General features: G+C 70.1%; 112 protein-coding genes, 1 tRNA gene and 1 other RNA gene (1 of these 114 only partly in view). 58 read left to right on the forward strand and 56 right to left on the reverse strand.

Annotated elements, in window-relative coordinates:
* The 7 genes from C5708_RS16430 to C5708_RS16460 all read right to left on the reverse strand — a co-directional run.
* On the reverse strand, positions 1-268 hold a 268-nt coding region (locus C5708_RS16430; protein WP_242922776.1), incomplete at its 3' end, for a hypothetical protein.
* Positions 265-624 carry a hypothetical protein gene (locus tag C5708_RS16435; protein WP_242922777.1) on the reverse strand — a complete coding sequence of 120 codons (360 nt, stop codon included), beginning with the start codon at positions 622-624 and terminating at the stop codon, positions 265-267. The genes C5708_RS16430 and C5708_RS16435, both read right to left, overlap by 4 nt.
* Before the next feature lie 70 nt (positions 625-694).
* Entirely contained in the window at positions 695-1,135 is a 441-nt protein-coding gene (locus tag C5708_RS16440) for a hypothetical protein (RefSeq protein WP_242922779.1), read from the reverse strand.
* Positions 1,136-1,144: 9 nt separating this feature from the next.
* A complete protein-coding gene (locus tag C5708_RS16445; RefSeq protein ID WP_242922781.1) occupies positions 1,145-1,660 on the reverse strand; it encodes a hypothetical protein in 516 nt (171 codons plus the stop codon).
* Between the two features lie 9 nt (positions 1,661-1,669).
* Positions 1,670-4,012, reverse strand: coding sequence for a hypothetical protein (locus C5708_RS16450; protein WP_242922783.1), 2,343 nt, complete (start codon positions 4,010-4,012; stop codon positions 1,670-1,672).
* Positions 4,009-4,341: a hypothetical protein gene (locus C5708_RS16455; RefSeq protein WP_242922785.1), complete on the reverse strand. Its 333-nt coding sequence runs from the start codon at positions 4,339-4,341 to the stop codon at positions 4,009-4,011. Before C5708_RS16455 ends, C5708_RS16450 begins: the two co-directional genes overlap by 4 nt.
* A gap of 213 nt (positions 4,342-4,554) precedes the next feature.
* Positions 4,555-4,971: a hypothetical protein gene (locus C5708_RS16460; RefSeq protein ID WP_242922786.1), complete on the reverse strand. Its 417-nt coding sequence runs from the start codon at positions 4,969-4,971 to the stop codon at positions 4,555-4,557.
* Between the two features lie 83 nt (positions 4,972-5,054).
* Between C5708_RS16460 and C5708_RS19580 the strand changes: the two genes are divergently transcribed.
* The 3 genes from C5708_RS19580 (at position 5,055) to C5708_RS16475 (ending at position 7,752) form a co-directional block, all read left to right on the forward strand.
* Positions 5,055-6,083, forward strand: coding sequence for a LexA family transcriptional regulator (locus tag C5708_RS19580; protein WP_242922788.1), 1,029 nt, complete (start codon positions 5,055-5,057; stop codon positions 6,081-6,083).
* Positions 6,084-6,139: 56 nt separating this feature from the next.
* A complete protein-coding gene (locus C5708_RS16470; RefSeq protein WP_242922790.1) occupies positions 6,140-7,108 on the forward strand; it encodes an energy transducer TonB in 969 nt (322 codons plus the stop codon).
* An 80-nt stretch (positions 7,109-7,188) separates the two neighbouring features.
* Positions 7,189-7,752, forward strand: a complete 564-nt coding sequence (locus C5708_RS16475; RefSeq protein WP_242922792.1) for a tyrosine-type recombinase/integrase — start codon at positions 7,189-7,191, stop codon at positions 7,750-7,752.
* A 55-nt stretch (positions 7,753-7,807) separates the two neighbouring features.
* On the opposite strand, the gene C5708_RS16480 is transcribed toward C5708_RS16475, so the two are convergent.
* A tRNA-Gly gene (locus tag C5708_RS16480) sits at positions 7,808-7,882 on the reverse strand.
* Positions 7,883-8,039: 157 nt separating this feature from the next.
* On the opposite strand from C5708_RS16480, the gene C5708_RS16485 reads away from it, so the two are divergent.
* Entirely contained in the window at positions 8,040-8,642 is a 603-nt protein-coding gene (locus tag C5708_RS16485; protein ID WP_242922794.1) for an HD domain-containing protein, read from the forward strand.
* A 35-nt stretch (positions 8,643-8,677) separates the two neighbouring features.
* Here C5708_RS16485 and C5708_RS16490 read toward each other — a convergent pair whose 3' ends face one another.
* The 3 genes from C5708_RS16490 to C5708_RS16500 are packed head-to-tail and all read right to left on the reverse strand — an operon-like array spanning position 8,678 to position 10,209.
* Entirely contained in the window at positions 8,678-9,559 is an 882-nt protein-coding gene (locus C5708_RS16490; RefSeq protein ID WP_242922795.1) for an alpha/beta hydrolase, read from the reverse strand.
* A 54-nt stretch (positions 9,560-9,613) separates the two neighbouring features.
* Positions 9,614-9,808, reverse strand: coding sequence for a helix-turn-helix transcriptional regulator (locus C5708_RS16495; protein WP_242922796.1), 195 nt, complete (start codon positions 9,806-9,808; stop codon positions 9,614-9,616).
* Positions 9,805-10,209 carry a hypothetical protein gene (locus tag C5708_RS16500; protein WP_242922797.1) on the reverse strand — a complete coding sequence of 135 codons (405 nt, stop codon included), beginning with the start codon at positions 10,207-10,209 and terminating at the stop codon, positions 9,805-9,807. The genes C5708_RS16495 and C5708_RS16500 overlap by 4 nt, the downstream gene beginning before the upstream one ends.
* Before the next feature lie 158 nt (positions 10,210-10,367).
* Between C5708_RS16500 and nudC the strand changes: the two genes are divergently transcribed.
* Positions 10,368-11,327: an NAD(+) diphosphatase gene (gene nudC / locus C5708_RS16505; RefSeq protein ID WP_242922798.1), complete on the forward strand. Its 960-nt coding sequence runs from the start codon at positions 10,368-10,370 to the stop codon at positions 11,325-11,327.
* Between the two features lie 9 nt (positions 11,328-11,336).
* Here nudC and C5708_RS16510 read toward each other — a convergent pair whose 3' ends face one another.
* Positions 11,337-12,188, reverse strand: a complete 852-nt coding sequence (locus C5708_RS16510; RefSeq protein WP_242922799.1) for a prephenate dehydratase — start codon at positions 12,186-12,188, stop codon at positions 11,337-11,339.
* 15 nt (positions 12,189-12,203) lie between these two features.
* Entirely contained in the window at positions 12,204-12,938 is a 735-nt protein-coding gene (locus C5708_RS16515) for a 3-deoxy-manno-octulosonate cytidylyltransferase (protein ID WP_242922800.1), read from the reverse strand.
* Between the two features lie 184 nt (positions 12,939-13,122).
* Between C5708_RS16515 and C5708_RS16520 the strand changes: the two genes are divergently transcribed.
* Positions 13,123-13,860, forward strand: a complete 738-nt coding sequence (locus tag C5708_RS16520; protein ID WP_242922802.1) for a cytochrome c family protein — start codon at positions 13,123-13,125, stop codon at positions 13,858-13,860.
* A 96-nt stretch (positions 13,861-13,956) separates the two neighbouring features.
* Here C5708_RS16520 and C5708_RS16525 read toward each other — a convergent pair whose 3' ends face one another.
* Together C5708_RS16525 and C5708_RS16530 are read right to left on the reverse strand one after the other, a co-directional pair.
* The gene (locus C5708_RS16525) at positions 13,957-14,796 is read right to left on the reverse strand and encodes an NlpC/P60 family protein (RefSeq protein ID WP_242922804.1); all 840 of its coding nucleotides are present in this window, start codon (positions 14,794-14,796) and stop codon (positions 13,957-13,959) included.
* Complete coding sequence (locus C5708_RS16530) at positions 14,793-16,190, reverse strand: leucyl aminopeptidase family protein (RefSeq protein ID WP_242922806.1); 1,398 nt, start codon at positions 16,188-16,190, stop codon at positions 14,793-14,795. The genes C5708_RS16525 and C5708_RS16530 overlap by 4 nt, the downstream gene beginning before the upstream one ends.
* 93 nt (positions 16,191-16,283) lie before the next feature.
* Between C5708_RS16530 and C5708_RS16535 the strand changes: the two genes are divergently transcribed.
* From C5708_RS16535 to C5708_RS16565, 7 genes are all read left to right on the forward strand, one after another.
* The gene (locus C5708_RS16535) at positions 16,284-17,105 is read left to right on the forward strand and encodes a tetratricopeptide repeat protein (RefSeq protein ID WP_242922808.1); all 822 of its coding nucleotides are present in this window, start codon (positions 16,284-16,286) and stop codon (positions 17,103-17,105) included.
* A gap of 162 nt (positions 17,106-17,267) precedes the next feature.
* Entirely contained in the window at positions 17,268-18,875 is a 1,608-nt protein-coding gene (locus tag C5708_RS16540) for a M28 family metallopeptidase (RefSeq protein ID WP_242922972.1), read from the forward strand.
* An 82-nt stretch (positions 18,876-18,957) separates the two neighbouring features.
* The gene (locus tag C5708_RS16545) at positions 18,958-20,334 is read left to right on the forward strand and encodes an L-serine ammonia-lyase (RefSeq protein ID WP_242922810.1); all 1,377 of its coding nucleotides are present in this window, start codon (positions 18,958-18,960) and stop codon (positions 20,332-20,334) included.
* A gap of 199 nt (positions 20,335-20,533) precedes the next feature.
* Positions 20,534-21,613 carry a serine hydrolase domain-containing protein gene (locus C5708_RS16550; RefSeq protein ID WP_242922811.1) on the forward strand — a complete coding sequence of 360 codons (1,080 nt, stop codon included), beginning with the start codon at positions 20,534-20,536 and terminating at the stop codon, positions 21,611-21,613.
* A gap of 76 nt (positions 21,614-21,689) precedes the next feature.
* On the forward strand, positions 21,690-22,517 hold the full coding sequence (locus C5708_RS16555; protein ID WP_242922812.1) for a dienelactone hydrolase family protein: 828 nt from the start codon (positions 21,690-21,692) through the stop codon (positions 22,515-22,517).
* Between the two features lie 80 nt (positions 22,518-22,597).
* Positions 22,598-23,407 (forward strand): DUF72 domain-containing protein, encoded by an 810-nt coding sequence (locus tag C5708_RS16560; RefSeq protein ID WP_242922813.1) that lies wholly within the window; start codon positions 22,598-22,600, stop codon positions 23,405-23,407.
* Positions 23,408-23,564: 157 nt separating this feature from the next.
* Complete coding sequence (locus tag C5708_RS16565) at positions 23,565-24,464, forward strand: SDR family oxidoreductase (protein WP_242922814.1); 900 nt, start codon at positions 23,565-23,567, stop codon at positions 24,462-24,464.
* Here the strand turns inward: C5708_RS16565 and C5708_RS16570 are convergent.
* Positions 24,461-24,874, reverse strand: a complete 414-nt coding sequence (locus tag C5708_RS16570; RefSeq protein ID WP_242922815.1) for a DUF1801 domain-containing protein — start codon at positions 24,872-24,874, stop codon at positions 24,461-24,463. The two genes, C5708_RS16565 and C5708_RS16570, sit on opposite strands and share 4 nt — an antisense overlap.
* Before the next feature lie 91 nt (positions 24,875-24,965).
* Between C5708_RS16570 and C5708_RS16575 the strand changes: the two genes are divergently transcribed.
* From C5708_RS16575 to C5708_RS16645, 15 genes are all read left to right on the forward strand, one after another.
* Positions 24,966-25,340 carry a hypothetical protein gene (locus C5708_RS16575; RefSeq protein ID WP_242922816.1) on the forward strand — a complete coding sequence of 125 codons (375 nt, stop codon included), beginning with the start codon at positions 24,966-24,968 and terminating at the stop codon, positions 25,338-25,340.
* A 64-nt stretch (positions 25,341-25,404) separates the two neighbouring features.
* A complete protein-coding gene (locus C5708_RS16580; RefSeq protein ID WP_242922817.1) occupies positions 25,405-26,793 on the forward strand; it encodes an NAD(P)-binding domain-containing protein in 1,389 nt (462 codons plus the stop codon).
* 112 nt (positions 26,794-26,905) lie between these two features.
* The gene (locus C5708_RS16585) at positions 26,906-27,613 is read left to right on the forward strand and encodes a beta/gamma crystallin-related protein (RefSeq protein WP_242922819.1); all 708 of its coding nucleotides are present in this window, start codon (positions 26,906-26,908) and stop codon (positions 27,611-27,613) included.
* A 143-nt stretch (positions 27,614-27,756) separates the two neighbouring features.
* Positions 27,757-28,392, forward strand: coding sequence for a TetR/AcrR family transcriptional regulator (locus C5708_RS16590; protein WP_242922821.1), 636 nt, complete (start codon positions 27,757-27,759; stop codon positions 28,390-28,392).
* Between the two features lie 100 nt (positions 28,393-28,492).
* Positions 28,493-29,539, forward strand: coding sequence for an alpha/beta hydrolase (locus C5708_RS16595; protein ID WP_242922823.1), 1,047 nt, complete (start codon positions 28,493-28,495; stop codon positions 29,537-29,539).
* Positions 29,540-29,573: 34 nt separating this feature from the next.
* The gene (locus C5708_RS16600) at positions 29,574-30,554 is read left to right on the forward strand and encodes an NADPH:quinone oxidoreductase family protein (protein WP_242922825.1); all 981 of its coding nucleotides are present in this window, start codon (positions 29,574-29,576) and stop codon (positions 30,552-30,554) included.
* Positions 30,555-30,656: 102 nt separating this feature from the next.
* Positions 30,657-30,791 (forward strand): 50S ribosomal protein L34, encoded by a 135-nt coding sequence (rpmH, locus tag C5708_RS16605; RefSeq protein ID WP_163263467.1) that lies wholly within the window; start codon positions 30,657-30,659, stop codon positions 30,789-30,791.
* A 21-nt stretch (positions 30,792-30,812) separates the two neighbouring features.
* On the forward strand, positions 30,813-31,163 hold the full coding sequence (gene rnpA / locus C5708_RS16610; RefSeq protein ID WP_242922973.1) for a ribonuclease P protein component: 351 nt from the start codon (positions 30,813-30,815) through the stop codon (positions 31,161-31,163).
* Between the two features lie 53 nt (positions 31,164-31,216).
* Positions 31,217-33,070: a membrane protein insertase YidC gene (gene yidC / locus C5708_RS16615; protein ID WP_242922827.1), complete on the forward strand. Its 1,854-nt coding sequence runs from the start codon at positions 31,217-31,219 to the stop codon at positions 33,068-33,070.
* A complete protein-coding gene (gene yihA, locus C5708_RS16620) occupies positions 33,067-33,744 on the forward strand; it encodes a ribosome biogenesis GTP-binding protein YihA/YsxC (protein ID WP_242922829.1) in 678 nt (225 codons plus the stop codon). The genes yidC and yihA overlap by 4 nt, the downstream gene beginning before the upstream one ends.
* A 262-nt stretch (positions 33,745-34,006) precedes the next feature.
* Complete coding sequence (gene argB / locus C5708_RS16625; RefSeq protein WP_242922831.1) at positions 34,007-34,921, forward strand: acetylglutamate kinase; 915 nt, start codon at positions 34,007-34,009, stop codon at positions 34,919-34,921.
* Positions 34,918-35,583: a pyrimidine 5'-nucleotidase gene (locus C5708_RS16630; protein WP_242922832.1), complete on the forward strand. Its 666-nt coding sequence runs from the start codon at positions 34,918-34,920 to the stop codon at positions 35,581-35,583. Before argB ends, C5708_RS16630 begins: the two co-directional genes overlap by 4 nt.
* Entirely contained in the window at positions 35,580-36,437 is an 858-nt protein-coding gene (dapD, locus tag C5708_RS16635; RefSeq protein WP_242922834.1) for a 2,3,4,5-tetrahydropyridine-2,6-dicarboxylate N-succinyltransferase, read from the forward strand. Before C5708_RS16630 ends, dapD begins: the two co-directional genes overlap by 4 nt.
* Before the next feature lie 364 nt (positions 36,438-36,801).
* Positions 36,802-37,272 (forward strand): hypothetical protein, encoded by a 471-nt coding sequence (locus C5708_RS16640; protein ID WP_242922836.1) that lies wholly within the window; start codon positions 36,802-36,804, stop codon positions 37,270-37,272.
* Between the two features lie 135 nt (positions 37,273-37,407).
* Positions 37,408-37,890, forward strand: coding sequence for a hypothetical protein (locus C5708_RS16645; protein ID WP_242922838.1), 483 nt, complete (start codon positions 37,408-37,410; stop codon positions 37,888-37,890).
* Positions 37,891-37,942: 52 nt separating this feature from the next.
* Here C5708_RS16645 and C5708_RS16650 read toward each other — a convergent pair whose 3' ends face one another.
* Positions 37,943-38,551, reverse strand: coding sequence for a hypothetical protein (locus tag C5708_RS16650; RefSeq protein WP_242922840.1), 609 nt, complete (start codon positions 38,549-38,551; stop codon positions 37,943-37,945).
* A 155-nt stretch (positions 38,552-38,706) separates the two neighbouring features.
* On the opposite strand from C5708_RS16650, the gene dapE reads away from it, so the two are divergent.
* Positions 38,707-39,882 (forward strand): succinyl-diaminopimelate desuccinylase, encoded by a 1,176-nt coding sequence (gene dapE, locus C5708_RS16655; RefSeq protein WP_242922842.1) that lies wholly within the window; start codon positions 38,707-38,709, stop codon positions 39,880-39,882.
* Here the strand turns inward: dapE and C5708_RS16660 are convergent.
* Positions 39,843-40,448 (reverse strand): TetR/AcrR family transcriptional regulator, encoded by a 606-nt coding sequence (locus C5708_RS16660; protein WP_242922844.1) that lies wholly within the window; start codon positions 40,446-40,448, stop codon positions 39,843-39,845. The two genes, dapE and C5708_RS16660, sit on opposite strands and share 40 nt — an antisense overlap.
* An 84-nt stretch (positions 40,449-40,532) precedes the next feature.
* Here C5708_RS16660 and C5708_RS16665 point away from each other — a divergent pair, with 84 nt between their 5' ends.
* Positions 40,533-40,967 (forward strand): PaaI family thioesterase, encoded by a 435-nt coding sequence (locus C5708_RS16665; protein ID WP_242922846.1) that lies wholly within the window; start codon positions 40,533-40,535, stop codon positions 40,965-40,967.
* 11 nt (positions 40,968-40,978) lie between these two features.
* Here the strand turns inward: C5708_RS16665 and truA are convergent, their stop codons facing one another.
* A complete protein-coding gene (truA, locus tag C5708_RS16670) occupies positions 40,979-41,716 on the reverse strand; it encodes a tRNA pseudouridine(38-40) synthase TruA (RefSeq protein WP_242922847.1) in 738 nt (245 codons plus the stop codon).
* Positions 41,716-42,651 (reverse strand): methionyl-tRNA formyltransferase, encoded by a 936-nt coding sequence (gene fmt / locus C5708_RS16675; protein ID WP_242922849.1) that lies wholly within the window; start codon positions 42,649-42,651, stop codon positions 41,716-41,718. The genes truA and fmt overlap by 1 nt, the downstream gene beginning before the upstream one ends.
* A 91-nt stretch (positions 42,652-42,742) precedes the next feature.
* Between fmt and C5708_RS16680 the strand changes: the two genes are divergently transcribed.
* Positions 42,743-43,093: a hypothetical protein gene (locus C5708_RS16680; protein ID WP_242922851.1), complete on the forward strand. Its 351-nt coding sequence runs from the start codon at positions 42,743-42,745 to the stop codon at positions 43,091-43,093.
* Positions 43,094-43,113: 20 nt separating this feature from the next.
* On the opposite strand, the gene def is transcribed toward C5708_RS16680, so the two are convergent.
* The 7 genes from def to C5708_RS16715 all read right to left on the reverse strand — a co-directional run bounded on the left by def (position 43,114) and on the right by C5708_RS16715 (position 49,334).
* Positions 43,114-43,632 (reverse strand): peptide deformylase, encoded by a 519-nt coding sequence (def, locus tag C5708_RS16685; RefSeq protein WP_242922853.1) that lies wholly within the window; start codon positions 43,630-43,632, stop codon positions 43,114-43,116.
* A 14-nt stretch (positions 43,633-43,646) separates the two neighbouring features.
* On the reverse strand, positions 43,647-44,945 hold the full coding sequence (locus tag C5708_RS16690) for a DNA recombination protein RmuC (protein ID WP_242922854.1): 1,299 nt from the start codon (positions 44,943-44,945) through the stop codon (positions 43,647-43,649).
* Between the two features lie 60 nt (positions 44,946-45,005).
* Entirely contained in the window at positions 45,006-45,620 is a 615-nt protein-coding gene (gene recR, locus C5708_RS16695; RefSeq protein WP_242922855.1) for a recombination mediator RecR, read from the reverse strand.
* A gap of 7 nt (positions 45,621-45,627) precedes the next feature.
* Positions 45,628-45,948 carry a YbaB/EbfC family nucleoid-associated protein gene (locus C5708_RS16700; RefSeq protein ID WP_242922856.1) on the reverse strand — a complete coding sequence of 107 codons (321 nt, stop codon included), beginning with the start codon at positions 45,946-45,948 and terminating at the stop codon, positions 45,628-45,630.
* A 150-nt stretch (positions 45,949-46,098) separates the two neighbouring features.
* On the reverse strand, positions 46,099-47,949 hold the full coding sequence (locus C5708_RS16705) for a DNA polymerase III subunit gamma/tau (RefSeq protein WP_242922857.1): 1,851 nt from the start codon (positions 47,947-47,949) through the stop codon (positions 46,099-46,101).
* Between the two features lie 159 nt (positions 47,950-48,108).
* Positions 48,109-48,204: signal recognition particle sRNA small type (gene ffs / locus C5708_RS16710), an RNA gene on the reverse strand.
* An 83-nt stretch (positions 48,205-48,287) separates the two neighbouring features.
* Positions 48,288-49,334: a 2'-deoxycytidine 5'-triphosphate deaminase gene (locus C5708_RS16715; RefSeq protein WP_242922858.1), complete on the reverse strand. Its 1,047-nt coding sequence runs from the start codon at positions 49,332-49,334 to the stop codon at positions 48,288-48,290.
* Between the two features lie 328 nt (positions 49,335-49,662).
* On the opposite strand from C5708_RS16715, the gene metZ reads away from it, so the two are divergent.
* Together metZ and apaG are read left to right on the forward strand one after the other, a co-directional pair.
* Positions 49,663-50,847 (forward strand): O-succinylhomoserine sulfhydrylase, encoded by a 1,185-nt coding sequence (gene metZ / locus C5708_RS16720; protein WP_242922859.1) that lies wholly within the window; start codon positions 49,663-49,665, stop codon positions 50,845-50,847.
* 13 nt (positions 50,848-50,860) lie between these two features.
* Entirely contained in the window at positions 50,861-51,292 is a 432-nt protein-coding gene (gene apaG / locus C5708_RS16725; protein WP_242922860.1) for a Co2+/Mg2+ efflux protein ApaG, read from the forward strand.
* Between the two features lie 4 nt (positions 51,293-51,296).
* On the opposite strand, the gene C5708_RS16730 is transcribed toward apaG, so the two are convergent.
* The 5 genes from C5708_RS16730 to C5708_RS16750 all read right to left on the reverse strand — a co-directional run bounded on the left by C5708_RS16730 (position 51,297) and on the right by C5708_RS16750 (position 56,531).
* Entirely contained in the window at positions 51,297-51,704 is a 408-nt protein-coding gene (locus C5708_RS16730; RefSeq protein WP_242922862.1) for a DoxX family protein, read from the reverse strand.
* 96 nt (positions 51,705-51,800) lie between these two features.
* Complete coding sequence (locus C5708_RS16735; RefSeq protein ID WP_242922864.1) at positions 51,801-52,706, reverse strand: Hsp33 family molecular chaperone; 906 nt, start codon at positions 52,704-52,706, stop codon at positions 51,801-51,803.
* Positions 52,707-52,817: 111 nt separating this feature from the next.
* A complete protein-coding gene (mgtE, locus tag C5708_RS16740; protein ID WP_242922866.1) occupies positions 52,818-54,194 on the reverse strand; it encodes a magnesium transporter in 1,377 nt (458 codons plus the stop codon).
* Between the two features lie 74 nt (positions 54,195-54,268).
* Complete coding sequence (gene argF, locus C5708_RS16745) at positions 54,269-55,204, reverse strand: ornithine carbamoyltransferase (RefSeq protein WP_242922868.1); 936 nt, start codon at positions 55,202-55,204, stop codon at positions 54,269-54,271.
* A gap of 109 nt (positions 55,205-55,313) precedes the next feature.
* Positions 55,314-56,531, reverse strand: coding sequence for an aspartate aminotransferase family protein (locus C5708_RS16750; RefSeq protein ID WP_242922870.1), 1,218 nt, complete (start codon positions 56,529-56,531; stop codon positions 55,314-55,316).
* Between the two features lie 186 nt (positions 56,532-56,717).
* Here C5708_RS16750 and C5708_RS16755 point away from each other — a divergent pair, with 186 nt between their 5' ends.
* A complete protein-coding gene (locus tag C5708_RS16755; protein ID WP_242922872.1) occupies positions 56,718-57,137 on the forward strand; it encodes a YbaY family lipoprotein in 420 nt (139 codons plus the stop codon).
* Between the two features lie 16 nt (positions 57,138-57,153).
* Here the strand turns inward: C5708_RS16755 and C5708_RS16760 are convergent, their stop codons facing one another.
* Positions 57,154-57,987 carry an ABC transporter permease gene (locus C5708_RS16760; RefSeq protein WP_242922874.1) on the reverse strand — a complete coding sequence of 278 codons (834 nt, stop codon included), beginning with the start codon at positions 57,985-57,987 and terminating at the stop codon, positions 57,154-57,156.
* 284 nt (positions 57,988-58,271) lie between these two features.
* Here C5708_RS16760 and C5708_RS16765 point away from each other — a divergent pair, with 284 nt between their 5' ends.
* Positions 58,272-58,787 (forward strand): GcrA family cell cycle regulator, encoded by a 516-nt coding sequence (locus tag C5708_RS16765; RefSeq protein WP_242922876.1) that lies wholly within the window; start codon positions 58,272-58,274, stop codon positions 58,785-58,787.
* 141 nt (positions 58,788-58,928) lie between these two features.
* Here C5708_RS16765 and phoB read toward each other — a convergent pair whose 3' ends face one another.
* From phoB to C5708_RS16780, 3 genes are all read right to left on the reverse strand, one after another.
* A complete protein-coding gene (gene phoB / locus C5708_RS16770; protein WP_242922878.1) occupies positions 58,929-59,618 on the reverse strand; it encodes a phosphate regulon transcriptional regulator PhoB in 690 nt (229 codons plus the stop codon).
* Positions 59,619-59,655: 37 nt separating this feature from the next.
* Positions 59,656-60,357 (reverse strand): phosphate signaling complex protein PhoU, encoded by a 702-nt coding sequence (gene phoU, locus C5708_RS16775; RefSeq protein ID WP_242922974.1) that lies wholly within the window; start codon positions 60,355-60,357, stop codon positions 59,656-59,658.
* 143 nt (positions 60,358-60,500) lie between these two features.
* A complete protein-coding gene (locus C5708_RS16780; protein WP_242922880.1) occupies positions 60,501-61,973 on the reverse strand; it encodes an ATP-binding protein in 1,473 nt (490 codons plus the stop codon).
* 248 nt (positions 61,974-62,221) lie between these two features.
* Between C5708_RS16780 and C5708_RS16785 the strand changes: the two genes are divergently transcribed.
* Together C5708_RS16785 and C5708_RS16790 are read left to right on the forward strand one after the other, a co-directional pair.
* The gene (locus C5708_RS16785) at positions 62,222-63,778 is read left to right on the forward strand and encodes a porin (RefSeq protein ID WP_242922882.1); all 1,557 of its coding nucleotides are present in this window, start codon (positions 62,222-62,224) and stop codon (positions 63,776-63,778) included.
* A gap of 29 nt (positions 63,779-63,807) precedes the next feature.
* The gene (locus C5708_RS16790; RefSeq protein ID WP_242922884.1) at positions 63,808-64,860 is read left to right on the forward strand and encodes a sulfate ABC transporter substrate-binding protein; all 1,053 of its coding nucleotides are present in this window, start codon (positions 63,808-63,810) and stop codon (positions 64,858-64,860) included.
* An 89-nt stretch (positions 64,861-64,949) separates the two neighbouring features.
* Here C5708_RS16790 and C5708_RS16795 read toward each other — a convergent pair whose 3' ends face one another.
* A complete protein-coding gene (locus tag C5708_RS16795; RefSeq protein WP_242922886.1) occupies positions 64,950-66,203 on the reverse strand; it encodes a dicarboxylate/amino acid:cation symporter in 1,254 nt (417 codons plus the stop codon).
* A 186-nt stretch (positions 66,204-66,389) separates the two neighbouring features.
* On the opposite strand from C5708_RS16795, the gene C5708_RS16800 reads away from it, so the two are divergent.
* Entirely contained in the window at positions 66,390-68,468 is a 2,079-nt protein-coding gene (locus C5708_RS16800; protein ID WP_242922888.1) for a 3-hydroxyacyl-CoA dehydrogenase NAD-binding domain-containing protein, read from the forward strand.
* A 147-nt stretch (positions 68,469-68,615) separates the two neighbouring features.
* On the opposite strand, the gene C5708_RS16805 is transcribed toward C5708_RS16800, so the two are convergent.
* The gene (locus C5708_RS16805; RefSeq protein WP_242922889.1) at positions 68,616-69,023 is read right to left on the reverse strand and encodes a DoxX family protein; all 408 of its coding nucleotides are present in this window, start codon (positions 69,021-69,023) and stop codon (positions 68,616-68,618) included.
* A 128-nt stretch (positions 69,024-69,151) separates the two neighbouring features.
* Between C5708_RS16805 and C5708_RS16810 the strand changes: the two genes are divergently transcribed.
* From C5708_RS16810 to C5708_RS16820, 3 genes are all read left to right on the forward strand, one after another.
* Positions 69,152-70,582, forward strand: a complete 1,431-nt coding sequence (locus C5708_RS16810; RefSeq protein ID WP_242922890.1) for an amidase — start codon at positions 69,152-69,154, stop codon at positions 70,580-70,582.
* Between the two features lie 14 nt (positions 70,583-70,596).
* On the forward strand, positions 70,597-71,850 hold the full coding sequence (locus tag C5708_RS16815) for a serine hydrolase domain-containing protein (protein WP_242922891.1): 1,254 nt from the start codon (positions 70,597-70,599) through the stop codon (positions 71,848-71,850).
* Between the two features lie 81 nt (positions 71,851-71,931).
* Positions 71,932-72,345, forward strand: a complete 414-nt coding sequence (locus tag C5708_RS16820) for a hypothetical protein (protein WP_242922892.1) — start codon at positions 71,932-71,934, stop codon at positions 72,343-72,345.
* A 75-nt stretch (positions 72,346-72,420) separates the two neighbouring features.
* Here the strand turns inward: C5708_RS16820 and C5708_RS16825 are convergent, their stop codons facing one another.
* The gene (locus C5708_RS16825; RefSeq protein ID WP_242922893.1) at positions 72,421-73,023 is read right to left on the reverse strand and encodes a GNAT family protein; all 603 of its coding nucleotides are present in this window, start codon (positions 73,021-73,023) and stop codon (positions 72,421-72,423) included.
* A gap of 143 nt (positions 73,024-73,166) precedes the next feature.
* On the opposite strand from C5708_RS16825, the gene C5708_RS16830 reads away from it, so the two are divergent.
* A complete protein-coding gene (locus C5708_RS16830; protein WP_242922894.1) occupies positions 73,167-74,471 on the forward strand; it encodes an acyl-CoA dehydrogenase family protein in 1,305 nt (434 codons plus the stop codon).
* Between the two features lie 24 nt (positions 74,472-74,495).
* Here the strand turns inward: C5708_RS16830 and C5708_RS16835 are convergent, their stop codons facing one another.
* Positions 74,496-75,848 carry an MATE family efflux transporter gene (locus tag C5708_RS16835; protein ID WP_242922896.1) on the reverse strand — a complete coding sequence of 451 codons (1,353 nt, stop codon included), beginning with the start codon at positions 75,846-75,848 and terminating at the stop codon, positions 74,496-74,498.
* 114 nt (positions 75,849-75,962) lie between these two features.
* Here C5708_RS16835 and C5708_RS16840 point away from each other — a divergent pair, with 114 nt between their 5' ends.
* On the forward strand, positions 75,963-76,328 hold the full coding sequence (locus tag C5708_RS16840; protein WP_242922898.1) for a VOC family protein: 366 nt from the start codon (positions 75,963-75,965) through the stop codon (positions 76,326-76,328).
* Here the strand turns inward: C5708_RS16840 and C5708_RS16845 are convergent, their stop codons facing one another.
* The 3 genes from C5708_RS16845 to C5708_RS16855 form a co-directional block, all read right to left on the reverse strand.
* Positions 76,329-76,781 carry a DUF4345 domain-containing protein gene (locus C5708_RS16845; RefSeq protein ID WP_242922900.1) on the reverse strand — a complete coding sequence of 151 codons (453 nt, stop codon included), beginning with the start codon at positions 76,779-76,781 and terminating at the stop codon, positions 76,329-76,331.
* Positions 76,778-77,161, reverse strand: coding sequence for a VOC family protein (locus tag C5708_RS16850; RefSeq protein ID WP_242922902.1), 384 nt, complete (start codon positions 77,159-77,161; stop codon positions 76,778-76,780). Before C5708_RS16850 ends, C5708_RS16845 begins: the two co-directional genes overlap by 4 nt.
* Before the next feature lie 125 nt (positions 77,162-77,286).
* Positions 77,287-80,253: a TonB-dependent receptor gene (locus tag C5708_RS16855; RefSeq protein WP_242922904.1), complete on the reverse strand. Its 2,967-nt coding sequence runs from the start codon at positions 80,251-80,253 to the stop codon at positions 77,287-77,289.
* Positions 80,254-80,743: 490 nt separating this feature from the next.
* Between C5708_RS16855 and groES the strand changes: the two genes are divergently transcribed.
* Positions 80,744-81,031 (forward strand): co-chaperone GroES, encoded by a 288-nt coding sequence (gene groES, locus C5708_RS16860; protein WP_242922906.1) that lies wholly within the window; start codon positions 80,744-80,746, stop codon positions 81,029-81,031.
* 63 nt (positions 81,032-81,094) lie between these two features.
* Positions 81,095-82,732, forward strand: a complete 1,638-nt coding sequence (gene groL / locus C5708_RS16865; RefSeq protein WP_242922907.1) for a chaperonin GroEL — start codon at positions 81,095-81,097, stop codon at positions 82,730-82,732.
* A gap of 10 nt (positions 82,733-82,742) precedes the next feature.
* On the opposite strand, the gene C5708_RS16870 is transcribed toward groL, so the two are convergent.
* Complete coding sequence (locus tag C5708_RS16870; protein WP_242922908.1) at positions 82,743-84,326, reverse strand: demethoxyubiquinone hydroxylase family protein; 1,584 nt, start codon at positions 84,324-84,326, stop codon at positions 82,743-82,745.
* Between the two features lie 130 nt (positions 84,327-84,456).
* On the opposite strand from C5708_RS16870, the gene C5708_RS16875 reads away from it, so the two are divergent.
* The gene (locus tag C5708_RS16875; RefSeq protein ID WP_242922909.1) at positions 84,457-84,801 is read left to right on the forward strand and encodes a metalloregulator ArsR/SmtB family transcription factor; all 345 of its coding nucleotides are present in this window, start codon (positions 84,457-84,459) and stop codon (positions 84,799-84,801) included.
* A 46-nt stretch (positions 84,802-84,847) separates the two neighbouring features.
* On the opposite strand, the gene C5708_RS16880 is transcribed toward C5708_RS16875, so the two are convergent.
* Both C5708_RS16880 and C5708_RS16885 read right to left on the reverse strand, forming a co-directional pair.
* Positions 84,848-86,065: an RtcB family protein gene (locus C5708_RS16880; protein WP_242922910.1), complete on the reverse strand. Its 1,218-nt coding sequence runs from the start codon at positions 86,063-86,065 to the stop codon at positions 84,848-84,850.
* A 332-nt stretch (positions 86,066-86,397) separates the two neighbouring features.
* Positions 86,398-87,009, reverse strand: coding sequence for an NAD(P)-dependent oxidoreductase (locus tag C5708_RS16885; RefSeq protein ID WP_242922911.1), 612 nt, complete (start codon positions 87,007-87,009; stop codon positions 86,398-86,400).
* Between the two features lie 153 nt (positions 87,010-87,162).
* Between C5708_RS16885 and C5708_RS16890 the strand changes: the two genes are divergently transcribed.
* Together C5708_RS16890 and C5708_RS16895 are read left to right on the forward strand one after the other, a co-directional pair.
* On the forward strand, positions 87,163-87,531 hold the full coding sequence (locus tag C5708_RS16890) for a helix-turn-helix domain-containing protein (protein WP_242922912.1): 369 nt from the start codon (positions 87,163-87,165) through the stop codon (positions 87,529-87,531).
* A 109-nt stretch (positions 87,532-87,640) separates the two neighbouring features.
* Positions 87,641-88,045, forward strand: a complete 405-nt coding sequence (locus tag C5708_RS16895) for a hypothetical protein (protein ID WP_242922913.1) — start codon at positions 87,641-87,643, stop codon at positions 88,043-88,045.
* A gap of 12 nt (positions 88,046-88,057) precedes the next feature.
* Here the strand turns inward: C5708_RS16895 and C5708_RS16900 are convergent, their stop codons facing one another.
* Both C5708_RS16900 and C5708_RS16905 read right to left on the reverse strand, forming a co-directional pair.
* Positions 88,058-89,857, reverse strand: a complete 1,800-nt coding sequence (locus C5708_RS16900) for a cation:proton antiporter (RefSeq protein ID WP_242922915.1) — start codon at positions 89,855-89,857, stop codon at positions 88,058-88,060.
* A 48-nt stretch (positions 89,858-89,905) separates the two neighbouring features.
* Positions 89,906-90,160 carry a helix-turn-helix transcriptional regulator gene (locus tag C5708_RS16905; protein WP_242922917.1) on the reverse strand — a complete coding sequence of 85 codons (255 nt, stop codon included), beginning with the start codon at positions 90,158-90,160 and terminating at the stop codon, positions 89,906-89,908.
* Positions 90,161-90,285: 125 nt separating this feature from the next.
* Between C5708_RS16905 and ybaL the strand changes: the two genes are divergently transcribed.
* From ybaL to C5708_RS16940, 7 genes are all read left to right on the forward strand, one after another.
* Positions 90,286-91,950, forward strand: coding sequence for a YbaL family putative K(+) efflux transporter (ybaL, locus tag C5708_RS16910; protein WP_242922919.1), 1,665 nt, complete (start codon positions 90,286-90,288; stop codon positions 91,948-91,950).
* 64 nt (positions 91,951-92,014) lie between these two features.
* Complete coding sequence (locus tag C5708_RS16915) at positions 92,015-92,437, forward strand: DUF2946 family protein (RefSeq protein ID WP_242922921.1); 423 nt, start codon at positions 92,015-92,017, stop codon at positions 92,435-92,437.
* 99 nt (positions 92,438-92,536) lie between these two features.
* The gene (locus C5708_RS16920) at positions 92,537-94,645 is read left to right on the forward strand and encodes a TonB-dependent receptor (protein ID WP_242922923.1); all 2,109 of its coding nucleotides are present in this window, start codon (positions 92,537-92,539) and stop codon (positions 94,643-94,645) included.
* A 4-nt stretch (positions 94,646-94,649) separates the two neighbouring features.
* The gene (locus C5708_RS16925; RefSeq protein ID WP_242922925.1) at positions 94,650-95,171 is read left to right on the forward strand and encodes a YcnI family protein; all 522 of its coding nucleotides are present in this window, start codon (positions 94,650-94,652) and stop codon (positions 95,169-95,171) included.
* 22 nt (positions 95,172-95,193) lie between these two features.
* Positions 95,194-95,682: a copper chaperone PCu(A)C gene (locus tag C5708_RS16930; RefSeq protein WP_242922927.1), complete on the forward strand. Its 489-nt coding sequence runs from the start codon at positions 95,194-95,196 to the stop codon at positions 95,680-95,682.
* Positions 95,679-96,317, forward strand: a complete 639-nt coding sequence (locus C5708_RS16935; RefSeq protein WP_242922928.1) for an SCO family protein — start codon at positions 95,679-95,681, stop codon at positions 96,315-96,317. Before C5708_RS16930 ends, C5708_RS16935 begins: the two co-directional genes overlap by 4 nt.
* Before the next feature lie 187 nt (positions 96,318-96,504).
* Entirely contained in the window at positions 96,505-98,565 is a 2,061-nt protein-coding gene (locus C5708_RS16940) for a M13-type metalloendopeptidase (RefSeq protein ID WP_242922929.1), read from the forward strand.
* 46 nt (positions 98,566-98,611) lie between these two features.
* On the opposite strand, the gene C5708_RS16945 is transcribed toward C5708_RS16940, so the two are convergent.
* From C5708_RS16945 to C5708_RS16955, 3 genes are all read right to left on the reverse strand, one after another.
* Positions 98,612-99,313, reverse strand: coding sequence for a 2OG-Fe(II) oxygenase (locus tag C5708_RS16945; RefSeq protein WP_242922975.1), 702 nt, complete (start codon positions 99,311-99,313; stop codon positions 98,612-98,614).
* 2 nt (positions 99,314-99,315) lie between these two features.
* Positions 99,316-100,044: a methylated-DNA--[protein]-cysteine S-methyltransferase gene (locus C5708_RS16950; RefSeq protein ID WP_242922930.1), complete on the reverse strand. Its 729-nt coding sequence runs from the start codon at positions 100,042-100,044 to the stop codon at positions 99,316-99,318.
* Between the two features lie 101 nt (positions 100,045-100,145).
* Complete coding sequence (locus C5708_RS16955) at positions 100,146-101,888, reverse strand: serine hydrolase domain-containing protein (protein ID WP_242922931.1); 1,743 nt, start codon at positions 101,886-101,888, stop codon at positions 100,146-100,148.
* Between the two features lie 142 nt (positions 101,889-102,030).
* Between C5708_RS16955 and C5708_RS16960 the strand changes: the two genes are divergently transcribed.
* On the forward strand, positions 102,031-102,885 hold the full coding sequence (locus tag C5708_RS16960; protein ID WP_242922932.1) for an NIPSNAP family protein: 855 nt from the start codon (positions 102,031-102,033) through the stop codon (positions 102,883-102,885).
* On the opposite strand, the gene C5708_RS16965 is transcribed toward C5708_RS16960, so the two are convergent.
* From C5708_RS16965 to C5708_RS16975, 3 genes are all read right to left on the reverse strand, one after another.
* Entirely contained in the window at positions 102,882-104,135 is a 1,254-nt protein-coding gene (locus tag C5708_RS16965) for an EAL domain-containing protein (RefSeq protein WP_242922933.1), read from the reverse strand. The two genes, C5708_RS16960 and C5708_RS16965, sit on opposite strands and share 4 nt — an antisense overlap.
* Before the next feature lie 94 nt (positions 104,136-104,229).
* Entirely contained in the window at positions 104,230-105,432 is a 1,203-nt protein-coding gene (locus C5708_RS16970; RefSeq protein WP_242922934.1) for a multidrug effflux MFS transporter, read from the reverse strand.
* Positions 105,433-105,613: 181 nt separating this feature from the next.
* Positions 105,614-106,492 (reverse strand): 3-hydroxybutyryl-CoA dehydrogenase, encoded by an 879-nt coding sequence (locus C5708_RS16975; RefSeq protein ID WP_242922936.1) that lies wholly within the window; start codon positions 106,490-106,492, stop codon positions 105,614-105,616.
* A 217-nt stretch (positions 106,493-106,709) separates the two neighbouring features.
* Here C5708_RS16975 and C5708_RS16980 point away from each other — a divergent pair, with 217 nt between their 5' ends.
* Positions 106,710-109,007, forward strand: a complete 2,298-nt coding sequence (locus C5708_RS16980; RefSeq protein WP_242922938.1) for an MHYT domain-containing protein — start codon at positions 106,710-106,712, stop codon at positions 109,005-109,007.
* On the opposite strand, the gene C5708_RS16985 is transcribed toward C5708_RS16980, so the two are convergent.
* Complete coding sequence (locus C5708_RS16985) at positions 109,004-109,894, reverse strand: LysR substrate-binding domain-containing protein (RefSeq protein WP_242922940.1); 891 nt, start codon at positions 109,892-109,894, stop codon at positions 109,004-109,006. The genes C5708_RS16980 and C5708_RS16985 overlap by 4 nt on opposite strands.
* A gap of 127 nt (positions 109,895-110,021) precedes the next feature.
* On the opposite strand from C5708_RS16985, the gene C5708_RS16990 reads away from it, so the two are divergent.
* Positions 110,022-110,210: a hypothetical protein gene (locus tag C5708_RS16990; protein WP_242922941.1), complete on the forward strand. Its 189-nt coding sequence runs from the start codon at positions 110,022-110,024 to the stop codon at positions 110,208-110,210.
* Positions 110,211-110,298: 88 nt separating this feature from the next.
* Here the strand turns inward: C5708_RS16990 and C5708_RS16995 are convergent, their stop codons facing one another.
* On the reverse strand, positions 110,299-110,787 hold the 3' portion of the coding sequence (locus C5708_RS16995) for an electron transfer flavoprotein subunit alpha/FixB family protein (protein WP_242922942.1). 456 nt of this gene lie beyond the right edge of the window; 489 of the gene's 945 nt are visible here — the last part of the coding sequence; the start codon falls outside the window, past its right edge — the gene reads right to left on this strand; the stop codon is at positions 110,299-110,301.

Consider the following 110,787-nt stretch of genomic DNA (forward strand, 5'->3'; position numbering starts at 1 on the left):
GAGGCCGTCCACACCAACACAGCATGACGGCGGCGTAGATCAGTACGGCGGCGGCGAACCCCGTCTCGCCCAACGACGCCGGTTTGCCGAGGGCGACCAGTTCGACGCCGCGCAGGAATGCCGCCAGGCCGAACAGCTCTGTCGCCCACCGCACCCCGCGCGAGGCGTTGGGCCAGCCCTGGCCCTGCCGCCCCAGCAGCGTCGCGCGCAGCACAAGCGCGGCCGCCGCAACAATGCAGGCGGCCGCCATCAGGTTGGTCATGATCATTGTAGGCCCTCCGCGACCTTGGCCCGTAGACGCCCCTCCAGCCAGCGCAGGAATGACGGCCCAACGCCGGTGATCACCACGGCGACGATGACGCCGGCCAGCACGGCGTCGACCGCCACCGTCACCCCCAGGAATCGCGTCACCAGCGCCGCCGCCAGCGACGCCGCCGTTTGCGACGACAGCACGCCGAACAGCGCCCCGGAGATCATCGACACCCCGATCTCGGCCGCCGCCCTCAGCGCCCGCCGGCGCGTCGGCGGCGGCTCGCCGAACAGCACCGCGATCAGCGGCGCCGATCCCCACAGGCCGACCGCCAGCGCCGCGGCGGCCCCCACCAGCCAGCGTCTATGATCCATGTGCCCCTCCAGGCATGAAAAAGCCCCGGCCGAGGCGGCGCGGGGCGGTCGGATGCGAACGGCGTTCGCGTCAGGCGCCGCCGGGTCCCACAGGCGTCGCATCGGGATCGGGCGCGGCCGGCGGCGCGAACCTGTTGTCAGCGATCGGGTCGGCGGTGACGGCTGGCCAGCTCGTCCCCTCCGGGGCGGTTTCGCCCAGCTCGCGCTGGGCGGCCTGACGGATGCGCAGGCCGCGGCTCTCAACGGCCAGGCCGTGCCAACCGTTGGTAGCGCCAAGCGCCGCGCATTGCCCCATGACAGTCAGAGCCGAAGCCTTAGCGTCGCCGTCGGTGATCTCGGCCCGGCGAGCGTAGATGATCTCGGCGGTGTCGCAGATCATGACGACCGGCGACATGGCCGCCAGCGCCTCCGTCAGTGGGGCGGCGATGGTCGCCGGCAGCTTCGGCCCGTGCTGGAGCGCGAAGGTCTGCACCGCGACACGCATTTCTGGGAATCCGGTGATCAGTTCCATATGGGGCTCCTACTGAACGGAGATGGGAAAGGGCCCGGCCGGGGCCTCCTCGGCGGCCGACAAGGGGCCCTGACCGACTAGGGCCGCGGCCGTGTGGACGGTCAGGAAGGGATCGACACCTTTGCGCGCGACGATCTCGCTGCGCGAGACGACGCCTGTCAGCGCCCTGGCCGCCGTACGGTTCTTGGCCCCCAGGATCGTGCGTTCGACCATCACGAACCGCGCCCGCTCGATCGACGAGACGAAGTCGACTGGCGAATGGCTCATGAACACTTCCTGATAGCCGTCCGCCTGGACCTGGTAGGCTCCACGGTCGTCGGTCAGCGCCTTGCCGTCCTCACCGACCAGGGAGCCGGTGAAGCGGAACACCTCCTGGCCGACCTGGCTGGCGTGGTCATCGTGGATGGTGCGGACCTTCACGCGATGGTCGTCGAGCTCGTAGACGCGATCCTCCGGGTTGATGTCATGCCCAGCGGCGCGCAACGCGTCGGTGATGTCCACCGGCACGCTCTTTCCTTCGGCCATGCGGCCCTCCTATGGGATTTGCGACTGGTTGTGGGTGAACACGAAAGCGCCGGGCTTGACGCCGGCGGCATAGCTGCGGTTGCCGACCGTGATCTGGGCGATGGGCCTGACGCCAATGGGTTCGATGGCGACGATCTCGGCCCAGCCGAACACGCCGTCGACCAGATAGGCCGCCGCCGCGCCGAGGGCGTGCTGGGCGAAGATCGCCGAGCCATCCCGCTGCTCGATCGGGGTCTTGACCGTGCAGCCGACCTGCGCCCCATTGGCCAGGGTCAGCATCACGCAGGGCTGAGCGCCTGGCCGGTTGCTGTAGCAGACCTCCGGCTCATGGCCCGAACCGTCGCGCTTGAGCACCGTCAACGCCGTGCCGGCCTGCACAGCACCGGCGCGGATTCCGTTCGGCATGTGCGAGTCGGCCAGCACGCAGATGCCGCCGCCGCCTCCGCCACCCCCACCTACGGGAGGTGAGGGCGGAGACCAACCGCCGCTCGCCTGCTGGGTCGTCTGCACGCCGAGGGCGATATAGCGATCTGGGCTGGTCGAGTAGGGCTGCGTTCCCGACGAGATAGCAACGAAGGTCGAGGCCTGCAGGTCCCAATAGACGGAGTACGCCGTGTTCGGAGCGAGTCCATTGATCGGCGCGCTGCTGACGCTCAAGCTGTACCCAGGCAGATATAGGGTGAACGGAGCGACGTTGATCGACGTCGACGAGGGCGACGATAGCGGCGCGGTCGGATTGATCACCCAGCCATAGCTTGTCATGCCGTTGATCGGCAGGCCATTGGCGTTGATGATGCGCCCCTTGGAGGACTGGTAGACCCCAACAGACCAGACGGACGGCGACCAGGGCGATATCTCGGTGGCGTTCGCCACCGTCTCGCAGAACTTGGGATGCGTCCACATCATCCACGAGCCGCCGGGATAGTTCGACTTGCGGATGAATGGCATCGCCATGACGGCCCCGGGCGGCGCCTGCTTGCGAACGAACGCCCGTTGGTAGTCGGCGCCCATGTCGCGGCCGTTACCCGTGTTGCCGGCGACCGACGCTCCCACCTCGCCGTATAGCTGCGCCCAATTTTTGTCGAACCAGGCGATGCCACAGTAGCAATTCACCTGGGCCCAGCTCGTAAAATGCGCGCTAAACTCGTACCATTTGCCCGGCTGAACCGACCATTTGTTAGTAAAGCCGCCGACACCGTCCGGACGGTATAGATAGACGTCGATAATATTGAATCCCGACCCGCCGTCGGTAGTATTGTCGAGCTGCGAAAGTGTAAATGTCGAGCGGTCTGCCAACGACCATGAGCCGCCATAGTAGTCGGAAGCGCGCTGGATTGTGTAGGAGGCGTTCGAGGGGTTCCACCCGATCTGGTAGATCAGGGCTGGGTCGAGCTGATGATCCGCGCCAAACAGCAGGTTGCCGCCGATGCCGACCGCCAGGTCCGCCGAGCCCGCCTGGTTCTTTGTCGCGAGAGCGCCTTGCCCGGCGATCGAGGCGGACTGGTTGATGCCGGTCTGGTCGGCGTAACGGTCGACCGTGCCGGGCAGATACGGAACTTTGACGCTGGTGTTCTGGCCAGGCGGCGCCTTGGCGAGCATCGGCTCAGTGACAAAGATGAACGGGTCGGCCGTCGCCGTCGGCACATTGACGTAGACCAACAGCGCCGCCCATTTCGCCCCAGCAGGCGCGGTGAAGTAGCTCCAAACCTCCGCGAAATTGGCCGGATCGCCGTTCGCGGCGTTCGGGCCGCCGGCTTCGCCTCCCGTCAGATTGGGCCAGATGAACTGGTCGCCAAGGCCGGCGCCCGATCCGTCCATCCAGCGGACGCCCAGACCGCCCCTACACCGATGGTTCGCCATCAGGCAGCGGACATAGACGAGGTCGCCGGCGACGACAGGCAACGCGTACCGCGGCTGGTTGCCGACGGGGCCCACCGCGCCCCACGAATACGGGCCCCAGAACGACTTACCCGCCGCCACGTTCCCGGTGACGTGCCGGTACATGACGTTCCGCTGGCCGCCATATCCGGGGTAGTTCAGACCGCCCTCACCGCTGTTTCCCGTGTTGCCGTTGTCGCCGTTGGTCCAGCCGTACTGACCATTCGACCAGCCATCGTTGATCAGGGCGTTGGCCCCGACCGGGACGTTGCGGTTGTCGACCTGCGTCGTGGTCAGGGTCGAGGTGGCGAGCTGGCCCTGATTAAGAATGGCGGCGGCGGTGTTGCTCGCCGTCTTGTCCGCCCCGGCCTGGGCCGGCTTCAAATTGTTGATGTCGGTCCCGTCGTTATAGATCGCGCCGTTGGTGGCGTCGTCACTGAACGGCGAGGCGGACCCCTCGGCCGCCACCTTCACGCGGCGGAACGCGACGGCGGAAAGCGACGTCGCCCAGACGACGTTGCTCGTATAGAGGCGCGCGCGGCCATAGGCCGCGTTGGCCGGGGACGTGATCTGCGCTGACTGCCGGCGCCAGTCGGTGAAGCCGCCATTCGCCCAACCGGAAACGCCTGTTTCGGTTGGTTCTGCTTGGCCAGTTCATGCCGGAAGTCGATGCCGATGCGCAGCTCGTCGCCATCGCTGGCGATGGCGCGATCCGCCATCAGGATCGCCTCCGCCGCCAGCATGCGCCAGGATAGCCGCGCCGCCGTCTTCTGTTCCAGGCGAACCGTGTTCGCGGTTTTCAACCGACGCGCGTGGTCGCCGGCAGGGTGGTGTAACGCCCCCATCTGGGCCGTCCCCCTCTACAAACTGACGCCTTCCGGGCGTCGCGGGCCTTCACAGCGTCGGCCGGTTCCCTGATCCGGCCTGAACGCCGCGTCGGCGGCTCTCGATGATCCCGGCCCCGCCGGCCAGGCTGCGCGGGCGGGCGACACTCGCGCCCGGAGACCGCGCGAAACTCAGGCGCCGTCGCCGTTCAGCAGCGCATCGACGCGACGAACGTCGGCTTTCAAACGCTCGGACAGACGGCAAAGCCGCTCGCGCTCGGTTGGCGTGATTACGCCGTCGGCGGCGGCCAGTCGGATTTCACGCTGTTGAGCGATAGCCGTTTCGGCCACCTCGCAGCCCAGCCCGACCAATTCGCCAGCCGGCGCCGGATCGGGGCGCAGCTCGAACAGGACGCGGCTGTAGATCGGCGCGCCGCAATAGCGCTCCAGATCAGCGATCACGTCGGCCGGCATGAACAGATCGCCGTGGGGCGACTGGTATTCGCCCAGCTGAGTCTTGCCGACGCGGCACGCGCGGGCCGCTTCCTCCAGGCCACCGCATGCCGCGATCAGCAGACAGGCGTAGCGGGCGTGCTGGCGGCGGTTCACTGAGCGGCCCCCCGGGAGGTCGGGCGGAACGCGGGGCCTTCTTTCCGGGTGCTAGCCTCTACTTGCTCGGCTACCCCTATTGAGTGGGCCGCTCCATCACGGCCGGAGAAGAAGTCCGCAGGCGCCAGGGCAATCCCTTCCGCCGCGGCCCGTTGGAGAATTTCGACTTGATGCTTTGCGGGGATGACACCTCCGGTGCCGCCGCGCTCACGCGGATGGGTCCACCGCAGGACCGAAGTACGGTTGCGATTGAGCCAGCTGGCAACGGCGGCGACGCCACCGCACCTTTCGATTATCGAGTGAGCGGGTTCGAGCATGGCCGGACTGTGCGATTATCGCACAATGATGTCAACCCAGATCGCATAGGAGAATTGCGATGTTCGCAATGGCGTCCTGACGCTCGTTTGCGCGATTTTCGCACAATGGATGCGTCCCTGCTTAAAACGGAACTGCAGAAGCCCGGCCGATCGCAGGCCGAGCTTGCACGGGTGTTGGGATTTCCAGACCCGAGCTATGTCAACAAGATGGCTACTGGGCGCAGAGCGATCAAAGCGCATGAAGCCGAGATCATTCGCGCCTATTTGGCCAAGACCGCCGCGAAAGGCGAGGCCAATGCCTCGGAGGCTGAAGAGCACCACATTGGCAATACGCCGGACCTTCCTCCGATTGTAGATAGATCGGGCGTCGCGCCGTTTATTGAGGTGCCCGAGTATGATCTTCGGTTGTCCGCTGGTCCGGGATCAATAATTGATCATCACGAAGCGCCCCTTAGGCGTACATGGACAATGCCAAGATGGTTGATCGTTGATCACCTCGGCCTCAATCCCGATGACGTGGCCCTTCAGGAAGTTGTTGGCGATTCCATGTCTCCAACACTGAATACCGGAGACTACGTGCTCATAGATCGCCGGGACCGACGTATTGGCTTACCTGGCATCTTCGCCGTTTGGGACGGCGATGCACTTGTGTGTAAGCGATTGGAGCGAATACCTGGATCGCAGCCAACGCTAGTTCGCATAAAATCCGACAACCCGCTTCATGGCGAGTATGCGGTTCCAGCCGATCAAGTGGACGTAAAGGGGCGCTTGCGATGGGTCATGCGGCGAGCTTAGCGCTTCTCCTTGCGCTGGCGGGCGCAAGCGCATCGAGCGCGGAAGAGGTCAAGGTAATGTCTCTGGCCGAGATTCGCGCGATGGTCACCGCCCAGACTAGTGCGAAGCCAAAAGATCCATTCACCAAATCCAGAGACGAAGATTGGGGTATAGGGCGAAGGTTCCGAGTGGTGGTGCCGTTGAAGCAAACATCGTCCGATGGCGGTCCTGTTTGGGCCTACGATCCGGACACCGAAATTCTTAGCGCCGATATCTCGGCTACAATAAGAAGCAGCGACCAAGTTGAACGATTTGGCGCGGGCCGCTATCTGATTGTGGACAGCCACGCACCTCCTAGCAAATTTCAGATCGGCCAAACAGCATTTGGGGCCGTTGCTGAATACCAATCTGAACGTACGGTTTCGCTTGGCTTATTCGAGCCAAGCGGGGGAATGCTCGCCAACACTGCCATGAGTTACTCCTCGCCCACCCCTCCAGCAGAGGCGAGAGCTCTTACCCAGAGGCTGCGAATTGTCGTAGAGGGACAGATTGTGGCTGGAACGCCCCATCGATCAGCCTTTTGCTCATCAGAGCGATACGCTGCACGATTGGATTCCCCAGTCGAGGTGATTGTCAAACGGTGCTTCGTTGCCGTGCGGATCGACCGCGTTTCCCTGACAGATAGCCAGAAAACCCTCAGGTATTGGGAAGCCTTGGCCCTTCCGGCGCGCCAGCGAACCGAGCCGCGCAGCGTCGAGAACGTTCGTTGGTCCGCAACGCCTTCCGCAGAGGACTTTGAACGGTACTACCCAGAACGCGCGCATAGGATGGAGCGCAACGGACAAAGCCGTCTCCAATGCATAGTGCGCGGCGAAGGCAGGTTGGAAGGCTGCACAGTCGTATCGGAAAGCCCTCAGGGCTTTGGTTTTGGGGAGGCCGCGCTTCGCCTTTCGAGGCGGTACATGGCCGATGTGTCCGCCGGATCAGACGTCACTGAGGGCGATACCGTTACGTTTCAACTCGACTTTGCGGTGCCGGGCGCATAGCTCATGTATAACTATGCGTTTTTCGCATTGACGTAATTGTGCGATAATCGCATTGTCTCCCCATTCCGAGGGGAGACGCTATGTCCCAAGTCACAATCCATCAGGGTACTGAGCCCGCCTTTGAGCTGACACCGGCCGGCCTCGCCTACCTGGCCGAGCCGTCCAGGCGAACCGGGTTCGCATCCGCCATCCCAGCCGGCAAGAGCCGGGGTCGCAAGACGGCCGTCATACCGCTGCTGGCCGAGACAACGGCGCTGCTCAAGGAGATCCGCATCCAGCAGGAACGCCGGCACGACATCCTTGCCGCCGTCGCGGAGAAGAAGGACCGCCCAGCGCCACCGCGCCCGCTGACCGTGCTCAGCAACACCCGCGGCAAGCCGTGGTCAGAGAACGGCCTGGAACACCAGGTGATCGACACGAAGGCCAAAGCCGGCGTCGAGAAACACCTGCACGACGCCCGCGGCACCTTCGCCACGCGCCTGCGCAAGGCGGGTCTCAGCGCCTCGGAAATCGCCGACGTGCTGGCCTGGACCGAGGAACGGGTGGAGCGACTGCTCGCCGTTTACGTCGACATGAACGACGTCGTTCGGAGCATCGCGGAGCGCATCAGACAGAACGAAGCCGGGACAAAAACGCCCAACTAACTCCCAACTCGCGAGAATTGGTCCAGCATCGGGACGGTTAGAGCATTGAATTTATTGGAGCGGGCGAGGGGAATCGAACCCCTGACATTCAGCTTGGGAAGCTGACGTTCTACCTCTGAACTACGCCCGCGCCGCGCGCGGCCGGGCCGCGTCGGAGGCGGCAAAATAGCGAAACGGGGCGGGGCGGCAAGCGGGCTTTTCCACGCCGGGTCCGACGAGGTCGCGTTGACGCGCCGCCGTCGCGCGCGCACGATCGGGTAAAACAGACGTTTGAGAGGAGGCGCGCCATGGCCGACGGCGAACACGGGTCCGAACCGCGGGCGAAATTCCACGCCATGACCGAGGGCACGGCCGAGGACTGGGCCGTGATCGGCCAGGCCATGGCCCCCTTCGTCAAGACCCTGCCCGACCGGGTTCTGGCGCACCTGAAGATGCTGGACGGCGACTGCGGCGGCTTCGCCGTCGACCGGCTCGAGCACAGCCTGCAGACCGCCACCCGCGCCTTCCGCGACGGCCGCGACGAGGAATATGTCGTCTGCGCCCTGCTGCACGACATGGGCGACATCCTGGGCCCGCGCAATCACGCCGACATCGCAGCCGCCGTGCTCAAGCCCTTCGTCTCCGAAGAGAACCACTGGATGGTCGAGCAGCACGGCGTCTTCCAGGGCTACTACTTCTTCGACTATCTGGGCCTGGACCGGAACATGCGCGAACAGTTCCGCGGCCATCCGGCCTTCGAGCGCACCGCCCAGTTCTGCCACCTGTACGACCAGTCGGCCTTCGACCCGGCCTACGAGTCGATGCCGTTGGAAGCGTTCGAGCCGATGGTGCGGCGGGTGTTCTCGACCGTGAAGCGGTCGATCTACGTCAACAATCCGCAGGCGGCCTGAGGCTCCCGCCTCTCCGGCCGCCCGCTCCCCGACCCTCAGCGCGCCAGGAAGGCCTGGACCGCCTTGGCGAACGCCGCCGGCTGGTCGAGCATGACGAAATGGCGGGCGCCGTCGACGCGGACCAGGGTCTTGTCGGGCAGGCCGGCGTAAGACGCCGCATAGAGGCCGTCGACGTTCGGCTGCGGCAGGCCGAGATCGGCGTCATAGGCGTAGACCACCGTGGTCGGCGCCTTGATCGCCGGCAGGTCCGGACGCAGGTCGCCGGTCATCACGTCGTACATCGCCTGGGCCAGCACCTTGCGGTCGGAGGCTAGCGACCATTCCAGAGCCTGCTTGCGGCCGTCGGGCGACTTGACCAGCATGGTCAGCGTCCGGGTCTGACCGGCGGCGAAGGCGTCCGGCGACTGGGCCAGCATGGCGTCTCGGGCGGCGGCGGCGCGCGGGGCGATCGACTGGGCCGTCGCGGCGGGATCGATCAGCACGCTGAAGAACGGCAGGGCGTCGACGACCATCAGCCGGCCGACCGCCTCGGGGTGGGTCCTGGCCAGCAGCAGGGCCGAGTAGCCGCCCAGCGAGTGGCCGATCACCGCCGGATGGTCGAGATGGGCGGCGGCGATGTAGGCGGCCACCGCCTCGACCGCCGGGCCGACCACGGGCCCCTGGGCGGCGGCGCGGACAGGCTGGCCGGCGAAGCCGTCGAGCTGGACCAGATGCACGCGGTGGTCGGCCTCCAGCGTCTTGGCGAGGTCGGACCACACCGCCCGCGACGAGGCCAGGCCCGGGATGAGCACCACGTCGGGGCCGCTGCCCCGCACCTCGACCGTGATCGGCGCGGCGGGGGTCGCCGCATGGCCGAAGGTCGCGCCGAAGAAGCCCAGCAGCATGCCGAGGGCGAGCACCTTGAACAGAAGACGCATGACGTTTCTCTCTTCTCTTTCGATTGTCGGGTGAAGGACGGCGGGAGGCGGGCCTCAGGCTTCGTCCTCGAAGATGGCTTCGATGGGCAGCCCGAACAGCCGGGCTATGCGGAAGGCGAGCGGCAGGCTGGGGTCGTACTTGCCGGTCTCCAGGGCGTTGACGGTCTGGCGCGACACCTGCAGCCGGTCGGCGAGATCGGCCTGGCTCCAGTCGCGCTCGGCCCGCAGGACCTTGAGGCGGTTCCTCACCGGTACCTCCAGCGCACCAGGGGGCCGGCCGGCCCCAGGGCGGCGGCGAAGATGCCGAACACCAGATAGCCGGGCAGGTGCGCCACGCCGGCGTAGGTCTCCAGGAACCCCCAGACCGTGGTCGTCGCCAGGGTGAAGCCCACGGCCAGCAGCATGGCCTGGGTCATCACCGTACGCTGGAACTCGTCGGCCTCCTCGACGAGGTAGAGCCCCATGGCGGCGATGGCGCCGATCACCGGGATCGCCGGCGCGACCGCCAGGGCGTAGCGCAGCCAGCCGCTGGGCGGATGGTGGTGGAACAGCCAGTCGGCGCCGGCGAGCACCAGCACGTAGAGCGTCATCGCCGGCAGCAGCCGCGCCAGGTAGCGCTTCGCCGCACGGGTCATCTTTTGACAGGCCATGACAAAGGTCCTTGTTAATATGACAAGTATCCTTGTCATATCCGCGATCTATGTCAAGCACCCTTGTCAATTCGATCGGCGAAACGGCGACGAGCCCTCTTGCGTGAGCCGCCGCCGCCGGGCCAAGTGGCGGCCTTGTTGCGTCCAGGAAGCCGCCCATGCCCTTGCAGGCGTTCGTCAACACCTTCGCCGGCAATCCTCTCGATCGCGCCAGCGATCACCGCAACGACCCTGACTGGCTGGCCGCCCAACTCGCCGATCCGCGGGCCCTGGGCGTGGCCCTGTGGAACGGACGGCCGCTGATCGAGGACGCCGCGCCCGAGGACGCGGTCCCTGGCGAGACCAACGCCGGCGGCGATGTGCAGATCGCCTATCTCCAGGCGAGCATGGTCCGCCAGCTGGCCGGCTCGGACGAGCGGCTGCTGTTCCTGGGCCTTTGGAAGAACACGCCGGTGTTCGCCTGCGACCTGGAGGACGCCGCCGACCCGTCGCTGGGGGCCCTGGCCGGCATGGGCCGGTTCGAGGAGCTGCGCGCGGTCGCCCTGCGCCTGCCGCCGCCGGAAGCCGCCATCTGCGCCACCGCCAAGGGCCTGTTCGAATGGCGCCGGCGCCATCGCTTCTGCGCCGCCTGCGGCCAGGCCTCGGACGTCGCCGACGGCGGCTGGAAGCGGGTCTGCCCCTCGTGCCGCACCGAGCATTTCCCGCGCACCGACCCGGTGGTGATCATGCTGCCGGTGTTCCAGGACCGCTGCCTGCTGGGCCGGCAGGCGGCATGGCCGCCGGGCATGTTCTCAGCCCTGGCCGGCTTCCTCGAGCCGGGCGAGAGCATCGAGGAGGCCTGCGCGCGCGAAATCCGCGAGGAGGCGGGCCTGACGGCCGATTCCGTCCGCTACCACTCGACCCAACCCTGGCCCTATCCGTCGTCGCTGATGATCGGCCTGATCGCCGAGGTCACCGACGACCAGGCCGCGCCGGACCAGACCGAGCTGGAGGCGGTGCGCTGGTTCACGCGGGAGGAGGCCGAAGCCGTGCTGCGCGGCCGGTACGAGGGGGTGTTCGCCCCGCCGCCGCTGGCCATCGCCCATCAGCTGCTGGCGGCCTGGGTGGCGGGGTTCTAGGCCCCCGCCCTACCCTACGCCGTCGCGGAACGGATCGGCCGGATAGACGCCGAGGATCTCGAACTTCTCGGAGAAGAATTTCAACTCGTCGAAGGCCAGGGCCAGGCCCCTGTCCTCGGGCCGGCCGTCGACCTCGGCGTAGAACATGGTGGCGGTGAAGGCGCCGTTCTCCATGTAGCTTTCCAGCTTGGTCATGTTGACGCCGTTGGTGGCGAAGCCGCCCATGGCCTTGTACAGCGCCGCCGGCAGGTTGCGGACGCGGAACACGAAGCTGGTCACGCAGCGGGCGGTGAACGGCGGCGGCGGCGGATCCTTGTCGGCCGTCATCACCAGGAACCGCGTGGTGTTGTGCCGCTCGTCCTCGATGTCGCGCATCAGGATTTCGAGACCGTAGATCTCGGCGGCCAGGGCCGGCGCCACGGCGGCGCGGGTTCCGTCCGGGCTGGCGGCCAGGGCGCGGGCCGCGCCGGCGGTGTCGCCCACCGCCTCGGTGACCAGGCCGAGCTTGCGCAGCGACTTGCGGCACTGGCTGAGGGCGATGGGCATCGAGGCCACGGTCCTGACATCCTCCAGGCGGACGCCCGGATTGACCATCAGCTGGAAGCGGATCGGCTTGAAATGCTCGCCGATGATCTTCAGGCCCGAGTTCGGCAGCAGGTGGTGGACGTCGGCGACCCGGCCGGCGATCGAGTTCTCGACCGGGATCATGCCCAGCTCGCACGCGCCCGACTTGATGGCCTCGAACGCCTCCTCGAACGTCGCGCACGGCGCGGCCTCGTAGCCCGGAAAATAGGTGCGGCAGGCTTCGTGGCTGTTGGCGCCGGGCTCGCCCTGGAAGGCGATCTTGGGGAGGATGCTCATCGGTTGCGCTTCTTGTTATTGGGCCGCGGCGAAGGCGCGGGCCTGGTCGAGGTCTTGCGGCGTGTCGACGGAGATCGGGGCTCGGTCGGCCACGGCCGCCCAGATCGACTGGCCGAGTTCGAGCGCGCGCAGTTGCTCCAGCTTCTCGCGCCTCTCCAGCGGCGAGGGCGAGGCGGCGTTGAACGCCTCCAGCGCGGCGCGGCGATAGCCGTAGACGCCGATGTGACGCCAGACGGGGGCGTCGCCGTAGAGGGTCGAGCGGGTGAAATAGAGCGCCCGCCCCGTGCGGCCGCCCGGCTGCAGGGCCAGCACCGCCTTGACCACGTCGGGGTTGGCCCGGTCGGCGGCGGAGGCCTCGGGCGCGACGACGGTGGCGATGTCGCAGGACGGTTCGGCCGCCAGCAGGCCGGCGCAGGCCGCCACCACCGCCGGATCGACGAACGGCATGTCGCCCTGAAGATTGACGACGGCGTCGTGGCGTCCTTCGGGATCGAGCGCGGCCAGGGCCGCCAGGATGCGGTCCGATCCCGAGGGCAGCTCCGGATCGGTCAGGACGGCCCGGCCGCCGGCCGCCTCGACGGCCTCGACGATGGCCGCGTCGCCCGCCGCCACGGCGACGGGACCCACGCCGGACGCCTCCGCCTGGCGCAGCACGCGGACGATCATCGGCACGCCGCCGATGTCGGCCAGCGGCTTGTCCGGCAGCCGCGTCGCCGCCATGCGGGCTGGAATGAGGACGATCGGGTTCATCGCATCCTTACGTGGCGGGCTCGCCGCGACGGCGGGTTCCCCCGCCTTGCTCCGGCGCCAATTGGCCGGTTGCGCGAGCGCCGGTAGCGTGTAAGAGACGCGAGCGCAAGGATCGAGGCGCGGATTCCCCTGGGGCGTGGATTCCGGGGCGCGGCGCGCGGCGTTAGAGGGCTGACGAACACATATGAGCGACCTGGGCTTCAACAAGATCGCGGGCGCCGTGCTGGCGACCGGACTGGCTATCGTCGGCCTCACCGAACTGTCGAGCATCGTCTTCAAGTCTGAACCGCCCGCCAAGCCGGGCTATGCCGTCGAGATCGCCGCCGAGGAATCGGCCGGCGGCGCGGCCGTCGAGCTGCCGATCGACTGGGGCACGGAACTGCCCAAGGCCGACGTCGCGGCCGGCGAGGCGGTGGCCAAGAAGTGCCAGTCCTGCCACGACTTCGCCAGCGGCGGTCCGAACATGACCGGCCCGAACCTGTTCGGCGTGCTGGGCCGCAAGCCCGCCAGCCACGGCGGCTTCGCCTATTCGGCGGGCATGTCGGACTTCGCCGGCAAGCATCCGCAGTGGGACTACGAGACCATCAACACCTTCGTGACCGCGCCGCAGAAGGACGTGGCCGGCACCAAGATGACCTTCGTCGGGCTGAAGAAGCGGGAAGACCGCATCAACCTGATCGCCTACCTGCACACCCTGGGCTCGACCCTGTCGATCCCGGCCCCGAACCCGGCCGCCGCCGCCGCGCCCGCCCCGGCCGCCGGCGACAAGGCCGCTCCGGCTGACGCCAAGGCCGCCGACGGCAAGGCCGAGGCCAAGCCTGCGGACGCCAAGGCCGCCGGCGAAGCCAAGGCTGGCGAAACCAAGACCGCCGAGGCCAAGCCGGCCGACGCCAAGACCGCGGCGCCCGCCGCGAAGAAGTAGGCTTCGTCCTCCGGGGAGCCTTCCCCGGACCATCGAACGCGCGGCCGCGCCTCCTGGATCGGGGGCGCGGCCGTTTTCGTTCGGGCCCCGCCTCGATCAGGGACGCGCGAACGCGGTCGGCTCGCCGCCGCCCGCCGCCGCGATGCGCGACCTCGCCTCGGCCAGCGGCTCGACGGCCACGGCCATGTGGTGGGCGTTGGCGTGGATGATGCGCTCGGCGTCGACCAGCATCGCCACGTGGCCGCGCCAGAAGACCAGATCGCCGCGGCGGAGCGCCTCGACCGACGTCGGCGCGGCGAAGGCCGCCTGCTGCATGTCGGCGTCGCGCGGGCAGGACCGGCCGCAGGCCAGCAGCGCCTGCTGCACCAGGCCCGAACAGTCGAGGCCCCGGCTGTCCCTGCCGCCCCACAGGTAGGGCGCGCCGAGGTGCTGTTCGGCGACGGCGGCCGCATCGTCCGCATAGAGCCCGATCGGCGACAGGTGCGCCTCGACGAACCAACCGCCGTCCACGTCGCGGACGAAGCGTCCCTCGCGCGCCTCGACGCTCACCAGGGCGTTGATCGAATAGGGCCCCCGCGCCGGCGACTTGATGTCGGGCGCCGCGAAGGCGTAGGTGCGCAACGCATGCACCCAATGGGTCGGCGCCGCCTCGGCCGCCGCCAGGGCCTCGCGCGGGACCCAGCCGACATAGCCGTCGCGCCGGGCCTGGCCCCAGGCCCAGCCGCCGGCCTCGTCCAGCACGTCGAAACGCTCGCCGAACAGCAGCTGGTCCTGTTGCTCGGCGGCGCGGTCGGCGATCTTGCGGACGGCGACGGCGGGCGCGGCGCAGCGCATGGGGACCGGCGCGGCGTAGCGCGGCGCGGCGACCCGTCCCTCCAGGTCGGCGGCGGCGAGGTCGGCGCGGACGGCGGTGACGCGCGGCTCGAACCCGCTCACGAATAGCGCCCCTTGAGCATGGCGTAGAGGGCGCGGACGGCCTGGGCCTCGCCGCCGACGGGGAAGCCCGGCCGCCCCCTGGGGTTCCAGGCGAAGATGTCGAAATGCGCCCAGGCCCCGGCCGGGGCGAAGCGTTGCAGGAACAGCGCCGCCGTCACCGAGCCGGCCTGGGCCCAGGCGTCGGGGTCGTTCTTGAGGTCGGCGATGTCGCTGTCGAGGGCGTCGGCGTAGCCCGCCCAAAGCGGCATCCGCCAGAGCGGGTCGAAGGTCGCGTCGGCGGCGGCGGCCACGTCGCGGGCCAGGGCCTCGTCGGCGGTGTAGAACGGGATCACCTGCGGGCCGAGCGCCACCCGCGCCGCGCCGGTGAGGGTGGCGAGGTCGAGGGTCAGGTCGGGCGACAGCTCGGCCGCCCGCGCCAGGGCGTCGGCGAGGATCAGCCGCCCCTCGGCGTCGGTGTTGCCGACCTCGATGCTCAGCCCCTTGCGCGAGGCCAGCACGTCGCCGGGACGCATGGCGTCGCCGCCGATGGCGTTCTCGACGGCCGGGACCAGCACCGCCAGCCGCACGGGCAGGCCGGCGGCCATGATCATCCGCCCCAGGGCCAGGGCGTGGGCCGCCCCGCCCATGTCCTTCTTCATCAGGCGCATGCCGGCCGAGGGCTTGATGTCGAGGCCGCCGGTGTCGAACACCACGCCCTTGCCGACGATGGCGACCAGCGGACGGTCCTCGGCGGCCAGGTTCCAGCCGATTTCGATGAAGCGCGGCGCGCGGCGGGGATCGGCGGCGCGGCCGACGGCGTGGACGGCGGGATAGCCGGCCTCCAGCAGGGCGTCGCCGGTGGTGACCGTCACCGCCGCGCCGTACTGCTCGGCGATCTCGCGGGCGATGGTCTCGATCTGCAGCGGCCCCATGTCGTTGGCCGGGGTGTTGACCATGTCGCGCGCCAGGGCGCAGGCGTGGACCACCGCGTTCAGTTCGGCCAGGTCGGCGCCCTCGTCGACGACGAGGCGCGGCCGGGGGGCGGCGTGCTTTTGCTTGTAGCGGTCGAAGGCGTAGGAGCCGAGGCCCCAGGCCAGGGCGCAGAGACCCGCGTCCAGCCCGGCCGGAACCGAGGCCAGATGGTAGTCGCCGGCCGGCAGCCGCCCCGGCAGGGCCCGCAGGGCCATGGGATCGGCGGCCTCGCCCGCGCCCAGGCCGAACAGCGCCGCCGCCGCCCCGCCGCCCTCGGCCGGCAGCACCAGCACCTGCCCCGCCCGCGCCTTGAACTCGGCCAGGTCGGCCAGGACGCGGTCCGCGGCGGGGCGGGCGGCGAGGAAGGCTTCGAAGCCGTCCTCGCGCAGGAGATGGACGCCGACGCTCGCCCCTGGGGCGGCGGAGATCAGGACGTCGGACATGGGGCCCTCGCGAAGGGGATGATTATGCTTAACGCTTCGTTGAGACCGGCGCGCCATGCTCGGGGGCGTCGATCCTTCCGGAGCCTTGGTCTCATGTGTCGCAAGCTCGCGTTCGCCGCAACCGCCCTTGCGGCCTGTCTGGCCCTGGCGACGGCGCAAACGGCGGCGGCGGCCGCTCCCAAGGACGCCAAAGAGGCCGTCAAGGAAGGCCCGCGCCGGGCCACGGCCGAGCAACGGCTCCAGGCCGACCGCCTGGACCCGCTGGCCCAGGCGGCGTTCTGGGCGCGCGAGGCCGACGCCGACCCGACCGACGTCGAGGCGGGGATCAAGCTGTCGGCGGCCCTGCGGGCGCTGGGACAGTTCGCCCAGGCCGCCCAGGCGGCTCAGAAAGTCTCGGTCCAGGCCCCGCGCAATCTCGACGCCCTGCTTGAGACCGCCAGGGCCTTTGTCGGCCAGGGCCAGGGCTTCTACGCCATCCAGCCGGCCAAGCAGGCGCAGGAGCTGGCGCCGCGCGACTGGCGGCCGCTGTCGCTGCTCGGCGTCGCCTACGCCCAGACCGACCGCGACGACGAGGCGGTGGCCGCCTGGCGCCAGGCCCTGGCCCTGTCGCCCGACAACCCGGCGGTGCTGTCGAACATGGCGCTGTACTACGCCTACCATCAGGACCCGGCCCAGGCCGAGGGCCTGCTGCGCAAGGCCGCCGCCCGCCCCGACGCCACCATCCAGGTGCGCCAGAACCTGTCGCTGGTGCTCGGCCTGCAAGGCAAGTTCCCCGAGGCCGAGAAGCTGATGCGCCAGGACCTGCCCCCCGAGGTCGCCGAGAACAACCTGGCCTATCTGCGGGCCGTGGCGGCCGGCGCCGGCGGCGCCAATCCCGAGCGCACCTGGAACGCCCTGCGCGGCCCCGGCGGCTGAAGCCCCGGGCGGGACGACGACGTCTCCTGGCGAAAGTTTTTGCCTCTGGTCTCGTTTGGTCCGGGGCCCTAAGGTCCGCCCCCGTCATTTAGGGGACAGGAAATCGCCATGAGAACAGCGTTCGCCGTCATCGCCCTCCTTTGTTCGGCGGCTCCCGCCGCCATGGCCGCGCCGCCGACGGCCGGCATCGACGCGGCCCGGCTGTCGGCCCACGTCAAGGTGCTCGCCTCCGACGCCTTCGAGGGCCGCGGGCCGGCCACCGAGGGCGAGAAGAAGACCATCGCCTACCTCACCGAGCAGTTCAAAGCGGCGGGCGTGCAGCCGGGCGGCGACCTCGGCAAGGACGGCAAGCGCGCCTGGACCCAGAACGTCCCGCTCGGCCGCTTCGAGATCAAGGGCCCGGTGGCGGCCAGCCTGACCGTCGGCGGCCAGACCCAGGCCCTGACCCAGGGCGAGCAGATCGCCATCCGCGCCGCCCAGACCAATGTCGACCGCGTCGACATCAAGGACGCCCCGATCGTGTTCGCCGGCTACGGCGTCACCGCCCCCGAGCGCAACTGGGACGACTTCAAGGGCGTGGACGTCAAGGGCAAGATCGTGGTCGTGCTGATCAACGATCCTGACTTCGAGACCGGCGTCGGCGACTTCGGCGGCAAGGCCATGACCTATTACGGCCGCTGGACCTACAAGTACGAAGAGGCCGCCCGCCGCGGCGCCGCCGGCCTCCTGATCGTCCACGAGACCGCGCCGGCCTCCTACGGCTGGGCCACGGTCAAGAACTCCAACACCAACGTCCAGTTCGACATCGTCCGCAAGAACCCGTCGGACGCCCACCCGCTGCTCGAAGGCTGGATCCAGCGCGACGTCGCCGTCGACCTGCTCAAGAAGGCCGGCCTCGATATCGAGGCCCTGAAGAAGCAGGCCCAGACCCGCGACTTCAAGCCGGTCGAACTGAAGGGCGCGACCTTCTCGACCGGCTTCGCCGTCGATCATCAGGTCATCGTCAGCTACAACGTCGTCGGCCTGCTGCCGGGCGCCAAGCGGCCGGACGAGACGGTGATCTATTCGGCCCACTGGGACCACCTGGGCGTCGGCGCGCCGGACGCCAAGGGCGACCGCATCTATAACGGCGCCGTCGATAACGCGACCGGCACGGCGGCCCTGCTGGAGCTGGCCCGCGTCTACGCCAAGGCCCCGCGCGCCGACCGCTCGGTGGTGTTCCTGGCCGTCACGGCCGAGGAGAAGGGCCTGCTGGGCTCGACCTATTACGCAGCCAATCCGCTCTATCCGGCGGCCAAGACCGTGGCCGACATCAACATGGACGCCCTGGACGTCAACGGCCTGGCCAAGGACATCACCGCCTCGGGCAACGGCCAGGTGACGCTGCAGGACGACCTGGCGGCCTACGCCAAGGCCGAGGGCCGCTACTTCACGCCGGACCCGACGCCGGAAGCCGGCCACTTCTACCGTTCGGACCACTTCCCCTTCGCCAAGATCGGCGTGCCGGCCATCTCGATCGGTTCGGGCCAGGATCTGGTCAAGGGCGGCGTCGCCGCCGGCAAGGCCGCCGAGGAGGCCTACAACAGGGACAAATATCACCAGCCCGCCGACGAATGGTCGGCCGACTGGGACCTGTCGGGCCAGGTGGCCGACCTCGAACTGGTCTATCGCCTCGGCCGCGACCTGGCCAATTCGAACAAGTGGCCGGGCTGGCACGACGGCTCGGAGTTCAAGGCGACCCGCGACCTGACCGCCTCGGCGCGGAAATAGGCGGCCTCATCCCGGCCGGGGCGCTTGCGCGCGCCGGCCGGGATGACGACATCACCGACGCAATCCCAGCCAGCAGCGCCCCATGACCGTCAGCGTCTTCGACCTCTTCAAGCTGGGCGTCGGCCCGTCCAGTTCGCACACCATGGGTCCGATGACGGCGGCGGCGCGGTTCGCGGGCCAGCTGCGCGCGGCGGGGCTGATCGCACGCACGGCGCGGGTCGAGACCAAGCTCTACGCCTCCCTGGCCCTGACCGGACGCGGCCACCACACCGACCGCGCGGTGATCCTCGGCCTGATGGGCTACGAGCCGGCCAGCCTCGATCCCGACGCCGGCGACGCGGCCCTGGCGGCGGCGCAGGAGAGCGGCCGGCTGGCGCTGGGCGGAACCGACGACATCGCCTTCCACGCGGCGACCGACATCGTCTGGGCCGGCCGCGAGCGCCTGCCCCAGCATCCCAACGCCCTGACCTTCAAGGCGCTAGACGCCGATGGGGCCGTGCTGCTGGAGCGGACCTGGTTCTCGACCGGCGGCGGCTTCGTGCGCGACGAGGACGAGATCGGCCGCAACGATCCCGACGAGGCCGGCGCGGCCATCCCGCACCCGTTCGAATCGGGCGACGACCTGCTGGCGCGGGCCGAGGCCGACGGCCTGACCATCGCCGGCCTGATGATGAACAACGAGCTGGCCCGCCGCAGCCGCGACGAGGTGCTGGCCGGGCTCGACCGCATCCACGCCGCCATGGACGCCTGCATCGAGCGCGGCATGCGCCAGGACGGCTGCCTGCCCGGCGCGCTCAAGGTCAAGCGCCGCGCCAAGCAGCTGCACGCCGCCATCATGAGCCGCATGGAGCGCCAGATCAGCGACCCCCTGGCGGCGATGGACTGGGTGAACCTGTGGGCCATGGCGGTCAACGAGGAGAACGCCTCGGGCGGCCGGGTGGTCACCTCGCCCACCAACGGCGCGGCCGGCGTGCTGCCGGCGGTGCTGCGCTATTACGACCGCTTCCACAACGGCACCGCCGAGGGCCGGCGCACCTTCCTGCTGACCGCCGCCGCCATCGGTGCGCTCTACAAGCGCAACGCCTCGATCAGCGGCGCCGAGGTCGGCTGCCAGGGCGAGGTCGGCGTGGCCTGCTCGATGTCCGCCGGCGGCCTCGCCGCCGCCCTGGGCGGAACCAACGCCCAGATCGAGAACGCCGCCGAGATCGGCATGGAGCACAATCTCGGCCTGACCTGCGACCCCATCGGCGGCCTGGTGCAGATTCCGTGCATCGAGCGCAACGCCATGGGCGCGATCAAGGCCATCGACGCCGCCCGCCTGGCCCTGCTCGGCGACGGCCAGCATTCGGTGAGCCTGGACAAGGTCATCGCCACCATGAAGCGCACCGGCGAGGACATGAGCGAGATCTACAAGGAGACCTCGCTGGGCGGCCTGGCCGTCAACGTCGTCGAATGCTGATTTCGTCCTGGCGCGGCGCCTCCTGAGCCCCGGCCGGGGCTTTCATGAGCCATCGGTAACTTGACCCGGCGCCCGCCGACGCCCGAGATCGCCTCCAGACGGGCCGCAGGGCCCAAGAAGCGCCGGACGGGCGCGTAGGGTTCGCCCGTCGGACGTGTCCCAGGTTTTCAAGATCGGGCCCCAGGCGATGGAGCGGTTCATGACGCGTTGGCGCTGGGCGTTCTGCGCCCTGGTTTTCCTGGCCCCGCCGGCCATGGCGGCGGATCGCGCCGCGACGCTGCGGGCGTCGCTGGACAAGGCCGTCCCGGCCGCCCTGGCCAAGACCGGCGTCCCCAGCGTCTCGATCGCCGACGTCGAGGGCGGCCGCGTGGTGCTGACCGCCGCCTATGGCGAGCAGAGCCGCGGCGTCCCGGCCAGTCCGGCCACCCTCTACAACCTCGCCTCCCTGACCAAGCCGATCACCGCCGAGACCGTGCTGCGGCTGGCGGGCGAGGGCGCGCTGTCGCTGGACGAGCCGATGGCGCCGGTCTGGACCGATCCCGACATCGCCAAGGACGAGCGACGCGCCCTGCTCACCCCGCGCCTGTCGCTCAGCCACCAGACCGGCTTTCCCAACTGGCGGCGGCAGACCGGCGGGGTGCTGACCTTCAAGTTCACCCCCGGCCAGGGCGTCGGCTATTCCGGCGAGGGCTACGAATATCTGCGCGCCTTCGTCGAGAAGAAGACCGGGACGGGCCTGGAGGCCTGGGCCCAGACCCTGGTCTTCAAGCCCGTGGGCATGAGCGCGACAGCCTATACCCGCAAGCCGTGGTTCGAGGGCCGCATCGCCACGCCGACCGCCAAGGACGGGACGGCCCTGCCGCCGGAGATCGCCGACACGGCCCTGGCCTCCGACCTCGTCTACGCCACCGCCGGCGACTACGCCAAGTTCCTGGTCTCGGTGATGGATCACCGGGGCCTGGCCGACGGCCTGGACCGCGACCGCCGGACCATCCAGGCCAGCACCCGCGCCAAGAGTTGCGCCAAGAGCCCGACCTGCCCCGACGACGTCGGCTTCGGCCTGGGCTGGGAGGTGTTCCGCTTCAAGGACAAGGTCGCGCTGCTGCACACCGGCCGCGACAAGGGAGTGGCCACCTTCGCCTACCTCGTTCCCTCGACCCGGCAGGGGGCGGTGATCCTGACCAACGGCGACGGCGGCCTGGACCTCGTCCTGCCGGTTCTGGAGGCGCTGGGAGCCGACGCCGAGTTCGTCGTCGCCCTCAGGGCGCTGGAGGACTGAGGCTCGGCCCGCGCTGGATCGTCTTTGGCAAGAGACGGTGAACGCGCCGGCTCCCGCCGATCAACAGGAGATCGCCTTGCGTCCAGCCCAAGCGGTGCTCGTCCTGACCCTTTGCGCGGGTCTCGGCGCCGGCGCGCCAGCCGCCGACGTCACGACGCGCCCGTACGCCGCCCGGCCCCTGCCCAAGCCCGAAACGGTGTCGGCCTGGGCCAACGCCTTCAAGGCCGAGACCTTCACGGCCCCCGACGGCGCGCGGCTGCCCTACCGCATCTACCGGCCGAAGGCGGCCGCCCGGCCGCACTCCTTGCCGCTGGTCGTCGTCCTGCACGGCTCGGGCGCGATCGGCGCCGACAACGTCAAGCAGATGGGGCCGTTCGCCACGGCCTGGGCCCAGCCGGCCATCGCCGACCACGAGCGCGCCGTGGTGGTGGTTCCCCAGGCGCCGGCCCGCACGGTCGACTATTCGCCCGGCGAGGACGGCATGCCCGCCGCCCGCCCGGGCCCGGCCCTGCCGGCGATCCTGGCCCTGGTCGACGCCATGGCCCGCGACCCCGCCGTCGATCCGTCGCGCGTCTACCTGACCGGTTTTTCGATGGGCGCCTCTACGGCGCTGACGGTCCTGACCCTGCAGCCCGGCCGCTTCGCCGCCGCGGCTGTGTTCGCCCCGGTGCCGCCGCCGCGCAAGGCCGCCGCCCGCGTGGCGCGCATTCCCATGCTGCTGGTGCATGGCGACATCGATTCCAAGACCCGCATCGAACCGGACCGGGCCTGGGCCAAGGCCCTGAACGCCGCCGGCGGCCGTCCGCGCTTCATCGCCTACGAGGGCATGGGCCACCGCGTGCCCGACGACATGCTGACCGACAGCGGCTGGCGGACCTGGCTGCTGGCGCAGAAGGGCCGCTGACCCGCCTTCCGCCGACCCCGCCTTCCCCCGGGGCGCGCGACTGACTACCTTCGGTCCGCAACGACAGGGAGCAGACGGTCATGGCCCAGGCGGGCGGCGACATTCGCATCGGCATCGGCGGCTGGACCTTCGAGCCCTGGCGCGGGACCTTCTACCCGGACGACCTCAAGCAGAAGGATGAGCTGTCCTACGCCAGCCGCCACCTGACCTCGATCGAGATCAACGGCAGCTACTACAGCAGCTTCAAACCCGAGACCTGGAAGAAGTGGCATGACGAGACGCCCGAGGGCTTCGTCTTCGCGGTGAAGGCCTCGCGCTTCTGCACCAACCGCCGGGTGCTGGGCGAGGCGGGCGAATCCGTCGCCAGGTTCCTTAGCCAGGGCCTCGTCGAGCTCGGCCCCAAGCTCGGCCCGATCCTCTGGCAGTTCGCCCCGACCAAGAAGTTCGACGCCGAGGACTTTGGCGCCTTCCTGGCCCTGCTGCCGGCCCAGGTCGACGGCGTGGCGCTGCGCCACACGGTCGAGGTGCGGCACGACAGCTTCTGCACGCCCGAGTTCCCGGCCCTGCTGCGCCGGCACGGCGTCGCGCCGGTCTACGCCAAGCATTTCCAGTATCCCGAGATCGCCGACGTCGCCGCCGACTTCGTCTACGCCCGTCTGCAGACCGGCTCCGACGACGTGCCGACCGCCTATCCGCCGGCCGAGCTCGACGCCTGGGCCGGGCGGCTGAAGACCTGGGCGGCGGGCGGCGAGCCGGCCGACCTGCCCCGCGCCGATCCCGGCCATGCGCCCGAGGCCAAGCCCCGCGACGTGTTCGCCTACATCATCCACGAAGGGAAGGTCCGCGCCCCGGCGGGGGCCATGGCCCTGATCGAGAAGGTCAAGGACTGAGACGCCGTCCCTGCGCGCAGCGTCGTTCCCGGCCACGGGCCCGGGCGGGCCGGCGGGGGAGGCGGGACGACGAAGAAGGGGGCGGACGGCGAGCCCCCTTGACCGCCGCAGCGTAACGCCGCCCCCATTCGAGAACTGCGATATGGGAGCGTGCGCCATGACCCTCGACGACCTGATGTTCAAGCCCGGCCTGCTGGACGGCCAGCGCATCCTGATCACCGGCGGCGGCACCGGCCTGGGCAAGGTGATGGCCGAGGCCTGCCTGATGCTGGGGGCCGAGGTCTACATCCTCGGCCGGCGCGGCGGGGTGCTGGAGGAGACGGCGGCCGAACTGATGAAGGCGCACGGCGGCAAGGTCGGCGCGGTTCCATGCGACATCCGCGCGCCCGAGGCGATCGCCGAGGCTTTGGACGCGATCTGGGCCGACGGCGGCGCCCTGACCGGCCTGGTCAACAACGCCGCCGGCAACTTCATCAGCCGCACCGAGGACCTGTCGCCGCGCGGCTTCGACGCCATCGCCAACATCGTCTTCCGCGGCTCGTTCCTGATGACCCTCGACTGCGGCAAGCGCTGGATCGCCGAGGGCCGTAAGGCCTCGGTGGTGTCGATCCTGACCACCTGGGTGTGGAACGGCTCGCCCTTCGTGGTGCCCTCGGCGATGTCCAAGGCCGGCCTCAACGCCATGACCCAGTCGCTGGCGGTGGAATGGGGCGGCAAGGGCGTACGCCTCAACGCCATCGCGCCCGGCCCCTTCCCGACCGAGGGCATGAGCGCGCGGCTCAATCCCGACCGCAAGGGCGAGGCCTATTCCGACATGAGCGCCAATCCTCTGGGCCGGGTGGGCCGCATGCCCGAGCTGGCCAACCTGGCGGTCTACCTGCTCAGCCCCGGCGCGGAGTACGTCAACGGCCAGACCATCGCCATCGACGGCGGCGCCTATCAGGCCACCGGCGGCAATTTCTCGGCCCTGCGCGCCTGGGGCGACGAGGAATGGGAGCGCGCCCGAGCCGCCATCCGCGGAACCAACGACAAGGACCGCGCCCAGCGGACGGTCTAAGGCGCCGCCGGGCCGATCGGCCGCTGAAGACGCAGGCGGACGTCCCGGTAGGCCGCCGCGATCAGCCCGCCGAGCGCGGCGGGGTCGGGCGGCTGGCCCCATCGCAGCTTGACGTGGCGCATGCGCTTGCCGGCGCCCTGCAGCAGCCCGACCGGGTCGTCGAGGGCCGCGCCATGGAAGAAACCGATGTCGGCGTGGCCGGCGAAGGCGTCGACATAGGCGAAGGCGGCGTCCTCCACGCAGGCCGTCGGCCGTCCGTCGTGGATCAGTTCGCGCACGTCGGCGCCGCAATCGCGCAACGCCTCGAACCACGGCCGGACCATGGCCCGCAGCGGATCGCCTTGGGCGAACCAGGCCTCGACGGCGGGATCGCGCCGGACGGCGCCCGACAGTCGGAAGACGCTCTCCATCGGCGCAGCTTGGCAGGCCGGCGCGGAATGTCGAGCGCCGGCCTAGTTATGGTTAGCGCGCTGTTAACAGCCGCGTCGGATGCTTCGCCGCATGCGCCGCCTCGTCCGTCTCGCCGTCGTCCTGCTCAGCCTCGGCCTGGCCGCGGCGCCGGCGCTGGCGCTCGCCCAGCAGGCGTCGTTCAAGCACAGGGCGATCCCCGGCGCCGGCAGGCCCAAGGCCAACCTCAAGGGCGTCCTGGCCGCCGACGCCAAACAGACCGCCTCGCGCAGGCCGCCGGCGGTCACGTCGGCGGCGGCGGCGGCCGGACCCGGCGGCCTCAAGCCGATGTCGCCCCAGCCGGCCAGGCCCGCCCCCGCCCAATGCCGCCAGACCTGCGCCCAGACCTACTATTTCTGCCGGGCCTCGCCCTATGACAGCGACTGCGCCGGAACCTGGGGACAGTGCGCCGCCGCCTGCAATCGTTAGGTTTGACGGCCGGCGCCGCCCTGATAGGCTCACCTGAACAACGATAAGTTCAGGGAGAGCGGCGATGTCCAGGAACGACGCGCCCAGGGCCTGCATCATCGGCGCCGGCTGCTCGGGCTTCACCACCGCCAAGCGGCTCAAGGACTTCGGCGTTCCCTACGACTGCTTCGAGATGTCCGACGAGATCGGCGGCAACTGGTACTACAAGAACCCCAACGGCCTGTCGGCCTGCTACGAGAGCCTGCACATCGACACCTCGAAATGGCGGCTGGCCTTCGAGGACTTTCCCGTGCCGGAGGGCTGGCCCGACTTCCCCCACCACGCCCAGCTGTTCCAGTACTTCAAGGACTATGTCGACCATTTCGGCCTGCGGCCGACCATCACCTTCGGCACCCGCGTCGAGAAGGCCGAGCGCACCGACGACGGCCTGTGGCGGGTGAGCCTGTCGACCGGCGAGCGCCGCCTCTACGACGTGCTGTTCGTCTGCAACGGCCACCACTGGGACACCCGCACGCCCGACTATCCGGGGACCTTCGACGGCGCGGCCTTCCACAGCCACGCCTATTGCGACCCGTTCGACCCGGTCGACATGCGCGGCAAGAACATCGTCGTCGTCGGCATGGGCAATTCGGCGATGGACATCGCCTCGGAGCTGGCCCAGCGGCCGATCGCCGCCAACCTGTGGGTGGCCGCCCGGCGCGGGGTCTGGGTGCTGCCCAAGTACCTGAACGGCAAGCCGGCCGACAAGGCGGCCCTGCCGACCTGGATGCCGCGCAAGCTCGGCCTGTCGATCGCCCGCTCGATGATCAAGCGGGCCATCGGGACCATGGAGGACTACGGCCTGCCCAGGCCCGACCACGAGCCGCTGGAGGCCCACCCCTCGGTCTCGGGCGAGTTCCTGACCCGGGCCGGCTGCGGCGACATCAAGTTCAAGCCGAATATCAAGGCGTTGGAAGGCCGGCGCGTGCGCTTCGAGGACGACAGCGTCGAGGAGGTCGACGCGATCATCTACGCCACCGGCTACAAGATCAGCTTCCCGTTCTTCGACGACCCCGACCTGTCGCCGGACGCCGAGCACCGCTTTCCCCTGTTCAAGCGGATGATGAAGCCCGAGGTCCCCAACCTGTTCTTCATGGGCCTGGCCCAGCCCCTGCCGACCCTGGTCAACTTCGCCGAACAGCAGGCCAAGCTGGCGGCGGCCTATCTGACCGGCCGCTACCGGCCGCCCTCGCCGGCCGAGATGGCCAGGATCACCCGCCGCGACGAGGCCTTCCACCTCGGCCCCTATTACAAGGCGGCCCGCCACACCATCCAGGTCGACTTCGCCCACTATTGCGCCGACCTGGCCAAGGAGATCGCCCTGGGCGCCCGGCGCGCCGCCAAGGCCGGGAACGCCTTGCCGGTTCCCGCCCTGGCCGATCGTCGGGCGGTGGCCTCGCTGGCGGCGGAATAGCCGCGACCGCCCGCATCATTGCCGAAGTTTAAGGCGCCGGCCCTTGACGCAGAGGGCCGGCCGCGACGTTTTGGCTTCGGGACGGTGCAACCGAGAAGGATAGATCAGAGCAATGAGACTGAAAGCCCTGGCCGGCGCCGTCGGCCTGTTGGCCGCGGCGCTGTCGGCGACATCCGCCATGGCCCAGCCGCGTCCCAGCATCACCCTCTATGAAGGCCCCGGCTACAGCGGTCGCTCGATCACGCTCTACGCCGACGAATCCAACCTCAACGGCTCGGGCTTCAACGACCGGGCGATGAGCGTGCGGGTGCGCGGCGGCGTCTGGAAGCTGTGCGAGGACCGCGACTATCGCAGCCGCTGCGAGATCATCGACCGCGACACGCCCGACCTCGGCGTCTACCAGTTCAACCGCAAGGTCTCGTCGATCGGGCTGGAAGGCTACGACTCCGGGCGGCGCCCGCCTTATCCGCCGCCGTACCCGCCGCCCTATCCGGACCGCGACCGGGACCGGGACTGGGATCGCGGCGACCGCGGGCGCGATTGGGGACGCGACTGGGACCGCGGCCGCGGCGGGCCCCGGCTGGTGCTGTTCGAGCTGCCCAACTTCCGGGGCCGCCGGATCGAGATCTACGACAGCAACTCCAACCTGGAGAACGTCGGCTTCAACGACCGGGCGATGAGCGCCCAGGCCTACGGCCGCTGGGTGGTCTGCGAGGACAGCGACTTCCGCAGCCGCTGCGAGCGCATCCGCGGCGACATCCCCGACCTCGACGCCTACCAGATGAACCGCCGAATCTCCTCGGCGCGCCGCGACTACTGACCGCATGGCGACAGCGGCCGCCTCCGGATCGTGCGCCCGCCGCACGCGTCCGGGGACGGCGCAGCATTTTCCTTGCCGCCGCCGGCAGAATGGGTCTTCTCTGTGACGGAGCGTCATCTTCGACGCTGGATCGGGAACCCCGCTTGTCAGAGGTCGCCTACCTGTCCGTCCCCGCCGCCGGGGGCAAGCGCGAGCAGACCAAGCTCGCCAACCGCCAGATGATCCTCGACGCCGCCCGCGCCGTGTTCGCCGAGCTGGGCTACGAGACCGCCACGGTCCGCGACATCATCCGCCGCACCGGCCTGTCGGTCGGGGCGTTCTACAACTACTACCGCTCCAAGGAAGAAGTGTACGAGGCGCTGTCGGACGACGGCGCGCGGCGCTTCCGGCCCATCCTGCAGGCGCAGTACGACGCCGCCGACGGCGACTTCGAGACCTATATCCGCGGCGCCATCCGCGCCTACTACGTCTTTCTGGTCGACGAGCACGAGGCCTGGCAGACCACGCGGCCGGTCGAGGAGCGCCAGCCGCACATGCAGGTCGAAACCCCGGAAATGCGGGCGGTGTTCGAGCAGGTGCGCAACTCGATCGAACTGATCCGCCGCAAGGACCAACAATCGCACGTCGACGCCGAATACCTGGCCGCCGCCTGCATCGCCATCGCCCGCGAGGTCGGCCATCACATGCTGATGCGCCGCCCGCTGGACACCGAGGGCGCCGCCGAGTTCGCCGTGCAGATGATCATGGGCGGCCTGCCGGCCCTGCCCCGCATCGGATAGCGTCACAGCACGCGTCCCAACGCGCCCCCGGGCGGGCCACGCCTTGCCAGCCGCGCCGGCCCGCTCCACCATGAGCCCGAAGTCGTCGGAGCGTCGGGGCATGGCCGATCCTGCAGTTCAGAAGTTCGTCCTCAAGGGTCTGCTCTCGCTGCCCACGCCGCTGCTGCGCGTGCTGTCCGGCGGCGGGGTGGTCTATCAGGGCGGCCGCACGCTCGATCCCCGCTTCCAGTTCATGGCCGCCGGCGCCAAGCGCATGCCCGCCCTCGCCGGCATGACCCCGGACGAGGCCCGCGCGGCCAGCGCCCAGGGGCTGGCCATGACCGCCGGCAAGCTGGAGCCCGAGGTCCGCACCGAGAACCTGTCCATCGACGGCCCGCGCGGCCCGATCCGCCTGCGCGCCTATCGCCCGGCCGAACAGAACTCGGCCGCGCCGCTGCTGGTCTACGCCCACTTCGGCGGCGGGGTGATCGGCGACCTGGAGACCTGCGACGCCTTCTGCTCGATCCTGGCCAAGGACGCCCGCTGCGCCGTGCTGTCGGTGGACTATCGCCTGGCGCCGGAGCACCGCTTCCCCGCCGGGCTGGAGGACGTGCTGGCCGCCTATCGCTGGGGCCGCGACAACGCCGCGCGGTTCGGCGCCCCGGCCGGGACGGCGGCGATCGGCGGCGATTCGATGGGCGGCAACTTCGCGGCGGTGATCGCCCAGGAGCTGAGGCGGGCCGGCGAGGCCCAGCCCGCCCTGCAATTGCTGATCTATCCGGCCGTCGACGTGGCCAGCGAAACCCAGTCGATGACCACCTACGCCGACGCCTATCCGCTGTCGCGCGCGACCATGGACTGGTTCATGGGCCACTACATGCCCACCGACGCCAGCCCGACCGACGTGCGCCTGTCGCCGATCAAGGAGACCGACCTGTCCGGCCTGGCGCCGGCCGTGGTCGTCACCGCCGGGTTCGATCCGCTGGTCGACCAGGGCGAGGCCTACGCCAAGCGCCTGCGCGACGCCGGCGCCCCCGTGGCCTATCGCTGCTACGACAGCCTGGCGCACGGCTTCACCGCCTTCACCGGCGCGGTCCCCTGCGCCGACGTCGCCTGCCGCGAGATCGCCGGCCTGGTGCGGGAGGGCCTGGCCGGGCGGCTGCGCTAGTGGCGGCCGCGCGGCGCGGAGGAGGCCGGTCTTGATGCGCGCGCTCGTCGTCGAGGCGCTGGCGGCCGATTTCGCCTGCTGCGCGGTGCGCGAGGTCCCGCGCCCGACGCCCGGCGAGGGACAGGCGCTGGTCCGCGTGCGGGCTGCCTCGGTCAACTTCCCCGACCTCCTGATGACGCGCGGCGAATACCAGTTCAAGCCGCCGCCGCCGTTCGTTCCCGGGCTCGATCTGGCGGGCGAGGTGGTCGAGGCCGGGCCGGGGGCGGGCTTGGCCCCGGGCGAGGCGGTGGTCGGCGGGGCACGGCTTGGGGCGTTCGCCGAATACGCCGTGCGCGACGCCGCCGCGCTGCGGCCCAAGCCGGCCCGTCTGAGCTTCGGCCAGGCGGCCGCCTATGGCGCGGCCTATCTGACCGCCTATGTCGCCCTGGTGCGGCGGGCCCAGGTCCGCCCTGGAGAGTGGGTGCTGGTGCATGGCGCGGCGGGAGGCGTGGGCCTGGCCGCCGTCGATCTCGCCAAGGCGCTGGGCTGCCGGGTCATCGCCGCCTCGGCCTCGGACGAGAAACTGGCGACCGTCGCCGCCGAATACGCCACCGACGCCGTGGTCAACGTCTCTGCCGGGTTCCGCGACCAGGTCAAGGCGATCACAGGCGGGCGCGGGGCCGACGTGATCTACGACCCGGTCGGCGGCGACGTCTTCGACGAGAGCGTGCGCTGCATCGCCTTCGACGGCCGCCTGCTGGTGATCGGCTTCACCTCCGGCCGCATCCCGACCGTCTCGGTCAACATGCCGCTGATCAAGGGCTTCTCGGTCATGGGCGTGCGGGCCGGCGAGTATGGCCGCCAGTTTCCGGAACGGGGGGCCGAGAACCTCGCGGCGGTGTGGGCGCTGGCCGACCAGGGCCGCATCCGCCCCCGCGTCCACGCCGAGCTGCCGCTGGACCGCTGGCGCGAGGCCTTCGATCTGCTGGCCGACCGCCAGGTGGTGGGAAAGGCGGTGATACGGCCGGATCTTTGAACGCCGGCGGTTGACTCCTCCGCGTCGATCCCGTATCCACCGCGCCTCGTTTCCCGGCGCGATCTTCGCCGCCGGAGCCTTTGATATTATGGAGCCACGCCTGTGAAGCGGACCTATCAGCCGTCCCGACTCGTGCGCAAGCGCCGTCACGGCTACCGCGCGCGCATGGCCACCAAGAACGGCCAGAAGATCGTCGCCCGCCGCCGCGCCAAGGGCCGCAAGCGGCTGACGGCCTAATCCGTTCGAAGGGTTTCGGCCCTGACCGAAGCCGATCTGAAAATCGAACGCCTAAGAAAGCGGCCCGAGTTCCTCGCGGCCGCTAAAGGCGCGTCCCAGGCCAAGGGCGCGGTGGTCGTCCAGGCCCTGCGCCGCGCCGACGGCGACGCCCTGGTCCGGGTCGGCTTCACCGCCACGCGCAAGATCGGCGGGGCCGTGGTGCGGAATCGGGCGAAAAGACGCCTCCGGGAGGCCGCGCGCGCCATCCTGCCCCTTCATGCGCGGCCCGGCTTCGACTATGTGTTCATCGCTCGGGGCGGTACGGCGCAGCGTCCTTGGGCGCGTTTGCTTGACGATGTGAAAAGCGCGCTGTTAAGCCTCGCCGCGACCTGAAAACCCGCCCCCGGCCGCGCGCCCGACGGCCTCACACCGGTTCAAGCCTTTCCATGAAAAACGACAACAACCGCAACACGATCGTGTTCATCGTCTGTGCGGCGGTTCTGCTCATCGTCTATCAGGTGTTCGTCCTCGGCCCGGCGGCCAAGAAGCGCGACATCCAGGCCAAGGCCGCGGCGGCGGCGGCGCAGGTCCAGGCGGCGAACACGCCGCTGCTGCCCAACGGCCAGCCGGCCAGCGCCTATGTTCCGCGCGACCAGGCCCTGGCCGCCGCGCCGCGCGTGCGGATCGACACCCCGGCCCTGACCGGCTCGGTGTCGCTGAAGGGCGGTCGCATCGACGACCTGTTCCTGAAGAACTATCGCGAGACCATCCAGAAGGGCTCGCCCCTGGTCGAGCTGTTCCGGCCGCAGGGAACCCAGAACGCCTATTTCGCCGAGCTGGGCTGGGTCGGCGCCAACATCCCGGGCCTGCCGGGCGGCGACACCACGTGGTCCGCGCCCGCCGGCGCGGCCCTGGCCCCCGGCAAGCCGGTGACCCTGACCTATGACAACGGCGCGGGCCTGAAGTTCGTCCGCACCATCGCGGTCGACGACCGCTACATGTTCACCGTCGCCGACACGGTGACCAATTCCGGCGCCGCCCCGGTGCAGATCGCGCCCTACGGCTCGGTCCAGCGCCAGGGCCTGTCGGAAGAGCAGAGCCACGCCGCCAACGTGCACGAAGGCGCGATCGGCGTGGTGGTCGACGGCTCTAAGACCGAGCTCCAGCACGTCAAATACAAGGACTGGAAGAAGAAGGGCGAGATCGACTTCAAGTCCTCCGGCGGCTGGTTCGGCGTCACCGACAAGTACTGGATGGCCTCGCTGATCCCTGCCCAGCACGAGGCGGTCAGCGGCAAGTTCCGCGTGGTGCCCGCCGGCCAGACCGACATCTACGAGACCAACTATGTCGGGCCGACCCGCGCCCTGGCCCCCGGCCAGTCGATCACCGAGACCACCCGCGTGTTCGCCGGCGCCAAGACCGTGCCGATGCTGCAGGACTATCAGTACTCGGGCGCGCCGGCGAAGTTCGGCAGCTTCCGCAAGGCCGTCGGCCCGAACGACATCCCCCGCTTCGACGAGGCCGTCGACTGGGGCCGCCTGTGGTTCTTCACCCGGCCGATCTTCACCATCCTCGAATTCTTCTTCCAGCACGTCGGCAATTTCGGCGTGGCCATCCTGCTGCTGACGGTGGTGGTCAAGCTCCTGTTCTTCCCGCTGGCGAACAAGAGCTACGAGTCGCTGACCAAGATGAAAAAGATCCAGCCCAAGCTGGAGGAGATCAAAAAGAAGTTCGAGAAGGATCCCGCCAAGCTCCAGCAGGAGACCATGGGTCTCTATCAGCGGGAGAAGATCAACCCGTTCATGGGCTGCCTGCCCATGCTGGTGCAGATCCCCGTGTTCCTGGCCCTCTACAAGGTGCTGTCGGTCACCATCGAGATGCGCCACGCGCCGTTCTTCGGCTTCATCCGCGACCTGTCGGCCCGTGACCCGTCGACCATCTGGAACCTGTTCGGCCTGATCCCCTACGATCCGGCCCACCTGGCCCTGATCGGCGGCTTCCTCAACGGCCCGCTGCACATCGGCGCCCTGGCCCTGGCCTACGGCGTGACCATGTGGCTGAACCAGGCGATGAGCCCGCAGATGGGCGATCCCATCCAGCAGCGGATGATGCAGTTCTTCCCGCTGGTGTTCACCTTCATCATGGCCCAGTTCGCGGTCGGCCTGCTGGTCTACTGGGCCTGGCAGAACATCCTGACCATTCTCCAGCAGTACGTGATCATGCGCCGGTTCAAGGTCGACAACCCGATCGACGACATCATCGCGCGCCTGACCGGCAAGGCGAAGGCGACCACCGGGTGAGCGAAGGAACCTCCGCCCCCGCTCCCGACGACGCCGTCTTCACGCCCGAGGAGATCGAGGACGCCCGCGTGCTGTTCGCGCGGTCGGCGACCTTCGTCATGGGCGCGGTGAAGATCGACGGCCTGCCGTCGGCCGACCTGCCCGAGGTGGCCTTCGCCGGCCGCTCCAACGTCGGCAAGTCGAGCCTGATCAACGGCCTGGTCGGCCACAAGCACCTGGCGCGGGCCTCGAACGAGCCGGGGCGCACGCGCGAGGTCAATTTCTTCCTGCTGGACGAGCGCTTGCGGCTGGTCGACCTGCCCGGCTACGGCTTCGCCCGCGCCGGCAAGGACGTGACCAAGAAGTTCCAGAACCTGGGCCGCGACTATCTGCGCGGCCGGCCGAACCTGAAGCGGGTCTATCTGCTGATCGACGCCCGTCACGGGCTCAAGGCCGTGGACGCCGAGGCCCTCGACGCCCTCGACGTGGCGGCGGTGTCCTACCAGATCGTGCTGACCAAGGCCGACAAGCTGCGCTCGACCGCCGAGCTGGACAAGGTCGTCGCCGCCACCCTGAAGGCCGTGTCCAAGCGGCCCGCCGCCTTCCCGCGCGTGCTGGCCACCTCGTCCGAGAAGGGGACCGGCCTGCCCGAGCTTCGCGCCGAAATCGCCGCCGCTTGCGCTATCGAGCTCTAGCCAATGGCGAAGCCATGGCGCGTCAGGATCAAGGACCGCGTTCGCCAACTCGAAGCCCTTGGTGGAGGCGTCATTAATGGGCTCGGTCCTGGGGCCCCAGGCTATGGAAGGCGGTTGAAGGAACTCGCCGCGCAGCTCTCGGAAGACGAGTTCCGCTCTCTTGTCGCCCCCCACGAGACCGTTCCGAACGAACGAACGCCGGGGTGACAAGCCGCCCCCCCTGTTCTATCGAAGCCGCGCCTTTTCGTACGCGGACCCCGCCATGACCGACACCACCGAAGAGCCCGGCTGGGCCACCGCGAAGACCCTGGCCGAGGCTCTGCCGTACATCCAGATCTACGATCGCGAGACGGTGGTGATCAAATACGGCGGCCACGCCATGGGCGAGGAGGCGGTGGCCAAGCTGTTCGCCGCCGACGCCGTGCTGCTCAAGCTCCTGGGCCTGCACCCGGTGGTGGTCCACGGCGGCGGCCCGCAGATCAGCCGCATGCTGGAGAAGGCCGGCGTCAAGTCGACCTTCGTCGACGGCCTGCGGGTGACCGACGCCGCCACCATGGAGGTCGCCGAGATGGTGCTGTCGGGCGCCATCAACAAGGAGATCGCCAACTGGATCACCCTCGCCGGGGCCGAGGCCGACGTGCGGGGCGTGGGCCTGTCGGGCAAGGACGCGCGGATGATCACGGTCGAGAAGACCAACAAAACCCGCCGCGATCCGGATTCCAACATCGAGCACGCCGTCGACCTGGGCTTCGTCGGCGAGCCGCGGGCGGTCGACCCCAAGATCGTCGAGGCGCTGATCTACGCCGAACAGGACTATGTGCCGGTGATCGCGCCGATCGGCGTCTCGGCCGAGGGCGAGACCTACAACATCAACGCCGACACCGTGGCCGGGGCCATCGCCGGCGCGCTGCAGGCCAAGCGCATGCTGCTGCTGACCGACGTCGCCGGCGTGCTCGACAAGGACGGCGAGCTGATCCGCCAGATGACCGTGGCCGAGGCCCGCGCGGCCATCGAGACCGGCGTCGCCACCGGCGGCATGATCCCCAAGCTGGAGACCGCGATCTCGGCGGTGGAGCAGGGCGTCGAGGCCGTGGTCATCCTCGACGGCCGGCGTCCGCACGCCATGCTGACCGAGCTGTTCACCGAGCACGGCGCCGGGACCTTGATCCGGGCATGAGCGCCGACCTTCGCCACATCGACACCTGGATCTTCGATCTCGACAACACCCTCTATCCGCTGGAGACGGGGTTCATGCGCCTGATCGAGGAGCGCATGACCGACTATTTCGAGCGGTTCAGCGGCCTGCCGCGCGACGAGGCCAGGGCGCTGCAGAAGCGCTACTACAAGGCCTACGGCACCTCGCTGGCCGGACTGATCGCCGAGCACGACATCGACGCCCACGCCTTCCTGGCCGAGGTGCACGACGTGCCGCTGGACAGCCTGTCGCCCGATCCGGCCCTGCGGGGGGCCCTGGCCCGCCTGCCCGGCCGGCGGCTGGTGTTCACCAACGGCTCCAGCGCCCACGCCCGCCGGGTGCTGGCCCATCTGGCGCTCGACGACCTGTTCGAGGGCGTCTTCGCCATCGAGGCGGCCGACCTGCTGCCCAAGCCGGCCGAAGCGACCTTCGCCCGCATGATCGCCGCCTTCCATGTCGACCCCGCCGCCGCCGCCTTCTTCGAGGACAGCGAGCGCAATCTCGAACCCGCCGCGCGGCTGGGCATGACCACCGTGCTGGTCGGCGACCACGCCGCCGCCTCGACCGCCCCCTTCGTCCATCATCGCACCGCCGCCCTGGCGCCGTTCCTCGACGGCGTGCAGGTCCAGGAGATCGCCGCATGACCGCCGCCCGCCTCGCCGACCTCGAAACCGCCGTCGAACAGGCCTGGGAAGCCCGGACCGCCATCGGCGAGACCACCACCGGCTTCTTCCGCGAGGCGGTCGAGGAGGCCCTGGCCCTGCTCGACGCCGGGGCGACGCGCGTCGCCGAGAAGGTCGACGGCGAATGGATCGTCCGCCAGTGGCTGAAGAAGGCCGTGCTGCTGTCTTTCCGCCTGCAGGGCAACGCGCTGCTGGTCAACGGCGGCCCTGGGCTGAACCATCCCAGCGGCCTGGGCCCGTGGTGGGACAAGGTGCCGACCAAGTTCACCGACTGGACCGCCGAGCGGTTCGCCCAGGCCGGCTTCCGCGCCGTCCCCGGGGCGATGGTGCGGCGGGGCGCCCACATCGGCCGCAGCGTGGTGCTGATGCCGTCGTTCGTGAACATCGGCGCCTTCGTCGACGAGGGGACCATGGTCGACACCTGGGCGACCGTCGGCTCCTGCGCCCAGATCGGCAAGAACGTGCACATCTCCGGCGGCGCCGGCATCGGCGGCGTGCTGGAGCCGCTGCAGGCCAATCCGACCATCATCGAGGACGGCTGCTTCATCGGCGCCCGCTCGGAAGTGGCCGAAGGCGTCATCGTCGGCGAAGGCGCGGTGCTGTCGATGGGCGTCTATCTGGGCCAGTCGACCAAGATCGTCGACCGCAAGACCGGCGAGATCCACCGGGGCAAGGTGCCGCCCTACGCCGTGGTGGTGCCGGGCGCCCTGCCCGCCCCCAACGGCGGGCCGAGCCTCTATTGCGCGGTGATCGTCAAGACCGTCGACGCCCAGACCCGCGCCAAGACCGGCGTCAACGAGCTGCTGCGCGACTGATCAACCCGAGGGTCAGCGAAACTTCACCATCGCCTATGACGGGCGGCCGCCGAGCGGCCGCCCTTTTTATTTGCCGACAAATACTTAGATGCTGAATCGATATTCACCATAATAAAACGTCGCCTTACCCACAGAAAACATACATTATTTCCAGTATGTTCACCATGATATCGGAACGACTCTAGTAAGAGGGCGTTTGCGAGTCGATAAGGCAGCGCCTATGACAGCTCAAGCTGAGCAGAAACGCCCTTCAGATCGGACAAAATCGTTCGATAATTCCAGTACGGTCGGCACGAAGACATCGTTTTCGCCCGTTAACCTTGCCGCCGGCCCCGTCGACGGCGCGATCAATGGGAATTACGCCATGTCGGCCTTGGCGATCGCCCCCTCCGCCCCCGAACAGCCCCCCGCCGCCGACGCCTGGGCCCAGGACTATCTCGGCCAGGACGTCTCGCGGTTCTTCTACAAATGGGGCGGCCACTTCTCGTCGGTGCTGATCAAGCTGCGCCGCCGCTTCGACGGCGATCTCGACCAGTTCCTGATCTACACGATCTTCATGCTCACTGAGCTGTCGCGCGAGCGCGCCGCCGCGGAGGCGCGGGCCAAGGGCGCCGAGCGCGTGGTCTCGCGGCCCAAGGGCCTCAACACCCTCAGCCTGGCCGAGATCACCCAGATCCCGCGCGAGACCGTGCGGCGCAAGCTGCAGGCCCTGATCGCCGCCGGCCGCGTGACGCGTGGCGAGGACGGCCTCTATTATCCAGGTCCCGCCGCCGACCTCGACCGGTTCTTCTACGACCTCAGCCCGCTGTTCTGGGACGGCGTCAAACCGGACTGAAGGCCATCGGCGGGCGCCGCCGCCCCGGAAAGGGGGAATTGCGGCCCCGTCTCGAAAATCGCTAACCTCGCGGACCTGGCGTAGGGGTCGCTCCTCAAGGCGGCGCCCATGCCCTTGACTGCGCAGGTGAGGCGGATGAAACGCTATCTTCTCGTCGTGGCGTTTCTGGCGGCCGCTGCCGGCGGCGCCCGCGCTGCGCCGCCGCCTCCGCCGCCTGGATACGTATATTCGGCTTCGCGCGTTCTCGCCGGGGCTATGGTGCCGACGGAAATCGCCGCCCTTGCGCCGCGCTTTTCCAAGGATGTCAAAGTCTACGAGAACGGCGATCTGGTTGCGGATGGCGAAGCCGCCTGGCTTTCTCTGGCCCGGCGGAAACTGGCCGCGCCCCAGCGGCGCGTGATCGGCCTGGCGCAGTCATCCGGCGGCTACAGCAAGGACGGGGGCGAGCTTCTCGTCGTCGACGTGGTCGATTCCGTGGACCGCGCCGCCCTGCCTCCCGGCTCAATCGCCGACCCAAGGCTGACCACCCGGTCCTTTCTCTATCAGTTTGGCACCGACGGACTGATCCACGTCGTGCGCATAGCCAGCGCGGGCGGCTTCTGGGAGCCGATCAAGTGACGGCCGCAACGGATCGACAGCCAAACGTCGCCGCCGCCTAAGCCGACCTTCGTCACTCCCCGTCCATCCACAGCCACAGCTCGCGCAGGGCCAGGGCGCGCAGCGCCGCGTCGGCCGACCGCACCGGGGCCAGCCCGACCAGCCGCCGGGCGTCGTTGACGTCGATCAGCCCGCCCGGCGGCACGCGCAGGCCGCGCCGCCGGGCGACCTTGAGAAAGCGGGTGCGGGCGCAGTCGAACTTGCCGATGCCCTCGCGCACCGAGGCCGGCAGCAGGCCGCCGTGCAGGCGGCGGCCGAAGGCCACCACCCAGGCGTCGCGACAGGGGCGCAAGGCCGCCTCCAGCTCGGCCCATTCCAGCGCGTCGACGCTGCGCGGCCCGCCCTCCTCGCCCGTCCAGGGGCCGCCGACCGGGCTGGGCGCGCGGGCGAAGGCGCTGACTGCGACATTGCCGTCGTCGTCGGCCAGGGAGAACTGCAGGAGATGCCGCTCGCCGTCGGCGGCCACCGAGCGCACATGCAGGTAGTAGCGCCCCTGCACCGTCTCGGCCGGACGCGGCGCGGCCGGCTCGAAACGGACGCCGCCGGCGCCCGAACCCCGACCGCCGCGACCGAACCAGACCAGTCGCGCCGGTTCGCGAAGGAAGGTTTCGATCAACGACATCGCGGCCTCCGGAACACTGACCGGGCCACGATCCGGCGCTTCCCTGCGCCGCTCAATGCGACAGGCGCCCAATATGGGGGATGCGCCAAGGACGGGTTCGGCTATCGGCCGGCGAATCGGTTTCGTCGTCGGGCGGACATGCTAGAGGTGCGCCGATGACCGCCGCAGACCGCACCGATCCCCTGGCCCTGGCCCAGGCCCTGATCCGCCGCCCGTCCGTCACCCCCGCCGACCACGGGGCCATGGACGTGCTGCAGGCCGCCCTCGCCGACCTGGGCTTCGCCTGCCGGCGGATGACCTTCGAGGGAATCGAGAACCTCTACGCCCGGCGCGGCGCGGCCGGACCCAACCTCTGCTTCGCCGGCCACACCGACGTGGTGCCGGTCGGCGACGAAGCCGCCTGGCGCGAGAAGCCGTTCGCGGCGGCCATACGCGACGGCGTGCTCTACGGCCGCGGCGCGGTCGACATGAAGGGCGCCATCGCCGCCTTCGTCGCCGCTGCGGCCCGCGCCCTGGCCAAGGGCGAGCCGGCCGGCTCGCTGTCCTTGCTGATCACCGGCGACGAGGAAGGCGCCGCCCACGACGGCACCCGCCGCGTGGTCGAGACCCTCCAGGCCGAGGGCGAGACCATCGACCACTGCGTGCTGGGCGAGCCGACCTCGGCCGCGCGCATCGGCGACCAGCTGAAGATCGGCCGGCGCGGCAGCCTCAACGCCTGGATCACCGTCGAGGGCGTCCAGGGCCACGTCGCCTATCCGCACCAAGCGGCCAATCCGATCCCGGTGCTGGTGCGCCTGCTGGCGCGGCTGCAGGCGCGCATCCTCGACGAGGGCTATCCCCGCTTTCCCGCCTCCAACCTGGAAGTCACCACCATCGACGTCGGCAATCCGGCCACCAATGTCATTCCGGCCCGGGCGACGGCGCGGCTGAACATCCGCTTCAACCCGGCCCACGACGGCGAGGCCCTGGTCGCCTGGCTGAGCGACGAATGCCGCCAGGCCGAGGCCCAGTTCGCCGGCAAGGTGACCCTCGATCCGCGCCTCACCGGGAACGCCTTCATCACCGAGCCCGGCCCGTTCGTCGACGTCTGCGCAGGCGCGGTGCAGGACGTGACCGGCAAGGCGCCGGAGCTTTCCACCACCGGCGGCATCTCCGACGCCCGCTTCATCCGCGCCCTGTGCCCGGTGGTCGAACTGGGTCTGGTCGGCGCCACCATGCATGCGGTCGACGAATGCACGCCGGTCGCCCAGGTCGAGGAGCTGACCGCGATCTATGAGCGCCTGATCGCCCGCTACTTCGCCGGGGCCTCGGCCGCCAGCGCCGAGCGGTAGGCGCGCAGCAGCCGCACCAGACCGTCCTCCAGGCCCGGATCGTCGAGAAAGGGCGAGCCCTCCAGCACGGCGGCGCGCACCACGCCCATCAGGGCGCGGCTGAGGATGAAGCGGTGCAGGGCGTCGACCTCGCCGCCGGCGCCGAAGGCCACGGCCGACGCGGCGTCCAGCTCCCGGCCCAGGTCGACGGCGTCGCGACGCGCCAAGACCGCCTTGAGCACCGCCCGCCGGGCCGTCCGCCGGCCGGCGAACGCGGCCAGAAGCGGCCGGACCGCCAGGCGATAGGGATCGGCGCCGTGCGGCGCCGAGGCCGCCTGCTCGCCGCCGCGCCGAATGTCGATGTTGGCCCGCTCCGAAAGCGCCAGCAGGATGGCGTCCTTGCCGTCGAAGTACTGGTAGAGCGTGCCGATGCTGACCCCGGCCCGCCGGGCCACATGGTTGGTGGTGAAACCGGCCTCGCCGTCCTGCTCCAGAATCTGAACAGCCGCCTCCAGGATGGCGTCGACCGTGCGACGCGACCGCTCCTGCACCGGCTTACGCGCCTTGATCCCAGCCGGTTTCGCCAAGCGCCCGCGCCCTTCGTCGAAATGCGAGTATCCAAAACCCGAGCTTTACTCAGAATTAGCGCGCCACCAAGGAGGAAGCGCGACATGACCTGGGCGACCGAGCGGCTCGAAGCCCTGAAGGCGGGAACCGCGACCCCGCCGCCCGTCGTCGAGACCCTGAAGTTGGGCCTGATCGACGACTGGGGCCCGGGCTGGGTCCGCAAGCGGTGGGAGCCCTCGCCGCAGGTGCTGAACGGCGACGGCTCGATGTTCGGCGGCTACACGGCCGCCCTGGCCGACCAGGCCCTGAGCCTGGCCGCCATCAGCGTGCTCGACGACGCCAGCGCCCTGCGCACCATCAATCTGCAGGTGCAGTTCTTCAAGCTGGCCGGCGCCCATCCGCTGCTGATCGAGGCGCGAGTGACGGCGCGCTCGCGCACCATCATCCATGTCGAGGCCGAGTTCCGCCGCGAGGACGGCGAACTGATCGCCAAGGCCGCCGCCCAGCAGGTGGTGACGCCGTTCCCGAAAGCGGCCTGACCCTTGGCCTGCTAGTAGCCGACGCCCACCAGGCACAGGCCGTCGGCGGGGGCCACCGGCCCGCAGGCGCGGCGGTCGCGGGCCTCCAGCGCCGCCTTGAAGTCGGCCGCCGTCCAGCGGCCGACGCCGACCTCGGCCAGGGTGCCGGTCATCGAACGGACCTGCCGGTGCAGGAACGAGCGCGAGGCGAACTCCAGCCGCACCTCCTCGTCCTCGCGCCAGACCCGGGCGACGTCGAGGGTCTTCATCGGCGACTTGGCCTGGCACTGCATGTCGCGGAAGGTGGTGAAGTCGTGATGGCCGACCAGGACCTGGGCGGCGACGTGCATGGCGTGCTCGTCGAGCGGCTTCTTGACGTGCCAGACCCGGCCGCGGTCCAGCGCCGGCGGCGCGCGGCGGTTGAGGATGCGGTAGATGTAGCGCCGCTCCTTGGCCGAGAAGCGGGCGTGCCAGCCATCCTCGGCCACCGCCGCGTCGATCACGGCGATCGGTTCGGGAACGAGGTGGGCGTTGAGGGCGTCGCGCACCACCTCGGGCCGCCAGTCCTTCTCCAGGTCGACATGCACCACCTGACCCGAGGCGTGGACGCCGGTGTCGGTGCGGCCGGCGGCCTGCAGGCGCAAGGTCTCGCCGCTGAAAGCCAGCACGGCGCGCTCGATCGAGCCCTGCACCGAGGGCAGGCCGTCCTGGGCCTGGAACCCGCGAAAGGGCCGGCCGTCATATTCGATGATCAGGCGGTAGCGGGGCATCAGCCGAACCGCGTCCCCGCCGGAACCGGAAAGCCGCGCAGGAAGGCCTCGGCGTCCTGGGCGCCGCGCCCCTCGCGCTGGGCCCGCAGCAGGCGCACCGCGCCCTCGCCGGTGGCGATCAGCAGGTCGTCGCCCAGCGCCTCGCCCGGCGCGCCCTCGCCGTCCTCGACCCGCGACAGCAGCGCCTTGACCCGCACTGGGCCCTTGCCCTCTTCCCGGGCCGGCGCCTCGAACCAGGCGCCGGGGAACGGCGACAGGCCGCGGATCTGGCGGTCGACCTCGACCGCCGGCCGGCTCCAGTCGATGCGCGCCTCGGCCGGCTTGATCTTCTTGGCGTAGGTGACGCCCTCGTCCGCCTGGGGCGTCTCGCGCGCGCCGCCGCGTTCGATGGCGGCCAGGGCGCGCGGCAAGAGGTGGGCGCCGACGGCGGCGAGGCGGTCGTGCAGGCTGCCGGCGGTCTCCAGAGCGTCAATGCGCACGGTCTCGGACAGGATGATCGCCCCCTCGTCGAGGCCCTCGCTCATGCGCATGACCTGGACGCCGGTGACGGGATCGCCGGCCATCACCGCCCGCTGGATCGGCGCGGCGCCGCGCCAGCGCGGCAGCAGCGAGGCATGCAGGTTGAAGCAGCCCAGACGCGGCGCGTCGAGCACGTCCTTGACCAGGATCTGGCCGAAGGCGACCACCACGGCGGCGTCGAGGTCGAGGGCGCGGAAGGCCTCGATCTCGGCCGGGTCCTTCATCGAGGCCGGCGTGCGCACCGAAAGGCCCAGCCCCTCGGCGAAGGCGTGCACCGGCGAGGGCTTCAGTTCCTGGCCGCGACCGCGCGGGGCCGGCGGCTGCGAATAGACGCAGGCGACCTCGTGCCCGGCGGCGACCAGTTCGGCCAGGGATTGGACGGCGAAATCGGGCGTTCCAAGAAAGGCGATGCGCATGGCGGCGGTTTAGCCGTCCGCGCGGTCGGGGGGAAGCGCGTGGAACCAGCCGGCCCGTCTCCGTGTTCCGTCGGGCGAAACGGAGAACCCCATGCGCAAGACCATCGTCCTCGCCCTCGTCGCCGCCGGCCTGTCGACGGCCGCCTGCAGCAAGTCCGACCAGAAGCAGGTGGCCCAGGACGTCAAGGCCGCCGGCCAGGACCTCGGCGAGGCGGCGAAGAACACGGTCGACAACGCCAAGAACAGCGACGCCCTGTCCGGCGCCAAGGACCAGACCCAGGCCGCCGCCCAGGACGCCAAGGATGCGGTCCAGGAAGGCGCGGCCAAGGCCAAGGCCGGCGCGCGCGAAGCCGGCCGCCAGATCGGCGACGCGGCCAAGGACGCCGCCGCCGACGCGCGTCAGAGCGCGCGCGACCTGAAGGAGAAGACCGAAAAGAACTAGCCGGCCGGGGCCGGCGGCCGTCAGGCGGCGCTGCGCACCAGCTTCTTGACCTTCTGGACGGCGCGGTCGCGCTTCAGGCGCGACAGGTAGTCGATGAACAGCACGCCTTCGAGATGGTCCATCTCGTGCTGGATGCACACGGCGAAGAGGCCCTCGGCCTCTTCCTCGACCTGTTCGCCCTGATAGTTCAGGTAGCGGACGCGGACGCGGGCCGGACGGTCGACCTCGTCGTAGATCTCGGGGATCGACAGGCAGCCCTCCTCATAGGGAAGGGTGTCTTCGGAACGCCAGAGGATCTCGGGATTGACGAAGTAGCGCGGCTGCTTGTCCTCGCCCTCGCGGGCAAGGTCCATGACGATCACGCGCTTGGCCACGCCGACCTGGATCGCCGCCAGGCCGATGCCGGGGGCGTCGTACATGGTCTCCAACATGTCGTCCATCAGGGCGCGCAGGTCGTCGTCGACGCGCGCCACCGGTTCGGAGACTTGCTTGAGGATCGCGGCATGGTCCGCGACGGTGAGGATTTCACGAATGGCCATGATGCGCAGGTAGTTTAGCCAATCCCGACCGTCAAGGTGGGTTTCTCGTCGGCGCGCGGCTCGGCCGCCAGTTTGACCAGCGGCCGGGTGTGGGCGTCGAGCACGGGGGCCTCGGCGATCGGCTTGTCGGCCTGGGCGGCGGACAGGGCCTCGAAACGGCGGGCCTGGGTCAGGACGTTGCGCTCCAGCGAACCGGCGAAGTCGTTGTAGCGCTCGACCGCCCTGTCGAGCGCCCCGCCCAGCTCGAAGGCGTAGCGGGCGATGACCCCGACCCGCTTGTGCAGTTCACGGCCGGCCTCGACGATCTCGCGGGCGTTGGCGGCCTGGTCCTCGGCCCGCCAGCCATAGGCGACGGCGCGCAGCAGCGGGAACATCGCCGTCGGCGTGACGATGGCCACCCGCCGCTCCCAGGCCTCGGCGACCAGCGTGGGATGGCGCTCGACCACGCTGGCGAAGGCGCTCTCCAGCGGCACGAACATCACCACGATGTCGGGCGAGCGGCTGACCGGCGGCTTGTCGAACTGCGCCCAATAGGCCCTGGACGACAATTGCTGGACGTGGCGGCGCATGGCCTCGACATGGGCCTTGACCGCCGCTTCGCGGGCCAGGTCGTCGGTCGCCTCCAGCGAGGCGAGATAGTCGTTCAGCGACACCTTGGAATCGACGACGAACATCCCGCCGCCGGGCAGGCGCACCACCACGTCGGGCCGGCGGGCGCCGTCCTCGCCCGCGGCGTGGACCTGTTCCTCGAAATCGACCCCGGCGCGCAGCCCGGCCATCTCGAGCACGTTGCGCAGCATCTGCTCGCCCCAGCGCCCCTGCACGCCCGGCGCGCGGCGCAAGGCCGCCGACAGCTTCTTGGCCTCGTCCTGGGTGGCGATGGAGGCCTGCATCAGGGCCTCGATCTGGGCCTTGAGCCCGCCCTGCTCCGCCGCCCGCTGCTGCTCGACCAGACTGACCTGGGCGGCGAACTTCTCGAGGGTCTCGGCCACCGGCTTGAGCTGGGCCTCCAGCTTGGCCTGGTTGAGGCGGTCCTGGGCCTGGAAGCTTTCGGTGGCCCGCTTGACCAGCTGGTCGGCGACGGCCTGGGCCTGCTCGACGGCGTGGGCGCGCAGGCGCTCGCCATTGGCGGCGTTCTCGCCCTCGGCGTGGCGGGCCCGGGCCTCGGCCTCGACCAGACGGTCGTTCAGCTCCCACAGCCGGGCGTCGGCGGCGTCGGCTCTGCGGCGCTCCATCAGCGCCCAGGCCAGCATGGCGGCGGCGGCCAGGCCGCAGACCAGGGCGACGAGCAGGAAAGGATCGGAACCGTTCATGCTCCGTTCCGTACCAGGAGTCGGCTTCGGCGAAAAGTTATGGTCGAGCCAGGGCTTGCCTCAGGCCGGGCGGCGGGCGCGCAGCGCCTGGGCGATGGTGCCGTCGTCGAGCCAGTCGAGTTCGCCCCCGACCGGCACGCCCCGCGCCAGCATGGTCACGGCGACGCCCGAGGCGGCGAGGCGTTCGGCGATGTAGTGGGCGGTGGTCTGGCCGTCGACCGTGGCCGGCAGGGCCAGGATCACCTCGCGCACCGGCTCGGCGGCGGCCTTGTCCTCGGCGCGGTGGATCAGCTCGCCGATGCGCAGGGCGTCGGGCCCGCGCCCGTCCAGGGCCGACAGCAGCCCGCCCAGCACGTGGTAGCGCCCCCGGAAGGCCCCGCCCCGCTCCATGGCCCACAAGGCGCCGACCTCCTCGACCACGCAGATCAGGCCGCCGTCGCGCGAGCGGTCGGAACAGACCGCGCAAGGGTCGGTGGTGTCGAGCGCGCCGCAGACCCGGCACGCCCTCACCCGCTCGGCCGCCTCGCCCATGGCCTGGGCCAGCGGCAAGAGCAGCTGGTCCCGCCGCTTCAGCAGGGCCAGAGCCGCGCGACGCCCCGAGCGCGGGCCCATGCCCGGCAGCTTGGCCAGCAGCGCGATCAGGCGCTCGATCTCGGGTCCGGCGGAGGCGGGCAAGGCGTGGCTAGAACTTGGGGAAGCCGGGCATGCCGGCCAGCGGGCCGGCGACCTGCTTCATCGCCTCGGCCTGGGCGGCGTCGAGCTTCTTCTTGGCGTCGGCGTGGGCGGCGACGATCAGGTCGGCCAGCACCTCGCCCTCGCCGGGCTTGAGCAGCTCCTCGTCGACGACCACGCCCTTGAGCTCGCCCGAGCCTTGCAGGGTCAGCTTGACCATGCCGCCGCCCGAGCTGCCCTCCACGGCGGTCTCGGCCAGCCGCGCCTGGGCGTCCTGCAGCTTCTGCTGCATGGCCTGGGCCTGTTTCATCAGGGCGTCGAGGTCTTTCATGTCGGACTCCGTCTTATCTGGTCCTCTCCCGCAATGCGGGGAAGGGGGACCACGCGCAGCGTGGTGGAGGGGGAGGGACTGGGCTCGGAGCTGGCGGACGCCCCCTCCACCGCTTCGCGGTCCCCCTCCCCCATTGCAATGGGGGAGGACTTAGTCGTCATCGTCTTCACCAGCATCCGCGACGCCTTCGCCGGCCGCGGGCGCGACCGGGGCGACCAGGGTGCGCACGCCGACGATCTCGGCGCCGGGGAAAGCCTGCATCACCGCCTGCACGAAGGGATCGGCCTCGATCTGACGGCGGGTCTCCTGCTTCTCGCGCTTCTCGCGCTCCCAGGCGCTTTCGGCGCCGCCGCCGCCCTGGGCCGCCACTAGCCATTGCTGCCCGGTCCATTCCTTCAGCCGCGCCACCAGGCGCTGGGCGAGGTTGACCGGCGCGCCGGGGGCCGGCTCGTATTCGATGAGGCCGGGGCGGACGCTGATCGGCCGCACGAACCGCTCGACGTCGAGCCGCAGGCCGATGTCGCGCCGCTCGGCGATGAGGCGCATGACGTCGTCGAAGGTCTGCAAGGTCGGTTGCGGAGCCGCCGCCGCGGCCTGGGGCGCAAGCACGCGGGCCGCGGCGCTGACGCCGCCGCCTCCCCCGCCGCCCGGCGCGGACGCGCCGCCCGATCCGCCGCCTGGGCCTGCGCCGACCGGCTCGCCCGATTGCAACTTCTTCAGCGCCTCCTCCGGCCCCGGCAGGTCGGCGGCGTAGCACAGGCGGATGATGGCCATCTCCACCGCCGCCATCGGGTCGGGCGCGCGGCGGGTCTCGTCATGGGCCTTGAGCAGCATCTGCCAGACCCGCGCCAGCGTGCCGGCCGACACCGCCGCGCCCAGGGCGGCCAGCCTGGCCGACTGGTCCTTGGGCAGGGTCAGGGCGTCGGGCCCCAGGGCCTTGGCCACCGAAGCGCCGTGGCAATGGTCAAGCAGGTCGAGCATCACCTGCACCGGGTCGGCGCCGAAGCCGTAGAGGGCGCGGAAGGTCTCCAGCGCCGCCGGCGTCTCGCCGCGCATGGTCTGCTCGAACAGGGCGATGGTCTGGGCGCGGTCGGCCAGGCCGAGCATGTCGCGCACCACGCCTTGCGTCACCGCCTGGCCGCGCTCGGCCTGGACGATGGCCTGGTCGAGCAGGGACAGGCTGTCGCGCACGGAACCTTCGGCGGCGCGGGCGATCAGGGCCAGGCCGTCGGTCTCGACCAGGGCGTGCTCGACCTTGCAGATGCGCTCCAGGTGCCCCATCAGCACGTCCGGCTCGACCCGGCGCAGGTCGAAGCGCTGGCAGCGCGACAGGATGGTCACCGGCACCTTGCGGATCTCGGTGGTGGCGAAGATGAACTTGGCGTGCGGCGGCGGCTCTTCCAGCGTCTTCAGCAGGGCGTTGAACGCCGCCGTCGACAGCATGTGCACTTCGTCGATGACATAGACCTTGTAGCGCGCCTCGACCGGGGCGTAGCGCACGCTGTCCAAGAGCTCGCGCATCTCGTCGACCTTGGTGCGCGAGGCGGCGTCCATCTCCAGCACGTCCATGTGCCGGCCTTCGATGATGGCGCGGCAGTGCCGGCCCTCGGACGACAGGTCGACCGTGGGGCCGTGGACCGTGTCGCTCTCGTAGTTCAGCGCGCGGGCCAGCAGGCGGGCGGTGGTGGTCTTGCCGACCCCCCGCACGCCCGTGAGCATGAAGGCGTGGGCGATCCGCCCCGTGGCGAAGGCGTTCTTCAGCGTGCGGACCATGGCCTCCTGGCCGATCAGGTCCTCGAAGGTGCGCGGGCGGTACTTGCGCGCCAGCACCTGATAGGCGGCGCCGTCGGCGGCGGGAGCGGTTTCGGGCAGGGACGGGGCTGACGGCGCCGGCGGCGCGCCGCCGAACATGTCGGACGTGTTCTCGTCGCGTTCGACCACATCCTGCGGATCGACGTCGAACGGAGGATCGGTGTCGAACGGAGGGTCGGTGTCCATCATGCCGGTGTTCAAATCCGCCGCTCGCTCCCCGCGCGGGCGGAGCTCCAAGGTCTCTTATCGTAGAGCGGGGCGCGACTCGAAAAAAGCCTGCTCGCCCGCTTTCACGGGGCCCTCGCCCGAAAAGGGGGGGCCGCAAACGGGGCTACGAAATGGGGAGAAGGTGGAGACCGGCGACGACCCGGAGCGAAACTCGTTGTGGCTGCTGCCTTCCGGCCCTGACCAGATTGGCGAGGACTCCGCCCATCACCGATCTCCGAGGCCTATATCGCGGTTCGGGACGCCGGATGCAAGGGCGCAGGCCAAGCCCTCCCCCATCGCGATGGGGGACGACCGAAACGTCACCAGGGCTGGAAGTGCTTGGACAGCTTCAGGCCCTGGCGCTGATAGTGCGAGCCGTTTTGGCCGTAGAGGCGCACCGGCCGGGCGGTCAGCGGTTCATAGACCAGGCGCGCGACGGTCTGGCCGTCCTCGAGCAGGAACGGGGTTTCGTGGCTGCGCACCTCGAGCACGCCCTTCGAGCCGCCGCCGTGCGCCTCCTCGGTGCCGAAGCCCGGATCGAAGAAGCCGGCGTAGTGGACGCGGAACTCGCCCACCGACGGGTCGATCGGGGTCATCTCGGCCGCCTGCATCACCGGGATCTCGACGTCCTCCTTGGAGGCCAGGATGTAGAACTCGCCCGGATCGAGCAGCAGCTCGCCGCGGCGCGGCTCCAGCGGCTGCCAGAAGTCGCGCGGGTCATGGCCCTCGATGTGGTCGAGATCGACCACCGGCGCATGGCGGCGGGCGCGGAAGCCGGCGACGTCGCCGGTCAGGTCGACGCCGACGCTGCGCACGCCCAGGACCGGCGAGGCGCCGCTCTTGAACCGCATCTGGTTGAGGCGGGTGCCGGGCCGCACCAGCACCGAGAAGGTCTGCGGCGCGATCTCCATGTAGAGCGGGCCGTCATAGCCCTCGGCCACGTCGTCGAAGGCGGCGCTGCGGTCGGTCAGGCAGCGCACGAACACGTCGACCCGGCCGGTCGAGCTTTTCGGATTGGCGCGGCCGCTGACGCCCCGGGGCAGCTTCAGCCGCTCCTGCAGTTCGGCGATGTAGACGCAGCCGCGCTCCAGCACCGCCCCGCCCTTGGCAAGGTCGATCTCGTGCATGGCCACGTCGGCGATGCGCTCGCGCACCGTGCGGCCGAGGCCCGGCAGGAACGAGGCGCGCACCCGCCACACCCGCGCGCCCAGCCGCAGGTCGAGGCTGGCCGGCTGCACCTGGTCGACGTCGAACGGCGTCGACGCGGTCACGGCGCCCTGCGCGATCAGCCCTTCGATGGCCTGGCAGGGCAGGATGCCCAGGGGCGCGGCGTCGGGAGCGGCGTCGGCGGATCGAGCGGGAGTCATCGTCAAATCGGCGTCCAATGGGGGCGGCCTCATACGGAGGCCGCGCTGGGAATGGGGCGCGCCGACGAGCCGATGGCGGAGGAAAGGCGGCGGCTGGCCACAAAGACCCCTTACGGGTTCGCGAAAGGGCCGCGAACACTGCCCAAGGCGCGGCTTTCTGACAAGGGGGCTCAAATTGGGCGTGTACGCGCTTGACCCGCGGGCCGCGCCTCCTTTTGATGCCGGCCCCTGCTGCGGGACGGGACGCGGTCGCGCGCCCTCCCCGCCAAGCCGGTGAAGCGTCGCGGGTGAAATGGGTTCGCCGCGGCGGCGCGTCTGGAGTTGCGTGATGTCCGAAGATCCGACCCGCTGGGAGCCCGCCACCCGCCTGATCCGCGGCGGGCTGATGCGCAGCGAGCACGGGGAGACGGCCGAGGCGCTGTTCCTGACCCAGAGCTTCGTCTACGACTCGGCCGAGGGGGCCGACGCGCGGTTCGCCGGCGACCAGCCGGGCTTCGTCTATTCCCGCTACGCCAACCCCACCGTCAAGATGTTCGAGGACCGGCTGGCCCTGCTGGAAGGCGCCGAGGCCTGCCGGGGCCTGTCGTCGGGCATGGCCGCCGTGCACATGGCGCTGATGGGCCTGCTGCGGGCGGGCGACCACGTCGTCGCCGGCCGCGCCCTGTTCGGCTCCAGCCGCTGGATGCTCAACGAATGGCTGCCGCGCTTCGGCGTCGAGGCGACCACGGTTCCCGGACCGGACGTGGCGGCCTGGAAGGCGGCCGTGCGGCCGAACACCAAGGTGTTTCTGGTCGAGACCCCGGCCAACCCGCTGCTGGAGATGACCGACATCGCCGCCGTCAGCGCCATCGCCAAGGAGATCGGCGCCAAGGTGGTGGTGGACAACGTCTTCGCCACGCCGATCTTCCAGAAGCCGCTGGAGCTGGGCGCCGACGTCGTCGTCTATTCGGCGACCAAGCACATCGACGGCCAGGGCCGGGTGCTGGGCGGGGCGATCCTGTCGACCCAGGCCGAGATCGACGCCAGCTATCGCGACCCGTTCCGCCACACCGGCCCGGCCCTGTCGCCGTTCAACGCCTGGGTGCTGCTCAAGGGCCTGGAGACGCTGGACCTGCGGGTGCGCCGCCAGACCGAGACCGCCGCCGCCCTGGCCGACCTGATCGCCGACCACAAGAAGGTGACGCGCGCCTTCTATCCGTTCCGCGCCGACCACCCGCAGCACGACGTCGCCAGGAAACAGATGAGCGGCGGCGGCAGCCTGATCGCCTTCGACCTCGGCAGCCGCGAGGCGGCGTTCCGCTTCCTCAACGCCCTGGAGATCGTCGACATCTCCAACAACCTCGGCGACGCCAAGAGCATGGCCACCCATCCGCCGACCACCACCCACCGCTCGGTGCCCGAGGACCAGCAGCGCGAGATCGGGCTGACCCCCGGCGCGGTGCGCATCTCGGTCGGGCTGGAGGGCCTGGGCGACCTGTCGCGCGACATCGCCCGCGCCCTCGACGCGGCCTAGGATGGAGACGCGCATGAGACGCATCCCTCGTCGCACCCGCAAGGAAAACCCCGTCTACGAAGCCAAGACGCGGGATGTCCTCGTGCGGGTGGTCGCCAACTACGTGGCCGACCAGTCCGAGCCCGACGAGGGCCGCTTCATGTGGGCCTACATGGTCGAGATCGAGAACCACGGCTGCGAGACCATCCAGCTGATCTCGCGGCGGTGGACCATCGTCGACGCCCTCAACCGGGCGCAGGAGGTGTCTGGGGCCGGCGTCGTCGGCGAGCAGCCGGAGCTGAAGCCGCGCGAGGCCTTCCGCTACACCTCGGGCTGCCCCCTGCCGACCTCGTCGGGCACCATGCGCGGCGTCTACCAGATGCTGACCGAGGAGGGCGACCTGTTCGAGGCCGAGATCCCGGAGTTCTCGCTGCACCTGCCCGGCGCGCCGCGCCGCCTCAACTAGGTCGTCAGGCCGCGCGCCAGGGCGCCAGGGCGCGCAGACGCGGATCGCGCAGCCACAGGCCGCCCCACATGAACGCGCCCAGATAGACCCCGAACAGGATGTGGCTGAACAGCGGATCGTCGATCCGCACGTGGGCGGCGGTGGCCCCGCCCAAGACGCCGGTCATCAGCACCGCGCCCAGCACGGCCGTGCGCGGGAACAGGTAGAGCGCCACGAAGACCAGCTCCATGGCGCCGATCCAGAACCCCTCGCCCCGGGTCCAGCCCAGGACCGCCATGGTCTGGTCCACCACCGGCAGGCGGATCAGCTTGATGACCACGTCGAACAGCATGAACAGGCTGAACAGGCCGCTGAGGACCCGTCCGGTCCAGAGGGCGGCGGAGCGGGCGGGCGTGGAAGCGGCGGCGGTCATGGCGGGGTCTCCTGGGCGATGCGTCGGCGTCGATCCCAGGACGATCATCACGGCCGCGTCCCGACACGCGGCCGCCGTTTTCTTGCCGGCGCGGCGTCAGTCCACCGCTTCGGGCGACAGGTCGTAGACCCGCGAGCAGTACTCGCAGGTGACGCGGATGCGGCCGTCGGCCTCGACCATGCCCTCGCGCTCCTCGGCCGGGAACGACTTGAGCACCGAGACGATGCGCTCGTGCGAGCAGCGGCAGAAGGCGCGCAGCGGCTTGGCCTCGAACACCCTGACGCCGTCCTCGTGGAACAGCCGCCACAGCAGGGTCTCCGCCGAGATGGTCGGGTCGATCAGCTCGTCCTCGCCGAGGGTCTGGAACAGGGCCTGGGCGGTCTCCCAGGCGTCCTCGGTCTCGCCCCGCGCGGCGTCGCCGGCGATGTTCTGCAAGATCACCCCGCCCGCGCGCCAGCTCGGCGCGGCGTCGGTCTGCACCTGGCCCACGGCCAGGCGCACCCGCGTCGGCGTCTGTTCCGACTGGGCGAAATACTGCTCGGCGCACAGGGCCAGGGTCTCGCCCTCGATAGCGGTGACGCCCTGGTAGCGGTCCATGTCCGGACCCTGGTCGACGGTCATGATGAACACGCCGTCGCCCAGCAGGGTGCGCGCGCCGGGCCGGGCGAAGCCCTTGGAGACCTCGGCCACCCGATCGGCGTCGTAGCGGCAGTAGCCGCGCAGCGCGCCCTCGGTGTCGTAGTCGACCACCACGAAGGCCACCGGGCCGTCGCCCTGGGCCTGGACGATCAGACGCCCCTCGAACTTGAGGCTGGCGCCGACCAGGGCGGCCAGGGCGCAGGCTTCGCCCAGCAGGTTGGCCACCGGCTCGGGATAGTCGTGGCGGGTCAGGATCTCGTCCACGGCCGCGCCCAGCCGCACGACGCGGCCCCGGACGGGCTGGTTCTCGATCTGGAAGGCGGCGACGAAATCGTCGGCGGACGGGGCGGCGAGGTCGGTCACGATGATGCTCTATGGGCGGCCGGTCGACGGCGTCGGCCGGCCCGCTCGGACGAGGGAATGGGCGGGAGGCCGCAATATAGGCGCCCCGCCGCGTCAATGCGAGACGCCGCCCTAGAGCAGCGTGCCGCGCAGGAAGATCAAGGCCACGCTGAAATAGATGACGAGGCCGGTGACGTCGACCAGCGTGGCCACGAACGGCGCCGAGGCGCTGGCCGGGTCGAAGCCCAGGCGCTTGAGCAGGAAGGGCAGCATCGAGCCGCTGAGCGAGCCGAAGGTGACGATGCCGATCAGCCCGACCCCGACCGTCGCCGCGATCAGCATCCAGTGCGGGCCGTAGTCGTAGATGCCGATCAGTTGCCAGGCGGCGATGCGGGCCACGCCCAGCGCGCCGAGGATCGAGCCGAGCATGATCCCGGTCGGCAGCTCGCGCAGCGCCACCCGCCACCAGTCGCGCAAGCGAACCTCGCGCAGGGCGATGGCGCGGATCAGCAGCGAGGTCGCCTGCGATCCGGAATTGCCGCCCGAGCTCATGATCAGCGGGATGAACAGGGTCAGGACGATGGCCTTCTCCAGCTCGTCGGCGAAATGCTGCATGGCGCTGGCGGTCAGCATCTCGGAGATGAACAGCGCGCACAGCCAGCCGGCCCGTTTGCGGATCATGTCCAGGAAGCCGATCTGCATGTAGGGCTCGTCCAGCGCCTCCATGCCGCCCAGCTTCTGGACGTCCTCGGTGCCCTCCTCGACGATGGCGTCGATGACGTCGTCGACGGTGACGATGCCCAGCACCCGGTCGGCGGCGTCGACCACCGGCACGGCCAGCAGGTCGTACTTGGTGAACAGGCGGGCGACCTCTTCCTGGTCCATCAGGCCCGAGACCGTCACCGGCTTGCGCGGCGGCGCGGCGGTCAGGATCGAGGCGTCGGGCTCGCCGGTGATCAGCCGCCGCAGGGTGACGGTCTGCACCAGGGCGCTGGTGGCCGGGTCGAGCACGTAGATGGCGTAGACCGTCTCGCGCGTGCGTTCGACATGGCGGATGTGGTCGAGGGTCTGGGCCACCGTCCAGCCGGCGGGAACGCTGACGAACTCGGTGGTCATCAGCGCGCCGGCCGTGCGCGGCGGATAGGCCAGCAGTTGCTGGACCTCGCTCTTGGTGACCAGATCCAGCCGCTGCATCAGCTGCGAGCGGACAGGCTCCTCCAGGTCGCGGAACACCTCGGCCGTGCGGTCGGCCGACATGCCGGCCAGGAGATGGGCCGCCCGGTCGGCCGGCAGCGCCGCCACCAGCTCGGCGGCGGCGTCCAGCTCCGGCTGGTCCAGCACCTCGACGGCGCGCTCGTCCGGCAGGCGCGACAGCACGTCGACGGCGGTGCGCAGCGAGACCGCGTTCAGCCGCTCGACGATGTCGGCGACGTGCTCTTCGTTCAGCAGGGCCGGGGACAGCACGGTCGCGCCGTGGTCGTCCTTGGGCGATCGATGGATGCCGTCCATGTCGTCACCTCCCAGCCAAGGCCGTCTTCGACGTCCCCGGCGGCGGCGTCAAGGCCGCCGGGTCCGGCCGGCGCTCACCCCAGGCGGCCGAAGCACCAGGCCATGATCGCCTTCTGGGCGTGGATGCGGTTCTCGGCCTCGTCCCAGACCAGCGACTGCGGCCCGTCCATCACCGCGTCGGTGACCTCCTCGCCGCGGTGGGCGGGCAGGCAGTGGAGGAACACCGCGTCCTTGGCGGCCAGGGCCATCAGCGCCTCGTCGACCTGATAGGGCTCCAGCGTCGCCAGGCGCTCGTCGTGGTCGACGTCGCCCATCGACACCCAGGTGTCGGTGACCACGCAGTCGGCCCCCTCCACCGCGGCGCGCGGATCGTCGGTCATCTCGACCTTGGCGCCCTGTTCGGCCGCGCGGGCCAGGTCGACCAGGTCGGGATGGTAGACCGCCGGGCAGGCGATGTTCAGCTTGAAGCCGAGCAGGGTGGCGGCGTGGATGAAGCTGGCGCAGACGTTGTTGCCGTCGCCCACCCAGGCGATGGTCCGCCCCGCCACCAGCCCGCGATGCTCCTCGAAGGTCTGCAGGTCGGCCATGATCTGGCAGGGGTGGCTCTTGTCGGTCAGGCCGTTGATCACCGGCACGCTGGAATACTGCGCGAAGCGCTCCACGTCCTCGTGATGGTTGGCGCGGATCATCACCGCGTCGACCATGCGCGACAGCACCCGGGCCGTATCCTCGATCGGCTCGCCGCGGCCGAGCTGCATGTCCGAGGCGGTGGCGATGATCGACGCCCCGCCGAGCTGGCGGATGCCGGCGTCGAACGAGAAACGGGTGCGGGTCGAGTTCTTCTGGAAGATCATGGCCAGGGTCTTGCCCTTGGCCGGCGCGTCGGCGTCGACCTCGGCCTGGCCCCGGCCGGCGCGGGCGGCCTTGCGGGCCTTGGCGTCGTCGAGGATGGCGCGCAGGGTCGGCGCGTCCAGCCGCCAGATGTCGAGGAAGTGTCTGGGTTGGGTCATCAGGATGGTTCCCCTGGACCGTTCATCCCGCCGGGGCGGGGCCCAGGACGGCCGGACGCCAGCGCCCGGCCCCAGGCTCCCGCCTACGCGGAAACGAGCGGAAGATGGATCAGGCCGCGGCCGCCTTGCGGGCGGCTTCGCAGGCCAGTTCGAACTTGGCGATGGCTTCCTGAGCCTCGTCGAGGGTCAGGTTCAACGGCGGCAGCAGGCGCACGCAGTTGTCGCCGCCGCCGGCGACCAGCAGCTTCTGGTCTCGGGCCAGGGCCATGAACTCGCGGTTGTTGGGGATCAGCTTGACGCCGATCAGCAGGCCCTTGCCGCGGACGTCGGCGACGATGTCCGGGAAACGGTCCTTGAGGCCGTTGAGCTGCTGGGTGAAGTAGCCGGCGACGGTCTTCACGTTGTCGAGCAGCTCGGGCGTGTTGATCTCGCCGAAGGCGGCGAGGCCGACGGCCATGGCCAGAGGGTTGCCGCCGAAGGTCGAGCCGTGGGCCCCGACCGTCATGCCCTTGGCCGCCTCGGCCGTGGCCAGGCAGGCGCCGATCGGGAAGCCGCCGCCCAGGGCCTTGGCCACCGCCATGATGTCGGGCGCGACGCCGTCGGCCCACTCATAGGCGAACAGCTTGCCGGTGCGGCCCATGCCGCATTGCACTTCGTCGAAGATCAGCAGCACGCCGGCCTCGGTGCACAGACGGCGCAGCTCGACCAGCTGGGCCTCGGACAGCGCCCGCGCCCCGCCCTCGCCCTGGACCGGCTCGACGATCACGCCGGCGCAGGTCGGCGACTTGACCGCCTCGGCCAGGGCTTCGAAGTCGCCGAACTTGAGCTGGACGTAGCCGGGCAGGCGCGGGCCGAAGCCTTCCAGATAGGCGGCGTTGCCCGAGGCGTTGACCGCGGCGTAGGAGCGGCCGTGGAACGAGCCGTCGAAGCCGACGATGTCGATGCGCTCCGGCTGGCCGTTGGCCGCGTGATACTTGCGCGCCGTCTTCAGGGCGCACTCGATGGCCTCGGTGCCGGAATTGCCGAAGAACACCACGTCGGCGAAGGTCGCCGCGCACAGCTTGTCGGCCAGGGCTTCCTGCTGCGGGATGCGGAAGATGTTGGAGACGTGCCAGAGCTTTTCGCCCTGGTCCTTCAGCGCCTTGACCAGCGCCGGGTGGGCGTGGCCCAGCCCGTCGGTCGAGATGCCCGCCACGCAGTCGAGATAGGCCTCGCCGTCGGTGGAGAACAGTCGCGCGCCCTCGCCTCGCTCGAACGCCAGCGGGGCGCGGTTGTAGACGCCCATGATGTGCTGTTGCGACGCGGACGGGGACTGCTGGTTCGCCATGACGGCCTCCCAAAAGCGTAAGTCCCCGAGGCGCGCTGGAGCGGGCTGTTCGGGGACGGGAAGGCCTGGGTTTCTCGGGCTTTGCGGGCGTTCTGTCAATCGTAACGGCGTTACAGAAAGCCCCTCGGGTTGATCGCCGCGCCTCGCGGGGCCAGGATCGCTCCGCAACGTTGCCAGGAGGACACGATGAAACTTCCCCGCGTGCTCGTTCCCGTCGCCGCCCTGACCGCCCTCGCCGCCTGCGAGACGGCCGCCCCGCCGCCGGCCAAGACCGCCGCCGTCACCGGCAGCGTCACCTATCGCGAGCGCATCCTTCTGGCTCCGCCGGCGCGGGTGACCGTGACCCTGTCTGACGTGTCGCTGATGGACGCCCCGTCCAAGACCATCGCGACCCAGACCATCGACGGCGTCCAGTCCGGCCCAGTGAACTTCCGGCTGGACTACGACCCGGCCAGGATCGTCCCGAACCACGACTACGCCGTGTCGGCCCGCTTCGAGGTCGGGGGCAAGCTGCGGTTCATCACCGACACCCGCTATTCGGTGATCACGCGCGGCGCGCCGACGCGGGTGGACATGGTCGCCGTGGCGGTGACGCCGTCGCCGTGAGGATCGCGCCCCGCCGTCAGCTCTTCAGCCGGTAACCGATCCGGAACAGCCGCCAGCACGTCAGGGCCAGGATGACCGCCAGGCCGCCGGTCATCGCCACGCCGATGGCCAGGGAGCCGTCGGCCAGGCCGATGAAGCCGTAGCGGAACCCGTCGATCAGATAGAAGAACGGGTTGAAGTGGGTGATGGCGCGGAACGGCTCGGGCAGCTTGTCGACCAGATAGAAGGTGCCCGACAGGAAGGTCATCGGCATGACGATGAAGTTGGTCACCGCCGCCAGGTGGTCGAACTTCTCGGACCACAGGCCGGCCATGATCCCCACGAGGCCGAGCAGCAGCGAGGCGATGAAGCCGAAATAGATCACCGCCCAGGGATGGGCGACGTGGAACTGGGCGAACGGCCACACTGCGACCGCCGTCACCGCCCCGACGAACACCCCGCGCGTGGCCGCGCCGAGGGCGAAGGCGGTCACCTGCTCGACCGGGGCCAGCGGGGGCGTCAGGAAGTCGGGGGTCAGGCCCATGATCTTGGCCTGGATCAGCGACGAGGACGAGTTGGCGAAGGCGTTGTTGAGGATGGCCATCATGATCAGGCCGGGCGCGACGAACTGCGCGAAGGGCGCGCCCTCCACGGGCGGACGCGATCCCTTCATGGCCACGACGAAGACCAGCATGTAGAGAAGCGTCGTCACCACCGGGGCGGCGACGGTCTGCATGCCGACCTTCCAGAAGCGGCGCACTTCCTTGACGTAGAGCGTGCGCAGGCCCGTCCAGTTGACGCCGTGATAGTCGCGGGGCGCGGGCGGGATGACGGCGGACGGAAGCGCGTCCTGGGCGGGCATGTCCTTCATGCGCCGTGATGTGCGCCGTCGCAGGCCCGGCCGCAAGCCCCCGCGCCCTCCGGGGCGACACCTTTCCCGCGCCGCGCACGGCGCGGGGCCGACATCGTCTCCGGCCGATTAATCAAGATGTTGATCCTGTGGATGGATCGAACGGCGCCTATTGTGTCTCTTAAGGGAAGGTTTACGATTAGTGGTAGGTCGCACGGCCCCACGGACGGCGCGACACAAGATGTAGGAAGGCCGTTCGGACCGACGGGTCCGAGCCGCCCGCCTATCGGGCCGGAGAGTTGACGATGAGCTGGACAGACGAACGCGTTTCGACCCTGAAGAAGCTGTGGCTGGACGGCCTGTCCGCCAGCCAGATCGCCAAGCAATTGGGCGGGGTGACCCGCAACGCCGTGATCGGCAAGGTTCACCGCCTAGGCCTGTCGGGCCGCGCCGCGCCGTCGCAACCGACGCGCCCAGTGTTCAAGGCCCCGCGACCGGCGCGCCCGCCGGTCGCCGCCGCCCCGGCGCGTCCGCGCCCGGTGGCCGAGCCGGCCGCCATCGCGCCGGCTCCGGCGCCGCGCCCGGCCTTCTACGCCGAGGAGCCCGGTTCGGCGACGGTGCTGACCCTCGGGGCGCACATGTGCAAGTGGCCGATCGGCGACCCCTCCAGCGACGGCTTCACCTTCTGCGGACGGCGCACCGGCGCCGAGGGCCCCTACTGCGTCGAGCACGCCCGGGTGGCCTATCAGCCGCAACAGAAGAAGGCCGGGACGCGCGGCGGCGCCTCCGACCTGGCCCGCTCGCTGCGGCGCTACATCTAGATTTCAGCCGACCGGTTCAACGGGGAGCGTAGAGGAGGCGATCGGCCCACGGCCGGTCGCCTTCTTCTTTTGGGGCGTCGGTCAGGGCGCCGCGGGCGGCCGGAACCGCGGGGCCCCGGGCGCGGCCGCCCTCTCGGAGCCTCAGCCCTCGACGTCCAGGGAATAGCCGGCCGAGCGCACGGTGCGGATGGGGTCGTCGTCCACCGCCTGGTTAAGCGCCTTGCGCAGGCGGCCGATATGCACGTCGACGGTGCGCGCCTCGACATAGACGTCCGAGCCCCAGACGGCGTCGAGCAGCTGTTCGCGGCTGAACACTCGGCCGGGATGCTGCATCAGGTAGTCCAGCAGGCGGAACTCGGTCGGCCCGAGGTGGATCTCCTTGCCGGCCCGCTTCACCCGGTGGGCGACGCGGTCGATGACGATGTCGCCGTGGCGGATGCGGTCGTCGGCGAGGCCCGGGCGGATGCGGCGCAGCACCGCCCGGATGCGGGCGGTCAGCTCGGTCATCGAGAACGGCTTGACGATGTAGTCGTCGGCGCCGGTGTCGAGGCCGCGGATGCGGTCGCTTTCTTCACCGCGGGCGGTGAGCATGATGATCGGGATGTTGCGCGTCTCGGCGCGGTTGCGCAGCCGGCGGCAGACCTCGATGCCCGACACCTTGGGCAGCATCCAGTCCAGCACGATCAGGTCGGGCATCTGCTCGTCGACCTGCATCAGCGCCTCCTCGCCGTCCGAGGCGAGCGAGACGCGGTAGCCTTCCTTGTCAAGATTGTAGTGCAGCAAGGTCGCCAGGGCGTCCTCGTCCTCGACCACAAGCACGTACGGGGTCACAGAGGCCCTCCAGGTCTCGGGAAATCAGGCCCGCGCGTCAGTTCGGCGTGGCCAGGGCGTCCCACTTCGGACGCTCGGAAGAGATCAGGTCGCCGCCGGTGATCTCGAAATGGACGATCTCGGCGATGTTGGTGGCGTGGTCGCCGATCCGCTCCAGGTTCTTGGCGGCGAACAGCAGGTGCGTGCACGGCCCGATGGTGCGCGGATCGCCCATCATGTAGGTCAGCAGCTCGCGGAACAGGCTGTTGTAGTGCTCGTCGACCTCCTGGTCGCGCTGCCACACGGCCACGGCCCGGTCGAGGTCGCCGGTGGTGTAGGCGTCGAGGACGTCCTTGAGGCGGGCGGCCACCAGCCGGCCCATCCGCTCGATGGAGCGGGTCAGGGCGATCATCGGCTCGGCGTCGGCGGTGATCAGGGCCCGCTTGGCGATGTTCTTGGCCAGGTCGCCGCAACGTTCGAGATTGGACGAGATCTTCATCGCCGCCACGGTGCGGCGCAGGTCGTGCGCCATCGGCTGGCGCAGGGCGATCAGGCGGATGACCTTCTTCTCGATCTCGGCGTCCAGCGCGTCGAGGCGGACGTCGCGGTCGATGACCGACTGGGCCAGGGGCACGTCGCGGCGGACGATGGCGTCGATGGCGTCGGAGACCTGGGCCTCGGCCAGACCGCCCATGCGCGCCACTTCGGCGGTCAGGTGGTTCAGTTCGTCCTCGAAGGACTTCACCGTGTGCTCGGTCATATCAGCGGACCCCATGGTTGAAGCTCCTCCCTGCCGCTCGCCGGCCTCGCGCGCAGCGGGGAAGTCCAACGACGATCAGGGCGCCGAAGCCCCCTATATCGACTGCGCTTGTGCCCGTCGAACGCTGCTTCCCTACGACAGTTTTACGACACTTTTGTTGCGCCGACACCCGCCACGCCGCCGGGCGGAGGGGCGGTTTCGACGCCAGCGGCGGGGCGCGCCGGCTCGGCCTCAGCGCAGGCGGTGGGGAAGTAGGCGATGAAGCTGGCGCCGTTGCCTTCCAGGCTTTCGACCGCCAGGCCGCCGCGATGGCGGTTCATGATGTGCTTGACGATGGCCAGGCCGAGACCGGTGCCCAGCCGCTCGCCGCTCTTCTGGCCCTCGACCCGGTAGAACCGCTCGGTCAGGCGCGGCAGATGCTCGCGGGCGATGCCCGGCCCCCGGTCGGTGACCCGCACCGCCACATAGCGTTGGTGCGGCGCCTCGTCCGGCATGACCAGCGACAGGCGCGAGGCCTGGGCGGCGCGCAGGGCGATGGCCGTCTCGACGCTCTGCCCCGCCGAGACCTCGACCTCGACGATGGCGTCAGCCGGCGAGTATTTGACGGCGTTGTCGGCGAGGTTCTGGATCACCTGCACCATCTGGTCGCGGTCGCCGGCGGCGATGGCCACCCCGCGCGAGGGCGCGCGCACCTCCAGCGCCACCCGCTTCTGGCGCGCCAGGGGCTGGAGGGCGTCGATGACGTCGGTGGCCGCCAGGGCCATGTCGACCCGGCCGTGCGGGACGATGTGCTCGTTCAGCTCGATGCGCGACAGGCTCATCAGGTCGTCGATAAGGCGCGACATCCGCTCGGCCTGGGCCGACATGATGGCCAGGAAGCGGTCGCGGGCGACGGCGTCGTCCTTGGCGTGGCCGCGCAGGGTCTCGATGAAGCCGGCCAGGGAGGCCAGCGGCGTGCGCAGCTCGTGGCTGGCGTTGGCCAGGAAGTCGGCCCGCGTACGCTCGCTGCGGCGCGCGTCGGTCTCGTCGCGCAGCAGCAGCAGCGCCAGCCGCGAGCCGTCGGCCGCCGGCTGCAACGGGCGGGTCAGCGCCTTCCACACCCGCTCCTGGGCGCCGGCCGTCTCATAGGCCGCCTCGCCCGGCACGCCGCCGAACAGGCTCTCGTCGACCGCCTCCAGCACCTCGGGATTGCGGATGGCGGTGACCAGCAGGGCGCGGTCGCCGGAGATGCGGAACAGCTCGCGGGCGGCGGCGTTGGCCAGCACGAACCGCCGGCCGGCCAGGTCGTCGGCCTCCTGCGCCGCGATGACCATCAGGGGCTCGGGCAGGCTCTCCAGGACGGCGCCGAAGGCGGGCGTGCGGTCGAAGCTCGGCGTTTCGGGGGACGGCTCGGCCGGGCGGGTCTCGGCGTCCTCGCGCAGGCTGCGGGCGGTCAGCGCCGCCGCCAGCATGGCCACGGCCGCCGCCGCCGCCACGGCGGCGCCGGGCTTGGTCTCGCCGACGACGCCCAGGGCCAGCAGCAGCGCCGAGGCCGCCGCGCCGGTGAGGGCGACGCGCCAGGGCGTGCGTGCGCGCCTGGACGGCGCCACCGGCGACGGCGACTGAAGCAGCGGCATGGAAGGACCCGACTCTCCGAATCAGCTGGGAATGAAGCGCCCGATCATCAGACCACGCACTTATGGCGCCGACGTGTGGCGCCCCGGTGACGAGATCGCCAGTCCCAACCGCGCCGAAGAACATTGTGCTGTGAGTTTCTCTAAAGCCTCAGAAATACAATCTCTATGGTTCTAATCGATTTTGTCGACTTCACTGACGCTGTCGCCCGACGGACCGCCGCCGGCGCGACGCCAGGGGGGAGACTTCATTGACCAAGGCCGAGACACACCGAACTCTATTCGCCGGCGCCCTGTCGGCGCTCTTGCTGTCCACGGTCTCGACCGCGGCCCTGGCCGAAGCCGCGCCGGGCCGCGACGCTCCGATCAGGACCGCGCCGGCCACGCCCGCCGCCGGCCCGGCCGACGAGCGCGACGCCCGCATCGCCGCCCTCAACGCCCAGGTCGAGGCGCTGCGGGCGCAGATCGCGACCCTGGCCGAGCAGATCGGCGACCTCAAGGTCTCGACCGCCGCCAACATCAAGGACGTGCGCGCCGCCCAGGCCGTCACCACCGTCAGCATCGCCGCGGGCAAGCCGACCATCGCCTCGGGCGACGGCGCCTTCTCGGCCACCCTGCACGGCGTCATGCAGCTCGACGCCGCCAACTACTACCAGGACGACCACCCGCCGCCGAGCGTGACGGCGCGCGACCTCAACAGCGGCACCAACTTCCGCCGCGCCCGCATCGGCATAGACGGCAAGGTGTTCGGCGACTGGGACTACAACCTGCTGTTCGATTTCGGCGGGTCGGGCGCCGAGGACGCCGGCCGCATCCACGAGCTGTGGGTGCAGTATTCCGGCTTCAAGCCGCTGAAGGTCCGCGTCGGGGCGTTTCCGCCGTCCCTGGGCCTGGAGGACGCGGCCTCGACCAACGGCCAGCTGTTCCTCGAGCGGCCGTCCATCGCCGAGATCGCCCGGGTGCTGGCCGGCGGCGACACCCGGGTCGGCGCCCAGCTGTTCGGCTATGGCGACCGCTGGTTCGCCGCCGCCGCAGTGACCGGCAACACCATCTCGACCCTGAACACCCAGGCCACCAGCTTCACCGCGCCCACCTTCGACGAGCAGCTCGGCTTCACCGCCCGCGTCGCCGGCACGCCGCTGCGGGGCTACGACTGGCTGGTGCACGTCGGCGTCAACGCCAGCTACGTGGCCACGCCGGCCGACCTGGGATCGGCCGCGGCGGTGCGCTACGCCCTGCAGCTGCGCGACCGGCCCGAGCTGCGCGTCGACGGGACGCGGCTGATCGACACCGGTCAGATCGACACCAAGAGCGCCCGTCACTGGGGCCTGGAGCTGGCCGCCCAGAAACAGAATTTCTACGCCGAGGCCGAATACTTCGACATCGCGTTGGACCGGCGCAACGCCGCCGCCGGCGTCAGCAACCCGCAGTTCAGCGGCTGGTACGTCGAGGGCGGCTGGGTGCTGACCGGCGAGGCGCGCAAGTACAACACCGCCACCGCCGCCTTCGACGCGCCCTCGGTGACCAACGTCTTCGATCCCAGGAAGCGCCATTGGGGGGCCGTCGAACTGGCCGCCCGCTATTCGACCGCCGACCTCAACTATCATGGCGACGCCGCCCTGGCGGCCGACCGCGTGCGCGGCGGTCAGCAGGACATCTGGTCGGTCGGCGTGAACTGGTTCCCCAACTCGGCCGTTAAGTTCATGCTGGAATACCTGGACGTCAGCATCGACCGGAAGAACAGCGCCGGTCTGACGTTGGGCCAGGATTACCAAGCGATCGCGGCGCGTTCCCAAGTGGCTTTCTGATCCGGCCCGCTCATCCAGGACCCTTTCCCATGACACAAGATGCCAACCTTCATTCCCGCCGCCGCCTGCTCGGCATCGCCGCCGCCGGCGCCGGCGCGGCGGCCGTCCCGACCCTGATCGGCGGGCGGGCCCTGGCCCAGGCGCCCAAGGCCGTGACCCTGCTCAACGTCAGCTACGACCCGACGCGCGAGCTCTACAAGGACATCAACGCCGCCTACGCCAAGTACTGGAAGGAGAAGGTCGGCCAGGACATCGTCATCAACCAGAGCCACGGCGGCTCGGGCAAGCAGGCCCGCTCGGTGATCGACGGCCTGCAGGCCGACGTCGTCACCCTGGCCCTGGCCTACGACATCGACGAGATCGCCGCCAAGGCCAAGCTGCTGCCGGCCGACTGGCAGTCGCGCCTGCCCGTCAACTCCACGCCCTACACCTCGACCATCGTGTTCCTGGTCAAGAAGGGCAATCCCTGGAAGATCCGCGACTGGGGCGACCTGATCAAGCCGGGGATCGAGGTCATCACGCCGAACCCCAAGACCTCGGGCGGCGCGCGCTGGAACTACCTGGCCGCCTGGGCCTGGGCGCTGAAGCAGCCCGGCGGCTCCGAGGCCACGGCCCGCGCCTACATCCAGAAGCTCTACAAGCAGGTGCCGGTGCTCGACACCGGCGCGCGCGGGGCCACCGTCACCTTCGCCCAGCGCGGCCTGGGCGACGTGCTGCTGGCCTGGGAGAACGAGGCCCACCTGGCGCTGGAGGAGTTCGGTCCCAAGTTCGACATCGTCACGCCGTCGCGCTCGATCCTGGCCGAACCGCCGGTGGCCTTGCTGGACAAGAACGTCGACCGCCACGGCACCCGCACGGTGGCGAGCGGCTATCTGAAGTTCCTCTACAGCCCGCTGGCCCAGGACCTTATCGGCAAGAACCACTACCGCCCGCGCGACCCCAAGGCCGCGGCCAAGTACGCCGCCAAGTTCCCGAACATCCCGCTGGCCACCATCAACGACACCTTCGGCGGCTGGCAAAAGGCCCAGAAGACCCACTTCGCCGACGGCGGCGTGTTCGACCAGATCTACAAGCCGACCTAGCGCATCCCTCGCGCATTTCCTCCCCGAAACGGCTTGTTGCTTGGGCCCCGGCGTCTCTCCTCCGCCGGGGCCTCTTTTTTGTCCCGAGGCTAGTCCTTGATCTCCTGCCCGGCCGGGACGGGGGGACCGAACTGGCCCTCCCACTTGCCGACCAGGGTGGCGGCCACCGAGTTGCCGACGACGTTGGTGGCCGAACGGCCCATGTCGAGGATGTGGTCGACGGCCAGGATCAGCAGCAGCCCCGCCTCCGGCAGCTTGAAGTAGGCCAGGGTGGCGGCGATCACCACCAGCGAGGCCCGCGGCACGCCGGCCATGCCCTTGGAGGTGATCATCAGCAGGGCCAGCATGGTGATCTGCTGGCCGAGCGTCAGGTTGATGCCGTAGGCCTGGGCGATGAACAGGGTCGCGAAGGTGCAGTACATCATCGACCCGTCCAGATTGAACGAGTAGCCGAGCGGCAGCACGAACGAGACGATGCGGCGCGAGACGCCGAAGCGTTGCAGGCCGTCGAGGATGCGCGGATAGGCCGCCTCGGAGCTGGCGGTCGAGAAGGCCAGCAGGGCCGGTTCGCGGATGACGTTGACCAGGCCGCCGACGCGCTTGCCGATGAACAGGGCGGCGACGCCGATCAGCAGCGCCCAAAGGATGCCGAGCGACAGGTAGAAGCCGCCGATGAACTTGGCGTAGGTGGCCAGGATGCCCAGCCCCTCGGTGGCGACGGTGGAGGCCAGCGCCGCGAAGATGGCGACCGGCGCGGTGGCCATCACGTAGCCGGTGATCTTGAGCATGACCTGGGCGATCTGCTCGGCCAGCGCCAGGATGGCCGGCGCGCGGTCCGACGTGGCGGCGATGGCCGTGCCGACGAAGATCGAGAACACCACGATCTGCAGGATCTCGTTGTCGGCCAGGGCCTTGACGATCGAGGTCGGCACCAGGTGGGCGACGAAGTCCTTGAGGGTCAGGCTGGCGGCCTTGACCGAGGCGGACGCCGCCTCCGGATTGGGCAGGGCGAGCCCGACGCCGGGCTTGAGCAGGTGCACCATCAGCAGGCCGATGGTCAGCGACACGATCGAGGCGGCGATGAACCAGCCCATGGTCTTGGCGCCGACCCGGCCGATGGAGGCGCTGTCCTCCATGTGGGCGATGCCGACCACCAGGGTCGAGAACACCAGCGGCCCGATGATCATCTTGATCAGCCGCAGGAACACCTCGGTGAGAATGCCCAGGCCGCCGGTGATGGATTTTATGTGGGCGGGGTCCGTCACGGTCTTGTTCAGGATGAAGCCGACGACGACGCCGGCGATCATGGCGAACAGGACCAGAAGGGTGAAACGGCGATTCATGCGGGGCCTTTTTGAGGTCGCGCGGCGGAATCGCCGGCGTTTTGACGGTGAAACCGGCAGTCTAGACACCGCCTTGCATGCGGGATCAACCGTTCGGCTGTGCCTCTCAAGACGCGCGAAGGGCTGGACACCTCACCCCGTTCGTGTTCGATCCCTGTCAAACAATCGTTCGATCGGGAGACGCCCATGACCGCCCTCAACGAAGTCGCCGACCTCTCCGCCGAGGGCGAGATCGCCGTCCTGACCCTGAACTCCCCGCCGGTGAACGCCCTGTCGGCGCCGGTGCGCGACGGGCTGGCCGAGGGCTTCAAGCGGGCGATCGCCGATCCGGCGGTCAAGGCGATCGTGCTGATCTGCGCCGGCCGCACCTTCATCGCCGGCGCCGACATCAGCGAGTTCGGCAAGGCCCCGAAGGGCGCGTCGCTATACGACGTGCAGGCGGTCATGGAAGGCTCGCCCAAGCCGATCGTCGCGGCCATCCACGGCACCGCCCTGGGCGGCGGCCTGGAGGTGGCGCTGACCGCCCACTATCGCGTGGCCGTCCCGTCGGCCAAGTGCGGCCTGCCGGAAGTCAATCTGGGCCTCTTGCCCGGCGCCGGCGGCACCCAGCGCCTGCCCCGCATCGTCGGCCCGGAAAAGGCCCTGGACATGATGACCAGCGGCGCGCACGTGCCGGCCAAGGCCGCCGCGGCCATGGGCCTGGTCGACGACCTGGCCGAGGAAGGCGAGCTGCGCGAGGCGGCGGTCGCCTTCGCCCGCAAGATCCTGGCCGAGAACCGCCCGCTGAAGAAGGTTCGCGACCTCAACGACAAGGTCGAGGCCGCCCGCGGCAAGCCTGAGATCTTCGCCGATTTCCGCAAGGCCAACGCCCGCAAGTTCCGCGGCTTCCTGGCCCCCGAATACAACATCCAGTGCGTCGAGGCGGCGGTGAACCTGCCGTTCGACGAGGGCCTGAAGGTCGAGCGCAAGCTGTTCCTGGAGCTGATGACCGGCGTGCAGTCGGCCGCCCAGCGCTACGCCTTCTTCGCCGAGCGCCAGGCCAACAAGATCCCCGACGTGCCGGAAGACACCCCGCTGATCCCGATCGCCAAGGTCGGCGTCATCGGCGCCGGCACCATGGGCGGCGGCATCTCGATGAACTTCCTCAACGCCGGCGTCCCGGTGCGCATCGTCGAGACCCAACAGGCGGCGCTCGACCGGGGCCTGGCCACCATCCGCAAGAACTACGAGAACACCGCCAAGAAGGGCCGCCTGACTGAGGACGAGGTCGAAAAGCGCATGGGCCTGTTGTCGGGCTCGCTGAACCTCGAAGACCTGGCCGACTGCGACCTGATCATCGAGGCCGTGTTCGAGAACATGGACATCAAGAAGGACGTGTTCGGCAAGCTGGACAAGATCGCCAAGCAAGGCACCATCCTGGCCTCCAACACCTCCTATCTGAACGTCGACGAGATCGCCGCCGCCACCAGCCGGCCGGAAAGCGTCATCGGCCTGCACTTCTTCTCGCCGGCCAACGTCATGCGCCTCTTGGAGATCGTCCGCGGCGAGGCGACCTCCAAGCCGGTGATCGCCACCTCGATGAAGCTGGCCAAGACCATCGGCAAGGTCGGCGTGCTGGTCGGCGTCTGCCCCGGCTTCGTCGGCAACCGCATGCTGTCGCAGCGCCAGCGCGAGGCGAACAAGCTGATCCTCGAAGGGGCCATGCCCTGGGACGTCGACCGCGTGCTCTACGACTTCGGCTTCCCGATGGGGCCGTTCGCCATGAGCGACCTGGCCGGCCTCGACATCGGCTGGTCGAAGGAGAAGTCGTCGTCCTCGACCATCCGCGAAGTGCTGTGCGAGATGGACCGTCGCGGCCAGAAGACCGGCGCCGGCTTCTACGACTACGACGAGAACCGCGCCGCCAAGCCCTCGCCGATCACCGAGCAGACCATCAAGGACTTCGCCGCCAAGTCGGGCGTCAACCAGCGCACGATCAGCGACGAGGAGATCCTCGAACGCTGTGTTTATCCAATGATCAACGAGGGCGCGAAGATCCTCGAAGAGGGCAAGGCCATCCGCGCTTCGGACATCGATACGGTGTGGATCAACGGCTACGGCTGGCCGGTCTATCGCGGCGGCCCGATGTTCTACGGCGACACCGTCGGCCTCGATAAGGTCCTGGCCAAGATGAAGCAGTTCCAGGCCGAGATGGGCGATGACTTCAAGCCGTCCGCCCTGCTGGAGAAGCTCGTCGCCGAGGGCAAGGGCTTCAAGGACCTGTAGAGACCAGTCCTCCCCCGCTCAGCGGGGGAGGGGGACCATGCGCAGCATGGTGGCGGGGGCGCGACCGGGCTCAGAGCTGGCGGACGCCCCCTCCACCGCAAGCGGTCCCCCTCCCCCATACGCTTTGCTATGGGGGAGGACGCGTCGTCACCGCACCTTGCGCGCCCAGGCGTCCAGGCTCCACGGCCCAGCGCCGGCCGCCGCGAGGAACAGGAACAGGAAGCAATAGAGGATCGCCGGCTCGCCGCCGTTGAGGGCCGGATAGAAACCCTTCGGATAGTGGGCGATGAAATAGGCGAAGGCCATCTGGCCCGACAGGATGAACGCCGCCGGCCGCGTGAACAGGCCGACCGCGATCAGCGCGCCGCCGACCAGCTCCAGCACCCCGGCCGCGCCGATCATCGAGGCCAGCCGCACGTGGCCGAACATGTCGGACGGCGGGAAGTTCAGCAGCTTCATCGTGCCGTGTTCGAGATAGAGCAGCCCGGCGACCAGCCGCAGCACGCTCATCAGGCGCGGCGCCCAGGCGCCGAGAATTCCGGATCTGGCGGCCATGACCGCTCCTTTGGCTGTGACTCGCCCGCCCAGGCTGCCCCGGAAACACGGCCCTTGCCAGAGGCGAGGTCGGCGCCCGACGATGCCTGCGCGAGCGTTCGACAGAAACGCCGGCATGGGAGGACATCGTGGCTTTCAAGGAGTACGCGCAGTACGACGGCCTGGGTCTGGCCGCTTTGGTGAAGAAGAAGCAGGTGTCGCCGGCCGAGCTGGTCGAGGCGGCGATCGAACGGATCGAGGCCCACAACGGCAAGCTGAACGCCGTCGTCCACAAGGCCTATGACGAGGCGCGCAGGACCGCCGCCGCCGCCCTGCCCGACGGGCCGTTCAAGGGCGTGCCGTTCCTGATCAAGGACCTGGGCCAGCAGGTGGCCGGCTGGCCGCGCACCTCCGGCAGCCGCTTCGTCGGCGACGTGGTCGATGCGGCCGACACCGAGCTGGTCCGCCGCTACCGCGACGCCGGCGTGGTGCTGCTGGGCAAGACCAACACACCCGAGTTCGGCATCACCGGCGTCACCGAGGGCGCCTTCCTCGGCCCCTGCCGCAATCCGTGGAACCCCGACCATGTCTCCGGCGGCTCGTCCGGCGGGGCGGCGTCGGCCACCGCCTCGGGCATGGTGCCCCTGGCCCACGCCAGCGACGGCCTGGGCTCGATCCGCATCCCCGCCGCCTGCTGCGGCCTGTTCGGCATGAAGACCACCCGCGACCGCAACCCCAACGGCGCCGACGACTATGAGCGGGCGATCGGCTTCTCGGTCGACCACGTGGTCAGCCGCACCGTGCGCGACTCGGCCGCCATGCTCGACGCCACCGGCTATCCGGAGGCGGCCAGCCCCTACGCCCCGCCCCCCAAGACCGGCCCCTATCTGGAAGAGATCAAGTGGAGCCCGCGCCGGCTGAAGATCGCCTGGAGCGGCGAGACGCCCAGCGGCCGGCCGGTCGACCCCGAGGTCCAGGCGGCGCTGGAGGCGACCGTCGACCTGCTGAGGTCGCTGGGCCACGAGGTGGTCCCCAAGGGTCTGGGGGTCGACTACCGCACGCTCTACCGGGCCCAGGCCTATGTTTCGGGCGCCAACTTCGCCGCCAGCATGCGCCGGATGGTCGAGGCCAAGGGCCGCGAGCCGGCCCCCGACGAGCTTGAGGCCCTGACCTGGGCCAATCTGGAGGCCGGCCGGCGCGCCACCGGCGAGCAGGCCATGTGGGGCTGGCAGCAGCTTCGCCTGATGAACCGCCAGATCCTGGCTTTGTTCGAGACCTACGACGTGTTCCTGAGCCCGGTGCTGGGGACCCTGGTCCCCGCCGTCGGCCACATCGACCCGGCCAATGTCGAGCCCAAGGAGGTCGGCAAGCGCCAGGGCGCGGCCTTCCCGTTCACGCCGCCGTTCAACTTCACCGGCCAGCCGTCGATGTCGGTCCCGCTTCACATGTCGCAATCGGGCCTGCCCATCGGCATGATGTTCACCGGCCGCTACGCCGACGAGGCCACCCTGTTCCGCCTGGCCGCCCAGCTCGAGGCCGAAACGCCTTGGGCCGGCCGCCATCCCCCCGTCTGGGGCTAGTTCTGGAGTTGATGATGTCGCATCGCAGTCGCGCCCCCGCCGCCGCCCCGCCCGAGACCGTGGGCCTCTCCGCCGAGCGCCTAGGGCGCCTCGATGACCTGCTGCAGACCCGCTATATCGACCCGGGCCGGTTCCCCGGGACCCAGACCCTGGTCTATCGCCGCGGCAAGATCGCCCACCACAGCGTGCAGGGCCTGGCCGACGTCGAGCGCAAGACGCCGCTGAAGGAAGACACGATCTTCCGCATCTATTCGATGACCAAGCCGATCACCTCGGTGGCGTTCATGATGCTGGTCGAGCAGGGGCTGGTGGCGCTGGACGATCCGGTCCACCGCTTCATCCCCGAATGGAAAAACCTGGGCGTCTACAACGGCGGCTTCATGGAGACCTTCCAGACCCGGCCGACCAATCGGCCGATGCAGATGGTCGACCTTTTGCGCCACACCGCCGGCCTCACCTACGGCTTCCAGCAGCGGACCAATGTCGACGCCGCCTATCGCAAGCTGAAGATCGGCGAAATCGAGAAGGCCGGCACCATGGACAGCATGATCGAGGGGCTGTCCAAGCTGCCGCTGGAATTCTCGCCGGGCGAGGCGTGGAACTATTCGGTCGCCACCGACGTGCTCGGCTATCTGGTGCAGAAGATCAGCGGCCAGAAGTTCGAGGACTTCCTCAAGCAGCACATCTTCGCGCCCCTCGGCATGGACGACACCGCCTTCTTCGTGCCGCCGGAAAAGGCCCATCGCTTCGCCGCCTGCTATGCGGCCACGCCCAAGGGCGGCCTGGCGCTGCAGGACGACCCGGCCAAGAGCCCCTATCTCGAACCGCCCAGCTTCATTTCCGGCGGCGGCGGCCTGGTCTCGACCACGGCCGACTACCTGGCCTTCTGCCGCATGCTGCTGAACGGCGGCGAGCTGGACGGCGCGCGCCTGCTCAGCCCCAAGACCATCGCCCTGATGACCGCCAACCACCTGCCGGGAAACGCCGACCTGACCGAGATGTCGATGTCGCTGTTCAGCGAAGCGGCCTACCAGGGCGTCGGCTTCGGCCTGGGCTTCTCGACCACCATGCACCCGGCCAGGACCCTGATCCCCGGCACGGCCGGCGACTATTCCTGGGGCGGGGCGGCGACCACCTCGTTCTGGATCGACCCGAAGGAGGAGCTGATCGTCATCTTCATGACCCAGGTCCTGCCGTCGTCGGCCTATCCGGTGCGGCGCGAGCTGCGCACCCTGGTCTATTCGGCGTTCACCGAGAGCGACGCTTAAGCTGGAGCGCCCCTCCCCGCCATCACGGGAGGGGCGCCTACGCTCTTCTAAAAGTGCGCCGGTTTGCCGGCTTCGAGATTGATGCTGAGGGCGATTTGCGACCTGTCGGCCATTGGTCAGGAGAGCTACGAAGACGCTCAGATGAAAATGTTGCTGCTGATCGCCGCTGCGAGCCTATTCGCTTTCGTCGAAATGGGTGAAGCGAGCGCTTCGATTACCTGTCCTCGCACCGAAGGCTACGTACAGGGGCCGTTCGCCGGCACTCAAAGCGCCGCTCGGCGGCTATTCTCCACCTATCGGTCCAACATTGGACGATCGCCGAAGAGGTCCGACGAGTTTATTGTTCGCGTCGATGATGCTGGAGACCATTGGGAAGTCTGCGAGAGCCGCGCATTGCCGGGCGGGCGCGGCGGCACGGTCAACATCTGCATGGGCTTAGGTATGTCGATAGACAAATGCACTGGCGCGGTGCGGGGGGCGACGAACGTCCGCTAACCACCTGCACCGCTCTCCAGCTGGGGCGCGATCGGAAATCGCACCCTGAACGGTCCGCGGAGCGCCTCCGCTCTCCTAAACGAAGTCTTCGGTCAGGCGGTAATCCAGCCGCTGCTGCACGCCCGGCCAGTCGAGGTCGGTGATCGAGAACACCGCCGTGTCGCGGACATAGCCGGTCCAGGTGATCTTGTGCCGGCGCAGCACGCCTTCCTTCTCGCCGCCCAGCTTCTCGACGGCGGCCTGGCTGCGGGCGTTGCGCAGGTCGATCTGGAACTCCACGCGGATGGCGCCGGAGCCGAAGGCATGGGCCAGCAGCAGGCGCTTGGATTCCGGATTGACCGGCCCGGAGCGTACGTCCGGGTGCAGGAAGGTCGCCCCCACCTCGACGCCGCGATGCAGGCGGCGGATGTTGAGCAGGCTGGTGGTGCCGACCACCCGCCCGTCCGACAGGCGGCGGACGGCGTAGACGATGCGCTCGCCCCGGCGGCTCTCGCCCACGGCTGCGCCCCACCAGTCCTCGAAGCCCTCGCCGCAGCCGTTGATCGACATGATCTCCCAGGCCTCGGGATCGCAGTTCAGGGCCGCCTGCAGCTCGGGCCGCAGGGCGTCCTGGCTCTCGGGGATGACGGGTTCGAGCCGCACGTGGCGGCCGACAAGGGGGCGAATCTCGATGTTCATGCACTCACTCTCGCTCGGCGGCGCCGAGGCCGACAAGACCGCTTGCCCTAAACGGATGCTCAGGCCAATATCAGGCCAGTCAAACAACTGTTCGAATTTTGCCGCCCGGTCGCGGGCCGCAACAGGAAACGCCGGAGCGCGCCATGGATTTCGACATCTCCCCCAAGCAACGGATGTTCCTCGACCGCGTCGTCGCCTTCATGGACGAGCACGTCTATCCGGCGGTCCCGGTCTACGAGGCCGAGATGAACGTCCTCGGTAAGGAGCGCTGGAAGGTCGTCCAGGTGGTCGAGGAGCTGAAGAAGAAGGCCAAGGCCGCTGGCCTGTGGAACTTCTTCATGCCGCCGCATTCGGGCCAGACCCACGTCGACGACACCTTCGTGTTCGAGGGCGAGCAGCTGACCAACCTCGAATACAGCCTGATCGCCGAACAGCTCGGCAAGATCGGCTTCGCCTCGGAAGTGTTCAACTGCTCGGCGCCCGACACCGGCAACATGGAAGTGCTGATGCGCTACGGCACCCTGGAGCAGAAGGAGCGCTGGCTGCGTCCGCTGATGAACGGCGAGATCCGTTCGGCCTTCCTGATGACCGAGCCGGCGGTGGCCTCGTCCGACGCCACCAACATCGAGACCCGCATCGAGCGCGACGGCGACCACTACGTCATCAACGGCCGCAAGTGGTGGTCCTCGGGCGTGGGCGATCCGCGCTGCAAGGTCGCCATCGTCATGGGCAAGACCAATCCCGACGCCTCCAGCCACCAGCAGCAGAGCCAGATCCTGGTGCCCATGGACGCCCCGGGCATCGAGATCGTCCGCATGCTGCCGGTGTTCGGCTATGACGACGCCCCGCACGGCCACGCCGAGGTCATCCTCAAGGACGTGCGCGTGCCGGTCGAGGACGGCCTGCTGCTGGGCGAAGGCCGCGGCTTCGAGATCGCCCAGGGCCGCCTGGGCCCGGGCCGCATCCACCACTGCATGCGCACCATCGGCTCGGCCGAGGTGGCGCTGGAGAAGATGTGCAAGCGGCTGATGACCCGGAAGGCCTTCGGCAAGTACATCTCCGACCACTCGGTGTGGGAGCAGCGCGTCGCCGAGGCCCGCACCAATATCGAGATGTGCCGCCTGCTCTGCCTCAAGGCCGCCGACATGATGGACAAGGCGGGCAACAAGTCGGCCCGGCTCGAGATCGCCATGATCAAGGTCGCCGCCCCGAACATCGCCCTGAAGATCATCGACGACGCCATCCAGGCGCACGGCGGCGGCGGCGTCACCTCCGACTTCGGCCTGGCCCGCATGTACGCCGGTCAGCGCACCCTGCGCCTGGCCGACGGCCCGGACGAGGTGCACAACCGCACCATCGCCCGCATGGAGTTCGGCAAGTACGGCGACCTCGCCTACCAGCAAAAGGCCGAGCGCGAGCGCGCCCGCGAGGTCGCGGGCATCCGCTAGGGCTGATGATCGCCTCCGCCCGGTTCAGGCCGGGACGGGGGCGTCGGGCCTGAAAGTGCGGCGGGTCAGGCGCGGCGTCAGCCAGGCCTGGCCCGCCGTTCTTGCGAGGAAGAACAGCGAGAAGGCCAGCCATACGCCGTGATTGCCCAGCGGCCGAGCGGCGAACAGGGCGACGACGAACGCCGCCAGCGCGGCGGCCATGCTGAGCAGCATGGCCCGCGTCCAGCTGGAGCCGATGAACACCCCGTCATAGACGAACGAGGCCACCCCGAGCAGCGGCAACAGCACGGCCCAGCCGACATAGGCCCGCGCGGCCGCCGTCACCGCCGGGTCGGTGCTGAAGCTGGCCGCCAGGCGCGGGCCGCCTAACAGGTAGCCCGCCGCGATGACCGCCGCCGCCAGGCCCGACCAGACCAGCACCGCCCGCACCGTGCGCCCGAACCGCGCCCTGTCGCCGGCGCCCAGGGCTTCGCCGCACAACACCTGGGCCGCGCTCTCGAAGCCGTCGAGCAGCAGGGCCGACAGCATGAACAGCTGATAGAGGATGGCGTTGGCGGCCAGGATCGTCGCCCCCTGCTCGGCCCCGGCCCGGGTCAGCAGCACCGTGGCGCTCATCAGCAGCAGGGTGCGGCCGAACAGGTCGCGGTTCAGCCGGAACAGAGCCGCCAGCGCCGGCGCCCGCCAGGTCGCCGGCTCGCGGACCAGCGCGAGCGCCCGGCGTGCCGGGCCTTCCCGCGCGGCCATGGCGGCCAGGGCCAGCAGCTTCAGCGCCTCGGACAGCAAGGTCGCCGCCGCCACCCCGGCGACGCCCAGTCCCAACCCCAGCACCAGGGCGAGGTCCAGGGCGATATGGACAAGATTGGCGCCGACCTCGACCGCCAGCACCGCCCGCACGCTGCGCCGGCCGATCAGCCAGCCGGTCAGCACGCAGTTGGCCAGCCAGGCGAGCGCGCTCCAATAGCGGATATCGACATAGAGGCGGGCGAGCTCGGCCACCTTGCCGCCGGCGCCCAGCAGGTGCAGGCCCAGCGGGACCAGCAGCGGACGCGCCAGCAGCAGCAGCGCGCCGACCGCCAGCGCCGCCGCCAACCCGCGCGTCAAGGCGGCGGCCTGGGCGTCCGGATCGTCGCGCCCGGCCGCCTGGGCGGTGAGCGCCACCGTGCCCGAACGCAGGAAGTTGAACACGATCAGCAGGGTCATCAAAAGCTTGGCGCCGACCTCGACGCCGCCCTGGGCCGCCGCATCGCCCAAGCGGCCGATCACCCACATGTCGGCCAGGCCGAACAGGGCGGTGGCGACATTGGTCAACATGGAGGGCAGGGCGATGGCCAGGATCGACCGGCGCAACGCGGCCGCCGTTTCGGGCCCTTGGCTCATGGTCCCGCACTGGCCGCGCCGGCCGCGGCGGTCAAGCCGGATTCGACGGATCGATCCGGTCGACGACGGCGCGGGGCGGGCCTAGAGTGGCCGCGCCCCAGCCCGGAGGCGGCGATGATCCGCACGCGCGGCCTGACCCATATCGCCCTCGCCGTCCGCGACCCGGAACGGTCGTTGCGCTTCTACGAGGCCCTGCTCGGCGTGCGCGAATATTATCGCGACGACACCACCATCCAGGCCCTGGGGCCCGGGCCGTTCGACGTGCTGGCCTTCGAGCGGGCCCCCGCCCTGGTCGGCCGCGAAGGGGCGATCCGGCATTTCGGCTTTCGTCTGGTCGATCCGGCCGATATCGACCGCGCGGTCGACGAGGCGACAGCCGCCGGCGGCGCGCTCGACCGTCGCGGCGAGTTCGCCCCGGGCTTTCCCTACGCCTTCATCCGCGATCCCGACGGCCACGAGATCGAGATCTGGTTCGAATAGTCAGGTCACGGCCGACGCCATGTCGGCGCGGATGATCTCCAGATAGAGCCAGAGCGGCGCGGCCAGAACCACGCCCATGGCGGCCTCCAGGACCAGCGCCCCGCCCTGACGCCTGTCGCGCGCGCCGGTCGCCATGGCGAAGGCCCGCACCGCGGCGGCGCCGAACCAGGCCAGGGCCAGGGCCGCGGCCATGCAGGCGCCGATGCGCGGCGACACCGCCAGGACGACGCCGGTCACGCCGTGCGGCGCCAGGATCAGGCCGCCCAGGCGCGAGCGCGCCTCGACCGTCCCGGCCGGCGCCTGGTCGGCGGCCGGCTGCAGCCCCATCAGCGCCAGGGCTCGGAACGGGCGGACGAGGGCGTAGGCGCCGACCGTCGCGCCGGCGACGCAGGCGACCACCCCGCCCATCAGGGCCAGGTGCAGCATCGCCCGCAGGACATGGGCCTCGTTCATCCCGGCGTGCGGCAGACGGCCTCGATATTGGCGCCGTCAGGATCGAACACGAAGGCGCCGTAGTAGTCGGGGTGATAGTGCGGGCGCGGTCCCGGCGCGCCGTTGTCGCGGCCGCCGGCGGCCAGGGCGGCGGCGTGGAAGGCGTCGACCGCGGCCCGGTCCGGCGCGGCCAGGGCCAGGTGCAGCTTGCCGCGCACGCCGTCCGCGCCGGCGATCCAGAAGAACGGCCGATCGACGCCGTAGCCGGCCACCTCGACCCCGCCGGTGTGCTCGAGCGGGACCATGAACAGCCGCTTGATCCCCAGGGGCGCCAGGGCGCGGTCGTAGAAGGCCGCCGATCGCGCGAAATCGGCGACGCCGAAGGTGACATGGTCGAGCACGGGGGCATCCCTCGTCGCGGTTCCGGAACGAGGCGACTTGGCCCCACGCCCATCGCCGAGGCAAACAAAAAAGAACGGCGGACCTTGCGGCCCGCCGTCCAATCAACTTCGTCGAAGCTCGGTTCTTATTGGAACTTCAGCTTCACGCCCATGAAGATCTGGCGGCCGAAGACGTCGTAGTAGTTCGGAATGGTGTCCAGCGCCTGGGTGCCCGAGGCGCCCGAGACGAAGAACGGCGGGGCCTTGTCGCCGATATTGTTGACGCCGCCGTACACCGAAGCCCAGTCGTTGATCTGGTACCGCGCCGAAATGTCGTTGTACCAGTAGTCCGGAACCTTCGGCCCGTCGACGAAGGGCGACATGCCCGTCTCGCCGATGTAGCGGGCGGTCCACGACACGTCGAACTTCTTGTAGAACCACTTGGTGGTGAAGTTGCCCTGGCGCTTCAGCCAGCCCTGGTCCGAGGTCGAGCCGCCGGCGAAGCCGAGCAGGTCGATCTTGGGCTGGCCCTTCAGCGGCACTTCGTCGGCCTTGTCGTAGAAGGTCATGATGCCGTTGAAGCTGACCTTGCCCAGATCGGGAGCGTTCTGGAACAGGTCGTTCAGGGCGACGCTGTAGCTGACTTCGAGATCGACGCCGCTGATGTTGTACTCAGCCAGGTTCTGCACCTGGTTGTTGACGGCCAGCAGGGCGTAGGGGCCCTGCGGGACCAGCGGGTTGGCCCCGCGCTGGACCTGCGAGCAGAACTGCGCACGGCCGGCGCCGGCGGTGTCGTAGCAGAGGTTGGTCGTCAGCTGACGGCCGACCGAAGCGATTGCGCCGTTCAGGTCGATCTCGAACCGGTCGAGCGTGACCGTGAGGCCGCGGAACCACACCGGCGCGTTCTCCAGGCCGGCGGCCTGGAAGACCAGACCATAGGTCAGGGTTTCGCTCTCTTCGGGCTTCAGCGCCGGGTTGCCGCCGTCGAAGCCGCCGACGCTCTGCTGGACCTGCAGGACCGGGCTGTAGTTGGCCGGAATGCCGTCGGCGAGACAGTTGGCCGCGCGCGTGGCGTTGGCGTTGCGGTTGGCCGCGGTGCAGGGGTCGACGACGACGCCGAAGGTCTGGCTGAGGCCGGCGACGTCCTCCAGGGTCGGCGCGCGGACCGACTTGGCCTTCATGACCCGGAAGCGCAGGCTCTGGATGGGCGACCAGTCGCCGCCGATCTTCCAGGTGTCATAGCTGCCGACGGTGCTGCCGTCCGACCAGCGATAGGCGCCCTCGACATTGATCGACTTGGCGAAGGGCAGGTCCTTGACGACCGGCACGTTGGTTTCGACGTAGGCTTCGTTGGTGCGGAAGGTCGTCGACTTCAGGTCCTGGATCTGGTTGCCGGTGACGATGCCCCGGTTGATCTGGTCGTCGTAGTCGACAAAGGCGGTGGTGCGACGGGATTCGACGCCGACCGCGACCTGCAGCGGCCCGGCCGGCAACTCGTAGATCGACCCCGAGAGGAACGCCTGGGCGTCTTCCAGGGTGTGCTCGCCGCGCTGGCCCGCATTGACGGTCAGATAGTTCTTCATCGCGTCGGTGTAGGGCGCGAACGGATTGACGGGGACGCAGCCCTGAGCCCGGGCCACGGGATCGGCGCAGCGATAGCCGCCGGGCTTGGCCGGATCGGCTTCGACGCGGAGGCCGTTATAGAGATTGACCTTGGAGACCAGGCCGTTGGAGATCGAATCGAGCTTGGTCTGACCGTAGGTGTAGGACGCCTCCCACTTCCAGTCCCGGCCCAGGCCGAACAGGGTGTCGAGATTGCCCTTCAGGCCGCCGGAGAAGCGGATGGTGTCCCGCTCGTTGATGGCGCTGCGCAGGCCGAACTGGTCGAAGCGCTGCGACCAGGTGATCGGCGTGGTCTGGCCGGCCGCCAGATACTGCGCGCGCAGGTTGGCGGGGATGAACGGGTTGTCGCCCGGGATGCTGGCCTCGACGGCGTTGCCGATCAGGTCGCTGGACGACTGGAACGGGTGGCCTTCGAACGGCGCGCGGGTCTTCGACAGGCCGTAGTTGACTTCGAGGAACGCGTTGATGTTCGAGGTCAGCGCGTAATCGACGTCGAACGCGCCCATGATCCGCTCGGTGGGGATCGCCAGGGTGCGGCTGCCGTTGCGGTTATAGCCGTCGATCGAGGGCACGAACCCGATCACGCCATTGGGATTGTCCGCGGTCGGCGTGGTCGAGAAGCTGCCGTCGCGCCGGGTGAAGCTGCCGTTGAACGCTTTGTTGGGGCCGTTGATGAAGAAGCGGCCTTGCGGCGCCACGCCGGAGAAGGCGGCCGGGCCGCGCACCGGATCGCCCGGATAGTTCCAGGCGAAGTCCTGGGCGCACAGGTAGCGGTCGGCGCAACGGACGAGGCCCTGGTAGTCGTACTGGACCGTGGCCAGGAAGTGGCCCTTCGAGCCGATGTCGTGGCCGACCATGACATAGGCGTTGGGGTTGATGTTGTCTTCGTTCTTGATGGCGAAGCCGTGGCCGAAGCCCAGTTCGAGGCCGTTGAAGTGCTTCTTGGTGATGATGTTCACCACGCCGGCCACCGCGTCGGCGCCGTAGACGGCCGAGGCGCCGCCGGTGATGACTTCGATGCGCTCGATGTTGGCGGACGGCAGGGTGTTGAAGTCGACCGCGGTCGATTGGACGTTGCCGGCCGGCACGCGGCGGCCGTTGATCAGCACCAGCGAGCGCTGGGTGCCGAGATTGCGCAGGTTGACCAGGTTGAGGCCCGAGCTCGTCGCGCCGGAGAAGGTCGACTGGGTGCGGGACGCGCCGAACGCGGCCGAGAACTGCGGCAAGGTCGTCAGGACGTCGACGATGTTGTTGTGGCCTTGCTGCGACAGCTTGTCGCCGCCGATGACCTGGACCGGGGTGGCGGCCACGACATTGGTGCGGGCGATGCGCGAACCGGTGACGACCAGTTCGTCGACTGCTTCACCCTCGCCCTTGGCGGCGGCCGGCTGGCCTTGGGCATGAGCCGCCGAGGCCGCCGACACGGCGATCAGGGCGCTGCAGAACAGCGTAGAGGCGAGCAGATGCTCGCGCCTGGACAGAATGCGCACGTAATCCTCCATTCGCACGCGCCTTCGCGCACGAAGTCCCTAGTGATTGAGTTGTAGTGGTCAGGAGCCCCCCAACCATTGGGGTCATCACGCCCCATCAGGCAGGCTTAGGTCAATCCGAAGGTTACAATAGCGAAATAATTTTGAGCTCAATGCGCCATATAAGACACATATATTTCTTCGATTTTCCAGATCAAAACGAACGTTAAATAGAATCTACTTTTCATTATACTTTGAAATAAGAAAATTTTCTCTATGCCGCGCTCAAAAAGGAAAATCCATTCCTATAGATCGACCGCCAAGCGACAGCACGTCGCCGACGCCTCGAAAAGCGATCCGAATGTCGCGGCGATTTTTGCGGCGATCCTTGACTCCCGGCCGCCCCGCCCATACCTCCGGCGGCGTTAGCACTCAGGGGGAGCGGCTGCTAAACGCACGTCCCCTCCTGAGCGCCCGGCTATCGCAACCGATCCCTAAGGGAGAGCACATCATGGCGTTTCGTCCTCTTGGCGACCGCGTCCTCGTGAAGCGCGTCGAGGAAGAACAGAAGACCAAGGGCGGGATCATCATCCCCGACACCGCCAAGGAAAAGCCGCAGGAAGGCGAAGTCATCGCCGTCGGCCCCGGCGCCCGCGACGACAGCGGCAAGATCCAGCCCCTCGACGTCAAGAAGGGCGACCGCATCCTGTTCGGCAAGTGGTCCGGCACGGAAGTGAAGATCGACGGCGAAGATCTCCTGATCATGAAGGAGAGCGACGTCCTGGGCGTCGTCGAGTAAGCGCCCGCTTCGCCTGACCACCTGAATTCCAAACCTTATTCATAAAGTCGGAGAGCAGAGCCAATGGCCGCCAAAGACGTCTATTTCGGCACCGACGCGCGCGACAAGATGCTGCGCGGCGTCAACATCCTCGCCAACGCGGTGAAGGTCACCCTGGGCCCCAAGGGCCGCAACGTGGTCATCGAGAAGTCCTTCGGCGCTCCGCGCTCGACCAAGGACGGCGTGTCGGTCGCCAAGGAAATCGAACTGGCTGACAAGTTCGAGAACCTCGGCGCCCAGCTGATCCGCGAAGTCGCCTCGAAGACCAACGACAAGGCCGGCGACGGCACCACCACCGCCACCGTCCTGGCCCAGGCCATCGTCGTCGAAGGCCTGAAGTCGGTCGCCGCCGGCATGAACCCGATGGACCTGAAGCGCGGCGTCGACAAGGCCGTGCAGGCCGTGGTCGCCGAGATCAAGTCGGTGTCCAAGAAGGTCACCACCAACCAAGAGATCGCCCAGGTCGGCGCCATCTCGGCCAACGGCGACCATGAGATCGGCGACATGATCGCCAAGGCCATGGAAAAGGTCGGCAACGAAGGCGTCATCACCGTCGAGGAAGCCAAGTCGCTGGAAACCGAACTCGACGTCGTCGAGGGCATGCAGTTCGACCGCGGCTACCTGTCGCCGTACTTCATCACCAACGCCGACAAGATGGAAGCGGTCCTCGAAGACCCGCAAATCCTGCTGTTCGAAAAGAAGCTCTCCTCGCTGCAGCCGCTGCTGCCGGTGCTGGAAGCCGTCGTCCAGTCGGGCCGTCCCCTGCTGATCATCGCCGAAGACGTCGAAGGCGAAGCGCTGGCCACCCTGGTGGTCAACAAGCTGCGCGGCGGCCTGCGCGTCGCGGCGGTCAAGGCTCCGGGCTTCGGCGATCGCCGCAAGGCCATGCTGGAGGACATCGCCATCCTGACGGGCGGCCAGGTCATCAGCGAAGACTTGGGCATCAAGCTGGAGAGCGTCACGCTCGACATGCTGGGCCGCGCCAAGAAGGTGACCATCACCAAGGACGACACCACCGTCGTCGACGGCGTCGGCGCCAAGGCTGACATCGAAGGCCGCATCAGCCAGATCAAGAAGCAGATCGAGGACACCACCTCGGACTACGACAAGGAAAAGCTGCAAGAGCGTCTGGCCAAGCTGGCCGGCGGCGTCGCGGTGATCCGCGTCGGCGGCGCCACCGAAGTCGAAGTCAAGGAACGTAAGGACCGTGTCGACGACGCCCTCAACGCGACCCGCGCGGCCGTGGAAGAAGGCATCGTGCCGGGCGGCGGCGTCGCCCTGCTGAAGGCCTCCAAGGCCCTCGACGGCGTCAAGGGCGACAACGCCGACCAGACGGCCGGCGTCGCCATCGTCCGCCGCGCCCTGCAGGCCCCGATCCGTCAGATCGCCGAGAACGCCGGCGTCGAAGGCTCGATCGTGGTCGGGAAGATCCTCGAGAACAGCTCGGCCACCTTCGGCTTCAACGCCCAGACCGAGCAGTATGTCGACCTCGTCGCCGACGGCGTCATCGACCCGGCCAAGGTCGTCCGCACCGCCCTGCAAGACGCCGCCTCGGTGTCGGGCCTGCTGATCACCACCGAAGCCGGCATCGTCGAAGCGCCGAAGAAGAACGCCCCCGCGCCGGCCATGCCGGGCGGCGGCATGGGCGACATGGACTTCTAAGTCCAGCCGTTCAAACGTCGATGGAGGGCGGAGCCGCAAGGCTCCGCCCTTTTTCTTTGGCTAGATGAGGCGGCATCGTCGAGATCGTGCGAGCCGCCGCGCCATAGGTCGAACACCAGATCAGCACCTCCGTGGCCCCTGCGATCAAGGCGTTCAACCATGCTAGGCCCCCAGATGAACGGCGCGAGACGGCGAAGGCGAGATGCGTCTGCTCCTCGGCGTCCACCGCGGCGATCGCCGCAGCGAGCGCCTCGTCGCGACCAGCCAGCCACGCGACCTGTCCCGTCAAATGCCCATGCACCGTTCGCTCGACCGCCTCGGTGCACACCAAAATGGCGTCACGTCCCAAGGCCGCCGCGAACAGGCCCAGCGCCAGGCCGCCGGCGGCCCAGAAGCCGAGGGTGCGACATGGCCTGACGTCGCGTTCCTTCATCAGGCGCGCGAATGTCGAACGGTGCTCTTGTTCGTGGGCTAGGGTCTCCGTCAGGAAGTCCGCCAGGTCCGGCGCTCGAAAGCGAGCGAGCCAGAGTTGCCCCCGATAGATCCGGATGGCCCCGACCTCCCCCGCGTGATTGACGCGGAGCAGACGAGCGATCTCTCGCCGGTGATCGCCGCCATGCGCCTGCGATGCCGGGACCGGCCCCATCTCAAGCTCTCGCGCGCGTACAGCGGGGCCGGCCGGTCTCAGCGCGCCCCGTAGCGGCAGCGTCGCCGGCGTGCGGATGTTCCAGGCCAGGCCAAGCAACGCCAGAAGCTGGATGAACCGAAATCCCGGATCGAACTGGCCGGGATAGAGCCCCATTCGCGCCGAGCCGGGGAAGGCGTGATGATTGTTGTGCCAGGCCTCGCCCATGGTCGGGATCGCCGCCCAGGGCACGTCGTGAGCCTGGACGCCGGCGCCGTCGACCAGCCACGACTGCGGCCCCTGGCGATGGGCGAGGCGGCCGACCAGCCAATGGCCGTTGACCGAGACGGCGACACGCACGCACACGCCCCACACGACCCAGGACCACCCCCCCAGCGCGTAGAGCGCCAGGGCGACCGGCGCCTGCTGAAGCACCCAAGTCCGCTCAAGCAAGCGATAGAACCGATCGTCGCCGACGCCAGGTCCTGGGGCGAAGATCGGCGGCCGGGCCAGGACCAGCCTGCAATGCAAGCACCACCACCAGTCACGCCAGACCGGCGCGGCGTGGGCCAGCGCCGGGTGGCAGCGCGGCTGGCGCTGGGCCCAATCGCGCGTGTCGTGGACCCGCATCATCCACAATGGCCCGCTCATTCCGACCGCCGTCCCGATCCAGACCAGGACGTATTCGAGCCAGCGCGGACAGTCGAAACTGCGGTGGATCAACCGGCGATGAAAGCCGACGGAGTGACCGAGCAGCAAGACCGCGCCCGTGGCGGCGAGGAAGACCGTCAAGGCGCTCCAACTGAACGTCAGCGCCCCGAGGACCAGGGCCGCCGCGACCACCGCGCCGTTCCATGAAGAATGGACGGGGTCCCATCGCATCACCCCCTCAAGCGGATCGGCGTCGGGACCAATCCGCAGCGAATTTACCGCGTGGGGATCTTCGACGTGGCGGACCAACGGCTCCATCGACGGCTCCTCATGAGGCGATGTCGTAATTTCGCAATTAATTTATTTCTTAAATTCTTGCGAGAGCGGAGGCAAGAAATTAATGAAATCCTTAAGCGTGCGCGCTCAACAAGTCCCGGAAAGCCTTTTCATGCAACGCGTCTTCGAAGCCCTCGCCTCCGTGGTTCGACGCAAGATCCTGGCCTATCTGGCCCATGCCGAACTGACGGCGGGCGAGATCGCCGCCCGCTTCGAAATCTCCAAGCCGGCGGTGTCGCAGCATCTGGGCGTGCTGGAGGCGGCCGGGCTGGTGCGCAGCGAAAAGCGCGGCCAGTACGTCTATTACAGCCTGACGCCGGACAACCTGATCAACACCCTCAACGACTTCGCCCAGGAGGTCTGCCCGGTCAGCAAGGTCCTCAAGGCCGAAAGCGCGACCATCGCCGCGGATCAGGTCGAACCGGATTCGAAACGGGGTTCCTCCAGCCGAACGTGAGCCAGAGACGTAACGCCGCCCGGCCTTCGCCGGGCGGCGTCCGCATTCAGCCCTTCACGCACACCACCTGGCGCAGGGTGTGGACGATATCCACCAGGTCCGCCTGGGCGGCCATCACGGCGTCGATGTCCTTGTAGGCCATCGGCGTTTCGTCGATCACCTCGGCGTCCTTGCGGCATTCGACGCCCTCGGTGGCGCGGACGTGGTCCTCCACCGTGAAGCGCCGCTTGGCCTCGTTGCGGCTCATCGCCCGGCCGGCGCCGTGCGAGCAGGTGCAGAACGAGTCCGCGTTCCCCTTGCCGCGCACGATGAACGAGCGGGCGCCCATCGAGCCGGGGATGATGCCCAGTTCGCCCTCGCCGGCCCGCACCGCCCCCTTGCGGGTGACGAACACCGTCTTGCCGAAGTGATGCTCCCGCGCGACGTAGTTGTGGTGGCAGTTCACCGCGGTCTCCGTCGTCGCCAGGTCCGGGAACGCCTGACGCAGCACGCCCAGCACCTGGTCCATCATCACCTCGCGGTTGGCGAGGGCGTAGGTCTGCGCCCAGTTCACCGCCTCGATGTAGTCGGTGAAGCCCTCGCTGCCCTGCGGCAGGTAGGCGAGGTCTTGGTCCGGCAGGTTGATGAACCAGCGCCGCATGTCGCGCTTGGCCAGTTCGACGAAGTAGGAGCCGAACCGGTTGCCCACCCCGCGCGAGCCGGAGTGCAGCATCACCCAAAGGCGGCCTTCTTCATCCAGGCAAAGCTCGATGAAGTGGTTGCCGGTCCCCAGGGTGCCCAGGTGGCCGAAGCCGCGCTGGTGCGCCGCCTTGGGGTGCTTGGCGATCACCGCTTCATAGCCCGGCTTCAGCACGGCCCACTTGTCGGCCGCCAGGGCCGGCGGCTCGGCCGCCCAGGCGCCCTTGTCGTTGCGCCCGCCGTTGTCGGTCCGGCCATGCGGCACCGCCGCCTCGATGGCGGACCGCAGCCCCGCCAGCGAATCCGGCAGATGCTCGGCCCGGATCGAGGTCCGCACCGCCATCATGCCGCAGCCGATGTCGACGCCGACCGCCGCCGGGATGATCGCCCCGACGGTCGGGATGACCGAGCCGACGGTGGCGCCCATGCCCCAGTGCACGTCGGGCATCACCGCCACGTGCTTGTGGATGAACGGCAGGCTGGCGACGTTGCGCAGCTGCTTCATGGCCGACTCTTCGATCGGCACGCCCCGGGTCCAGGCCTTGATCGGCGCGCCCGGGCTTTCGATGATTTCGAACCCGCCCATACGGGTTCTCCTTTCCTTGCCGCCCCTCCTGGCGTCGCGGTCGGCAAGGTCTTCGCACAAATGAAGAACCCCTCCGGCCGGGCCAGGAGGGGTTCCTTCGTACATCCCAAGTCCTAGGACTTCAGGCCGTTCCCCCTCCCATGCGCGCGCGCTCACCGACGACCGGGCGGCCGAAGGTGTTGAACGCGGGCATATTGGGCTGGGCTTTGTGCGCCATGGTCCTCATCCTTGGGAGCGTCGCGGATAACACGGGTCGCCGCGCGAGCGCCATCCCGCCACGCGGAAAAGTCGCAAGCGCCGACCCAGAAGCCACGGAGAGTGGCGAAAAAGCCTCAGTAGCCGACCGTGAACCGCCGGCGGCGGCGCTGGGGCGTCTCCAGTTCGTCGACCAGGGCGACGGCGTAGTCCTCGAACGAGATCGAGCTCTTGCCGTCCGCCGCGGTCAGCAGCTGGTCGTCGCCGAGGCGGAAGACGCCGGTGCGCTCGCCGGGAACGAACAGGGCCGAGGGCGACAGGAAGGTCCAGTCGAGATCCGGCTCGGCGCGCAGGGCTTCCAGGAAAGCCGCCCCGCCCAGGGCCTCCGGCTTCCATTCGGCGTGGAAGAACGGCTGGTCGACCAGCCGCTGGCCGGGCGCGACCTCCAGGCTGCCGGCGCCGCCGACCACCAGATAGCGAGGAACGCCGGCGTCCTTGACCGCGCCGATCAGCACCGCCGGATCGCTCTGCAGGAACTTCACGGCGCTGACCGCCGCGTCGACGCCCTCGAGCGCCCGCGCCAGGGCGGCGCGGTCGCCGGCGTCGGCGCGGACGACGTCGAGGTCGGGCCGGGCGGCGAGCGCGCCGTCGCGCCGCACCACGGCGCGCACGCGATGGCCGCGCCGCAACAGTTCCTCGACGATGCGCGAGCCGACGTTTCCGGTCGCGCCGATCACGGCGACGTACATGGCGGGGTCCTTTCCCGTTGGTCTCGGTTTGAGAGCCGGTATAGATCAGGAACCGATGTGAAGCCTCGGCGGCCTCGCCGCAAGACGGGTTTTCGGCGTCACCAGGTGACGCCGGGGTAACCGGCCGCCGTCCGATCGCGCCGAAGGACCGTCATGCCGACCACTCGCCCGCCCGCCCCGTCCCCCTGCCCGATCCGCGACGTACTGGACCGCATCGGCGACCAGTGGAGCTTCCTGATCCTGCAGAACCTCGACGGCGGCGCGCTGCGGTTCACCCAGCTCAAGCGGGCCGTCGGCGACATCTCGCAGCGCATGCTGGCCCAGACCCTGCGGCGGCTGGAGCAGGACGGCCTGGTCTCGCGCACGGTGTTCCCCACCGCCCCGCCGCGGGTCGACTACGCCCTGCCCCCGCTCGGCCGCTCGCTGATGCAGCCGCTGGGGGCGCTGGTCGCCTGGGCCGAGGCCAGCCAGGCGCAGGTGCGCGCCGCGCGGGCGGCCTATCAGCGGCCCGAGGCGGCCTGAAGCCGCCTCGTCCCGTTTCGGGAAACCCTTCTGAAAGAACCATGATCTACCGAAGGCAGGCGGACGAGTCGCATCGCCCGCGCCGACGCGCCTTCGAGGGACCCTTGCGATGCAGCCTGACGTCCAGGCTTTCCTTCACGCCGAGACCGGCGTGACCACCTGGGTGGTCGCCGACCCGGCCACCGGCCTGTGCGCCATCATCGACCCGGTGCTCGACGCCGGCGGGGCCACGGCCTCGGCCGACGCCCTGATCGCCGCCATCCGCGAGCGCGACTTCGGGCCGACCTGGATCCTGGAGACCCGCGCCGACGGCCCCTCGGCCGCCGCCCACGTCAAGTACGAGACCGGCGCCTCGGTGGCCGGCGCGGCCGGACCGGGCCGCGAACCGGATTCGACGCTGTCCGGCGGCGAGACCCTGCCGCTGGGCGCCCTGGCCATCGCCGTGGTCAACGTGCCGGGCCGCGGCCTGGCCTACGCCATCGGCGAGCGGACCTTCGCGCCGCCCGAGGCCTGAGCCGTCGCCGCCTCAGCGCCCGCCGGCCATGCGGTCGCGCGCGCGGCGGACGCGGCCGCCCAGGGCGTCGGGACGGTTGAAGTCCTTGCGGAACTCGTCGCGCTTCTCGTGGATCGAGGCGATCACCAGCCCCATCGGGATGCCGATGTCGACCAGCACCGCCTCGGAAAGCTGCAGCGAGGCCTCGATGGTCTCGGGCACGGCGTCGGTGGCCCCAAGTTCGTACAACGCCTTGGCGTGACGGGCGTCACGCGCGCGGGCGACGATGGTCAGGTCCGGCCGCTCGGCCCGCGCCGTGGCCACCACCGCCTCGACGCCCTCGGGCGAATCCATGGTCACCACCAGGGCCGGCGCGTCGCCCAGGCCGCAGCGGCGCAGGAACTCGGTCCGCGAGGCGTCGCCGTAGAAGATGACGGTCCCGGCCCGGCGCCCCTGGTCCACCAGCCTGGGGTCGCGCTCGGCCGCCACCCACGGGATGTCGTGCCGCGACAGCATCTCGCCGACCAGGCGGCCGACGCGGCCATAGCCGACCACCAGCACCTTGGGCCGCTCCCCCTCGATCGCGGACGCCCTCGGGTCGGTCGCCGGCGCCGGCGCGGCCTCGGGCGGCCCGGCCTTCTTCGACAGCCGCTTGCCGGCGGCCGCCAGGATCGGGATGGCGAACATGGTCAGGGTGGCCGAGACCAGCAGCGGCTCGCCCAGGCGGCGGGGCACCACGCCCTCGCCCATGGCCGCGTCGAGGATGACGAAGGCGAACTCGCCGCCGGCGGCCAGCACCAGGGCCGTCTCCAGGGCGCGGCCGCTCTTCATGCCGAACAGGCGGCCAAGGCCGAACACCACCACGGCCTTCAGCGCCAGCAGACCGACCGCCGTCCCCAGCACCAGCACCGGGTGGCGGGCCAGGATCGACAGGTCGAGCCCGATGCCCACCGACAGGAACAGCAGGCCGAGCAGCAGCCCCTTGAACGGCTCGATGGTCACTTCCACCTCGTGCCGGTACTCGGTCTCGGCCAGCAGCAGGCCGGCGACGAAGGCGCCCAGCGCCATCGACAGGCCGATGACCGCGCTGACCAGGCCGGCGCCGATGACCACCAGCAGGCAGGCGGCCAGGAACAGCTCCTCGCTCTTGGCCCGCGCCACCGACTTCAGCATCGGCCGCAGGACCAGCCGGCCCAGCACGACGATGGCCAAAAGGCCAAGGGCGGCGGGCGCGAAGGTCAGCAGCAGCTTGGGGTCGAACCCCTCGCCCTGACGGCCCAGCACCGCCACGGTGATCAGGATCGGGGCGACGGCGAGGTCCTGGAACAGCAGCACCGAGAAGGCGGCCCGGCCGGCCTCGGAATGCAGCCGCTTCTGTTCGGCCAGCACCGGCATGACGATGGCGGTCGACGACAGGGACAGGGCCGCGCCCACCGCCAGGGCCGCCGCCAGCGGCTGGCCCAGCAGGCCGGCGGCCACGGCGATCACCGCCGCGCACAGGCTGACCTGCAGCGCGCCCAGGCCGAACACCATCCGGCGCATCAGGCGCAGCCGCTCCCATGACAGCTCCAGCCCGATCATGAACAGCAGGAAGACCACGCCGAACTCGGCGATCTGGCCGATCTCGGCCGGGTTGTCGACGGTGAAGGCGCCCAGCCAGGGCGCGACGCCGGTGAAGCTGCCCAGGCCGTAGGGTCCCAGCGCCACGCCGGCGCCCAGGAAACCGAGAATGGGATTGACCTTCAGCCGCTGGAACAGCGGCACCACCACGCCGGCGGTGGCGAGGAACAGCACGAGGTCCTTGTAGTCGCCTGCGCCGACGCCGTGCTCCATCGATCCCCTCTTCCTCCGCCGCTCGCCCCGGGGCCCTTGCGTCGCGGCTCAGTCCGCTCCCGCCGGCTGGCGCAACCGCACGCCCGCGCCACTATCCCGGTCGGCGGCGATCAGTTCGACCCCCGCCCCCTCCAGCGCCTCGACCAGCAGGCGCTCGGTGGCGCGATGCAGGTCGTGGCGTTCCGTCTCGAAGTCGCGCACGGTGCTGCGCGAGACGCTGGCGCGGTCCGCCAGAGCCTCCTGCGTCCAGGCCAGCAGGCCGCGCGCCGCCCGGCATTGCGCCGGTGACAAGATCTTGATCATGCCGGGATGGCCTTTTTGATCAATATCACCCATATTGGTTGAAGTATCGACCGAAATGCGCCGAGGTCAAGCGAACCCCGCCCCATCCAACCCATTATTCCTGGAAAGGCTCCCAGAAGGCCGGCATGCCCCACGAAACCCCGCTGATCGCCACCATCGTCGCCGGCCTGTGCCTGGCATTCGTCTTCGGGGCCGTGGCCAACCGGTTCAAGGCCCCGCCCTTGGTCGGCTATCTGCTGGCGGGCATCCTGGTCGGGCCGTTCACGCCGGGCTACGTCGCCGACCAGAAGCTGGCGCCCGAGCTGGCCGAGATCGGCGTCATCCTGCTGATGTTCGGGGTCGGCCTGCACTTCTCGCTCAAGGACCTGTTGTCGGTGCGCAAGATCGCCGTGCCGGGGGCGGTGGTGCAGATGGCGGCGGCCACGGTGATGGGCATGGGTCTGGGCTGGCTGCTGGGCTGGCCGCCCGGCGCGGGGCTGGTGTTCGGCCTGGCCCTGTCGGTGGCCTCCACCGTGGTGCTGCTCAAGGCCCTGCAGGAGCGACGGCTGGTCGAGACCCAGCAGGGCAAGATCGCCGTCGGCTGGCTGATCGTCGAGGACCTGGCCATGGTGCTGGCCCTGGTGCTGCTGCCGGCGCTTTCGGGCCTTCTCGGCGGCAAGGGGCCGAACGGCGAGGCCGCCGCCGGCATGAGCGGCGGCCAGATCGCCGCCGCCCTGGGCCTGACCCTCGGCAAGGTCGCCGCCTTCGTCGCCCTGATGCTGGTGGTCGGCCGGCGGGTGATCCCCTGGGTGCTGCACCGCATCGCCCACACCGGCTCGCGCGAGCTGTTCCGCCTGGCGGTGCTGGCCATCGCCCTGGGCGTGGCCTTCGGCTCGGCGTCGCTGTTCGGCGTCTCCTTCGCCCTGGGCGCCTTCTTCGCCGGCATGATGCTGGGCGAGTCCGAGCTCAGCCATCAGGCGGCCCAGGACACCCTGCCGCTGCGCGACGCCTTCGCCGTGCTGTTCTTCGTCTCCATCGGCATGCTGTTCGACCCGACCATCCTGGTCCGCGCGCCGCTGGCGGTGCTGGGGACGGTGCTGATCATCACCCTGGGCAAGTCGCTGGCGGCCATGGCCATCGTGCTGGCCTTCCGACGGCCGACCTCGGTGGCCCTGACCATCTCGGCCAGCCTGGCCCAGATCGGCGAGTTCTCGTTCATCCTGGCCAGCCTCGGCGTGGCGCTGGGCCTGCTGCCGACCGAGGGCCGCGACCTGATCCTGGCTGGGGCGATCCTGTCGATCCTGCTCAACCCGCTGATGTTCGCCGCCCTGGGGCGGGTGCATAGCCGGGTGCAGGCCAAGCGGGGCGTCGCCGAGCCCAAGGCGGAGGCCGCCCACGTGGTGCTGGTCGGCTTCGGCCGCGTCGGCCGGCTGGTCGGCGAGGCCCTGCACGGCCGCCGGCCGCTGACGGTGGTGGAAGAGCGGGACGGCGAGGCCGAGGCGCTGCGCGAGCAGGGCTACGACGCCGTGGCGGGCAACGCCGCCCAGCCCGAGACCCTGGCCCTGGCCCGGCTGGACCGCGCCGACCGGCTGCTGGTGGCCATCCCCAACGCCTTCGAGGCCGGGCAGATCATCGAGCAGGCGCGCGCCGCCAATCCCGGGCTCGACATCGTCGCCCGCGCCCACAGCGACGCCGAGGTCGAGCACCTCACCGCCATGGGCGCGAACTGCATCATCATGGGCGAGCGCGAGATCGCCAACGGCATGATCCGCCGGGCGCTGGAAGGCCCCAAGGGCGCCGCCGGCCACTAGCCGGCGGGCCCTGGACGTAACGTCCACTTGCGCTCGGCCCCTTTCGACGCCTATTGACGCGCCCATGACCGCGGGGGCGACAGCGACGAGACGACGGGGACGGGCCTGGCCCGCCTGGCTGGCCGTCGTCGCCCTGCTGGTCCAGGCGCTGATTCCCGCCGCGGCCATGGCCCACGCCCGGGCCGGCGATCCGTTTCAGATCACCCTGTGCACCCGCGAGGGACTGAAGGTGGTCACGGTCGACGCCGGCGCCGGCAAGTCCGCCGCCGCGTCGCCGATCTCCAAGCCGAAGGGCTTCGCCGGCCTGCCGTGCCTGGAATGCGTCATGGCCTGCTGTGCGGCCGTGGAGACGACGGCGCCCGACGCCGCGGCCCCGGTGCGCTACGCCGCGCCGGCCTTCGTGCTGACGCCCTTCGCCCTGGTCGGAACCCCCGGGGCCCGCGCCCCGCCACGCCCGCCTTCGCAAGGCCCCCCGACCCTCGTCTGACCGCATCCGCCGCGCGGCGGGGCGCCCTTACGCGCCCGCCGCGCGAACCCATGCCCAAGGCCGGCGCCGCGCGCCGGCCCGTCGAACGAGTGCAACGTCTTGTCCAATCGCCACCTGAACCGCGCCAGCGCCCTCGCCCTGGCCGCCGCCTTCCTCGCCGTCTCGACCGCCCGCGCCGAGGAGGCCGCCGACCAGCCCCATCCGGTCTCCGGCGTCACCGTCACCGCCGGCGGCGGCTCGCTCACCCAGCCCGACCTCGCCCAGCAGAAATCCGAACTGATACGCACCGCCGGCTCGGTCGGCTTCATCGACGCCGACGATCTCAAGGGCCGCTACGCCAACACCCTGCACGACATGCTGAAGGACGCCCCTGGCGTGTTCGCCCAGAACCGCTATGGCCAGGAAGTCCGCCTGTCGATCCGCGGCTCGGGCGTCGCCCGCGGCTATCACCTGCGCGGCGTCGAGATCGCCCAGGACGGCGTGCCCTGGAACCTCGCCGACGGTTCGGGCGACTTCTACACCATCGATCCGCTGTCGCTGCGCTCGATCGAAGTCTACAAGGGCGGCAACGGCTTAGCCCTGGGCTCGTCGACCCTGGGCGGGGCGATCAACTTCGTCACCCCCACCGCCTACACCGCCACGACGCCGAACGTGCTGCGCCTGGAGGGCGGCTCGTTCTCGACCATGCGGGCCTCGGCCACCGCCTCGCGCGTGTTCGGCGACTGGGACGCCCTGGCCACCGTCACCGGCCTCGCCTCGGCCGGCGCCCGGCAGCATTCGCGCAGCACCGACCTCTATTTCAACGGCAATATCGGCCATCGCTTCAACGACCGCGTCGAGACCCGCGTCTACGTCGCCATCGACGACACCCGCCAGCAGCTGCCGGGCTCCCTGCCCCTGGCCCAGGCCCTGGCCCATCCCGACCAGGCCGCGCCGGGCGCGGCCAACATGGTCGTCGGCGGCAACCAGCAGCGCAACGACGCGGTGCAGCGCATCGCCGACCGCACCACCGTCAAGCTCGACGAGGGGCGCATCGACGTCACGGTGTGGGCCGCCCACAAGCACCTCGACCACCCGATCTTCCAGGTGCTGAACCAGGACGGCTGGACCTGGGGCGGCGACGCCCGCTATTCCGCCGACCTCGACATCGGCGGCCTGCGCAACGAGGTGATCGCCGGCATGCGGGTGATCGCCGGCTTCAACCAGGCCAAGCAGTACGTCAACCTGGCCGGATCGCGCGGGGCCATGACCGGCAACGCCCACCAGAAGGCCTTCAACGTCGAGGCCTACGCCGAGGACCGCATCCACCTGACCCAGACCGTCGCCCTGACCGTCGGTGGCAAGTACCTGGCCGACGAGCGCGAACTCGACAACCTGACGACCCCGGCCAAGAGCGGCGAGCGCACCTTCCACGGCTTCAGCCCCAAGGCCGGGCTGCTGTGGCAGGCGACGCCCTCGGTGCAGGTGTTCGCCAACCTGACGCGCTCGCGCGACGTGCCGGACTTCACCGATCTCGCCCAGGCCAACACCGCCGGGCCGTCGTTCGCGCCCCTCGACGCCCAGCGGGCCTGGACCTACGAGATCGGCGCGCGCGGCGACCACGGGCCGGTGCATTTCGACCTGACCGCCTATCGCGCCGAGATCAACGGCGAACTGCTGCAGTACACCGTCGATCCCAACGTTCCGGCGACCACCTTCAACGCCGGCCGCACGGTTCACCAGGGGATCGAGGCGCTGGTGCGGGTCGACCTCGCCGAGGGCCTCAGCGCGCCCGACGCCGGCGACCGCCTGAGCGTGACCGGGGTCTGGAACTTCAACGACTTCCGCTTCCGCGGCGACCGCCAGTACGGAAACAACGCCATCGCCGGCGCGCCGCGCAACGTGCTGCGCGCCGAGATCCGCTACACGCGGCCGGACCTTCTGGGCCTCGGCGGCTTCTACATCGCCCCGAACGTCGACTGGGTTCCCCAGGGCGCCTGGGCCGACCAGGCCAACACCCTGCGCGCGCCGGGCTACACTCTGGTCGGTCTGGAGACCGGCCTCGACCTGCGCAACGGGCTCTCTCTCTACGTCGAGGGTCGCAATCTGACCGACGAGGCCTATGTCAGCGACGTCTCGACCATCACCGCCGCCCGCAAGGCCGGGACCTCGGTCTTCTATCCGGGCGAGGGCCGCTCGGTGTTCGCGGGGCTGCGTTATGCGTTCTAGGAAGATGTCCGTCGTGAAAGCCGCCGCCCTCCCGCTCGCCGCCGCCGCCCTGGCCTTCGCCGACGCCGCCTCGGCGCACGTGGTCATGGCGCAGAACCAGGCCAAGGCGGGAAGCTACTTCGCCGCCCGCTTCCAGGTCGGCCACGGCTGCTCGGGCTCGGCCACCACCGCCCTGCGGGTCGAGATCCCCGCGGGGGTGGCCTCGGCCCGGCCGCAGCCCAAGCCCGGCTGGACGCTGGAGGTGGTCAAGGCCGACGCCGCCACCGCCGCCAAGCCGGGAGAAGGGGTCGCCACCGTGATCTGGCGCGGGCGCCTGCCCGACGACCAGTTCGACGACTTCGGCCTGCTGATGAAGCTGCCCGAGCAGGTGGGGACGCTGTACTTCCCGGTGATCCAGACCTGCGAGACCGGCCAGTCCCAGTGGACCGAGACCCCCGGCCCCGGCGAGGACGCCCACGGCCTCGCCCGGCCGGCTCCCGCCCTGACCCTCACGCCCGGCGACGCCGTCGCCCATCACCATATGTGACCCCCGGCAAGGAGTTCTTCCCATGCGCATCCTGACCCTCTCCCTGGCGGCGCTGGCCGTCGCCGCCGCCGCGCCGGCCCTGGCCCACGACTACCGGATCGGCGGCCTGCAGGTCGGTCATCCCTGGAGCCGGGCCACGCCGCCCGGCGCCAAGACCGGCGCCGGCTATCTTTCGGTGACCAACGCCGGCAAGACGCCCGACGTCCTGCTGGGCGGTTCGACCCCCGTCGCCGACAAGCTGGAGATCCACCAGATGTCCACCGCCGGCGGGGTGATGACCATGCGGCCGGTGTCGGGCGGCGTGCCCCTCGCCCCCGGCGCGACGGTCGAGCTGAAGCCCGGCGGCTACCACATCATGCTGATCGGCCTGAAACAGCCGCTGAAGGCCGGCGACCGGGTTCCCGCCACGCTCGATTTCGCCAAGGCCGGCAAGGTCCAGATCGAGTTCGCCGTCGAGGCCATGGGCGCGCCCAAGCCCGAGGCCGGCCACGACCACAAGGGCATGCGATGAGCGACCGAGGCAACCGCATGCTGCTCGCCGTCGCGTTCGCGACGGCGGCGGCGCTGGCCGTCGGGGTGATGGGCTACACCTTCTGGCGCGGGCACCAGGGCGACAAGGCCGCCGAGGCCCGCTCCGTCGCCGCCCCGGCCCTGGCCGGGCCCAAGGTGGGCGGCCCCTTCCAGCTGGTCGACCAGGACGGCCGCAAGGTCACCGAGGCCGACCTGCGCGGCAAGCCGACCCTGATGTTCTTCGGCTTCACCTTCTGTCCGGAGGTCTGCCCCACCACCCTGACCGAGCTGACCGGCTGGCTGAAGGCGCTCGGCCCCGACGCCGACCGGCTGAACGTGGTGTTCGTCTCGGTCGATCCCGAACGGGACACCCCGGCGCAGCTCAAGACCTATCTGTCGAACTTCGACCCGCGCATCCGCGGCCTGACGGGAACGCCCGAGCAGGTGGCCCAGGCGGCCAAGGCCTACCGGGTCTATTACCGCAAGGTGCCGGTCGAGGGCGGCGAATACACCATGGACCACTCGTCGATGATCTACCTGTTCGACAAGGACGGCGGCTTCATCGAGCCGATCGGCTACGGCGAGGCCGGCGACCGGGCCATGGCCAAGGTCCGCAAGCTGCTGCAGACGCCCTGAGGCCCCGACGGGCTGACGCTAAATTCCCCGCGAAGCCGGCCGCCGTGCAAGGACGGCCGGCGTTCGTCCCGAAATGAGGGCGTTTGTCCTCAGCTCGGCCGCCAGATGAAAATTTTGTAACGGACTCGGCCAGGTTCCCGGGTGCATGTTTGGCGTCATCTGCCAACCTGGGGAAGATCGCCTCGTGATGAAACGCCTATGGCTTTGCGCGGCCGCCGCCGCCGCGCTCACCGCCTCCTCCGCCGCCACGCCGTCCTTCGCGGCCGACGCCGCTCCCGCCGCCGACGTCGCCAAGGCCCAGCACTTCGGCGCCTGGGGCTTCGACCTGAGCGGCCAGGACAAGACGGTCGCGCCGGGGCAGGACTTCTACAAGTTCGCCAGCGGCGGCTGGGAGGCCAAGACCCAGATCCCGTCCGACCGCACCCGCTGGGGCGCCTTCGACGAACTGCGCGAGCTTTCCGACGCCCGCGCGCGGGCCGTCATCGACCGCGCCGCCGCCAACAAGGCCGCGACCGGCGAGGAAGCCAAGATCGGCGCCCTCTACAACGCCTTCATGAACGAGGCGCTGATCGAGAAGCTGGACGCCGCCCCCCTGGCCCCCGCCCTGGCCGAGATCAAGGCCGCGACCACCCGCGAACAGCTGGCCGCGATCATGGGCCGGGCGATGTACGACTACTCGTCCAGCTTCTTCGGCTCGGCCATCCAGCAGGACGCCAAGAACCCCAGCCGCTACGCCCTCTATGTCGGCCAGGACGGCCTGGGCCTGCCCGACCGCGACTACTATCTGACCGACCAGTTCAAGACCCAGAAGGCCAAGTACGAGGCCTATGTCGCCCAGATGCTGGGCATGGCCGGCTGGCCCGACGCCCAGGCCAAGGCCCAGGCCATCGTCGCCCTGGAGACCAGGATCGCCGAGGCGAGCTGGTCCAAGGTCGAGCAGCGCGACCCGGTCAAGACCTACAACCCGACCACGGTCGAGCAGCTGGCCAAGGACGCCCCGAGCTTCCCCTGGCGGACCTATTTCAAGGCCGCCGGCGTCAGCGACGTCGAGACGGTGATCGTCGGCGAGAAGAGCGCCTTCCCCAAGATCGCGGCGATCTTCGCCGACACGCCGATCGACGTGCTGCAGGCCTGGCAGGCCTTCCACGTCGTCGACGCCGCCTCGCCCTACCTCTCCAAGCGTTTCGTCGACGCCCGCTTCGACTTCCGCGGCAAGGTGCTCTCGGGCCAGCCCGAGAACCGGCCGCGCTGGAAGCGCGCGGTGACCACCGTCGGCTCCAGCCTGGGCGAGGCGGTCGGCAAGCTCTACGTCGCCGCCTATTTCCCGCCCGAGTCCAAGGCGGCCATGGAGCAGCTGGTCGGCAACCTGCGCGCCGCGCTCAAGGTCCGCATCGAGAAGCTCGACTGGATGGGCCCCGACACCAAGGCCAAGGCCCTCAACAAGCTGGCCCATTTCAACGTCAAGATCGGCTATCCCGACCATTGGCGCGACTATTCGGGCCTGGAGATCAAGGCCGACGACCTCTACGGCGACATCCGCCGCTCGAGCGCGTTCGAGTGGAACTTCTGGGTCGAAAAGCTGCGCGGCCCGGTCGACCGGTCGCTGTGGGGCATGACCCCGCAGACCGTGAACGCCTATTACGACCCGACCATGAACGAGATCGTGTTCCCGGCGGCGATCCTGCAGCCGCCGTTCTTCGATCCCAAGGCCGACCCGGCGGTGAACTACGGCGGCATCGGCGCGGTGATCGGCCACGAGATCAGCCACGGCTTCGACGACCAGGGCCGGCAGTTCGACGCCGACGGGACCCTGCGCGACTGGTGGACGGCCCAGGACGCCGACAAGTTCGTCGTCCAGACCAAGCGCCTGAGCGGCCAGTACTCGGCGTTCAGTCCGCTGCCCGGCGCCCACGTCAACGGCGACCTGACCATGGGCGAGAACATCGGCGACCTCGGCGGCGTCCTGACGGCGCTCGACGCCTATCACATGTCGCTGGGCGGCAAGCCGGCGGCCAAGATCGACGGCCTGACCGGCGACCAGCGCTTCTTCCTCGGCTTCGCCCAGATCTGGCGCGGCAAGATCCGCGACGACGCCCTGCGCCAGCAGCTCGTCACCGATCCGCACTCGCCCAGCTACTACCGGGCCAACGGCACGGTGCGGAACGTCGACGCCTGGTACGAGGCGTTCGGGGTCAAGGCGGGCGATCCGCTGTACGTCGCGCCCGACCAGCGGGTCCGCATCTGGTGATCCGCCATCCGCCCCGCGCGCCAGGCGCGCGGGGCGGAGCCCTCGGTCACGCGGCGTCGTGGAAGATGACGCCCAGGGTGTGGCGACGCCCCGAGCGCAGGCGGCTGACCCCGTGGCGCAGGGCCAGGCGGTACATGCCCCGCGCGCCCTGGGCCGGCCGCTGGTTGACCGCGAAGATCACCGCCTCGCCCCGCCGCAGCGGCGCGACCATCGGCCGCGACTGCTGACGCGGCCTCTGCTCGACCAGCACGAACTCGCCGCCCTCGAAATCGACCCCCGGCTCGTCGAGCAGCACGGCCGCCTGCAGGGGGAACACCAGCTCGCCATAGAGGTCCTGGTGCAGGCAGTTGTAGTCGCCCGGACCGTAGCGCAGCAGCAGGGGCGTCGGCCGCGTCTGGCCGGCGTCGCGGCAGCGGGCGGTGAAGGCCTCCAGCGTCTCCGGATAGGTCCGCGCCTCGCCCAGGGCTCGGGCCCAGCGGCCGGCGATCGGGGCCAGCCGCGGATAGAAGACCCGCCGCAGCCCGGCCACCGGGTCGGGCAAGGGGTAGGCGAAGTACTGGTACTCGCCCTGGCCGAAGCCGTGCCGGGCCATGACCACGCGGCTGCGAAACAGCCCGGTCCGGTCGTAGAGCGCGGCCAGGTCCGCGCACTCGTCCGCCGACAGCAGCGCCCCGGTGGTCGCCCAGCCCTGGGCGGCGAGTTCGCCTTCGATGCGCGGCCAGTCGAGGGCGGCGACCCGAGCCTCCAGGCTCAAGCCGCCCGCTCCCGCGCCAGCAGGGCCCGCTTGCGCTCCACGCCCCAGCGGTAGCCCGAGAGGCTCCCGTCGGCGCGCACCACCCGGTGGCAGGGCGTGATCACGGCCAGGGGATTGGCGCCGCAGGCCTGGGCCGCCGCCCGGGTCGCCTCCGGCCGCCCGGCCCGCCGCGCCAGCTCGGCGTAGCTGACCGTCGTCCCGGCCGGCAGCTGGCGCAGGGCCCGCCAGACCGCCTGCTGGAACGGCGTGCCGCGCGCGTCGAGCGCCGGGGCGAACCCGGCGGCGGGCGAGGAGATCAGCGCCCGCGCCTGCTCCAGCTCGGTCGACAGTTCGGCCCCGGCCTCGATCAGCCGGGCGCGGGGGAACCGCCGGCGAAGGTCGGCCGCCAGCCCCGCGCGATCCTCGCCCAGCGTCACCACGCACACCCCGGCCCCGGACGCGGCCAGCAGCGCCGTTCCAAGGTCGGTCTCGACGAAGCCGTAACGCAGCGTCTCGCGCTGCTCGTCCGGCTTGCAGCGCTTGCAGGGGCGCAGGCCGGACGCGCGCGCGGCCTCGGCCGTGCCGTAGAAGCGCACGTTCTCGCGCTTCGGCCGGCCGGCGCAGGTGGGCAGGCAATAGACGCCGGTGGTCAGCACCCCCATCAGGAAGGCGCCTTCGGCGGCGGGGTCGCGCCGCTGGGCCGCGGCCCAGCGGTCGTCGTCGTTAGAAAAAGCGGAGGAAGTCATGTCCGCGCTCCGTGTTCATCCATGCGGCCAATCTGCGCCGCGATGAACCAGCCCGCATTCCGATGCTTGCTATCCGCCAGATTTAATCCGCCCCGCGCCGCTCAGACCCGGTCCGGCCGGCGCAGATAGTCGACGCCCGAGAAATTCATCCGCTGCGGCCGGCCGGCGACCACGGCGTCGAAGCGCACCCGCTCGGCCCCGTGCGGATCGGCGCCCACCCGCCAGACGCCGCCGCCCAGGTCGATCAGCGGCTGGGCACCGTCGAGCCACAGGCCCTCGCCTCGCGCCACCACCCGGATCGCGCCGCGCCAGGGATCGTCGTTGTCGTAGCGGCCGGCCAGGGCGGCCAGGGCCGGCGACGGCGCGGCGCGGACGGCCGAGGCCCCGCCGGCGGCATAGAACACCGATCCCAGCCAGGCGCCGGCCACCTTGCCGCCGGCGCGCTCGAAAGCCAGGGGATAGCGGGCGAAGGCCGGATCGTGCGCCAGCAGCAGGTCGTCGCCGATCGCCTCCAGGACGACCTCGCGACCGTCCACGGACAGCCGCGTCTCGTCGCCCGACCGCCGGATCTCGAACGCCGCGCCGGAGGCGGCGCGATAGGCGCCCAGATAGGCGGCCTCGACCGCCGGCCGTTGCGGCTCGGGCGGGGCCGGCGGCTCGCGGCCCTCGCGGACGGCGCGCAGAGCCTCGCAGGCGTAGGCCGTCACCGCGCGGGGCCGATAGACGATCAGCCCGACATTGGTGCTGGCGAACGCCCCCACCCCGGCCGCGCCGTCGACGTGCAGCGACGAATTGAAGGCGATCATGCCGCCGGTGTGGTGCAGATAGGTGCGCCCGCCCGCCTGGACCACGGCCAGGCCGTGCGCGTAGCGCGCGCCAGGCATGCCCCAGCCGGGCGCGTCGACGCCCGGAGCGCAGAACCGCGCCGCATGGGCGTCGTCGAGCAGGGCGCCGCCATGCCCCCGCGCCGCGCCGATCAGCCAGCGGACATAGGCGGTCATCGCCGCCGAGGTCGCCGCGACGCATCCCGCCCCGTCGGCGGAATCGACCCAGGCCGCCTGTCCCAGCCGCCCCGGCGTCGGCGCCGGCAGGTCCTGGACGTAGGGGCTGCGCCCGACCGCGTAGCGATGACGGTCCTCGGCCCGCAACGCCCCCACGGCCTGGCCGGCCATGCCCAGCGGCGCCAGGGCCTCGCCCTCGATCACCTCGGGCAGGCTGCGGCCGTGCAGCCGTTCCAGCGTCCAGCCTAGGAGGTGGTAGCCGGTGTTGCTGTAGCTCCACGACGATCCGGGCTCGTATCCGCGCCACAGCCGGCCGTCGCCGCCGCGCGGAAACACCGGGGCGTCGTCCGGCAGGCCGGAACTGTGGTTGAGCAGGTGGCCGAGCGTGATCGGCGTTCCGTCCGGCCACGGAACATCCGGCAGGATGTCGCGCATCGGCGTCGCCAGGGCGACCCGGCCGGCCTGGATCTGGCGGAAGATGCAGAGCCCGACCAGCGACTTGCTGATCGAGCCGATCTGCACCAGCCGGTCCGAGGTGAAGGCCTCCTTGCGGTCGGCGTCCGCCCAGCCGGCGTTGATCACCGCCGCGAAACCGTCGGCGTCGGCGACGCTCACAGTCATCCCCGGCAGGCCGAACGCCTGGCGGTGACGTTCGACCAGCCGGCCGATGGCGGCCAGCGCCGGGCCGTACTCCGGACGGCCGCCCGACAGCACCTGCACGGCCGGCTCCGGACCGCCCCCGGCGTCCTGGCCGTCCCGACCCTGGGCGCCGGCGGCCCCCGCCGCTCCGGCCGCCAGCCCCAACGACACGGCCCCAAGGCCGAGCACCGCCCGCCGATCCATGCATCTCCCCCTTCGTATTGTCCCGGCAGTTGGGACGCGACGGCGGCCCGGCGCAAGCCCGATCATTTGCGGGGTCGCCGAAATTCCTGCCACAGGATGTCAGCCATGCGGGCGATCCTCTCCCCCAAATGGAGACCACCGCATGACCCGGGCGCCCGAGACCCCAACGCAGCATTCCTCGCCGGCCGGTCGCGACCGCCGCCGCGTCCTCAAGGCCCTGGCGGCGGCGGGCGCGGCGGCGGCGGGCCCCGTCGCCGGCTCGCCCCGTCGAGACGGCCCGGGCGGGCGATGCTGCCCGATCGTCGAACTGCGGCAATACACTCTGCACGCCGGGCGGCGCGACACGTTGATCGACCTGTTCGACCGCGAGTTCATCTTGGGCCAGGAGGCGGCGGGCGTGCGGGTGATCGGCCAGTTCCGCGACCTCGACGACCCCGACCGGTTCGTCTGGATGCGCGGCTTCGCGGACCTGGAAAGCCGGGGCCGCGCCCTGGCCGCGTTCTATGGCGGTCCCGACTGGCGGCGGAGCCGGGCGGCGGCCAACGCCACCATGCTCGATTCCGACAACGTGCTGCTGCTGCGGCCGGCCGAAGACGGCGGCGGCTTCGCCCTGGACGGGATGCGGCGCGGCGGCGCCCGCGGCTTGCTGGCCGCCAATCTGCACTATCTCGACGCCGACGCCGTCCAGCCCTTCGCCGCCTTCTTCGAACAGGCGATGAAACCGGCGATCGCCGCCGCCGGGGGACGGGTGGCGGCGGCCTTCGTCACCCACGACGGCCCCAACAGCTTCCCGGCGCTGCCGATCCGCGCGGGCGAGCACGTGCTGGTCTGGTTCGCCGGCTTTGCCGACGCCGCCGCCCACGCCCGCTTCGCCGAGCGCCTGCGCGCGGGCCAGACCTGGCGGGAGAAGGCCGCGCCGCAGATCTTCCGGCAACTGGCGCGCAAGCCCGAGGTGCTGCGGCTGGTTCCGACCTCCGGGTCGCTGCTGGGCGCCTAGCGCCCGGCGCCGCGGCGGCGCAGCGCGCCGCGCATGAAATCGGCCGGCGGGTCGGTCTCGGCCAGGACGGCGTCGCGGATGGCGCGGGGCTCGCCGAACAGGTGGCCCTGGCCGTAGGCGACATTGAGTTCGAGGACGTCGATGGCCTGGCGCTCGCTCTCGATCTTCTCGGCCACCAGCTCGACGCCGTAGCGGCGGGTGAGGTCGGCGAAATCGGCGGCGTTGAGGTCCTTGAGCGAGCGCAGCGCCGGCCGGCCGTCGGCCTCCAGCAACTGGTCGACCAGCACGTCGGCGGACACCTTGACGAACTTGACGTCGGCGCGGCTGAGATCGGGGAAGTCGAGGTCGAGGTCGGAGACCTTGTCCAGCGAGAAGCGGAAGCCGAGATCGGCCAGCTTGGCCATGTTGCGGGCCTCGACGGCGCCGCGCGACCCGAACGCGGCCTGGCCCAGCTCGAAGATCAGCGCCCCGGCCAGGTCCTTGTTCTGGGACAGGAACTCCAGGAACTGCGGGAAGAACACCTCGTCGGCCAGCGACCCCAGGGCGATGTTGCAGAAGATGCCGACCTTGCGGTCCTGCTTGGCCAGCCGCCGCACGATCTGCACGCAACGGAACAGCAGCAGGTTGTCGATGGCCGAGACCAGCCCCTCGGGCTCAGCGACGCTGAGATATTCGGCCGGCATCATCACCCGGCCGCTGGGGTCGCGCAGGCGCGAGAAGCTCTCGTAGAACACCGTGCGGCGCTGCGGCAGGCTGACCACCGGCTGCAGGTAGAGGTCGACCCGGTTGTCGGCCAGCGCCTCGCGCACGGTCTCGAGCAGGGCCGAGGACTGCCGCTCGGCGTGCGAGGGCGAGAAGGCCCCGCGGGTGGACTGCCGCTGCTCCAGGCTCTCGCTCATGCGCTGGACCAGCGCCTCGAGCATGCGCATCTCGCCGGTCAGCTCCTCGGAGCGGCGCACGGCGTCCTCGCGGACGGTGTCGTTGAGCTCGCCCAGCCGGGCGTTCATCTTCTCAAGCTGGTCGGCGAGGATGACATGGGCCTCGCGCACCGCGCCGATCTCGCCGCGCAGGGCGGCCAGGTCGAACGCCCGCGCCGCCAGCCCGTGCAGGGCGAAAGCGAGGCCGAGGCCGCCGACCAGCGCCGCCACGGCCGCGCCCCAGCCGCCGCCGGCCCGCCAGACATAGAGGGCCAGGGTCAGAACCAGACAGATATAGGCTGCGGAAAGCAGCGCTACGGTCACCTTGCGCATGGAGTCCCGCCCGCTCGAATCAAAGGGATTATCGAACGGTTAACCCGGTCAAGTCGAATGGAATGAATGGTTAACGTTTCGCGCGGCCGCGAATCTATTCGGCCGGCGCCCCCAGGGCCGCGCCGCGCGGCCGCAGGGTCAGCCGGGTGAACACGAAGGCCAGGGCCGCGCAGACGGCGACGCCCACGGCCATCGGCAGCGGACCGCCGTCGGCGAAGGCGCCGGCCGCCGCCATCGCCGCCGCCCCGACGATCATCTGGACCGCGCCCATCAGGGCCGAGGCGGCGCCGGCGATGTCGCCGTGCTCCTCCAGCGACAGCACCGCCGCCGTCGGCACCACCAGCCCGAGGAAGCCGTAGCCGACGAACAGGAAGGCGGCCAGGACGCCGAGGCCGGTCGCGCCCGCCGCCATCGTCGCCGGCAGGGCGATCATGGCCAGGGCGAAGCCGGCCACCGCGCCCCGCATCACCGCGGCCAGGCCGAAACGGCGGATCAGGCCGCTGCTGAGCTGGGCCACGCCGAAGAACGACACGGCGTTCAGCGCGAAGAACAGGCTGTAGAGCGTCGGGGACAGGCCATAGTGGTTGATCAGCACGAAGGACGAGTTGGCCAGGTAGACGAAGAAGGCGGAAATGCCGAAGGCCCCCGCCAAGGTCAGGCCCATGAACGTGCGGTCGGCGAGCAGCTTGCGATAGGCTGCGAACGCCCCGGCCCACGAGCTGCCGGCCCGCGCGGCCGGAAGCCGCGTCTCGCGCAGGGTGGCGATCAGGACGAGGCCGATCAAGGCCGCGCCGGTGACGGTCCAGAACACGCCGCGCCAGCCGGCGACGGCGATCACCAGGCTGCCCGTCAGCGGGGCCAGGATCGGCGAGACGCTGAACACCAGCATCAGCAACGACATCAGCCTCGCCGCCTCCGGCCCGGTGTGCAGGTCGCGCACCACCGCGCGCGGCACCACCATGCCCGCACAGGCCCCCACCGCCTCGACCACGCGGAAGGCGATCAGCGTCTGGACGTCCGGCGCCAGCGCGCAGCCGATGCTGCCGGCCGCGAACAGCGCCAGCCCGAAATAGAGCGGCGCCTTGCGCCCCAGCATGTCGGACAGCGGGCCGTAGGCGAGCTGGCAGACGCCGAGGGTGATGAAGAAGGCCATCAGGCTCATCTGCACCGCGTCGGGACCGGCCTTCAGGCTCTGGCCGATGGACGGCAGGGCCGGCAGGTACATGTCGATGGCGAACGGCCCGACGGCCGAGACGAGGCCGAGGATCAGGGCGGTGCGGAGGAAGCCGGTCTTCATGGTCGCCGTCCCTGAACTGGCGGAATACGCGCCCGGACGGGAGCGGCGCGCCGGCGCCCGCAAGGCGTCGGCCCGGCCTGCTATGTGGCGATGCGTCGTGGCGGCTCAAGGCCCAAATCCACGGCCGCCGCGATTTCCCGGGGTCGGCGATCCCGGCGCAAGGCCGGGCCGCCTACGGGCGTCAGCGAGTGGGAACCGGGTGCTCGCCGCGATAGTCGTAGAATCCACGGCCGCTCTTCTTGCCCAGCCAGCCGGCCTCGACGTACTTCACCAGCAGCGGGCACGGCCGGTACTTGGAGTCCGCCAGCCCGTCATAGAGCACGTTCATGATCGACAGCACGGTGTCGAGGCCGATGAAGTCGCCCAGCTCCAGCGGCCCCATCGGGTGGTTGGCGCCCAGCTTCATGGCGGTGTCGATCGCCTCGACGGTGCCGACGCCCTCGTACAGGGTGTAGATCGCCTCGTTGATCATCGGCACCAGCACGCGGTTGACGATGAAGGCGGGGAAGTCCTCGGCGTTGGTGGTGGTCTTGCCCAGCGAGCGGGCGAACTTGACCGCGGTCTCGTAGGTGCCGACGTCGGTGGCGATGCCGCGGATCACCTCGACCAGCTTCATCAGCGGCACGGGGTTCATGAAGTGCAGGCCGATGAACCGCTCGGGCCGGTCGGTGGTCGAGGCCAGGCGGGTGATCGAGATCGACGAGGTGTTCGAGGCCAGGAGGGTGCCCGCGGCCAGGTGCGGCTGCAGCGCCTTGAAGATCGCCTTCTTGACGTCCTCGTCCTCGGTCGCCGCCTCGATGGCCAGGTCGGTCTTGCCGACGCGGTCGAGGTCCTCGGCAGGCTTGATCCGGCCGAGCGCGGCGTCCATGGCCGCCTGGTCGATGACGCCGCGATGCACCTGCCGGGCGAGGTTGTGCTCGACCGTGGCCAGGCCCGCGTCGATCTTCTCGCGCGTCAGGTCGTTGAGCAGGACCTCGTAGCCCGCGAGCGCGCACACATGCGCGATGCCCGAACCCATCTGGCCCGCGCCGATGACGCCGACCCTCTTGATATCAACCATTCAGCCCAAACCCTTGGCGGTTCCCGACCAGGCTATTTGCCCCGGGAAAGGTGACAGCTTTCTAACACGACTATCCCCGGGCTCGGAAAGTCTTTGCTGCGATGCAACGACCACGCGCGACGAGACGGCGCCGCACACGGCCTGATTGTTTGCGCTGGCGCTCTGGGCCGATCGGCGATTCGCTGTAGGCTTTACCGTCTTCGATGCAGGGTGGGGCATGCATCACGCGCACCAGCCGGTTTTCACCGTCCTTTCCGTGGTCATCGCCGTCGCAGGCTCGTGGACCGCGCTGGACCTGGCGCGCCGGGTCGACGCCAACGCCGGCCGCGCCCGGCTGGCCTGGCTGGCCGGCGCCGCCCTGGGCCTCGGCCTGAGCATCTGGTCGATGCATTTCGTGGCGATGCTCGGCTACGACCCGGGAGCGCCGGTCAGCTACGCCCCGGGCCCGACGCTGCTGTCCCTGGCCCTGGCCATCGTCGCCACCGGCGGCGCCTTCCTGGCCGCCCCGCCGGCGGACTTCAAGCTTCAGTGGCGCTTCGCCCCGCCGCCGCAGGCGCGCCTGGTCGGCGCCGGCGTGTTCATGGGCGTGGGCATCTGCGCCATGCACTATGTCGGCATGTCGGCCATGCGCATGGACGGGGTGCTGCGCTACGACCCCTGGCTGGTGGCCCTGTCGCTGGTCATCGCCGTCGGCGCCTCGATCAGCGCCCTGGCGGCGGCGCGCGGCGAACAGAGCCTGCCCCGGAAGATCGGCGCGGCGGTGATCCTCGGCTTCGCCATCGTCGGCATGCACTACACCGGCATGGCCGCCGTGCGGTTCATCCCCGCCGGAATGGAGACGCACGTCTACAGCGCGACCACGCCGCTGATCATCGCCCTGGGCGTGGCGGGCGCCACCTTGATGGTGCTGTGCCTCAGCCTGGCGGCGGCCGTCTTCGACCGGCGCTTCGCCGAACTGACCGTGCTGGAGACCGCCGCCCTGCGCCGCTCGGAAGAGCGCATGCGCGCGGTGCTCGAACAGATGCCGCTGGGCGTGATCATCGCCGAGGCCCCCAACGGCCGCCTGGCCTTCTCCAACGCCGAGGCCGCCCGGCTGATGGGCCACACGCCGCCGCCGGCCGAAAGCTGGCGCGACTACACCGCCCATCATGGCTTCCACACCGACGGCCGCCCGCTCAGCGCCCACGAATACCCGCTCAGCCGGGTGGTGCTGCAGGGCGAGCACGTCAGCCGCGAGCTGCACCTCTATCGCCAGCCCGGCGGCCGCATCGCCTCGCTGGAGGTCAGCGCCGCGCCGGTACGCGATTCCGACGGCCGGCTGGTGCTGGGCGTGCTGGCCATGCAGGACGTCACCGACAAGCTGGAGGCCGAGGCGGCCCTGCGCCAGGCCCAGCGCCTGGAGGGCGTCGGCCAGTTGACCGGCGGCGTGGCGCACGACTTCAACAACCTGCTCACCGCCGTGATCGGCGGCCTGGACCTGGCCCTCAAGCGCATCGAGGACGAGCGCGCCCGCCGGCTGGTCACCAACGCCCTGCACGCCGCCCAGCGCGGCGCCAAGCTGACCGCCCAGCTCCTGGCCTTCTCGCGCCGGCAGCGCCTGGAGACCCGCGCCGTCGACCTCAACGCCCTGATCGCCGGCATGAGCGACCTGCTGACCAGCACCCTGGGCGGGGCGATCAAGGTCGAGCACGCCCTGGCGGCCGACCTGCCGCTGGCCGTGGTCGACCCGGCCCAGGTCGAGCTGGCGCTGCTGAACCTGGCGATCAACGCCCGCGACGCCATGGGCGGCGACGGGGTGATCACCCTGGCCACCCGCGCGGTGTCGCTGGGCGAGCCGGGCGGCCTGCACGAGCCCGAGCCCGGCGACTACGTCATGGTCTCGGTGCGCGACGAGGGCTCGGGCATGACGCCGGACGTGCTGGCCCGCGCGGTGGAGCCGTTCTTCACCACCAAGCCGGTGGGCAAGGGCTCGGGCCTGGGCCTCAGCCAGGTCGCGGGCCTGGCCAAGCAGCTCGGCGGCGGCCTGCGCATCGACAGCGCTCTGGGCTTCGGCACCGAGGTGATGCTGTTCGCCCCGCGCGCGGCGGCGGGCGTGGCCGAGCCCAGCGGGCTGGCCGAAGGCCCGGCCGTCTTCGCCCGGCCGGCGCCGCCGATGAACGTGCTGGTGGTCGAGGACGACCACGCCGTCCGCGCCTATGTCTGCGAGCTGCTGCGCGAGGCCGGCCACGGCGTCGTCGGCGCGGCCGGCGGCGCCGAGGCCCTGGCCCGCCTGCAGGGCGGCCTCAGGCCCGACGTGCTGCTGGCCGATTTCGCCATGCCGGGCATGACCGGCGCCGAGCTGTTGCGGCAGGCGCGCGCCCTGCTGCCCGGGCTGCCAGGACTGATCATGACCGGCTATCTCGACCGCGAGGCCCTGCCGGTCGAGCTCCAGGCCGAGGACCTGCTGCAAAAGCCGTTCGAGCCGCGCGAGCTGTTCGACCGCCTGGTCCGCGCCGCCGAGGCCGCCCGGGTCTAGGCCGCCGCGCGGGGGATCTGCGCCTCGGCCACCAGCCAGTCGCGCAGCTTGAGGATGCGCGGCAGCTTGGGATTGTCGCCCCGCCACACCACGAAATAGCCGGCGCGGGCGTCCACCGATTCCGGGAAGGGACGGACGAGGCGGCCCGTGCGCAGGTCCTCCTCGACCAGGCCGCTGCGGGCCAGGGCCACGCCGACGCCGTGCAGGGCGGCGTCGACCAGCAGGGCGGAATCCTCGAAGATCAGGCCGCCCTGGGCCGGCGGGGCCTCGACGCCGACGCAGCGCATCCAGAGGCTCCACGGCCGGCCGTTCTGGCGCAGCAGCGGCGCCTTGAGCAGATCGGCCGGCTCGCGCAGCGGATAGCGGGCGAGGAACTCGGGGCTGCACACCGGAAACAGGCTGTCCATGAGCAGGGGCGTCGCCTCCAGCCCGGGCCAGTCGCCCGAGCCATGGCGCAGGCCGACGTCGACCCGCTCGGAGAAGAAGTCGACCATGCGGTCCTCGACGCGCAGGGTCAGGCGCTCGCCGCCGAGGTCGTCGGTCAACCGGGCCAGGCGGCGCGCCAGCCAGCGGGTGGCGAAATGCGACACCACGGTCAGGACCAGGGGGCCGCAGTCGGCGTCCGAACGCAGCTCGTCGACGCCCCGCTCCAGCACGGCCAGGGCCTCGCTCACCCGCGAGGCCAGCGCCGCGGCGACCGGGGTCGGGGCCATGGCGTTGCCCTGGCGATGGAACAGCCGCAGGCCGAACTCGGCCTCCAGCCGCCGGATCTGCTGGCTGACGGCGCCGTGGGTGACGTTGAGCTCGGCGGCGGCGCGGCTGTAGCTGCGGTGGCGGGCGGCGCTTTCCAAGGCTCTCAGCGCCAGGAACGGGGGCAGACGGCTCATGCGCGGGTTGTTAGCGCCATTCACAACCCGAGGCAAAAACTATCGTTCGCGGAACAGGCCCCTCGGAGGCATTGTCGACATGCGGCGCCGCTCGTTCTTTTCACCCTGCATCCGAAAGACCCGACCGATGAAGATCCTGATCTTCGCGGGCGCTGCGACCGTGCTCGCGCTGGGGCTGGTCCTCGCCTCGCCGCCCCCGCCGCCGGCCTCCGCCTCGCAAACCGCCGCCCTGCACGACGAGCTGCGCTGGACCGAACGCAACGCCCCCTATGTCGTCGCCAAGGTCGGCGCGCCGATCACCCTGGCCAGCCGGTGACGCCGCGCCGAGGCGCGCATGGCCTGAACGCACAAAGGCCCGGAGCTCGCGCTCCGGGCCTTTTTCGCGAACGGCGGCGTTCGGAGGCTTACTTGCCCGCGGCGGCCAGGGCGTCCATCAGCTCCGGCACGGCGGTCTTGTAGTCCTGGACCAGGCCGTAGTCGGCGACCTGGAAGATCGGCGCGTCGGCGTCCTTGTTGATCGCCACGATCACCTTGGAGTCCTTCATGCCGGCCAGGTGCTGGATGGCCCCGGAGATGCCCACGGCGACATAGAGCTGCGGGGCGACGACCTTGCCGGTTTGGCCGACCTGGTAGTCGTTGGGCGCATAGCCGGCGTCGACCGCGGCGCGGCTGGCGCCGACGGCGGCGCCCAGCTTGTCGGCCAGGGGCTCGATCACCTTCTGGAACTCGTCGGCCGAGCCCAGGGCGCGGCCGCCGGAGACGACGATCTTGGCGGCGGCCAGCTCGGGACGGTCGGACTTGACGATCTCGTCGGAGACGAAGCGGGTCTTGGCCGCGCCGGCGCCGGCGTCGACCTTCTCGATCGTGGCCGAGCCGCCCTGGCCCGCCGCCTT

The sequence above is a fragment of the Caulobacter sp. CCUG 60055 genome (assembly GCF_022750545.1).
Taxonomy (GTDB): Bacteria; Pseudomonadota; Alphaproteobacteria; order Caulobacterales; family Caulobacteraceae; genus PUIC01.

Bases quoted from the DNA above. Each gene is read 5' to 3' on its own strand.
- C5708_RS16490 (WP_242922795.1), bottom strand. From the start codon at position 9,559: ATGCGTCTTCTGTTCAAGGTGCTCGCCCTCGGCATGCTGCTGGGCTTC.
- C5708_RS16815 (WP_242922891.1), top strand. From the start codon at position 70,597: ATGTCGCATCGCAGTCGCGCCCCCGCCGCCGCCCCGCCCGAGACCGTG.
- argB (WP_242922831.1), top strand. From the start codon at position 34,007: ATGACCGACACCACCGAAGAGCCCGGCTGGGCCACCGCGAAGACCCTG.
- metZ (WP_242922859.1), top strand. From the start codon at position 49,663: ATGTCCGAAGATCCGACCCGCTGGGAGCCCGCCACCCGCCTGATCCGC.
- mgtE (WP_242922866.1), bottom strand. From the start codon at position 54,194: ATGGACGGCATCCATCGATCGCCCAAGGACGACCACGGCGCGACCGTG.
- C5708_RS16880 (WP_242922910.1), bottom strand. From the start codon at position 86,065: ATGGGCGGGTTCGAAATCATCGAAAGCCCGGGCGCGCCGATCAAGGCC.
- C5708_RS16580 (WP_242922817.1), top strand. From the start codon at position 25,405: ATGTCCAGGAACGACGCGCCCAGGGCCTGCATCATCGGCGCCGGCTGC.
- C5708_RS16560 (WP_242922813.1), top strand. From the start codon at position 22,598: ATGGCCCAGGCGGGCGGCGACATTCGCATCGGCATCGGCGGCTGGACC.
- yidC (WP_242922827.1), top strand. From the start codon at position 31,217: ATGAAAAACGACAACAACCGCAACACGATCGTGTTCATCGTCTGTGCG.
- C5708_RS16750 (WP_242922870.1), bottom strand. From the start codon at position 56,531: ATGGCGAACCAGCAGTCCCCGTCCGCGTCGCAACAGCACATCATGGGC.
- C5708_RS16515 (WP_242922800.1), bottom strand. From the start codon at position 12,938: ATGAACCCGATCGTCCTCATTCCAGCCCGCATGGCGGCGACGCGGCTG.
- truA (WP_242922847.1), bottom strand. From the start codon at position 41,716: ATGCCCCGCTACCGCCTGATCATCGAATATGACGGCCGGCCCTTTCGC.
- C5708_RS16780 (WP_242922880.1), bottom strand. From the start codon at position 61,973: ATGCCGCTGCTTCAGTCGCCGTCGCCGGTGGCGCCGTCCAGGCGCGCA.
- C5708_RS16795 (WP_242922886.1), bottom strand. From the start codon at position 66,203: ATGAATCGCCGTTTCACCCTTCTGGTCCTGTTCGCCATGATCGCCGGC.
- C5708_RS16680 (WP_242922851.1), top strand. From the start codon at position 42,743: ATGCGCAAGACCATCGTCCTCGCCCTCGTCGCCGCCGGCCTGTCGACG.
- C5708_RS16570 (WP_242922815.1), bottom strand. From the start codon at position 24,874: ATGGAGAGCGTCTTCCGACTGTCGGGCGCCGTCCGGCGCGATCCCGCC.
- C5708_RS16500 (WP_242922797.1), bottom strand. From the start codon at position 10,209: ATGGCCTGTCAAAAGATGACCCGTGCGGCGAAGCGCTACCTGGCGCGG.
- C5708_RS16575 (WP_242922816.1), top strand. From the start codon at position 24,966: ATGCGCCGCCTCGTCCGTCTCGCCGTCGTCCTGCTCAGCCTCGGCCTG.
- C5708_RS16690 (WP_242922854.1), bottom strand. From the start codon at position 44,945: ATGAACGGTTCCGATCCTTTCCTGCTCGTCGCCCTGGTCTGCGGCCTG.
- C5708_RS16830 (WP_242922894.1), top strand. From the start codon at position 73,167: ATGGATTTCGACATCTCCCCCAAGCAACGGATGTTCCTCGACCGCGTC.
- C5708_RS16875 (WP_242922909.1), top strand. From the start codon at position 84,457: ATGCAACGCGTCTTCGAAGCCCTCGCCTCCGTGGTTCGACGCAAGATC.
- C5708_RS16985 (WP_242922940.1), bottom strand. From the start codon at position 109,894: ATGAGCCGTCTGCCCCCGTTCCTGGCGCTGAGAGCCTTGGAAAGCGCC.
- C5708_RS16885 (WP_242922911.1), bottom strand. From the start codon at position 87,009: ATGTACGTCGCCGTGATCGGCGCGACCGGAAACGTCGGCTCGCGCATC.
- C5708_RS16715 (WP_242922858.1), bottom strand. From the start codon at position 49,334: ATGACTCCCGCTCGATCCGCCGACGCCGCTCCCGACGCCGCGCCCCTG.
- C5708_RS16840 (WP_242922898.1), top strand. From the start codon at position 75,963: ATGATCCGCACGCGCGGCCTGACCCATATCGCCCTCGCCGTCCGCGAC.
- C5708_RS16760 (WP_242922874.1), bottom strand. From the start codon at position 57,987: ATGAAGGACATGCCCGCCCAGGACGCGCTTCCGTCCGCCGTCATCCCG.
- C5708_RS16935 (WP_242922928.1), top strand. From the start codon at position 95,679: ATGAGCGACCGAGGCAACCGCATGCTGCTCGCCGTCGCGTTCGCGACG.
- C5708_RS16950 (WP_242922930.1), bottom strand. From the start codon at position 100,044: ATGACTTCCTCCGCTTTTTCTAACGACGACGACCGCTGGGCCGCGGCC.
- C5708_RS16820 (WP_242922892.1), top strand. From the start codon at position 71,932: ATGCTGAGGGCGATTTGCGACCTGTCGGCCATTGGTCAGGAGAGCTAC.
- C5708_RS16435 (WP_242922777.1), bottom strand. From the start codon at position 624: ATGGATCATAGACGCTGGCTGGTGGGGGCCGCCGCGGCGCTGGCGGTC.
- dapE (WP_242922842.1), top strand. From the start codon at position 38,707: ATGACCGCCGCAGACCGCACCGATCCCCTGGCCCTGGCCCAGGCCCTG.
- C5708_RS16975 (WP_242922936.1), bottom strand. From the start codon at position 106,492: ATGGTTGATATCAAGAGGGTCGGCGTCATCGGCGCGGGCCAGATGGGT.
- C5708_RS16600 (WP_242922825.1), top strand. From the start codon at position 29,574: ATGCGCGCGCTCGTCGTCGAGGCGCTGGCGGCCGATTTCGCCTGCTGC.
- C5708_RS16900 (WP_242922915.1), bottom strand. From the start codon at position 89,857: ATGGAGCACGGCGTCGGCGCAGGCGACTACAAGGACCTCGTGCTGTTC.
- C5708_RS16970 (WP_242922934.1), bottom strand. From the start codon at position 105,432: ATGAAGACCGGCTTCCTCCGCACCGCCCTGATCCTCGGCCTCGTCTCG.
- C5708_RS16980 (WP_242922938.1), top strand. From the start codon at position 106,710: ATGCATCACGCGCACCAGCCGGTTTTCACCGTCCTTTCCGTGGTCATC.
- C5708_RS16545 (WP_242922810.1), top strand. From the start codon at position 18,958: ATGACCGTCAGCGTCTTCGACCTCTTCAAGCTGGGCGTCGGCCCGTCC.
- C5708_RS16485 (WP_242922794.1), top strand. From the start codon at position 8,040: ATGGCCGACGGCGAACACGGGTCCGAACCGCGGGCGAAATTCCACGCC.
- C5708_RS16765 (WP_242922876.1), top strand. From the start codon at position 58,272: ATGAGCTGGACAGACGAACGCGTTTCGACCCTGAAGAAGCTGTGGCTG.
- C5708_RS16800 (WP_242922888.1), top strand. From the start codon at position 66,390: ATGACCGCCCTCAACGAAGTCGCCGACCTCTCCGCCGAGGGCGAGATC.
- C5708_RS16595 (WP_242922823.1), top strand. From the start codon at position 28,493: ATGGCCGATCCTGCAGTTCAGAAGTTCGTCCTCAAGGGTCTGCTCTCG.
- C5708_RS16790 (WP_242922884.1), top strand. From the start codon at position 63,808: ATGACACAAGATGCCAACCTTCATTCCCGCCGCCGCCTGCTCGGCATC.
- C5708_RS16630 (WP_242922832.1), top strand. From the start codon at position 34,918: ATGAGCGCCGACCTTCGCCACATCGACACCTGGATCTTCGATCTCGAC.
- C5708_RS16940 (WP_242922929.1), top strand. From the start codon at position 96,505: ATGAAACGCCTATGGCTTTGCGCGGCCGCCGCCGCCGCGCTCACCGCC.
- C5708_RS16550 (WP_242922811.1), top strand. From the start codon at position 20,534: ATGACGCGTTGGCGCTGGGCGTTCTGCGCCCTGGTTTTCCTGGCCCCG.
- groES (WP_242922906.1), top strand. From the start codon at position 80,744: ATGGCGTTTCGTCCTCTTGGCGACCGCGTCCTCGTGAAGCGCGTCGAG.
- ybaL (WP_242922919.1), top strand. From the start codon at position 90,286: ATGCCCCACGAAACCCCGCTGATCGCCACCATCGTCGCCGGCCTGTGC.
- C5708_RS16965 (WP_242922933.1), bottom strand. From the start codon at position 104,135: ATGCGCAAGGTGACCGTAGCGCTGCTTTCCGCAGCCTATATCTGTCTG.
- C5708_RS16905 (WP_242922917.1), bottom strand. From the start codon at position 90,160: ATGATCAAGATCTTGTCACCGGCGCAATGCCGGGCGGCGCGCGGCCTG.
- C5708_RS16530 (WP_242922806.1), bottom strand. From the start codon at position 16,190: ATGTCCGACGTCCTGATCTCCGCCGCCCCAGGGGCGAGCGTCGGCGTC.
- C5708_RS16535 (WP_242922808.1), top strand. From the start codon at position 16,284: ATGTGTCGCAAGCTCGCGTTCGCCGCAACCGCCCTTGCGGCCTGTCTG.
- C5708_RS16915 (WP_242922921.1), top strand. From the start codon at position 92,015: ATGACCGCGGGGGCGACAGCGACGAGACGACGGGGACGGGCCTGGCCC.
- C5708_RS16475 (WP_242922792.1), top strand. From the start codon at position 7,189: ATGTCCCAAGTCACAATCCATCAGGGTACTGAGCCCGCCTTTGAGCTG.
- def (WP_242922853.1), bottom strand. From the start codon at position 43,632: ATGGCCATTCGTGAAATCCTCACCGTCGCGGACCATGCCGCGATCCTC.
- fmt (WP_242922849.1), bottom strand. From the start codon at position 42,651: ATGCGCATCGCCTTTCTTGGAACGCCCGATTTCGCCGTCCAATCCCTG.
- C5708_RS16585 (WP_242922819.1), top strand. From the start codon at position 26,906: ATGAGACTGAAAGCCCTGGCCGGCGCCGTCGGCCTGTTGGCCGCGGCG.
- argF (WP_242922868.1), bottom strand. From the start codon at position 55,204: ATGACCCAACCCAGACACTTCCTCGACATCTGGCGGCTGGACGCGCCG.
- C5708_RS16645 (WP_242922838.1), top strand. From the start codon at position 37,408: ATGAAACGCTATCTTCTCGTCGTGGCGTTTCTGGCGGCCGCTGCCGGC.
- C5708_RS16955 (WP_242922931.1), bottom strand. From the start codon at position 101,888: ATGGATCGGCGGGCGGTGCTCGGCCTTGGGGCCGTGTCGTTGGGGCTG.
- C5708_RS16440 (WP_242922779.1), bottom strand. From the start codon at position 1,135: ATGGAACTGATCACCGGATTCCCAGAAATGCGTGTCGCGGTGCAGACC.
- C5708_RS16650 (WP_242922840.1), bottom strand. From the start codon at position 38,551: ATGTCGTTGATCGAAACCTTCCTTCGCGAACCGGCGCGACTGGTCTGG.
- phoU (WP_242922974.1), bottom strand. From the start codon at position 60,357: ATGACCGAGCACACGGTGAAGTCCTTCGAGGACGAACTGAACCACCTG.
- C5708_RS16640 (WP_242922836.1), top strand. From the start codon at position 36,802: ATGTCGGCCTTGGCGATCGCCCCCTCCGCCCCCGAACAGCCCCCCGCC.
- C5708_RS16990 (WP_242922941.1), top strand. From the start codon at position 110,022: ATGAAGATCCTGATCTTCGCGGGCGCTGCGACCGTGCTCGCGCTGGGG.
- C5708_RS16540 (WP_242922972.1), top strand. From the start codon at position 17,268: ATGGCCGCGCCGCCGACGGCCGGCATCGACGCGGCCCGGCTGTCGGCC.
- groL (WP_242922907.1), top strand. From the start codon at position 81,095: ATGGCCGCCAAAGACGTCTATTTCGGCACCGACGCGCGCGACAAGATG.
- C5708_RS16665 (WP_242922846.1), top strand. From the start codon at position 40,533: ATGACCTGGGCGACCGAGCGGCTCGAAGCCCTGAAGGCGGGAACCGCG.
- C5708_RS16705 (WP_242922857.1), bottom strand. From the start codon at position 47,949: ATGATGGACACCGACCCTCCGTTCGACACCGATCCTCCGTTCGACGTC.
- C5708_RS16470 (WP_242922790.1), top strand. From the start codon at position 6,140: ATGTCTCTGGCCGAGATTCGCGCGATGGTCACCGCCCAGACTAGTGCG.
- C5708_RS16520 (WP_242922802.1), top strand. From the start codon at position 13,123: ATGAGCGACCTGGGCTTCAACAAGATCGCGGGCGCCGTGCTGGCGACC.
- C5708_RS16445 (WP_242922781.1), bottom strand. From the start codon at position 1,660: ATGGCCGAAGGAAAGAGCGTGCCGGTGGACATCACCGACGCGTTGCGC.
- nudC (WP_242922798.1), top strand. From the start codon at position 10,368: ATGCCCTTGCAGGCGTTCGTCAACACCTTCGCCGGCAATCCTCTCGAT.
- dapD (WP_242922834.1), top strand. From the start codon at position 35,580: ATGACCGCCGCCCGCCTCGCCGACCTCGAAACCGCCGTCGAACAGGCC.
- C5708_RS16925 (WP_242922925.1), top strand. From the start codon at position 94,650: ATGTCCGTCGTGAAAGCCGCCGCCCTCCCGCTCGCCGCCGCCGCCCTG.
- C5708_RS16960 (WP_242922932.1), top strand. From the start codon at position 102,031: ATGACCCGGGCGCCCGAGACCCCAACGCAGCATTCCTCGCCGGCCGGT.
- C5708_RS16835 (WP_242922896.1), bottom strand. From the start codon at position 75,848: ATGAGCCAAGGGCCCGAAACGGCGGCCGCGTTGCGCCGGTCGATCCTG.
- C5708_RS16510 (WP_242922799.1), bottom strand. From the start codon at position 12,188: ATGAGCATCCTCCCCAAGATCGCCTTCCAGGGCGAGCCCGGCGCCAAC.
- C5708_RS16730 (WP_242922862.1), bottom strand. From the start codon at position 51,704: ATGACCGCCGCCGCTTCCACGCCCGCCCGCTCCGCCGCCCTCTGGACC.
- C5708_RS16700 (WP_242922856.1), bottom strand. From the start codon at position 45,948: ATGAAAGACCTCGACGCCCTGATGAAACAGGCCCAGGCCATGCAGCAG.
- C5708_RS16825 (WP_242922893.1), bottom strand. From the start codon at position 73,023: ATGAACATCGAGATTCGCCCCCTTGTCGGCCGCCACGTGCGGCTCGAA.
- apaG (WP_242922860.1), top strand. From the start codon at position 50,861: ATGAGACGCATCCCTCGTCGCACCCGCAAGGAAAACCCCGTCTACGAA.
- C5708_RS16890 (WP_242922912.1), top strand. From the start codon at position 87,163: ATGCCGACCACTCGCCCGCCCGCCCCGTCCCCCTGCCCGATCCGCGAC.
- C5708_RS16755 (WP_242922872.1), top strand. From the start codon at position 56,718: ATGAAACTTCCCCGCGTGCTCGTTCCCGTCGCCGCCCTGACCGCCCTC.
- C5708_RS16930 (WP_242922927.1), top strand. From the start codon at position 95,194: ATGCGCATCCTGACCCTCTCCCTGGCGGCGCTGGCCGTCGCCGCCGCC.
- C5708_RS16895 (WP_242922913.1), top strand. From the start codon at position 87,641: ATGCAGCCTGACGTCCAGGCTTTCCTTCACGCCGAGACCGGCGTGACC.
- C5708_RS16805 (WP_242922889.1), bottom strand. From the start codon at position 69,023: ATGGCCGCCAGATCCGGAATTCTCGGCGCCTGGGCGCCGCGCCTGATG.
- C5708_RS16870 (WP_242922908.1), bottom strand. From the start codon at position 84,326: ATGGAGCCGTTGGTCCGCCACGTCGAAGATCCCCACGCGGTAAATTCG.
- C5708_RS16565 (WP_242922814.1), top strand. From the start codon at position 23,565: ATGACCCTCGACGACCTGATGTTCAAGCCCGGCCTGCTGGACGGCCAG.
- C5708_RS16845 (WP_242922900.1), bottom strand. From the start codon at position 76,781: ATGAACGAGGCCCATGTCCTGCGGGCGATGCTGCACCTGGCCCTGATG.